We start from the raw sequence: 88905 nt of genomic DNA, 5'->3' as shown, positions 1-88905 counted from the left end.
ACAACCGGTTCAGATTGTGGTTCGCTTTGCTCACACAATCTAACCTTATTCGTTATGGCAATGCAGTGCGACCTCCTGTAAAAACCCGCCCGCAATCAGAACGATAAACACGCTCGTCAAGTCAAGCAATCGCCCGCTATAACTCACAAACTTAAAGCAATACGATCGGTTAGCACGCTAGCTATCTTTTTCGTTTAAAATGTTATAACATAACATTTCAATAGATATTCAGCCTCCGTCTGCATCGCAAATGGATTGTTGATTCTTTCTGATTAACTTTTTCCAATGAAACCATGAGCTACTCCCTGTCTCACGATCACGAAAAATGTATTTCCGAAGCCATCAACATGGCGGAACGGCTTTGCATCAACCGCAGCGTGAAATTGACGCCGATACGCCGCAAAGTGCTGGAGTTGATCTGGGAGACCCACAAAGCCGTCAAGGCTTATGACCTGCTCGATCAAATCAAGCCTTTGAACTATTCCGCCAAGCCGGCAACCGTCTATCGCGCGCTGGATTTCCTGATGAGTCAGGGCCTGATTCATAAAGTGGAAAGCCTTAATGCCTATGTCGGCTGCAATTGCTCAGGCAGACAGCATGAACAACTACTGCTGATTTGCGATCAGTGTCATGAGATTGAAGAACGCGCCGCCTTCGAAGTCATGCATGCCCTATCGTCGGAAATCAAACAGGCCGGTTTTTCCATCAGCTATAAATCGATTGAAATCCATGGCACCTGCGCTGGATGCGCATCATCTCATGATCAATCAGCCTAATCTGAACGCAAAAAGCGCCTGTCCATTTATGGCTTAAGTGTAACGATATAACATTAGTTTTTATTAATTTACAACGATGATGTACAAAAAATTGATTTTACTGGTTGCATCAGGATCTCTCACTGTTCCGGTGCTTGCCGAAGAATCATCGACTATTGAATTGGAGGAAGTGGTCGTCACTGCGCCTTTGCGAGCCGACTCATTGAAAACAGCGGCTCCTGTAACGATACTGGCAGATGACGAACTACGCATGAAGACCGGTCACAGCATCGGTGACACCTTAAAAGACGAACTGGGCATCAGCAATCAGTCGTTCGGCCCCGGCGTGGGTACGCCGGTCATTCGCGGCCAGGCCGGCCCTCGGGTACGAGTGCTAAATAACGGTATTGGCAGCAATGATGTCTCGGCGCTCAGCCCGGATCACGCCACCAGTGTCGAGCCGCTTTTGGCGGAACGCATCGAAGTGCTGCGCGGCCCCGCCACTTTACTCTATGGCAGCGGCGCAATAGGCGGAGCGGTCAACGTCATTGACAATCGCATCCCCGGCCAGATGCCGGATAAGTTATTGGGCGGCGCCTTGGAACAGCGCTTTGACTCCACGTCCAATGAAACCAGTACCACGATGAAGCTGGAAGGCGGGCAAGGCAACATTGCCTATCATCTCGACGGTTTTTTCCGCCATCGCGGCAATCTCGATATCGGCGGCCGCGCCATCGATACCGCTGCCGTATCGATCACCGATCCGTCGCTGGTTGTAGTCGACAATCCCGTCGGCCATCTGAACAATACCAGTGCTGAAGCCATCAGCGGCTCGGCCGGTCTGTCCTGGATCGGCGATCCGGGATTCGCCGGCATTTCTATCAACAATCTGAACAATAATTACGGCATCGCGCCGGACGGCACCGGCGAGGAAACCGTGCGGATCGCCCTCAGGCAGGATAAGTACGATTTTAAAAGCGAGCTACAGGATCCGTTCCGCTTTGCCAAGAGCCTGCGCACCCGGTTCGGCTATACTGACTATCAACACACGGAGATAGCCAATGGCGAACCCGGCGCATTTTACACCAATAAAACTTACGAAGGCCGGCTGGAACTGACTCATCAGGACTTGGGACCGTTGTATGGCTCGGTAGGTTTTCAGGCACAAGCGAGCGACTTTAATGCCATTGAAAAACTCACTGGCGAGCACATCATTCCGCATTCCCAAATCAACAGCTACGGCGTGTTTGCGGTGGAATCGATTGACGTTGGCGCAGTCACCTACCAGCTCGGCGCTCGGGTCGAACAAACCGACATCCAGCCGGAGGGCATGAACGACCTCAGCTATACGCCGGTCAGTGCGTCGGTCTCGGCAGAGTGGAAAGTCAATGACCAAAACAATCTGAATCTGGCCGTCACCCGTTCCTCGCGGGCGCCCAATGTCCAGGAATTGCTGACCAACGGCTTCCATGATGCCACGCGCAGCTTCGAACGCGGCAACATTAATTTAACAGAAGAAACTTCTTACAACCTGGACCTGGGCTACCGTTTCAAATCCGACTGGCTGAGCGCCGAATTCGATCTGTTCCACAACTGGGCCAGCGATTACATCACTCAGCAGCGCAGCGGCGAATTCGTCGACGAGGACGGCAATCCTTGTGCCGTCGACTGCGTGCCTGTGCAGACCACCCGCCAGAATGATGCGATCTTCAAGGGCTATGAGGCCAAGCTGATCTTTCCAGTGATGCAAAACCGTCATGGCCAGCTGGACCTGACTTTGTTCAGCGACTACACCCGGGGGCAATTCGTCAATGGCGGCGATGTGCCTCGCATGCCGCCGCTGCGCTATGGCCTGCAGCTGGATTACAGCAAGCAGGAATTTTCCGGTTACCTGCGCTTTACCCGTGCCGATTCCCAGCCGCATGCCGGCGACTTCGAAACCTCGACCGCCGGTTATTTCCTGCTTAATGTGGGCACTAATTACAGAATCAAAGCTTATAAGGATGCCGAGTTGATGTTGTTCGCCAAAGGCAGCAATTTGCTCGATCAAAACATTCGCAATTCGACCTCTTACCTGCGCAACTTTGCGCCGGAAGCCGGGCGTGGAGCGGAAGTGGGCTTTAGATTGAGTTATTAAATGAATTCGCCTGCACAAATTCCCGTCATCATCTTAAGCGGCTTTCTCGGCAGCGGCAAAACCACCCTGCTGAACCGCCTGCTAAGCCATGCGCCGCGCTCGGCTGTCGTAATCAATGAATTCGGCGCCACACCTGTCGATCAGCAATTACTCAGGCAGCACAACGTGCCCTTGAGCACTTTGTCAGGCGGCTGTCTGTGCTGTCAGGTACACGGCGCTTTAACGCCACTGCTGAAAAACCTGCGCATGGCCTGGCAATCGCAAGCCCAGAAGCCGTTCGACCGCGTACTGATCGAGACCAGCGGCATCGCCAACCCCGAGCCGGTGCTGGACACTTTATTAAGAGAGCGCTGGCTGTCATCGCGCTATCGACTGGATGGCGTGATCGTGTCGGTTTCAGCCGCTTCCGGCGCGGATGTCTTGAACCGCTTTCCCGAGGCCCTGGCCCAGATTGCCTGGGCCGATACCTTGATCATTACGCACACAGATCTGGCGGAAGACCAGCAAATAGACAACCTGATAGCGCTGTTGAATCGTCTGGCGCCGGCAGCATCAAAAATTCAGGCTGCGCATGGCGACATTAATCCCGCCACTTTGCTTGCGTTTCCGAGACGAAATTGCTATCGATTGAAAACCAATACGCCGATACCGGAACACGGGTTTGGCAGCACAACACTGCAACTTGACCATCCTGTTTCCTGGCCGCGCTTAAAAGCTGCGCTGGAGAGCCTGCTAGACCGGCATGCCGCCCAATTGCTGCGCCTGAAAGGCGTGGTTTACACTACCGAGCATGATGCGCCGGTGTGCGTGCAAGGATCGGCCGGCCGGCTTTATCCGCCGACGCTGTTGCCCTCCAGAACATCAGATGATGGCCGCAGCCGGCTGGTGTTTATCACCGACGGCGAGATACAAGGCCTGACTGAAACTGTAAAGTCAGGTCTGGTTACGCCCGTCTGATTTAGCGATAATCTTCGAGGATCATTGCGTCCCTGACTTGAGCTGGTACAAATTCTGCTACTTTGTTAAACGAGCTCGATAGTTTCCGGTATTCAGCGTTATATTCTGTCATTTTTATGACATCGTGCAGGTTGAATGTGCGAAGCCCGACAGAAGCCGGATTTGGTCATACGGACTGATTTTTTCGAGCCAATTTTCAGACAACTCAAACTGAAGAGGTATCGACTATGGCAGAGTTTTACGTTGAGAGAAATGCTCAAAGCAATGGCGATCATGTGGTTCATAGATCGGATTGCGCTCATCTTCCTGCCAAGGAAGCGATTCAATATTTGGGAGCCATCAGCAATTGCGACAGTGCCCTGAAAAAAGCAGGTCAATTATTCAGGCAGGTTAACGGTTGTACGTATTGCTCGGTTTCAAGTCATACAACCTGATTCACAATCAGAATGGTCGGCCAAACCGGGAACTGAATGAAAACCGCTCAGCGATATCCGGTGGAGTATCCGCTCATTTTATCTCTGACAGGAATGTTTGAAAAATTGATGCGGCCCGGCAGTTTATCGCAGCATGTTGTTCCGGACGGTTGAGCGTTTATTTTATTGCAGGCTGGATGATAAACCCGGCATTTCAAAGCTCCATGCCGGGTTTCCGCTAAAGTTCCAACCCAGCCTGCATGACTGGCCTATGCCCTTTTCACCAGCGCCGACCTTCCCGCAGCAGATCGATCAGTTCATTCTTGCGCAAGGGGCGGCTGACATAGTAGCCCTGCGCCAGATCGCAGTCGTGGGCGCGCAGAAAATCGAATTGCTCCTTGCCCTCGACGCCTTCAGCGACGACCTCGAGGCCGAGCTTTTTACCGAGCGTGATGCTGGCCTCGACAATGGCCGCATCATTGGTATCACGGGCCAGATCGCGCACAAAGCCCTGGTCGATCTTAAGCGCATCCAGTGGAAAGCGTTTGAGATAGGATAGCGATGAATAGCCGGTGCCAAAATCGTCAATGGCGATGCGCACGCCCAACGCCCGTAATTTCTTCAGGATCTCGGCCGCCGCTGCCGGGTCCTGCATGACGGTATTTTCGGTCATTTCCAGCTCCAGCGCATTCGGAGGGATGTTGTCCCGTTTCATGACACGGCATACCTTGTGCAGCAAGTCCGGATCGTTGAACTGGGAAGCCGAGACGTTGACGGAAATACGCACATCGTGAAGCCCCATTTCTCTGTATTCAGCACAAGCCTGGTTCAAGATCCACTCGCCCGCCTGCATGATCAATCCGGACTCCTCCAGCATTGACACGAAGCCGGCCGGCGTCACCAGTCCGCGTTGCGGATGCCGCCAGCGAATCAATGCTTCCATGGCAACAATGTGGCCGGTGTTAAGCTCAGCCTGAGGCTGGTAATAGACCAGAAACTCATTGCGCTTCAAAGCCAGGCGCAGATCAGTCTCCAACGTCAGCAGTTCATGGCTGCGGGCGTTCATATCCGGCGCGTAGAAGCGGTGCTGATTATGACCTGACATGATGGCCCGGTATAGGGCTGTACCGGCATTGCGCAACAATTCTTCGACGCCGGTGCCGTCGTTCGGATAGATAGCGATGCCGGTGCAGAAGGTAATGTAGGTTTCCTGGAGGCCCAGAGACATCGGGCGATCGAAAGCCGCATAAATCTTGCGCAGCACGACCATCAGGTTTTCCGTGCGCGGCAGATCGCCCACTATGATCGCAAACTCGTCGCCGCCCTGGCGGGCGATCGTATCATTAGGACGCAAAGCGGCCTGCAGCCGGTCGGCGATCTGCTGGAGCAAGGTATCGCCGACCGCATGCCCCATGCTGTCGTTGATCCGCTTAAAGTTATCAATGTCCAGGAACAATACGGCCACAAAATTATTGGCATGCCGGGCACGCTCCAATTCCGCGGCAAGCCGATCCAGCAACAGAACCCGATTTGGCAAGCCGGTCAGAAGATCGTGTGTAGCCTGATGCTGCAATTCGGCTTCGAACCGTTTGCGTTCGGAAATATCGCGGGCAATCGTGGACAGGTATTCGACTTTCCCAGCCGAATCATAATGCACCAGCAACACCTGGGACACCGGGATTTCTATGCCGTCTATACGCCGCAAAGCCGTCTCTCCGGACCAAGTGCCTGTACGGTAAGCGATAGGCAGCGCTTCGTTTTTTAATTGATGTTCTATGCGTTCGGGAAACAACTCTGTCAGACAGACTTTGCTGATATCCGTTTTGGGGTCGAGGCCGAGCAAGCGATAACCGGCATTATTGAGGTAACGCAGGCAGCCGCCCAGATCAAGGATTGCGACCAGGTCGGTCGTGGCCTCCAGAATGGCGGCCAACTGGGCGCGTGCTTCTTCGGCCTTGACGCGCTCGGTGATATTACGTCCCGTAGAAACAAAATGCCTAATATGCCCCTGCTCGTCCTTCAAAGGCGTGATGACTTTATCCTCATAGAACAGCTCGCCGTCTTTTTTACGGTTGATCAAGGTGCCTGTAAATATGTCGCCCTTGAGCACCGTTTGCCAGAGATGCTGATAAAAAGCTTGACCCTGCTGGCCGGATTTCAATATGGAGGGCTTGCAACCCACAGCCTCGGCGCGTGTATAGCCGGTCAGTCTCTCGAACGCCGGATTGACATATTCGATGCAGCCATCGGGATCGGTAATGATAACGCTTTCGGCTGCCTGCTCCACGACCAGGGACAGTTTGCGCAGCATGTCTTCGGCCTGACGCTGTTCGCGGCGCAGTTGCGCTTCTTCAAGTTCGCGCTCCACGGCAGGTACCAGGCGCGTCAGATTGCCTTTCATAACATAATCCTGAGCGCCGGACTTCATCGCCAGCACGGCCGTATTTTCGCCGATCGTTCCCGACACAAAGATAAAAGGCAGATCAAGGTCGTGCTGTCTGACTACTTCAAGCGCCCGCATGCCGCTGAAATGCGGCATTGTATAGTCGGACAACACGATATCCCAATGCTGTTTCAGCGCCTCGGTTAAAGCCTGTTCCGTCTCGACCCGCTGCCAATCGACAGACTGTCCGCCTTCTATCTCTAATTGATCCACCAGCAGCAGCGTATCATCTTCGGAGTCTTCAACGATCAGTATGCGCAAGGGTTGCGCAGTATCTACTCGCTTCAGCATGACATCACCTTTCTCTACAATCCGATCAGTCGGGCGGCGGCTCATTAAGCAATATCCAGTAAAGGCCGAGCTGCCCTGCCGCCCGCACAAATTCGTCGAAGTCGACCGGCTTGCGGACATAGCTGTTGGCGCCCAGCATATAGCCTTTGAGCCGGTCCTCTTCTTCATTGGATGAAGTCAAAAGAACAACCGGCAGCAGCTGGGTGCGTTCATCATCCCGTATGCGACGCAGCACCTCGAGGCCGTCGATCTTGGGCAATTTCAGATCCAGCAGCACGACCAGCGGCAAATCATAAGGATCGCGTCCTGCATAAGACCCTGTGCCAAACAGATAATCCAGCGCCTCCGCGCCATTGTGCGCCACGATTATCTTATGGGTAATATTGCTCTTCTTGAGGGCGTGCAGAGTCAGCGCCTCATCATCAGGGTTATCTTCCACCAGAAGAATGACCTTATTGTTCATAAATTCTCTCGCGCCTCCAGCGTAAAATAAAAGATGGCTCCCTGTTCGACCGCACCCTCAGCCCAAATACGCCCGCCATGCTTATGGATAATCCGTTGCACGGTCGCCAACCCGATGCCGGTGCCGGGAAATTCGCTGCTGTCGTGCAGGCGCTGGAACGCGCCAAACAGTTTTTCGGCATAAGCCATATCGAAGCCGGCGCCATTGTCGCGCACAAAATAGACCGGTTCATTATCCTGCATTTGCCTGCCGAATTCGATCCGCGCTTCGGGCCGTTTACTCGTGAATTTCCAGGCATTGCCGATCAAATTGTCTAATACGACACGCAACAATCGGACATCGCCCCAAACGATTACCCCCGGTTCTATCGCACATTGTACAATGCGCTCCGGCTCCTGCTTGCGCAGCTCCTCAATCACTTCGTCGGCAAGCGCGCTTAAATTGACATCTTCCCGCTTCAGCTCAGACCGAGTGATGCGCGACAGCTTGAGCAGATCATCGATCAATGTCGCCATTTTCTGAGCAGCAGCCCTCACCCGTCTCAAGCGGTCCTGGCCTGTCTCATCCAGACAATCCGCATATTCGTCAAGCAGAATGCGGCTGAAACCGTCTACGGCGCGCAATGGAGCGCGCAGATCGTGCGAAACCGAATAACTGAAGGCTTCGAGTTCATGGTTGACTGATTCCAGAATCATGGCCCGATCGCGCAGGGCCATATTCAGTTGCTGGATGCGCCGTTCGTTTTCCTTGCGTCTGCTGATATCTTCGATGATGCCGTCAAAATAAAGATTGCCGGCGCTGTCTTTCTTCATGGCAGCGCTGACGGCCGCGAAAAACTCGCGCCCCTGCAGGGTAACCAGCTGTATCTCTTCGTTGCCGACAAATCCTTGCTTCATGATTTTGTCTACAAAGACTTGCCAGCAGTCTTGATCAAGGCACAAATCACCGACCGGATGGGCCTGTAATTGCTCTGCCGATTCGGCTTCGAACATATCGACGATGGCGGGATTGACTTCCAGAAACCGTCCATCCGCCGTTGGCGTTTGGCGATAGACGCCGACCGGCAGATTGTCGACCAGTTCCCGATACTTGGCTTGCGCCTCGAGCTGTGCCCGCTCCGCCCGCTTGCGCTCGGTAATGTCGCGGATAATGCTGATCACGAACAGTTCCTGATCTATCTTCGACGGGCTCAGATTGATCTCCACCGGAAACTCGCTGCCATCCTTTCGGCGGCCGGACAGATAGAGGCCAATTCCCATCGGCCGCACCAATGGCTTATCCATATAAGCTTGCCGATAATCTTCATGATGCTCACGAAAGCGCTCGGGCACCAGCACTTCGATCGGCTGCCCCAACAATTCATTGCGCGCATAGCCGAACCATTTCTCGGTCTGCGCGTTGATCAGCGCGATATTTCCTTCGCGATTGGTCATGACGATGGCATCGGGCGCTGATTCAAGCAGCCCTCGAAAGCGGGCTTCGCTGGCCACCACTTCCGCTTCGACCTGTCTCCGCCTCACGCGGTAGAAGGCAATGAACCAGCTGACTGCGCCTAATAGCAGGCTTAAGGTGCTAAATGCAAACCACCGGGCTTGCACCACCGTTTTCTCGTCAATCACCTCGGCCGGCACATGGGCGACCAGCAGCCAGTGTGCATCGCCGGCGACAACGTTCTCACCGACTTTTCCAAACAGTGCGCTCGGCGTAATCGCGCCGTAAGTGAACAAATCGCCGCCAGCCATGAATTGCAAACGTTCGGGGTGTTCGGTAATAGAGCGCCAGGCCTCGCCATAATCGTTGGCGAAGCGCTTGTTCTTCCGGTCGGGATACATGAAGCCCCATTCGTCCTCGGAGCGGGCGCCGACCAGCCAATAACCCTGGGTGTTGAGCAGCCACAGACTGCCGATGCTTTGCCTGGAAATCGCTCGAAGCTGATCGATCAATCGCTGTCCCCGATAGTTCAACAGAATGATGCCGCGTTTTTGTCCGCGCCGGTCGAATACCGGCGTGCCAAACCGAATCACGGGCTTTATCGGCTGCTCGATGGCGCCATGCTCGATGCCGAGGTCGAATGAAGAGATGTAGATATCGTCCTTGTTCAGAGCGAGCGCTTGCTCGACAAAATAGAGTTCGGACCTGTCCTGCAATTCTCTCGCCGGCACGATCACGGGCTGTCCCTGATTCCAGTTGATACGCACTCTCTCCTGCCCTTTTTCATCCAGAAACCGGATCTGGTCATAAAGTTCGCGGTATTTGACGAAGGCGAGCAGGTCGTTCCCCAAACGCTTCCAGGCTATGGGGGATTGCTTTTCGAGCCAGTCACGCAGCACCGGCTGGTCTCTCAGGTAAAGTATGTCGCCATGCAGTAGCCTCAATTCTTCGTCAACGGTTTGGCTTGCGGTCTTCACGGTCTGTTGCCCTTCGCTATACATTAAGGCCAGCGTCGATGCCTCATGAGTTTTATGAACGATCCACAGAACGACGGCCAGCACCAGCGTCAGCAGCACCCATATTAAAATCCATTGACGGATTATCAACCAACGTTGGCGGTCCTTGTTTGCGATAAAAAACCTTCCATTCATAAATGGCTACCACCATTTGTAGTTTGCTGTTTTTGATAGTGTGCTGAACCAGTGCAATAATTTTTTATGACTGCTCTGAAACCGATCCTTTATTTATTTTTAGAAATGTGACCAACACCAGCGTGGAAAATTCGAAAAACTTGAACTTGTATTTGCTGACGCAATCACATTCAGACTGCTCTGCGATCACGCAAGAAGATATCGGCAGGTGAACCATCCACAGAATTCACGAGCTATTTGGAATACGGAAATGATGAGATCATACAGACTCTCAGCCCTTCATGAGCCTTGAGTCCTTTGTGATTTTATATGCTGAACTGCTGGGTATGGATCAAACCAGCCTGATCCCGTCTGTTTCAATACGGATCAGCTGCTTCTTGTACAAAGCGCCGATGGCCTGCTTGAACACTTTTTTGCTGACTCCGAATGCTGTATAAATGGTTTCCGGCGGGCTTTTGTCGCTCAACCCCAAATAGCCGTCATTCTGCTTCAACCTGGCCAGAATTTTATCGGTCAATGATTCGACTTTGCCGTAACCAGGCTCATGCAGGGCCAGATCGATCTTTTTATCGTCTCTGATCTGCTTGATGTAACCGTCCAGCTTTTGCCCTTTTCTAAGCGGCTGGAACACTTCATTTTTATACAGCAGGCCCCAATGGGTATTGTTGACGGCGGCTTTATAGCCCAGCTCGGTTTTATCGGCGATGATCAGCGACACTTTCTGGCCTGGCTTGAAATCGACCGATTCTTCCTCTAGCCATTCGTCCAGTTTGGTCGTCGCGGCAATACGCCCCTTGTCATCCAGGAATAATTTGACCAGATAGGACTTGCCGACTTCCATTTCATGGTGCTGTTCACTGAACGGGACCAGCAGATTCTTGGGCAGTCCCCAGTCCAGAAAAGCGCCGATATAATTGATAGAGACCACTTTCAGCCAGGCCACTTCATCCACCTGAGCCAGAGGCTTTTGCGTCGTCGCGGCCAGATGGCCTTCCGAATCGACATAGACGAACACATCCAAAGTATCGCCAACCTGGCAATTGGTGGGCAGTTTTTTATCGGCCAGCAGGATTTTCCTGGCGGTTCCGCTATCGAGATATATCTCGTAGCCCAGCTGTCTGGCGACTTTCAACTTGTTGATTTTGCCAATGTTGATCATGAATAAATACTCGATAAGTTTTTGAAAAGTGGCTTGTTTCTACGAAGCATGAAGCTGTCTGATTTCTGCTTCACATGAAATGCTTTTAGGGGCGACTGAAGTCGCCCCCACATTCCTTAGCTGGTGATGACAAACCGCACGGCATCCAGCCTCAATTGCGCCACCTGAATGTTTTCATGCAACAGCATCGCCCTATCCTTCAGCAGCTCGATTTCTTCCTCTCTAATAGTCGGATTGACTTTCTTCAGTCTGGCCAGGCGTTTTATCTCGCTGGTCAATGAATCCAGCATGGCCTTGGTCGCATCGGCGATCAGCACCTGCATATCGGCGTTGGCTTTTTGCTCGGCTTTGTCCAGCATCTTGACAAGATGCTGGCGCTGACCGTTCATGAACGCCACTATCTTCTGCTTATCGAAAGTCGTTCCTGTTTCAATCAGGCTTCGGTGCGCTATGGTTTCGCTCAAGTCTTTGATATTCTGGTCAATGAGGACCCGAATCGGGGTATGCGGTAGAAAACGTCCGACCTGCAGTTCGGCAGGTGCGCTGCATTCGACAATGAACAGGCACTCCAGCAGAAACTGCCCGGCTTTCAGATCGCTGTGTTTAACCACGCTGACCGCGGCGTTGCCGGTTTCACTGGACAGCACCATATCCATGGCGCCTGTTACCATCGGATGCTCCCACGTCATGAACAGCATATCTTCGCGCGCCAGCGCGCAGGCCCGGTCAATGGTCACGGTGACGCCGTCTTCAAGCAGCCCCGGAAAATGGGCGAGCCGCAAATGCTCGCTGGGTCTGAGGATAAAGCAGTCGGGCGAGTGAAATTCGGTATCGACGCCATAGCACTCAAACACATCTTCCATATAGGGCCAAAGCACGCCTTCGTTCTCGTAGGCCTTGAGCTGGTCGATAATAACCTGGGCCGGCTCTTTCCGGCAGGAATTCAATTCCAGCAACTGGTCGCGGCCGTTGTGCAATTCGATCTCGATTTCCGCCGTCAGAGCTTTCGTTTTATTGATGAAAGCGTCTATCTCGGCCTGACTCTCGGTCTGCAGAAAAGCGGTCAATTCATCATGCAGCCGGTCGGCGACTGGCTGGGCCGCCGAGCAGTTGCTGCGGAAGGCGTTCAGGCCTTCGTCATACCAGCGATACAGGCGGTGCTGTTCGGTATTCTCCAGATAAGGCACATGAATCTGGATCACATGCTTCTGGCCGATACGGTCAAGCCGCCCGATGCGCTGCTGCAGCAAGTCGGGATTGGTCGGTAAATCGAACAGAATCAGGTGATGGACAAACTGAAAGTTACGGCCTTCGCTGCCGATTTCGGAGCAGATCAGCAGTCTCGCAGCGCTTTCCTGATCAGCAAAATAGGCGGCGGCGCGGTCGCGCTCGATGATCGACATGCCTTCATGGAATACCGCCGAGGCAATGCCGGCGCGGTTTCTCAGGGTTTGTTCAAGGTCGATCGCCGTTTGCGCGTGCTTGCAGATCAGCAAGGCTTTCTGACCGGCCAGCTGCTTGATTTTATCGACCAGCCAGACATAGCGGGGATCTTGTTGCAGATCATCGGCATTGGCCTGTCCGGTTAACGCATAACCGTAACGTTCCCGTTCAGGAAAGCCTTGCACCGTTTGCCGGGAGTTTCTGAACAGAATGCGGCCCGTGCCGTGGTGATCCAGCAGTATCTTAATTAATTCACTGCGCGCAGCCGGTGCTTTGGCGGCATCGCTCAGATTTTGCAGCAGGATTTCAACATTGTCATTTTTAAGCAATGTCCTTAACGAGTCTGTGGCGGCTTCATCGAGAGGCTTACCGGCCAGCAGCACCTTGGCCGCGTTGGCGACCGGCTCAAAAAGCCGTTCTTCTTCCAGGAACGCTGCAAAGCTGTAGAAGCGGTCCGGATCAAGCAATCTTAACCGAGCAAAATGGCTCTCTTTGCCCAACTGCTCCGGCGTGGCGGTCAGCAATATCAGGCCGGGCGCCAACTGAGCCAGACGCTCGACAAACAGATATTCGAGGCTCGGCGCTTCCTCGCTCCATTCGAGATGATGCGCCTCATCGACAATGACCATATCCCAAGCCACCTGTAGCGCCTGCTGCTGCCTGCGCGGATAAGCGGCGAAGAAGTTCTGGCTGCACAGCACCAGCTGTTCGGTTGAAAACGGATTATCCCCGTGCGTTTCGAGGCAGCGCTCTTCATCAAAAATGCTGAACCGCAGGTTGAAGCGTCTGAGCATTTCGACCAGCCATTGATGCAACAGACTTTCCGGCACTATAATCAGAATCCGGTTGCTCAGCCCGTTGATCAGCCGATGATGGAGGATCAGGCCAGCCTCGATCGTTTTGCCTAAGCCCACTTCATCGGCCAGCATGATTCTGGGCGCAGAGCGATTAGCCGCCTCCTGGGCGATAAACAACTGGTGAGGAATCAGTGAAGTTCTCCCGCCGAGCAGGCCCTTGACGGGCGATTGCTGGTGTTGCTGGAGCCGGCGCCAGGTTTCGTAACGCAGCTGAAACCAGGCGCTGGGGTCGATTTGCCCTGTGAACAACCGATCCTGAGGCTTGTTAAACTGGATGTGGTGATTCAATTCGACTTCTTCCAGACGCACTTCCTGGCCACTCTCATTTTTAGCGATATAGGTGATCAAACCATTTTGCTCGTCCAGTCTGATTACTTTCAGCTTGACCTCATCCATCGATTCAATCGGATCGCCCGGAGAGAACCGGACACGGGTTAAGGGCGCATTATCGCGCGCATAAACGCGTCTTTCGTCACTGGCCAGAAAAAGCACAGTGACTCGATTGCCTGTTACCTCGAGAATAAGACCTAAACCGAGCTCTGATTCGGTATTACTGATCCAACGCTGACCGGGGATGAAATTTTCCATTTATAGATATGCCACTAAAAATAATAATTAAATCAAAAAACGCCATCATTATAAGCGTTACATAAATTGCTGCGGCAATTAATTATTTTTTAGTTTTTTGAATAAAGAACAAGAAGAACTATACTTTCATGGTTCAGCTGTAGTTTGACGTGACAGGAGCAGCTATTGATAGAGGATGCGAAAATAAAATGCCGGTTGTTATAGCAGTCCTGTGTCACTATTTGATTTCGACCCACTTCGACAGGAAATCATGGTTTGGCAGCTTTTGTTAAGCATCCGTTAAGGTTTAGCCGCCTACTATTTCTTAAAACCTATAACTGCCGTCAATTGTATTGGTTGACACACCTGCTCTGAACTAAATTATTTACTGAGAAGGATTCTATGAAAAAGTTGCTTTTTATAATTCAATTGGCTGCGCTTGTCGCCGCATATTCCTCGCCTTCTTATGCATCCGGGGGACACGGCAAAGGACATGGCCGAGGCCATCATAAACACCGTGAGGTAATCGTGGAGAGACACTATTACCATGCGCCTGAAGCCAGATATTATCCGGCACCGCCTCCGCCGCCCGCTCCTCGGTATTCAAGTCCTGATCAACGATCCACATCAGGACTGGTAGGAGGCGCTGTAGGCAGCGCTTTAGGCTATGAACTCGGCAAGGGCGACCCCGTCGCTTCCGGACTGGGTGCAGCTGCAGGCGCCTATATCGGCAACGGCATGAGCGGCCGCTAATAATCCATTGCTCACAGAGAACATGAAACCTGCCAGGGGTTGCCCTGGCAGGTTTTTTTCGCCTTTAAATTTAGCCGAGTAAAAACGCTTCCGGCTGCCCTACCCATCCGGCAAAAATACATTACACTTATAAGCTGAATTCCAATATCAGTTCAGGTCACCGTATTTTATGCCTATTTTTATCCGCATCGGTCTAATTTTTTTTATCTTTTCAAGTACGGGCTGCGGGAAAGCCTATCAGGCGGAACATATTGAAACGTCTGATTTTCTGGATAACTATTCCTTGCTTAAAGAAGATCGGCAAGATGATGCCTTGCTCAGTTACTGGAAAAGCGGAACAGACTGGGCTTTTTATAAAAAAGTGATTGTTGATCCAGTCACTATCCATAAGCTTCCCAATTCCAAACTCAATGGATTGCCCCACGCCGATAACTACCGGCTTAAGGAACTGCTTGATTACAGAATCCGCGAAGTCTTGAAACAGGACTTTAAATTAGTCAACAAACCCGGTCCCGATACGCTGCGCATCCAGTTTGCCATCACCGATGCTGACACGGAATCCCATATCGGCAAAGCCAGCGTTGAAGGCAAAATAACCGACTCGCAAACCGGTGAATTACTCATGGCGTCGGCCGACGGCCGTGGAGGCGGCAAATCATTGATTGGAGCATTCAACGGTTGGGAAGATATTATACTGGCCTATCAATATTGGGCTGCACAGTTAAGCTATCAGCTCTGTGAAAAACAGGGCCGCAGTGCGTGCCAGAAGCCGAAACTCCCTGCCTGAAAATCTATATATTGATAATCGTAAAAAATATACGCCTTATCTTGAAAAGCATTATGCTATCGCTTCATAAAATAATTCATGAGGATTCACTATGCCTTATACGCAAGACATTGTAGAGGAACTGAACATGCTGGTCCGTTACAACCTCACTACCACTCAAGAAGGCGTCAAGGTTCACAAGACAGCAGCGCCGGAAGTCATAAACGCTACCCAGCGTTTATACGAAAAAGGCCTTATCTCGCAGAAAGATGGCGGCTATCTGACCAACCTGGGCCGCGAGGTTGCAGAACAGGCCCAGGCTATTCTGGATATACTCAAACCCGCCTGAAATATATTGTCGGATCTCCTAATATTTCATTGATTGCCAGCCTTACCCTCGCTCGCTTATTTAATAAATTCAAACACGAACAAATAAAAAAAGGCTTAGCGGTTAAACCGCTAAGCCTTTTCTGTTAAACATGATTAATCGGTCAGGCCTCAAGCACAACCGCTGCCCGAAGCTTTTTCATGGCATTTTGTTCCAACTGCCTGATTCTTTCCGCAGATACATTGTAGCGCTCGGCCAGTTCGTGCAAAGTGGCTTTTTTATCCGCCAGCCAACGACTGGAGAGAATATCCAGGCTGCGTTCATCCAGCTCAGATAGAGCTTCGGATAATAAATTCTGCTCATGCCCTCCCCAATCTTCATTTTCAAGCAATAAGGCCGGGTCAGTGCCGTGTTGCTGTAGATAGTTGACAGGCGCTATATAGCTTTCTTCCTCGGATTCATCGCTAGGCATATCGAAAGCCATATCCCTGCTATCCAGGCGTTTTTCCATTTCATAAACGGTATCGACATCGACATCCAAGTCTTTGGCAATGGCGGTCGCTTCGTCATTGGACAGCCAGCCCAGATTCGCTTTGGATTTGCGCAAATTAAAGAACAGCTTCCGCTGCGCCTTTGTGGTCGCAACTTTTACGATACGCCAGTTCTTGATGACATACTCGTGTATTTCGGCTTTGATCCAATGCACCGCAAAAGAAACCAGCCGCACGCCGACATCAGGATCGAAGCGCTTCACGGCTTTCATTAATCCGATATTGCCTTCCTGGATAATATCAGGCATAGGCAAGCCATAGCCGCTGTAGCCTCTGGCAACATGAACGACAAAACGCAAGTTGGACATCACCAATTCCCGAGCCGCTTCCAGATCGTCGTGATCCCTGAATCTCAAGGCTAATTCACGTTCTTGATCGGCAGTCAATCTAGGCATCTGCCTGACAAGATTCAAGTAAGCGTCAAATGTTCCGACTGACAGATTAACGGGTAAAGCTAATGCACTACTCATGGTATCCCCTTGGTAAAAAAACTTAGTTCGAATTCTAGCACTCTCTTTTTAAGAGTGCTAATAATTTTCTAAGTTCCACCGCTCTACTCGGGTTTTAGCTTATGAAGCTGGTAGTTAAGCACAGCCCATGCGCTCAGCACGCTCAGCAAAGAAGAGATAAACAGCAGCGCCGCAGTTTCCGAGTAACTCAAAAACAGCATATGAAAATCCCCTTCATATAAACCGGAAAGTTCCTCTATGGGCTGCTTCACAATCAACATCATCACGGCAACGATAAACCATGCCGCCACGCCTGCAAAAAAGCCGATCCAAAATCCACTGTATAAAAATGGCCGTTGTATAAAGCTGTTGGTAGCGCCTACCAACTTGGCAATCACGACTTCTTCGCGGCGTTTATGCAATTCCAATCGTATGGTATTGCCCGTAACAAACAATACGGCGACCCCCAACAGCAGGCTCAGTACAGTGCTGCCGCGCCGTGCCAATTCCATGATAGACTGCAGACGCTTAATCCACTGCATGTCCATTTGGGCAAAATCGACTTCAACAGCCTGTTTAAAGGTATTAAGCAGCTTCTCAAGTTCCAATCCATCTTCCAGAGTATTTTTAGGTAAAACCTGGATGACAATAGGCAACGGATTTTTTTCCAGCGCTTTGATAGCCTCGCCGAAACCGCTGAAAGTCTGGAACTCTTCCAAAGCCTGATTTTTGGTTATTAATTTGACTTCCTGGACGGCAGGATTGCCCCTTATGTTCTCTGCAAATTTTCTGGCGCTTGCCTCGGAAATATCATCGCGCAGAAACAGCGATATTTGATTGCTTGCTTCCAAATTACCGGCCAACTGCTGAAGATTTGCCACGGCAATATAAAAAACGCTGGCTAAAGAGATGGCAATGGCTAGCACGGTTATGGTCATAATGGTCGTGTAAGGTGAATCGACCAGACGCCCGAGACTGGAAAAGAATGCATGTGCATGCAGGTCAAGATGGGCGTGCAATTTATCTCTGAAATCACCTCTCAAGACTCTGGTTTTCGGACCATCCGCTCTGGCTGGCGTTGCAGTTTTGCTTTTTGGGTGATGTCTTTGAGGCCTTGCAGGTGTTTTTCTGTCTCGAGCATCATATAGACTTCTGAAAATCTTCATCAAGACGCTCGGAAAGCTGGCTGTATTTTTTCTGCGCTTCATCGTTTAACCCGCCACCAGTTGCCCATGATCCAGCTTCAAAACGCGATAGTTCATTTGATTGATCAGTGAGATATCGTGCGACGCAATCAATACGGTGACGCCGACTTGTTGAAACTGCTCGAATAAATGCATGATTTCCGCTGACAATTCCGGATCCAGATTCCCGGTTGGTTCATCGGCTAGAATCATCGGCGGTTTATTGACAACAGCTCTTGCTATGCCAACACGCTGCTGTTCGCCGCCGGATAAAGCCAGCGGATATTTTCTTTCCTTGCCTAACAATCCCACCTTATCCAATGCGGCACGCACCCTACGGGGGACCTCGTGGTGTCCATAACCAGCAATCAGTAACGGTAACGCCACGTTATCAAAGACTGTCCTGTCCTGTAACAATTTATAGTCCTGGAAAATCAACCCGATTTTCCTTCTTAAATAGGGAATCTGGCTTTCCTTTGCCTGATTGACGTTATGGCCGTCCAATAAAATTTGCCCGCGGCTGCAACGCTCGATGACGGCAATCAATTTCAATAAGGTACTTTTGCCAGCCCCTGAATGGCCGGTTAAAAAGGCCATTTCGCCATGTTGCAAATGGAAACTGACATTGCGCAACACATCCCCGGTCTCAGGATAACGCTTGCTGACTTTATCAAACTTTAACATAACATTTTTCAGTCTTTGACGAATAATGCGTCTACAAAAGTTTCCGCATTGAAATCCTGCAGATCATCGATTCCTTCCCCTATGCCGATGAAACGGATGGGAATGCCGAACTGTTTAGCCAGGGCGAAAATGACACCGCCTTTCGCCGTGCCGTCCAGTTTAGTTAAAACCAGTCCCGTTAAGGCAACTGTCTCATTAAACAGCTTGGCCTGAGACAATGCGTTTTGACCGGTACCGGCATCCAATACCAATAAGACTTCATGAGGTGCCGTTTCATCCAGCTTGCCCATGATCCTTTTTACTTTTTTCAGCTCATCCATCAAGTTTGATTTCGTGTGCAATCGACCTGCTGTATCGGCAATCAACACATCGATGCCTTTTGCCTGCGCGGACTGGACGCCATCATAGATAACCGATGCGGAATCAGCGCCGGTATGCTGAGCCACCACATGGATGTTATTGCGCTCTCCCCAGGTTTGCAGCTGCTCGACGGCTGCAGCTCTAAACGTATCGCCGGCCGCCAGCATGACGCTATAGCCTTGAGCCTGCAGACGCTTGGCCAGTTTGCCGATAGTCGTAGTTTTGCCGGCGCCATTGACGCCCACTACCAGAATGACAAATGGCTTATCCTGTTTAGGGATATGCAGAGGCTGGCTGCAAGGTTGAAGCATAGCCAGCAATTCCTGCTTCAAGGCTGATGTCAGCGCGGCGCTGTCGTTCAACTGATGCCGCTCGACGCGCTCAGTCAGGCGTCTAATGATTTCCGTTGTGGCATCCATGCCGACATCGGCCATTAACAAGCGGGCTTCAATCTCTTCCAGCAAATCCTCGTCAATTCCCTTTTGCCCCAGAGAGATAGTGGCTAATGCACCGCTGAGTCCGGAGCGGGTGCGCTTTAGCTGCGATTTGAGGCGTAAATACAGAGATTCGGCCGGCGGCTCGACATAGACCTCTTCAGCAACAACGCTGGCAGGCACTTCCACCGCAACGGGCTGCGGCACTTCTGCATAGACGTATCTGCTGTAAAAACTGATGGCGACCAGCGGCAGCATCAGCAGCTCAGAAAACGCATTATGCGCCACTACCGCCCATAAAGGCATGGCCAGCTTGACACTGACAATGCCCATGACGACTTGCACAAACAGCAACACACTCAAAAGCAGACCGGCTTTTCTAACGGGCTTCGGACAGTTTTCCGAAGTAGCGCTCAGCATCAGCAAACTGAGCAGAATAAAGCTGACCAGTGCGCCCACCCTATGCAGCCAGTGCGCCGCCACTTGGGCATTGTAGGGAATTACACCGCTGTATCCGTTGATTAAGCCGTTGAATAAATTAAGTGCACCTTGATAATCGGCTTCAGGCCACCAGGCGCCATTGCACTGCGGAAAACCGGCGCAAGCCAATGCAGCGTAATTCGTACTGGTCCATGCGCCTAAAACAGTTTGCAAAAACAAAACCAGCATGGCAAAGCGGGCAAAGTTTACAGGACCTGTGCGTGATTTTGATACAGAAACGAGTGGGTCCAGCCGCAAGTATAGCCAAGACAATCCCCAGAAAATCATCATTCCCAGCAGCACGTGACCGGTTACCACAATCGGCATGGCTTGCGTTTTTACAATCCACGCTCCCAGAGCCGCCTGCAATCCGAACAAGAGCACCAGCGCCCATGAAACTGTTATAGATTGCATGCGCGCCTGTTTCTGACGCCACGACATCAAAGCCAGCAATACGATAAAAAAGCCTAGGAAGGCCGCCAGATAGCGGTAACTCATTTGCTTCCATGCTTTTACGGTATCAAGCGGCTTATCTGGAAATGCTTGTATGGCTTGAGCTCTAAAATCCGCATCATCACTTATTACCAATTGACCATAACAGCCAGGCCAATCAGGACAGCCTAGCTCCGCTCCCGATAAACGAACATAGGCTTCCAGCACGATCACTATTAACGCTAAAACGGCGCTAAAGAGGGTTATTTTTCTAAACATTTTTTATATTTCTATTAACCGATTTGTGAAATTTTCAGAAGATGCATCAGATCGCTTTTTACTTTATAAGGATCGAACCCAGGCTCATATTGCATCATTAAATTGCCTAACGGGTCCATTAGCAGCAGCATACCGTCGGGTACACCGTCTTGCCTGATAGCAGCGATTTTTCTAATGAGGGCTTCATTTGGCTTGAGTCTTAATAAGCGCGTGTCATCTTTCCACCACGCTGCCGCGGTCTCAGGAGCAACATCCTGAAAAACCATGACGACACGACGAGTCCGGATCAAATCCTTGCTCATCATTAGCTGTAATTGTTTGGTTTTGTACATAGCATCCTGGCATACTTCATTGCAATCATCATGCGGAATCACATTGACGATCAGCCAGTGTCCCGGCAATTGATCCATATTCTGCGCTGTAAACTGATCAAATCCTGCAAAATCGCTCCGTTCAGTCGTGATAACAGGGGTTATAAGCTGACCGTAATTAGTTCTGCCTTCCAAAAGCTCAGGATTTTCTTTTAATACCCAGGCAATTAAAAAAGGAATGATAGACATACCAAAAATAGCCAGAATCAATAAACGATTTCTTTTCTGCTGATTACTCATTGTCTCTTTTAAAACTGTACCAAATAAATATAAGCGTAAGCGTCAAGGCTAACCCGAACCACTGAACCGCATATCCTACATGCTGCTCTGGGGACATAATTGTTGTAGTGCGCCATTCCCGTTTAAATCCTCCGGATAAATTATTATCCAGTTCAATCTGGAACGAGAATAATGGATAGCCTAACTTCTTAGCCAGAACATCACTATCGACCCATTGAACCACCGAGGGCCAGCTGTCAGTCGGAATCTCAGCGCCGGACAATTTTATACCGACACTAGGAAAACTATTAATCCGCCCCGAAACAGTCGTTTGCTGCTCATCAACAGACAGATCAGGCAAAATTGAACGGTCTTTGTTATTTAGAGGTACCCATCCTCTGTTAACCAGTACCGCCCTGGTCTCCCCCTGCAATATAAACGGTGTCAATACATAATAGCCTGGCTTGCCGTCACTGATTTGATTATCTATCAAAAACTGATGCGCCGAATCATATCTACCGGTTACTGTAGCATGCCTGTATTTCAACACACTCAGATCATCTTCGGCATGTGCCGACAAATGCAGCGTACCGGAAGACATCCTTTGCTCCTCCAGTTTGATAAATGTCCGCTTTTCATCCGATCTTCTTAATTGCCAGGCTCCCAATGACAACAGCAATGATAATAAACACAAGTAAACTATTGTCGGGGCTATTTTGAGCTCCAGTGACCTGGAGCCAACTTTGATAATCATACTTTTTTGCTTTTACCTATTGGCACAGACAACTGAATAATCGAGAATACCAGAAACTTACTTGCCAGCATAACTACACCATGATCATAAAAACCATTGTTATTATTGCCTTCGTCTTCATCATTATCAGCCTCGGCTCTGCACTTTTTTATCTGGTTAAATATAAAGATCAGGAACAATCCGAAAAAACAGTCCGTGCACTGACTTTTCGCATTACTCTTTCAATCATTCTATTCATTTTTATTTTTATCGCCTTTGCTACGGGTATCTTTAAACCTCATGGATTGGGCGTTCAAATGCACGGACAAAAGCCGGCACAGACTCAAAAATAGCATTGCTGTTGTTCCGACAAAAAAAAAGCGCTGCCGGTTTAGGCAGCGCTTTTTTGTCAGCCTTGTTTTTAGATTACATTAAATAAACAAATACAAACAAGCCTAACCACACAACGTCAACGAAGTGCCAGTACCAAGCGGCAGCTTCAAAAGCAAAGTGATTTTCCGGTTTAAAATGGCCTTTCCAGCTACGGAACAGCACAACGCTCAAAATAATAGCACCTACACAGACATGGAAACCGTGGAAACCGGTCAGCATAAAGAATGTAGATCCGTAAATACCGGAACCTAAAGTCAAGCCCATTTCAGTATAAGCTTCATGATACTCATAGGCCTGAAAAGTCACGAATAAAAAGCCCAAAGCCACAGTCGCCATCAAACCTTTGATTAGTTGATCGCGCTTTTGAGCCAATAAGCCATGATGCGCCCATGTGCAAGTTACACCGCTGGTTAACAGGATCAATGTATTCAGAAAAGGCAGACCCCAAGCTCCCATTGGCTCGAACTCGCCGCCGACATGGGCAGGACCGTTAGTCGGCCAGGTAGCTTCAAATGATGGCCACAACAGTTCTTTAGTGGCCGCACCTGTGCCTTCGCCACCTAACCAGGGCACAGATAAATTACGGGTATACCAAAGCGTGCCGAAAAAAACGCCGAAAAACATGATCTCTGAGAAGATGAACCACATCATACCCATACGATAGGAAATGCCTACCTGAGTATTGTACATGCCGGATTCACTTTCACCCGCCTGCAAGGTAAACCATCCGGCCAGCATGATAATAAAAACAACCAACCCCAATATCATCCAGGCTGATCCCATGGATGAACCATTTAAATGGTTTGCAAAACCTGCCAGCATTATCATTAAACCGGCAGTACCGATAAACGGCCAGGTAGCCTTATGCGGAACGTAGTAAGAGTTATTTGTAGACATAACCATCCCCTATTATTTTTTTACTGATGATTCAGTATTATCGAAAAATGTATATGCGAGTGTAATCGTTTTATATTTTTCTGGCAGTTCAGGGTTCACAACAAAACGCACGGGCATGGTTTTGCCTTCATGCGCTTTGAACGTCTGTTCTGAAAAACAGAAACACTCTATTTTTTGTAAATATTCAGCAGCAGGCCCTGGCGAAATACTTGGAATCGCCCGTGCCACCATCACTTTATCGGTCTTGTTTTCCGCATAGAAATTCACTGTATGGTATTCGCCCGGATGAATTTTTAATTTCTTTGTTTCTGGACGGAATACCATAGGCGTCGATTCATTCAACGCGGACATAAACTCTACGGTAATTTCTCGGCTCTTATCAACTTCGTAACTTATTTCCTTGACTGCTGCGCCCTCAACCTTGCCATTGAGGCCCGTGATATCGCATAGCACGTCATAAAGAGGAACCAGCGCGTAGCCAAAACCAAACATACCCAATACAACAAACACTAATGTAACAACTAACTTAGTGTTTTTTTGCGTAATGTTTTCTTTCATTGAGAAACTGCTCTTATTACCGCAAAAACATAAATAATGACCGCAACGATGATTAATACTACTGCTGTCAGAATATTCTTCTTTTTTGTATCCATATTGCACCTGATAGGCTGACTCTTATAGAGGCAACGTATCTTTAAAGTTACCTTTAATAAACATGATCTAAGCTTACAGATCCATTAGAACCTAATGGATCTGTAATATTCAGATTAGATATGTTCAGTCGGTACAGTGGCTGGAGGCGTTGTAAAAGTATGGTATGGAGGAGGAGATGGCAAAGTCCACTCCAGGCCATGCTTATGCGCGTCTTCCCAAACTTCATCTGTTGCTTTTATACCTGTACCGCCTTTAATGGTATCGATAACGATCCACAGGAACAGCAACTGGCTGATTCCGAAGATGAAGCCGCCAATACTTGAAATCATGTTCCAGTCAGCAAATTGAACCGCGTAATCAGGAATTCTGCGCGGCATACCTGCCAACCCCAAGAAATGCTGAGGAAAGAACAGAACATTGACTGATACAACAGATATCCAGAAATGCAATCTGCCGATTCTTTCGTTGTACATATAGCCGGTCCATTTAGGCAGCCAATAGTAGCCTGCCGCCATCAAAATAAAGACAGAAGCCGGAACCAGCGTGTAGTGAAAGTGAGCAACGATGAAATAAGTATCATGGTACTGGAAATCGGAAGGCGCTATAGACATCATCAGTCCAGTAAAGCCGCCCATGGTAAACAGTACGACAAAAGCGATCGAGAACAGCATCGGTGTTTCAAATGTCATTGAGCCTTTCCACATAGTGGCTGTCCAGTTGAAAACCTTAACGCCAGTCGGAATCGCGATCAGCATGGTTGCATACATGAAGTACAACTCACCTGCTACAGGCATGCCGACTGTAAACATGTGGTGAGCCCATACGATGAATGACAGGAAAGCGATTGATGCAGTTGCGTAAACCATTGAACTGTAACCGAACAAAGGTTTACGAGCGAATACCGGAATGATGGTGGAAGCCACACCGAAAGTTGGCAGAATCATGACATACACTTCAGGGTGTCCGAAGAACCAAAAGATATGCTGATAAAGAACCGGGTCACCGCCGCCAGCAGCATCAAAGAAACTGGTATCGAAGAAGCGGTCTGTCAACAGCATGGTTACCGCACCGGCAAAAACCGGCATGATAGCGATCAACAGGAAAGCGGTGATCAGCCAAGTCCAGACGAACAATGGCATTTTCATCAATGTCATAGCTGGAGCGCGCATATTGAAAATAGTCGCAATGATGTTAATCGCCCCCATGATGGACGAAATACCCAGCAAATGCACTGAGAAAATCGCGAAAGGCAATGCGGTGCCAGTCTGCAACACCAGCGGCGGATATAAAGTCCAACCGGCTGCAGGTGCGCCGCCTTCCATAAACAAGGTGCTGGCGAGCAATAGAACACCGGCTACGAGCATCCAGAAGCTCATGTTGTTCATACGGGGCAATGCCATATCAGGCGCTCCAATCATCATTGGAATCATCCAGTTGGCTAAACCTACGAACGCGGGCATAACCGCGCCAAACACCATCACTAAAGCATGCATGGTGGTCATTGAGTTGAAGAATTGGGGATTGACAAACTGCATGCCCGGTTCAAACAACTCAGCACGAATAACCATTGCCATTGCGCCGCCGACGAAAAACATCGCCAGTGCGAACATTAAATACAAGGTGCCGATATCTTTATGGTTAGTTGTAATTACCCATCTTAAAAGCCCCTTCTGAGGGCCGTGATCATGATGATCGTCATGTTCATGTTCAGCTACTACAGCAGACATATTTTAACCTCTATGAATATATGAAAAGATTTTATTGATAACAAAGTCAATGACTTACTCATCATCATCTTCAGCAGGCATAGCCGATTGCAGAGACTGAATCGCTGAAGGCTGTATAGAATCCCCTACCGAATTTCCCAGTTTGTTACGGATATATGTTGCGACTGCGGCAAAGTCAACCGCATTTAATGTCTTTCCGAAAGCCGGCATCATGCCTTTTCCGTTCATCATCAAATCAACCTGGGCATTGATGTCACCTGTTACCATAGGGCTTCCCTTTAAGGCCGGGAACGTACCAGGCAATCCGGCGCCATCAGCCATGTGACATGATGCACAGTTCTGGGCGTACACAGATTCTCCGCGAGCCACTAAATCATCAAGCGACATTTTTTTACTCGCATCCACTTTTTCCTGCGGCTTTTCTTTTGCGGCAGGAGCAGATCCTGCAGGCAGCAGTTCTTGTATAGCTTTAGGCTGTATTTCATCACCCACTGAGTTGCCTAATGCATTTCTGGTGTAAGTAATAACCTGAGCCAATTCAGCTGCGTTCAGCATTTTTCCGAAAGCCGGCATCATGCCTTTACCATTCAGCACCAAATTAGTCTGGTCTTTAATATCGCCTTTCACAACAGCGCTGCCGGTAATAGCAGGGAATGTGCCCGGAACGCCTTCGCCACCGGCCATATGACAGGATGCGCAGTTTTTCGCATAAACGGCAGCACCTTTAGAAACCAGTTCATCATGGCTTTGCTCACTTAAATCAGGCCCTTTTGCCGCTTCTTCCTGAGTCTTTTTCACCCAAGCATCATAGTCGGCCTGTTCCATTGCAACGACTACGATAGGCATAAAGCCATGATCTTTACCGCAGAGTTCGGTACATTGGCCACGATATACACCAGGTTTGTCAACAGAGGTCCAGGCTTCGTTAATAAAGCCAGGGATAGTATCTTTTTTCCAGCCCAACTCAGGCACCCACCATGAGTGAATTACATCAGCCGCTGTAAATACGAAACGAATCTTCTTCTTTGTAGGAATAACCAAAGGGTTATCCACATTCAACAGATAGTTGGGAACTGTACGAGGATCTATGTCCGAACCTACCTGACGCGCCTTATTACTGGCTTCATCCAGATTACTGAAAAAATGAATACCGTTATCCAGATATTCATATTCCCATTTCCATTGCCAACCAGTGACTTTAATGGACATATCTGCATTTTGCACATCATCCAACTCCAACATGGCTTTGGTTGCCGGAATGGCCATACCGATGAGAATCAGTGTCGGAATAATGGTCCAGATAATTTCGACAGTAGTATTTTCATGAAACTGCTCCGCTTTATGTCCTTTTGATTTACGGTGATGGTAAATCGAATAGAACATAGTGCCGAATACGACGACGCCTATGAATACACATATCCATAGAATCAGCATATGCAGGTCATAAATATCATTACTGATTTCTGTAACCCCTTTCATTAAATTGAGCGTATACGCCGCCTGCGCTGTCCCTAGGCCAAAAGCCATTAAGATCAGACCTGCGAGCAGTTGCTTTATTGTTTTCACGGAGCGCTCTCCTCGTTAGTAGTTATAAACTCTTGTATGCGTTATCGTTTCGTAATTTCAAAGACGCACTAAACCCCCATTGCGTCTTTTCTATAAGAATTCTCACAAATAAACTGTGCAATTCTAACCTATGAAGCTTCTCTAAGCTAGAAGTCTGTAGAATTTAGACCGAAGAGCTTCACTCTATCGCTATTTATCTTATGTATTGAAATCTACTTCGGAAAAAGACAATTTTGGATTTGTGTTGGTTTCTTATGACATCTGAATTAACTTGATGCAAAATAATTCTAACTGATGCGGAACAATTCAACTTGATGTAGAACAATTTTCTTGAATTAGTCACTGATAAATGAAACAACCAAGCATTTTCAATTCTCGATTGCCCGTCAACTTCTATAAAGTCCTGACAATTTTTAGTGCAACTTCTTCAGAAAAGCCGGATCAATCCGGCAACCGCCAATTTCGGGACGATTCAGCAGATCCTGCTCGAAATCCCTGAAAGTCGGCAACTGAAATGCTATGCGGTTAATTTTTCCGCCTGAAAATTCAAACTCTATGGCACCGCCTTTGGCGCGCGGACTGCCATCGTTGGTAGTAAATAAGAAAATCCCCACATTCTCCGCTGATTTTCCTTGCTGCTCAGGCGCAGGACGAGCGCAGCTCAGCTCGCTTATGGAAAGCCCGGAAAAGACTCGCGCCAATTGATGCGCGCTAATAATGATTCCTTCTCCGGGAATAACCGCGGGAGCGGATGAAGCTGGCTGCGCTGTTTGAGCCTCTGGCGCACCTGGGACTGGAGGCGCTAACGGAGCAGATGGATTCAACAATGCTTCCAGGCCGAAATCGCCCAAATGATTCTGTAGCAATACCGTACCGTCACCACTCTTTGCAGTAGTTAATAAAGGGAACATCTGGCGCGCCATTTCAGCCGGATTGGGATTTTTAAGCACTGAAATCAACTGCCTTTCCACTGACTGCATCGGCGTAAAAAACTGTTCTTTTTTCTGCCTGGATTCACCGATCAAATTCCAGTCCGACTGCGCATTGACGGATAAACCCATTGATTTCATAACGGCATAATCGTCAACCGCGAGACAATTACCGAAGCCCTTGCGGCGATAATCTTCCAGCACTTTGGGCCGGATCTCGTCGGCCATGGCCATCTGTGGAGATATATTATAGCTTTTCCAATCGCCGTTTTTAGCCAGAAAATAATAAAGCACGGCATTACGGTCAAACTTATTAAAGCCGAGATCCTTCAAAACCAGCTTTAATTTCCGGCAATTACTCTCGACTTCAGCATAATTATTCCAGTCGGGATTTAACTTCGGCTTTGCCGGATGCTGCGACTGCTCAATCAATTGCTGCAGTGTAATCTGGCCTGTTGTTGATTTTATGGGCGAGTACCACATTTCCTCCAGCGATAAATCTCGCGCGTCGGGAATTCCATCCGCCGTCATTTTCAACAATAATGACGGCAAAATTTCAGGATAAACCTTTAGTTCGCCCAGAAGCTTGATATCCGAGCCAAACGGATTGATGCCGCCTTCCGACACCTCATGAACCTTGAATACGGAATGATTGAGCGTACCTGCCTTGCCTGAAAATGAAGTCGCAGCCGGCAACGAGTGCGATTCCGAACTATGCTTGACTGATTCCTGGACGGCGGCCGGCGCCGCTTGCTGACTGCTTTTCACCCATTCGCTGGCGAACTGCCCCATAACGGCAACGCCCATACCGACCCCAGTCATCGCCAGCAGACCACTGGCCGCATTCACATCGCCGACCAGTTTTGATAAATTCAGATCATTATTGGCATCTGTATAGATGTTGTAGTCGACCATAGTCTCCTTGCCTGAATCCAAGCGTATCCACGGCGTGAGATACTGTTTTTTAGCCTCGAACTTGAAATTGCACTTCCCTGTCGCGGTCTGATATAGGAAACCGGTGGCTTCACTGTTGAACTTGAGCGCATTATTACGAACGCCGTAAATCAGAGCCGCTGATGAATCGCCCTTGCTATAGGATGGCGCAATATCAGCGCAGCCGTTTTTTAATACATTGTCCGCTTTGGAATCAAACTCGGAAATCAGCCGTACATAATAATCATCGCCGTCAATAACCGAAAATCCCTGCAAAGGCTGGAAAGAATGCGGCTCAATTGATGGAGGATCGATAGCAATTTGACGGGTAGTTGTGCATCCTGACAATATATAGCCAGCAGAGAAAATAAGAATGGAAATATAACGAATTGACATGCTTTAACCTTGTATCGCTAGCTGAACTGCGACTCAAGCCAAAAAAAGGGGAAAATAATAGGACTTTCCAGGGGGCTTTGTCATGCTTTATTTTTTAACGTGCATCCAAGCAAACTAAAGCACATGGAGATACAAAAGGATAAAAAATATTACAGCAGATCATATTTAAGGTATATATAAGGCACTTATTTGACGATGCCTTTCTCTAATTGTAAAAAAGATCATAGCCTACCTGACAAGAAACCCTATGCCTACTAAAAAGACCAATATTGATAAGGATAAATTAAATCAAATTGTTATTGAAGCCCGACGTAATCAGGAATTGCGGGAACAATCCTATCGGGGACAAGCGCTCAAAATGTACCCCTGGATATGCGGACGCTGTGCCCGAGAATTCACACACAAGAACTTAAGCGAACTGACCGTTCATCATAGGGACCACAACCACGACAATAACCCTCCCGACGGCAGCAATTGGGAATTATTATGCCTTTACTGCCACGATAATGAGCATTCGCGGTATGAAGAAGCTCGCTTTGACAGCGGTCAATCTCATAAAACGTCCGAGTCAATCCCTACCCATAATCCTTTTGCAAACCTCAAAGCCTTACTGGACAGCAAAAAATAACTCAGGAAGGCTTGTCAGCGGGCAATTGCATGACTACCCTGTCTTGCCATCAAGGAATCAATGCCGAGATTTGCCAAAGCATCCGCCCGCTCATTGCCCTCATCTCCTGCATGCCCTTTTACCCATCGCCATTCTATATCGTGCTTCTCAATAGCGGCATCCAGCCTGCGCCATAAATCCTCATTTTTAACCGGTGTTTTAGCTGCGGTTTTCCAGCCCCGCTTTTTCCAGTTGACCATCCATTCGGTGATCCCGAGCAGTACGTATTTTGAATCGATATGAAGCTCGATAGTACAGGGCCTTGTCAGCGCTTCCAGAGCCTGTATGGCAGCCGTCAGCTCCATACGATTATTTGTCGTTTCCAGTTCCCCGCCGTACAGTTCCTTGGCCTTACCTTTGTATTTGAGAATGGCGCCCCATCCGCCAGGTCCTGGATTGCCGCGGCAGGCGCCGTCGGTATAAATAATAACGCGATCAGTCATGTTGGCTTGATTCTGTTGGTGAACCCATTGAATTGGCAAAGACCAACTGGGGGTTTGTCCTTTCCACAGGTGCTAAAGGAATTAAATGATAACGGCGTTTTATCGCCTTCACCGCATACGCCGCCGCAGAAAATGCATGTCTGTTGGCATTCAATCTGCCATTCGTCGATTTCACCGAATTCAGATTAAAATCCGATGAGAGCGTTACTTCAAAGTTCAGCAACTTCAGCCAGTCTAATATTCTTGCCCTGGAAATAAAATGTCCACGCCAGGAGTCAGCCATTTTTTTATCCCATAAATACTGATACCTGACCCATAAGCTCCAAGGATTAAAACTCAGCACGACCAACAAGCCTTCCGGCTTCAGAACGCGTTCCACCTCTCTCATGGTCTGAAACCGATTGGCGTCGAATTCCAATAAATGCGGCAGTATTATCATATCAATGCTATTGCTTTGCAGCGGTAGATTATATGACTTTGCCTGAATCTTTCTTGCTTCATTACTGCCCAGATTTTTGGCATCGAGCACCGTATAGTTTTTGTATAAAGAGCAATCAATGAATTGATTTTCCCAGCCTAATCCACCGATCTGCAAAATAGTCTGCTTACAACTGACGGTAATAGCCCGCCGCAAATAGCATTCTTCAAGCTGCTTCAGCAGCTTGCCCCTGGGAGTCTCGTAGCAGGCAAACAAAAAATCGCGTTTCATTGATCTAGCTCAACAATTCATGGCTTTAAATGGTTTTCAAGGAAGACAAGCTGTACAATAATAAAATATTAAACCATTAGACTTCACCTTAGGGTTAGATGATGCATACCAATTTTAACAGGTCAGTTAATTTTTTATCTTTTTTGATCCTTTTAATAGCATCAGGTTGCTCGGAAAATGCTAAAGATCCCCTGAGCGTGAGTCAAAAACCGCCGCTTGTAGGCCAGGAAGACAGCAATTACGTATACCATCACCATACTCCATTATCTAAAAAAAGGTTTAAAGGATCATTAAACTCCCGCGGCAGCGTCTGGGAGCGGTTACTGTCTTTATACGCATTGCCCGAAATCGAGAATGAACGCATAGACCGCGAGTTAAACTGGTATCTGCAGCACCCCGACTATATTGCCAGGGTTCAGGAACGGGCAGAACCCTACATGCATCTTATCCTCAATGAAATTGAAGCCAAAGATCTTCCTGGAGAATTGGCATTACTGCCAATAGTTGAAAGTGCGTTCCTACCGGAAGCCTATTCAAAAAGCGATGCTTCAGGCCTCTGGCAGTTCATACCGGCTACGGGCCGCCTCTTCGGTCTCAAGCAGGATTCGTGGTATGACGGCCGGCGCGACGTCTATGCATCAACCAAAGCCGCCACTACTTTTCTTAAACAGCTGAACGAAACGTTTGATGGAGATTGGCTGCTCGCATTGGCTTCCTATAATTATGGAAAAGGCAATATAAGAAAAGCCATCGAAAGGAATGAAGACCTATCCCTACCGACGGATTACTGGTCTTTGAACCTTCCGGAAGAAACCATGAATTATGTGCCTCGGCTGCTGGCTGTGGCCAAATTATTTGCCCATGCCGACGAATACCATGTTCCTTTGCAATATATTCCAAATAAGCCTTACTTTGAGGTCGTCGACATCAAATCTCAACTGGATTTGGATAAAGCCGCTCAGTTGGCCAACACCCCGCTTAAAGAGTTTTTAAAACTAAACCCCGGCTTTAACCGCTGGACCACTGCGCCTGAAGGCCCTCATCGCTTATTGGTTCCCGTTGACCAGGCCCAGTCATTCAAAAGAAACCTGGCAATGCTGCCCGATGAAGACCGGGTCGCCCAGCATCGGTATTATGAAGAACGAGTACCTCATGTTCCCCATGACGAGCAGGTCACGCAAGTTGCTTACAATCGCCACAAGGTTCGATCAGGCGAAACGCTTACCTCGATTGCCACCCGAAATCATACAACGACCAAAGCCATCCGCCAGGCCAATCATCTGGCCGGCAATACTATTCACTCCGGCATGATTTTAAAAATCCCTTCATCGAGAAATTCAGCCAATTTCCCGATTATCGCCAAAGCATCTAAAAGTCACCTCCAGAATAGCCGAACCTATACTGTAAGAAAAGGCGATACATTCTGGAAGATCGGCCAAAATTTTTCGGTTAGCGGCAAAGATATCGCAAGCTGGAACAAACTCACGCTGGCAAGTTCATTGACACCCGGCCAAAAACTCATCATTAAAGGCGGAGAGCAACAGCTTGTTACCTCATCTTCTGCAGAACCAAACCCATTCCGCCTGATCCATTACACCGTCAAGCCGGGCGACTCATTGATGAAAATTACCCGGAAATTCAATGTCTCGCTTACAGACCTCCGCAAATGGAATTCAGACACAATAGGCAAGGCTCTGCGTCCCGGGCAAAAAATAAAAATCCTGATTGATAACAGCCAACCCACAACCTAAATGCGGATAGACGAGGTATAGCTATCAATAATATTGATAGCTATACCTCACATTAGTCTCTATAATGGGGAAGCTAGTAGGTCTTATATGGCCACTAATCCAATTTTGCATGTTATTCAGCATTTTACAGAAATCCTATTCGTTTTTTCCTTTAAATTGCCCGATATATCTGCAATCGAACATCTTTTATTTATTGAGGTAATTTATATGGCATTAGGTACTGTTAAGTGGTTTAACGAATCCAAAGGATTTGGTTTTATTTCACCTAGCGATGGCGGTGCAGATGTGTTTGTGCATTTTTCTGCAATCTCTGGCGATGGCTATCGCACACTGACTGAAGGTCAACCAGTCAAGTATGAAGTAGAAAAAGGCCCTAAAGGCCCGCAAGCATCCCAAGTATCCATAGCTTAATCTTACGGTACTTTCTGATCCACGACCCCATCGGCATAAACTGAGGGGGTTGTGACTAATATAGGCCAAATTGGCCAATCCTCCGAACTTAGGACATATCTGTTGAAACGAATTTTTGTAGGAAATTTACCTAGCGACGCCACTGAAGAATCTGTACAAGCTTTATTTTCCCAATATGGAAAAGTCCGCTCCATCCAACTGGCTTCGGATATATTTAGCGGTAAATGCCGAGGCTTCGGCTTTATCGGAATGGAAGGCCATGAAGCCCGAGCGGCTATCGCCGGGCTAGACGGCAACCTGTACTGCGGAAAACCTTTAAAAGTCAAATTTGAAGAGCCGACTGGCGGCAGAAACGGCAGACGCCATTAAAGCGCATTCAGGCAATTTATTTTCCATTTGACTTGCCACTTTTTTAAATTGCCATCAATTTATGAGGGACTGCGCGGGCAGAAAAAGTCAATTCTCCCTGCAGTCGCTCTGCTTAAGAATTTAAGCGGACAGGCATAATGATGAGGCTTATGAAATTCACGGCTGCTTTTTCGTTGGCCCTTGAGAACTACTGTCGTCAGCATCTTTTTTTATCACACTGATGCCGCCGTCGCTCTCCAGATAACACGCCTTGACCTCACTCGCCCGCTCCACCCCCTGTTGTCGTATCAGGCTAATCAGCTCGTCCTGAGTAATCATTTCCTGACGCATATTTCTGCGCAGCATCCGGCCATCTTTTATCAACAACAAGGGAGCGGGATGAATAAGTCGTTGAAAAGAAGGGATACTGTGACCTAGCCAATCAAGCAAGTAATCCCAAAAAGCAATTGTCGCGACTAAAACGAGCCCTTCGGTAATGGATTTATAATCGCCGGCCATGCCATTCTGGGCCGCGTCAGCAATAAGCACAATCACCAAAACATCGGTTATTCCCAAAGATCCAGCCTCACGCCTTAGCACCCGCAATAAAACGAACAGCATCAGATAGATGATCGTGCCGCGTACAATAATCTCCAGAATACCAACGGATGGAACAAAAACCGACCGCCAATCAATCTGAAATAAAATATCCATTGTCTTGCCGGCTTACGGCTTCAATACCACTTTAATGCAGCCATCTTCCTTGTCGCGGAAAGTCTGGTAAGCCTGAGGGCCATCCTCCAATCCCAGACGATGCGTGATAACAAAAGACGGATCGATCTGACCGTCTTCAATCATCTCGAGCAACGGCTCAAGATAGCGTTGCACATGCGTCTGCCCCATTTTCAAAGTCAAGCCTTTGTTCATCGCCGCCCCCATCGGCATATGATCGAGAAGACCGACATACACGCCAGGAATTGAGACAGTTCCTCCCTTACGACAGCACATAATCGCTTCACGCAAGGCATGCGGGCGGTCAGTGGCCAAATAAAGCGCCGCTTTCGCCTTATCGAGTACCGCATCGAAACTGCCGGTACCGTGCGCCTCGCAGCCGACGGCATCAATGCAGCGATCAGGGCCGCGGCCATTCGTCATCGCCATCAATCGATCGTAGACATCCTCTTCCTCAAAATCGACGATTTCGGCTTTGCCGTACTCTTGCGCCATGCTCAGGCGTTCCGGCACACGGTCGATAGCAATGACGCGGCCGGCGCCCATCATCCAGCAACTCTGAATAACGAACTGTCCTACCGGTCCACAGCCCCATACTGCTACCGTATCCCCTGCCTCAATATGGGCATTTTCGGCAGCCATATAGCCGGTAGGAAAAATATCGGACAGAAAGAGCACTCTTTCATCGGGCAGCCCGGATTTAATCTTGATCGGCCCAACATCGGCATAGGGCACGCGCAGATATTCCGCCTGGCCGCCCGAAAAACCACCTAACAAATGGGAATAACCGAAAATGCCGGCCGGCGAATGCCCCATCACCTTGCGCGCCATTTCGGCATTCGGGTTAGTGGTATCGCAACATGCGTAAAGCGTTTTTTCGCAGAAGAAGCAGTGCCCGCACGAAATCGTGAAAGGAATAACGACGCGGTCGCCTATATTCAAAGTACTCACCTCAGCGCCGATCTCAACAACCTCCCCCATAGACTCATGACCCAAAATGTCGCCTGACTCCATGGTCGGCATATAGCCGTCGTAAAGATGGAGATCGGAGCCACAAATCGCGGTAGACGTTATTTTTACGATAGCATCCGTAGGATCGACAATAATGGGATCGGGAACAGTATCAACACGTACATCGGATTTACCATGCCAACAAAGTGCTCTCATAGCTGTGCTCCTGAAGAAACGGATTACGAGGCGATTCGCCTCGGAAATGACTGTAACCTTAGTTCCATTCAGCGTTTCTGTCGGTACGATGGCGTACACAAGATTGAAACCACGCCGGCTGAGCAATGCCTTGCCGTCATCTTGCCCTTAATCACTGAAAACCTGCTTTTAATCGCTGAAAGTAAGCAAAAAATGGCATTAGATTTATCGTTATACTGTCTTCCTACACTATAATTAAGCTCACTCAGCAGATGATGACGCTTCTGCCAATGTCCAATTCCTTAATAAACAACTTTAATAAACGCTCAGAGATCATATGTCACTGCAAATTTTCCGCACCAAACACCTCAAGCCGGATGACCATTCCGGCACCGGCCTTCACCGCTGCTTATCGGCATGGGATCTTGCCTTTCTGGGCATTGGCGCCATCATTGGCACTGGCATTTTTGTCCTGACCGGCATAGCCGCCGCAACGATGTCCGGGCCCGCCGTCATACTATCGTTCGTCATAGCGGGGTTGGCCTGCGCATTTGCCGCGCTGGCTTATGCAGAACTATCCGCCGCCATCGGAGGATGCGGCAGCGCTTATGGCTACAGTTATGTGGCGTTCGGCGAGCTGTTCGCCTGGATTATCGGCTGGGATTTGCTGCTCGAATACGGCATTTCGGTGGCGGCCGTCGCCAACGGCTGGTCCGGCTATTTCAACAACGCCTTGGTGGCCATCGGCCTGCCACTGCCGGAAATGCTGACCAAAGCGCCCAAACTGGGAGGCTTGATCAACCTGCCGGCCTCGGCCATCATTCTGCTCCTGATGGGTCTGCTGATCATAGGCGTCAAGCACAGCGCCAAAACCAACAATGCCATGGTATTCGTCAAACTGATCACCATAACCGTGTTCATCGCCGTCGCCGTGTTCAACGTCAATCCGGCCAACTGGAGCCCTTTCATGCCTTACGGCTGGTTTGAGACCTTGCCCGACGGCAAGACGACCGGCGTTCTGGCCGGCGCATCGCTGGTGTTTTTTGCCTATGTCGGTTTCGACGCCGTTTCGACCGCCGCGGAAGAAGCCAAAAATCCCCAGCGCGACCTGCCCTTTGGCATTGTCGCCTCGCTGATCTTCTGCACCATCATTTATATTGTCGTATCCGGCCTGCTGACCGGCGTCGTGCCTTATACCGACCTGAACGTCTCCTCGCCCGTGGCGCACGCCCTGAGCCTGATCGGCATCAACTGGGCATCGGCGCTGATCGCAACCGGCGTCATCGCAGGGCTTACGACGGTAATGCTGGTGCTTTACTATGCCCTGACGCGCATCATCTTCGCTATGTCGCGCGACGGCCTGCTGTCGCCTTTCTTTTCCGAGATCAACCCTAAAACCCAAACGCCGGTGCGCGTGATTGTGCTTTGCGGCATCATCATATCGCTGACTGCCGGCTTCATGCCGCTGGGCGATCTGGCGGAACTGGTCAATATCGGCACTCTGGCCGCATTCGTGCTGGTCTGCCTGGGCGTGCTCATACTGCGCATCGTCAAACCGGACATGCCCCGTCCGTTCCGCGCGCCGTTCCACCCATTGTTCCCGGTACTCGGCATGCTGTCCTGCGGCAGCTTGATGGCTTTCCTGCCCGCCCTCACCTGGCTGCGTTTCATTATCTGGCTGGTTCTTGGCCTGATCATTTACTTCGCCTATTCGATGCGCCACAGCAAACTGGCAAAATCCGCCTAAACGACTCTGCTTGTCATCGTCTGCCTTGCAAAAGGCAGACGATGACCTCACCCGCCGCCACAATCGATATTCCGCACGCTGCCCTGGCGCAATCCCGCTAAACTTTGCCAGGCGTTTTTGAATCTAAAATTGATGAAAAACAGAATCCCTACATTAAAAAATCGTCTTCCTGCAAGCATTTTTTAACCATATGAGGATTCATTATTTTCTCGATAACCACTATATATTGTGTTATCCTATTTATAAATCACTACATATCGATTAACAAGCATAAATTGCCCGCAAAAGCAACGGCTTGTTTTCATCCCCTTACACAACAATCACAGGGACTTATCAATGACAGCCAAACTCCATGTCGTAGCCAATGCCGTGACCGAAATACCGTTCCAGGATGCTTCGATTGACATCTGGGATACGAAATATCGTTTAAAGACCAAAGAAGGCGTCGCTATTGACGCCACAATGGACGAAACATACCAAAGGGTGGCCAAAGCGCTGTCTGAAGCGGAAAAAGGCAAAGCCAAGCAAGAACAGTACTACAAGGAATTCCTGTGGGCACTGCGTCAGGGCGTCATACCGGCAGGCCGCATTATTTCCAATGCCGGCGCGCTGGAACACAAACCGGCCACATCGACGATCAACTGCACCGTGTCCGGCACGATCGCCGATTCGATGGACGATATCCTGCACAAAGTGCATGAAGCCGGCTTGACCCTGAAGGCCGGCTGCGGGATCGGCTATGAATTCTCGACGCTCCGGCCCAAAAACGCCTACGTGTCCGGCGCCGGCGCCTACACCTCCGGCCCGCTGTCGTTCATGGATATCTACGACAAGATGTGCTTCACTGTCTCCTCGGCCGGCGGCCGGCGCGGCGCGCAAATGGCCACGTTCGATATCGGTCATCCCGACGTCGTCGAATTCATCCGCGCCAAACGCGAAGATGGCCGCCTGCGCCAGTTCAACCTGTCGCTGCTGATCACCTCGGAGTTTATCGAAGCCGTTAAAAACGACAAACCATGGCCGCTGTCATTCCCTATCACCGAAAAAGAACTCCAGCTGGACAAGCTCGACCTGAATAACCCCGAGCAGATCATCTGGCGCGACCTGCCCGGCAAAGACGAAGGCTATATCGTCAACGAAGACGGCCTGCTCGCCTGCCGCATCACTAAAACGATCCCGGCGCGCCGTCTGTGGGACATCATCATGAGCTCCACTTACGACTACGCCGAGCCCGGATTCATTCTGATCGACAAGGTCAACGAAATGAACAACAACTGGTTCTGCGAGAAAATCCGCGCAACCAACCCTTGCGGCGAACAGCCGCTGCCGCCTTACGGCAGCTGCCTGCTAGGCTCCATCAACCTGACCCGTTTCGTCAAAAAGCCGTTCACCAGTGAAGCGCATTTTGACTGGGACACTTACCGCAAAACCATCCGCATTTTCACGCGCATGCTCGACAACGTCGTCGAAATCAACGGTCTGCCCCTGCCGCAGCAGCAGCATGAAATCCTCACCAAACGCCGCCACGGCATGGGTTATCTGGGCCTGGGCTCCACCGTCACCATGCTGGGCATGAAATACGGCGACGAACGCTCGCTGCAATTCACCGAAGAAGTGACCAAAACCCTGGCCGTGGAAGGCTGGAAGGAAGGCCTCGCGCTGGCCAAGGAAAAAGGCCCCGCCCCGATCATGGAACAGATGTTCACCGTCACCGGCGAAATGTTGCACAAACGCCCTGAAATGGTCGCCGACGGCTACAAAGTCGGCGATCAGGTACCGGGCAAACTCCTGCACTCCAAGTACAGCCGCTACATGCAGCAACTGGCCCAGATCGAGCCCGAACTGGCCGCGCAACTGATCGAGACCGGCGCACGCTTCACGCACCACAGTTCGATCGCACCGACCGGTACGATCTCGCTGTCGCTGGCCAACAACGCCAGCAACGGCATCGAGCCGAGCTTTGCGCACCATTATTCGCGCAACGTCATCCGCGCCGGCAAGAAAACCAAAGAAAAAGTCGATGTCTATTCCTTCGAACTGCTGGCCTATCGCGCGCTGGTCAACCCCAACGCGATGCCTTACAGCCAGGAACCGGACCAGCAACTGCCGGACTATTTCATCGCCGCCGACGACATCACGCCCAAACAGCATGTCGACATCCAGGCCGCCGCGCAGAAATGGATCGATTCGTCAATCTCCAAAACCGCCAACGTGCCGACCGATTATCCGTATGAAGACTTCAAGTCGATTTACGAATACGCCTATGAGAAAGGACTGAAAGGCTGCACGACGTTCCGCTTTAACCCGGAAGTGTTCCAGGGCGTACTGGTCAAGGAATCGGATCTGGAAAACACCACCTACCAATTCACGCTCGAAGACGGCCATGTGGTGGAATTCAAAGGTAACGAAGAAGTGGAATATGACGGAGAAGTCCATACCGCCGCCAATCTGTTTGACGCCTTGAAAGAAGGCTACTACGGCAAGTTTTAATCGAGATTACAGACATGACACATAAGATCGCAAAAAAAATCGTCGGCTACAAAGTCCTGACCAAAGAAACTACTGCCGAAGCCGCCAAGCAGGAAGAACAGCAGGCGCTGGAGCGCATGCATGAAAACGTCGAGCGGCCCGAAGTGCTGGTAGGCTCCACCTACAAGATCAAAACGCCGCAGTCGGAACATGCCCTGTACATCACCATCAACGACATCATCCTGAACCAGGGCACGGAACATGAAGAGCGCCGCCCTTACGAAATCTTCATCAACTCCAAGAACATGGAGCATTTCCAGTGGGTGCTGGCGCTGACGCGCGTTATCTCGGCCGTATTCAGAAAAGGCGGTGACGCCTGCTTCCTGGTCGAAGAGTTGAAAGCGGTATTCGACCCGCGCGGCGGCTACTTCAAGAAAGGCGGCGTGTTCATGCCATCATTGGTTGCCGAAATCGGCTACGCCATTGAATCGCACCTGAAACACATCGGCATGATCAAGCCGGAAGTGATGAGCGACCATCAGAAGCAGTTTCTGGAAGAAAAACGCCGCGAGTTTGAAGCTCAGCATGGTTCATCGGAAGGCCAGGCGTTTCCTGAAAAAGCTGTGCTCTGCACCAAATGCAGCACCAAGGCTATGGTGCTGATGGATGGGTGTATGACTTGTTTGAATTGTGGGGAGAGTAAGTGTGGGTGATGGGAATAGGCTTTGTAACGGCATGAAGTAGATTATCTAATTTCGGATCGCCCTTGCTGAGCTTAAATTGAATAAAGAACAACTTTTAAAAATAATGCTGGATAACATACTGGATTTGCATGTTATCCAAATCCAGAAAATCACTTGTTATACGAAAAGGAAAGCATGAAACAACAAAAAGAATCACTTCGTTTACTTGAGGAAGCATTAAACGAACTTGAATCACCAAAAGGTTCAGTTTTATCTGCTGTCCAAAAGATATCTAGAGCATCAGTGATTATGGATAACACAGAAATACATACTTGGTGCCTAATTCAACTGGGTGAACAAGAATATACATCTGCTCTTAGAAAGTTTGTGGATACTCTTGTAGTAAGGCAAGAAGATGATTCTAAAGAGGTTGTTGAAGAGCTGGCTGAATACCAAAGAGAAATTGATAATCTTGGTTTGAAAGCGGGAGTTCATTATTCAAACGAAGAACTTACGGCAAAGTACCCAAAAAGCGGTGGTGGTTACGTAAATATTGGATTCGTTGAAGAGCGATATGCAGATCTAATACGAACCAAACGCGGCAATGATGGCACCTATTATAAAAATGATCTTAATAGGCATATTAACTATGTGCGTAAAAAAGCACATGAGGTAGCTTCAAAGTTATTCAACGAATTAAAGTTCTCAGGAACCGTTAGCAATTGCTTTGATTTACTTAAAAATGCGGTTGATGACAAATTATTAGATCTAGATCCGGTTCTTGCTGAGCAGTTAATGCTCGCATTCAAATCCGTTTCTTCTACTAAGGAAGAAGAATGGTCACAAGCTTTAACTACTTGCAGAAGGCTTCTTGAGGGTCTTGCTGACCAGTTATATCCAGCATCAGACCAGAAAACAAATGGAAGGGTTTTGGGGCAAGGCCAGTATGTAAACAGAATATGGGCTTTCATGGACGCTTCAATCGAGTCGGATAGCAATAAAGCACTAGCAAAAACGCATGTTGACTTTTTGGGTTCGTGGTTAGAGAAAATAAACAAACTAGCTAATAAAGGGGTGCATGCAGAGCTTGGGCAGTTGGAAGCAACTAAAGCGGTATTCCATACCTATTTGGTAATAGCTGATATTATGGAACACTTAAGTGAAGAAACTACCAATAAAGGCAAACCAAATATTAATACCGCAACCATAGATGAGCTAGAGGTATTGCTCTCAGTAAATCGGAATATAGCTAAAGAAATCTTTAAACATCGTATTAAAGAAGGCTTCTTAGATTCAGACACTCTTTCTAAGATAAATGGTGTTGGACCAAAAACAGTTAAGAAAGCCCAAGAAGAGTTTGTTATTGATGAGTAATCGTATAACAATCGCGTCAATTTTTATCGTTCCCACGCTCCGGCGTGGGAATTCAACTATAGACGCTCTGCGTCGATTTGCAAAAAACAATGATTCGCTAACGCGAAGCCTGATCTAACGCCGGTTCCCGCACCGGCAGGCGGGTTTCTTTCTTTTGCGCGGCCAAAAGAAAGAAACCAAAGAAAAGGCCGCCCGGATGCCGCTTGCTTCCTGCGTTCCTCAATTTCGACGGGGGTTGCCGAAAGGGGCTCCTGCCCCTTCGTCAACGTGCGGCATCCCTGCCGCACCCCTTCGGGCTATTCCCGCCGAAATCTCCGGTACTCGGCGCGGCATACGGGACTAATCCCGCACCTCATAACTGTTTATGTCCGTATGGTTAATGAATTGTTGAGTAAACTTAGCTATCCACCAACAGCAGGAGCCTGAAAAACGCAATGTGCCATGATGTTACTGGCCCGCTGGAAATGGCGGTTTGCTGCGCAAAACCGCCCTACGCTTCTGTAATCTCCTGCCCAAGCAACTTGCCGCCGGCAATATTAATGTTCAAAACATTTTGCACTACCTGACCGTCCGCTCAGAGTCGATTTCTGGTTGTCGATTGGCTGACGGAATCCGGCCAATTTCTGTCGGCGTTGTGTATTTTTGGACGGCTGCTATTGGTCGCAAATTGTCCGCTCAACGCAGAGGCAATCGGCACGGAGCCGCGTCGCGACGCGGCATCCGGTTCAGCGACATGTTATTCGCCATATCTGATGAATTCCCTCTTGCCCGGAATTCCCTCTTTAACCTCCCTCCATACGCCATCGATCAGTGCCTGGTATGCCCGGAATCCACACGGCACGCCTTGTGCTTCGAGGATGTTGGCCCTGTCCATGAGCTGGAAGTGGAGATGCGGCGCTGTGGAGTTGCCTGAGTGCCCGACATCTGCGAGATACTGGCCGCACTTTATATGATCGCCTTCATGAACCCGCACAGAATCAAGCCGCGCATGAGCGAAGAAAGCGTAAACCTCCCTGCCCCTCATTTTGAGAACTACGTGGTTGCCAACAACCGACCTGAGGTCGCCGGGCTTCTCCAGGTTGAAGAACAGCCCATTCTTGAGAACCACTGCCGTATCCCGCAGGAAATGCAATCGTTTCCTTTCGGGCCATCCGTCGTTGGCGGAGATCACCACGCCATCGAAAGGTGCATAGATCGGCTCGCCCCAACCATAACAATCCTTAAGCCTGACTCCGAACAAGGCATAGGCAATGATTGGGGGACGGAAGAATTTCCAGCCCTTCTCATCTCTTTGGATTCGCACGAAGTCATATGCGAACCGTTGGCCGAGCTGATCGCTACCATGGCTCGGTATCTGCTCTGCCGGGGTATACGCAGCCACCCATTCCCCACGCAGCGGGAAATCCACAATGACTGGTTCTGGCTCTGCTCTCATAACGTTTAACATTGGAGGTAACCGGGCGCCGGAGCGCATAGTGTGAGGGACACCCAACGGCACAACCGTTGGGCATGGTCGTATGACGGATGAATTATAGAGCGGATTCGCCTAGGCAATCCATCAATAACCGGAGCTTTAAAACCGTAATATTCTGCAATATTGCTGGCCTGTTGGAAATGGCGGTTTGCTACGCGAAACCACCCTTCGCTCTCGAAGGAAATTCACGCAACAGAACCGCTTACCCGAACAACGTGCCATCTTGCTAAGGCAGCACAACCATTGGTGGCGCCTATACGAGGCAGGCAGGATCGAGTCCAAAGTTTCATTCCTCAGCCTCGATCCTTACACGGCTTATCTGGAAGCCCTACTTATGCCGATGGCACTGCGCAGGTCGGCCAATGTCGCTACACGCGGCCCATGCAAGGCGGCAATCTGGCCGACATCCAGTTTCAATTTTTGAATGTTCTCGTACAAGTTCACCGAATACGGATTCGGCACAGCCGGCAACGGCGCGTTGGCGGCCAAAGGCGTATAAGCGTCGGCTTCGATCAGGATTTTTTCAGCGGGCAAATAGACCAGCACGAACGCATCATTATGACTATTGTCGGCAAGCGAATGAATCTCGATACTGCGCTTGCCGTCCGTCAGTACGCGTTTGCCGGTAAAGCTTTCAAAGTTCGCTGGCTTGCTTGATTTAGCCAGCCGGTCGGGATGGATGCTGTGCGGATTCGTCCAGATCTTTTGATAATAAGCCTGGTTTGGCTGATGCGTGACGATGGTGGCGCCTTCATCGACAAACGTACGCAAGCCGCCGGCATGGTCAAAGTGGGCATGGGTGTTGATCAGATATTTGATGGGCTTGCCGGGGATAGTTTCCTTCAGCTTGGCGATGACGGCTTGCGAACGTTCCTCATTTAACGGGGCTTCGATCACGACGATGTGATCCGTTTGTTCGATCGCGACACTGTGATGGGTGCCGCCGGTAAGATAATAAACGCCGTTAGCCAGTTTATTGGCATTAACGAGGACTTTGGGTGCCTTGGCGGCTTCCTGAGGCACGCTTATGTCTACTTTAGGATTGGCTTTGACGGATGAGACATTGATGTCCAGCACCGGATAACCGCCTTGATTGCGGACAATGTGGCTGGGGAATTGAATGCCGCCGAAGTCTTTGTAATCGCTATAGTAAGTTTCCACCAACGTATCGCCCAGCACCGGATTGTCTATCCATGTTTTTACACTGGTCAGCTGGTTTTTGGCGTTCAAAGTGCCGACATAACGGTATTTCCCGCCCAGACTGAACGAGACTTCAGCGCCGCCATCCACTGTTTCGGATTTTGCATGATGAGCAAGCGCCGCTTTCAGGAAACCTTGCGGGCTGGCCCAGATTTCTGCGCGGCGTTCCTCGACAGCCGCTGGCTGGGGATTAACGACCGGCGCAGGATTGGCGGCATTGGCGGCAGGCTGGGCCAGATTCCAGGCGGTCGCACCGCTGATGTATTGATCGGCTTTCTGCTCGACCGGCGCCGGACGATTGCGGCCAGGCTCGATGACCTGGCTGCGGGTGATCTGTACTCTGGCGCTGGCTGTATCGTAATCAATGTCGGCAGTGTAGTTTTTGAGATGGAATGGCGGCCATGGCAAATCCGGGTTGGGCGCCTGACCGAATTGATACCAGCGGCCGGTACCTGAAAACTCAATGGATCTCAGTCCGTCTACGCCGGCGGCATCGCTCGCCAAGTGCAGGCTGAGAGGCTGCAATGAACTGCAGCTGCTGGTAGACAATGCCACCGCCAGAGCGGCGGCGGTATAGAGTGATCTGTGCATGTAAACTCCTGTTAATTTTTATGGGCTTGTTGCAGGCCGATTCCTCGGCCTTTTTGCCGTAGCTTGATTTACAACGACTGTAAGTTGATTGTGGAACTGTCCATATCGCAAGACACATGCCACAGGCTGCAGCATGGCGAAACCCTTAAATTGCTCGAGTTCGCTATGAGCTTGAAGATTTCGGCATCGCCAAGGTGTAACCGATGCTGCTTATGTAACAGTATGTGTTGATTTGCTGTTGCTTGAAGAACAATTGCCGCGCGGCAAGTGTAAAAAATCCGCGATTGTGGCGGTTCGGTTGGCGGCACGAAATCTGCTGATACTTAGCCATGACGAAACAGCCTTGATGAACGGTCTGGCATTATTGGCAAGAAATCCTGCGGAGAGACTTTTATGCGTTGCAGTTTATTAATAAAGCGGACTGTTCTTCGACTATTGTCCGGCAATATTCTTATGCATGAATAAATCGCTGTTGGCGTTGCTGTTACTGCTGCTGGTTTCGGGTTGCGTGCCTAAGGACTATTTCAGAACCGAGATTAGTGATGCCCCTTGTTTATCGGCATCGGGCAACAACTGCGGTTCGGCCAATCTGGTGGTCGACAAGCAAGACCATTATATGTTGGGCTTTGTCGAGATCAATGATCGTGGCCGATTTTACGATCAACGACAGGCAGACATATTGTTGAATTGGTTGAAGCACGCGCAGCAACCGCAATACGTAGTGATTTACACTCATGGCTGGCACCATAATGCCAGTGATACCGATAGCAATGTCCGCCGCTTCAGGGACAGCCTGCGTGATATCAAGCGGCGTAATCCGCAATACCAAGTGGTGGGTATTTATGTTGGCTGGCGCGGCGAAATCCTGGATCTGCCCTGGCTGAGATTAGTGACGTTCTGGGATAGAAAAGCGGTCAGCGAGACCATAGGCCGCAGCCAGCTATTGGATTTTCTGTTACAGGTTGAAGCCGTGGTTAAGGGGGATACCAAGGAGCACAACAGATTATTGACGATCGGGCATAGCCTGGGCGCTACGGTAATATTCAATGCTTTGCAACGCGTTTTGTTGCAACGTTTGACTCACGCGGACGGTAGCCAGCCAGTCGGTTTCGGCGATCTGGTGGCGCTGGTCAATCCAGCGTTCGAAGCCAAGCGTTTCAGTAGGATTCGCGCAGTCGCGCAACACTATAAGCGTGAGTCTCCGTTCGCTGACCGACACAATCCGCTACTGCTGATCGCTACGTCGGAGACGGACGCCATGACCAAGACCGCGTTCGCCTGGAGCAGAGCAGTACCTGCCCTGCTCGAATCCGGGCAAGATTTGAATCCGGATGATGAACTGGCAGACGTTTCCAAATGGGAGTTGGACACCACTGCGGTCGGCCATTTCAAACGGTTTATTACGCATCGGCTGGAGTCAAATAGCGCATTTGCAGATGACTGGTCATGCACATCCGGAGCGGATAGTTCGGCTTCCGCCGGTTTGCACCTGAGCCTTCAAGATGATTCGTCTGCGCACGATCCTTACTGGGTGATTCAAGTGGACAAACGCATCATCCCTAATCATGGTTTCATGACGCGCAAGCCTTTCTGGTGTTTTATCGAACAGACAATGAACCTCGTGGCGCGCAATCAAGACTACGCCAGAAATTAAGCCGTTGCCTTGTCTGTGAGTGAGCCCTTAACCGACAGGAATAGTATGAGGGCTCTCTTTACGTTTTTATTTTTTTATTGCCAGCCATGGGCTGGGCTATTTTTGGAAACAAGTGAATGAATTTTCCTATCGCAAATCGAATTGCCAATTTACAACCCTCTGATATCCGTCTGATGACCCGCGAATGCGAGCGGCTGGACGGGATTAATTTAGGACAAGGTTTAGGCGACTTGCCAACACCGCCGATGGTCAGAGAGGGGGCGATCAAGGCCATACAAAACGGCCTCAATACTTATACACCCTCCGAAGGCGTAGCGTCGCTACGGCAGGCCATTGCGAAAAAATTAAAGCGGGACAATGGCCTGGACGTTGATCCTGACCACGAAATCGTTATCAGCTGCGGCACTACCGGCGCCTTTGCGGCGACCTTGACCGCATTGCTCAATCCGGGAGACGGCATTTTGCTGTTGGAGCCTTATTACGGTTATCACCTCAACACGATCCTGTTGAATGGACTGGAACCGCATTTTCTGCCTTTGGCGCCGCCTAAATTCGCGCTGGATGAAACGGCGTTGCGTGCCGCTTTACGTCCCAATACCCGGGCAATGGTGGTTTGTACGCCATCCAATCCCAGCGGAAAAATGTTCAGTGCCGCCGAATTGGCGATTATCGAGCGGGTTGCCGAACAGCACAATCTGCTGATCATCTCCGACGAGATATACGAATACATTACTTATGACGGCCGTCAGCATCTATCACCGGCCTCCATCGGCCGGTTGGGCAAACGCACTGTCAGCATCATGGGGTTTTCCAAGACCTTCAGCATCACTGGCTGGCGGCTGGGCTATGCAGTCGCCGATGCCAGCCTGGCGAAAGCCATCAATCTGGTCAATGATCTGCTATATGTCTGCGCGCCATCCCCATTGCAATACGGAGTCGAGGCAGGCCTGCAAGCTCCGCCGGAGTATTTTGACAAGCTAAGGGCCGAATATCAGCGTAAAAGGGACATCATCTGCCAGGGTTTGGCCGATGCCGGATTGACGCCGCTGATACCGCAAGGCGCATATTATGTATTAGTCGACGTGTCGCATCTGGGCTACCCGACCGCCAAAGCGGCCGCCCTCGCGCTGCTGGAACAGACGGGCGTTGCCGGCATACCCGGCAGTTCGTTTTACCAGGGCCCCCAAGGCGAAGGGCTAATACGTTTTTGTTTTGCCAAAGAAGATGCGGTATTACATGAAGCCGTCGCTCGTCTGAGTAAATTCCGCGCCGGAGCGCCATTGAAAATTAGCCAACCGGCCTAGCTTAAGTTTGTGCCAGTCGAAGGCTGATAATCTCAATGCGCTGGATGTAATTGTGGGAAATCGGCAAAGGATTTCCCGAGCTGATTGATCTCGAAAAGCGCTTCAGGCAAGCTTCCATGCCGGCGCATGCCCGCGCAAAGAGCTGAGGTGCAGTGCAGGAAATGGCTGGATGTTTTCGAAAGCCCGCGCTGCACGCAGTACCAATGCATCATTATACTGAGCCCCGACGATATGCAGGCCTACCGGCAGACCGTTTGCGTCAAAGCCGGCCGGCACCGATGCGGCAGGCTGCTGGGTGAGATTAAAAGGCGACAGGAACGGAGCCTCTGGCGCTGAGCCAACATAAGGCACGGGTTGCGAGGTGACCGGCGTGACCAGCAGGTCGTAACGCTGGTGAAAACGCCGCATCAACACGGCGAGTTCTCCGCGCAGTCGGTTGGCTTCAACGACTTCAGCCAAGGTGTGCCGTTCCGCCTTTTCGAGCGAAGCGCGGATACCAGGATCCAGCAGCGCCAGCCCCACTTCTCCAATATCTCGCCGTAAGCGGGCGGCGCGTTCGGCTGCCAACGCGCCGAGGATGGGCGCAGGATTGGCAAAGCCCGGGTCAACATCCTCGACAATGGCGCCCAACTCGGTCAAGCGGGCCACAGCGCGGTCGACGATAGCCGCAATGCCTGGATCAACTTTAAGGTATCCCAGCGTCCGGCTGTAAGCGATGCGCAGACCTTTCACCCCATCATTGAGATTTGCCGTCCAGTCACGGCCGTCGCTCGGCAAGCTGGTCCAGTCGCGCACGTCGGGCGCGGCAATGACATTCAGCAACAAAGCGGCATCCGTCACAGTGCGGGTAATGGGGCCGATATGGAACAGAGTACCGTTGTGCGCCGCCGGGTAACCGGCCACGCGGCCGTAGCTGGGCTTGAAGCCGAATACGCCGTTTACCGACGCCGGCTGGCGAATCGACCCACCGCCATCGGTGCCTACCTGCAAGGGCCCCAGGCCCAGCGCTGCCGAGACAGCCGCCCCGCCGCTGCTGCCGCCGCTGGCGTATTGGCGATCCCAGGCATTGGGCGTGACGCCTGCCAGCTTCGTCTCGGTGAGGCCTTTCCAGCCGAACTCGGCAGTTTGTGTTTTGCCGAGCAGCACTGCGCCCGATTCGCGCAGCCGCGCGGCGGCGGGACTATCTTCGGTCTGCGGTTTGTCCGATGTGGCCAGACTGCCTTTGCGTGTGGGCAGACCCTGCACATTCAGCAAGTCCTTAAAACCCACCGGCACACCGTCGAGCGCACCTTGCGGCGCACCGCGCTGCCAGCGTAGCTCGGAGGCTATTGCCTGAGCCAGCGCTGCTTCGGCATCGACGACGCGATAGGCATTAAAATGCGGCTGCAACGTAGCGATGCGATCCAGCACCGCTTTGGTCACTTCGACAGGCGACGCCGCCTTGCTGCGGTAGAGTGCGAGCAATTCGTTCGCGCTGAGCTGTGTTAAATCATCGGCCATGAGTGGAATCTCTGTATTTTGTGATGGGTTGATAAGGCAAGGTAAAAATTTTTCCCATCACTAAAGCATTTATCGAGCCAAATTATGATTTAAAGAGTTCCGTGCGATTCATTGAATAAAATCAAGACGGTGATTGCTTAAAAACAAGCAGACTTCAAACACTAACTGTTCGATATCAAGCAATTATTGTGTTTTAAGGCCATAAAATTCGGCTTTTTCCGGTGGCATAAATATTGAAACATACAAAGCGGATATAAAAATCCTCACGCTTCATCTTGCTTTAACTGTACCCAGTATTTGGAAAGTTTTATGGAGAAAAACACAATGACAAACAAATCCTTTACGCAACAATCAACTGAAGCAGACGCAGTTACTTTGGATACGGACAACGTGACTCATGCAACTGCTGCCGCCTCTTTCCCGATCAGCAGGCGGTCATTTATCGGCAAGGCCGGCGCACTCACCGCCGCCGGCGTTCTAGCGCCGGCGCTATCATCGTCGGCCTATGCGGATGATGGGCTCGGATTCGCTGGCGATGACATCAAGCCATCTTCAGGACAAGACTTCGCCAAAAAGTATCACAACGACACATTCGGCACGCTGCATGCCAAGGATTTACGTAAAAAAGCTTTCAAGGCACGCCTGAAAGCGGCTGAAGAGGAATTTAATATCGACATTCCGCCACTTCCAAATAACGGCGATGAGGCGCGTTATCCCGAAAAGATCAGCGTTGCGACCAAAGGTTTGAAGCACGACGCCAATGGACATGTGGATCCCGCTTCTTATGAGTCCTTGCTGAAGGCGCTGAAATCACGCAAACCAGAGGATTTTGAAAAAATCATTCTTGGCGGCACGGCAAAACTGGCTGATCCTCAAGGACCTTTAACGACAGCTCTGGATGGCATCAATAACAGCCAGTTGGCAATTCCCCTGGCCGCAACTCTGGACAGCGCTGAGCTTGCAGCCGATCACATTGAGCTCTACTGGCAGGCCTTGCTTCGCGATGTCCCCTTTTCCGAGTATCGCAATGACACGTCTCACCCATTGGTTTTGGCGGCTGTCAGCGAACTTAACAGCCTTCCTGCATTCAACGGGCCAACTGATAATGGTCGAGTGACGCCGGAAACACTGTTCCGCAGTACAGCGGCGTATGTTGACTATCAGGCGGACCCCACCGGAAAGAAAGGCAACTATGTGATACCGCCCGGAACGCTTGAAGGCCCTTATATTTCTCAATTTTTGTTAAGGCCTCTGCCTGCATGGGGAACCATTGCCGGCCAGCCGCAGCTGCGCCCCATCCAGAAGGCGGGTGAAACCTTTGGAACCGATTTCGACGAATGGCTTGCGATTCGTAACGGCATCAGTACCGGTAAAAGCATCACGCTGGAATCCGGACGGCGTCATCTGATCAACGGCCGCGACCTGGCCACACTGGCCCGAAATACCGGCCCCACCTATCTGCATGTGCTTCAGATTCTTCTCGCTGCCCCCGTCGCAGGCAATCCGCTCGCCGGCGGCATAGGCGCACCGTTCAATCCGGCCAATCCATACGTCAGCTCGAAAACCCAAAATAGCGGCTCGTCGTTTTCGTCGGGCTTCATACAAGGTTTGCTCGCCCTGGCCGCTCCTTTGGCGATCAAAACTTCTTACTATCAGAACTGGTATGTCAACCGGCGCTTGCGACCGGAGGACTATGCCGGCCTTGTCCATAAGGTGCTGGCCAATGGCGCAAATTATCCCATCCACGCTGACATACTGAACTCCGACGCGGTGGCCAGGGTTTATAGCGCTTTTGGCAGCTATCTGTTGCCGCTGGCCAATAATACCGGGGCGCCGACACACCCCGGCTATCCGAGTGGCGCGACCATTTCCGCCGCTACGCCGGTTACGCTTCTGAAAGCATTTTTCGACGAAAACTATGTGATACCGAATCCGGTGCAGGTTGATCCCGATGATCCTACAAAGCTCATTCCTTACACCGGTGCGCCGCTGACTATCGGCGGAGAGCTGAACAAGCTGGTGAACAATATCGGCTACGGCCGTAATTTTAACGGCTTCCATATCCGTTCGGATATTTCGGCATCCCACACACTGGGCGAGGCACTTGCGATCAGCATTCTCAGAGACCAGCGTTATACCTACAATGAAAACTTTGCCGGCTATACTTTCACCAAGTTCGACGGCACTGCTGTAACCGTCTAACCTGAATATTTCACCATGAACGACAGCAGGGATGCAGGAGCAGCATAGCGGTGTGCCGAGGCAGGAAGCGCACCGCTCAAGCTTTGACACATCATTTACAATGGATGCGCCTCCCTTCGACTGCGCTCAGGACAGACCTTACGCGGCGCATTCTCTACTAACATGACAATTACGCCGCACAATCTCAATCAATCTTTTCCAGTGCAGGAGGATTGGCTTTGAATAGCTCTGCTAAAAGCTCAATTTGAGACGAGAATTGAGGCAGCGCCGGAATTTTCCAGGCTTTTCCGACGAATCGGGCCAATAAATTGTTCAGCCAGGGGCGATCTGATTGGGCATGGTGAATAATAAATCGATAGGATTCCCCATCGTGAAAAACAGCAAAGTCCTCCAGATGAACATCAATCGTACCCTCTTCACCATAAAGCCTGGTTTGCACGTAAACTTTCCGTGAATCGACATCGAAATTAAATTTAATTAATTCCGCGATGCCCTTCAGAATTATATTTGAGACCCAGATAATTAATACGTTGGGCGTCAGTTTTATCAATATTTTCAATAGACTGGATTTAATACTCATTTTTTGCTCATTCACTAACTAAGATAAAACGGATAATTTTAATCAATGTTAGCTTGGGTTGATACGAAAAATATTACGAATCTGGGCCCTGCACGCGTTACGCTCGCACCATCTAACTTTATTCGTTAGGTTTTTTGTACGATAAAGTAAACATGGTTTTCCGGATATTGGTCATATTCGAGATGCCTACAGATGCAGCTTGCTTCTGAAACCACTTTTAACAATCGCGGAACTCCCAATGTAGCGTAGTAAACTTCCGGCCCCATATACGAGTCTGTCATTTCATCTGCACTGTCGAGCCCACCCGCCGAAAATATGCAAACCCCGCCACTATTGAGACTTGCAAAAAGCTTTTTTAAAACATGTCCGTGCAGCGTCAGAGGCACATGCCAAATGCTGTCCCATGCCGTTATAAAGTCGTAAGTTCTTGGAATCTCCCAGAGGCATATATCTTCATGATAAAATTTCACGTCCGGATGCCTTCTCTCAGCGCGAACCAACATTTCTTTTGAAATATCAATACCATCAACTTCAAAGCCATACGCTATTAATAGATCGATTAATCGCCCACTGCTCCCGCAACCAACGTCGAGCGCAGTACGCCTTTTTTCCGCAAATCCAATGGCACGTTCGTGCTGAACAATGCCATTATTTCTATTAAATCTATCGCTATCCCAACGATCAGCAATCTGATCATAGGCTTTTCCAATTTCCTGAGGAGTCATAAACGTCCTTAAGCCTAACTTATATGCGAGATCAGGTATTCAATAATCCAATGCATTCGTCGCATCGCTCCAGTTGTTTGTGTTTATGATAGCCATCTCTGTATTCAAGGCCGTAGGTTGTATGGATAAATACGGCACTCAGCCGAAAAACCAAAACTGGTTATATCTTTCATAATAACCCGATTTTAGGCAATAAACTCGGGAATGCTCATCGGTTTCCATCAGCTTCTTTTATGAAGGTCTGCAATGCAATGCTATCCTGACAATCAAAAAACTGCCCGATAAGACCGTTAGGGGCCGGCTCCCTGCCAAGAACAGGTCGGTTTATCAGCAGTTAATGGCTTTAACAGGATAGCTTTGTACTGCTCAACGTCTTCCGAATATTTGCGAAAGGAACCTCTTCAACGATCAGATAGTTATTTCTTGTCCGGTTTTTCCATGTGTCCGCCGAATTGATATCGCATCGCCGAGAGCAGCTTGTCCTGAAAGTCCGATTCGCCGCGCGAACTAAAGCGCTGATAGAGCGCAGTAGAGAGAACAGGCACCGGCACGGCCTCATCTATGGCGGCCTTGATGGTCCATCGCCCTTCCCCTGAATCCGAAACCCGTCCCTCGAATTTTGAGAGTTCGGGATCTTCAACTAAAGAGGCGGCTGTCAGATCCAGCAACCATGACGCAATGACGCTGCCGCGCCGCCAGACTTCGGCAATCTCGTCCAGATTAAAATCATATTGATAGCGCTCGGGATCTCGCAATGGCGTGGTCTCGGCATCTTTGGAATGCTGAAGCTTGCCGATGTTGGCGGCTTTCAGGATGCCCATGCCTTCGGCATAAGCCGCCATGAGGCCATATTCGATGCCATTGTGGACCATCTTTACGAAGTGCCCTGCCCCGCTCGGGCCGCAGTGCAGATAGCCCAGCTCCGCGGTTCCTTCGCTCCGCTCGCGCCCGTGAGTACGCGGAATGCTGCCCGCTCCCGGCGCTAGCGTTCTGAAGATAGGATCAAGGTGCTCGACTACCTCTGGCTCGCCGCCGATCATCATGCAATAGCCGCGTTCCAAGCCCCAGACGCCGCCGCTGGTTCCGACATCGACATAGTGGATGCCTTTGGCGGCGAGCTCATGTGCCCGCCGGATATCATCCGCGTAATAGGAATTGCCGCCGTCAATGATAATATCGCCGGCTTCCAGATACGGCAGGAGATCGGCAATGGCCTGGTTGGTCACCGCCGCCGGCACCATTACCCAAATTGCTCGCGGCTTTTCCAGCTTTGATATCAGGTCTTGCAGCGAACTGCAACCTACTGCCTGCTCCTGAACCATTGCGATGACGGCAGGCTGCGACTGGTCATATACCACGCACTGATGACCATCTCTCAACAGGCGGCGCACCATATTGGCACCCATCCGGCCCAATCCGATCATACCGAGTTGCATCGTCGTTTGTCTGTTCATTAGCGTTTCTCCTAAATTTGTGTAGAAACCGCTGCCAGTTGCTTAAATTATTTACGTGTGCTTCCTATGCATTTCATCCGCTTTTTCCGCAGGATAACGATAATAAAAGGCTCTCAACACATGAACCGCGACCATTCCTGCCTGGTCTTATTTCCGTCTCAATGACTAGCTCTCGTGCAGAAAGGGTCATATCTGCGTTTTAATAAATGCCCATTCTCATTTTTCAGAATATTAACGTTATCCATGGGACACATACGCATTGTGACCATTGAGATTTATCGATTTGATTGGACATTATTCTTCAGGATAGGTGCGCTTTAAGAATGCCGAGTGTAAAAAAAACACCTCGCCAAACTTTATAAATATAAGGAAATGCTGTTTGAAAGCCGAAGGCTTATGATGCCAACTGCCTTTACTGCAAGGCTTTGTTATTTTTTTGAGTTGCCTGTCAATCTTGAGTAGGACGGGTTTGTTTCCATTTCCGGGCCGGTTTAGGATTGATGTGATACTGCTCTAATAGACAGGCGCTTTTTGAGGACCGCGATAATACTTGGTCAAAGTCGGACTTTTGACAGGCGTTTGAAGCGGTTATTGCCGTGCGGCTACAGCCTCTTCCTCTGGCAAAAGTGGTTTTCTTTCATAGATCGACACAGGATCGCCGTCCAGCTTGGTCAGGGCTTCGTTCAGCGTTTGTCGATCAAAATCGGGTATTTGGCCGTTATTGGCTTTCTGGATAAGGCTCAGCGCCAGCTCAAAGCGCTGATCTCGCGTCATTTCCTCGCCTTCCAAATCAGGGTGCGCCTCTATGTAAAGCTTATTATCCAGCCATCCCACCTTGATGGGCTGTTTGACGATGAAAACCGGCGTCCCTACCGGCACCATGTTATAGAGCTGCTCTATATCTTCAGGATAGGTGCGCACACAACCGTGCGTAATCTGCATGCCGATACCGAAGATCTTGTCGATATCGGTGCCATGAATGCGATATTCGCCGGGCAGCGCCAGATGCAGCGAATATAATCCCAGCGGATTATGCGGACCTGGCGGTACGACTGCCGGCAGAGGATCACCGTTGGCTGCATGCTCGCGTCGGATTGATTCAGGCGGATACCAAGATGGATTTTTAACTTTCTGTGAAACTTTAGTTTCGCCCAGCGGCGTTTTCCAGTCCTGCCTGCCAACACCATGCGCATAAGACATCACCTGTCGGGGTACGCCTTTTACTTCCGGCGGATAATAATACATACGATATTCGGAGATATTCAGCGTAATGCCTTTGTGCGGTGTATCAGGCAGAACGCGTCTGTTGGCGATACGGATAATCTCATCCTTTTTGACATGCCAGCGATCCACATCCGGATTCAGGCGCACTATTTCAGTTTGCCCCAGATTAAACTGTCTGGCCACATCCAGCAAGGTCTCTTCTTGCTCTGCCTTGACTAAAGGCACACCATCAGGATATTCGGTGATGACAGTGTCATTGGGATTTTCCGGCCAGTTATAAGTCGTGGCATTGGCTTTGCCACTGATGGCTGATATTACAATCGGCAAGGCAAATAATATACGTAATTTCATAATATAATAATTTTATTAACCATAAAGCCAAGTATAACATCACTTTTTCAATTCTAGGCTTAACGCATAAGCTGATAGTAATAATAGTCAAACAGAATTCAATCTCATGGCTTGTATCGACTACATAACCAATATAATCTTCTTAAACCCAAACTAATGCTTGAAACTGCCAGCCCAAGTGCAGAGTTTTTATAGTATAAGCGCCTGCATTTTTAAGTTGAAGACAATGGGCTGCCGCCATACTTCCCGCTTTGAAAGAGCGTCAGCTCCCATCGTTGCGCTAATTCATCATGCCGCAGGATGTAAATATCGTTTTGACCTCCGCGCACTTTAAAATAACGGTACTCAGGAGCCAGCCAGCGGTCGATTATCTCTTCAATTTCGATGGATTTATCACCCATAAAAAAACGTCGCGGCGTTTCTTCTCCCTTGTAACCGGCATAACACTCCACATGAACTGTTAATGGGCCCGTATTCATGGAATTTTCAACCTATGTCGATACACTACGACCTTATGACAATTCTATCTATTATTTTGCGATGAAAGAACGGTAAATTTCCCAACTATTTTAAGCAATACATTCCTTCAACCTGAACTAAAGCTGAGACGCACCTCAGGCAAGGAATGATTAACCAGCGCATGTATTATTTGGCATTCGCCGTCAACAAAAGATTGATCTGCTCGAGATCATCTATGGTCAGCGTGCTGGCGGCCTGCTTTAACCGGATGCTGTTGATCAGGTAATCATAGCGGCTGCGCGCGTAATCCCGTTTTACCCGGTATAAATTCCGCTGCTCGCTCAAGACCTCCACCATAGTGCGGGTGCCGACTTCATGGCCGGCTTCCGTCGCTTCCAGCGCGCTTTCGGCCGAAACGACCGTGGTTTTCAACGCCTCGACCTGGCCGATGCTGGACATGACGCCCCGGAACGCATCCTTGACCTGCCGTTTGACTGCGCGCTTGGCGGCAATCAGCCGCTCTTTGGCGGCTTCATAGTCATAGTTGGCCTGACGGGTGCGCGAGTTGACCGCGCCGCCTTCGAACAACGGCACATTTAATTGCACGCCGACACTTTGCGTATCGCCGCGGAAGCCGAAGCTGCTGTTCACATCCGAAACGCCGTAAGAAGCGACCAGATCCAGCTGCGGCAGGTGGCCGCTGCGCTGCAGGTCCACCGATTTACGAAAGACTTCTGCCTCGTTCAAGGCCGAAATGATGCTGAAGTTGTTCATTTCCGCTGAATCGCTCCATTTCGCGATATCGGCCGGTTCGGGCTTGGCCAGGGGCAGCTTTTCGCCGAGCGGGTTCAGCTGGGCCTCCGTATCGCCGACGATTTCCCTTAACGCTTCCTTCTGATTATCCAGATTGTTGCTGGCTTCGATTTCTGCGGCGCTGGCCTGATCGAAGGCCGCCTGCGCTTCATGCACATCGGTAACGGCCACCAGGCCGACTTCGAACCGCTGCTTGGCCTGTTCCAGCTGCCGGCCGATAGCGTCTTTTTCCGCCACGGTGAAATCCAGGTTATCCTGGGCCGATAAGACATTGAAATAAGCCTCGCTGATCTTGACCATCAGATTCTGCAGCTCCGCCTGATAGGAAGCTTCCGCCTGGGCAATCTGATTGTCGGACTGGCTGAGCTGTATCCAGTGCTCCCAGTGAAACAAAGGCTGGGCCAGATTCAGGTCAAAACGATGGTCCCAGTATTCCTGGTTGACTTGAGCGCCCTGGAAAGTAAAGCCGCTTTTCTTGGCTTTTCTATTATGCAGCCAATCTCTGCTGCTGGTCCCCGTGGCGGAAAGATTGGGCAGAAAACGGGCAATGCTTTGGTCCCTTAATTCACCTGTCGAGAGCTGGTTAGCCAGGGCTTCCTTTAGAACGGGGTCATTTTGCAGGCCCAGTTCGTAGGTTTCCATCAGATTTTGGGCTTGTAACGGCGAAGCGCTGGCTAAAACAATCATTAAACCTAAGGCTTTTTTTGATAAGGAGCGTCTTGTCATATCTTCTTGTTATAAATTTAGACAGGATTGTTTATTTCTGGTCCTGCCGACTGTATGTCAGGCGTCTGGAATTTGCTTGAAGTCCGGCCAGAATGGATATTGATCTGCTCTGATGACAATGGCCCGGCAGGTATTCCGGTCTTCTTCCTTGCCCCCTACTCATCAACACTATCCTTTCTTAATCAAACCGTAAAATGGTCGCTAATAATACCAGATTTCCCTGTTCATATTTTGCTTTATCCATCACAGTGCACAGGTTTTTGCGAGACTGTCTGGGCATGACTGTTATCTGGATATTCGGTATAGCGGGAATCGCCCGAGTTACTTGCCTTTCTGCCTATCGGCAGCGTGCAATGCGAGTATCGCATCTGCGAACAGAATGTGGATACCCTATTGCGCTTCGGGATTTGTGAAACTGGCCGGCATCTATAACTCTAGCTTGAGTTATAATGCTCCGAACCCAATGACTCAGCCATAGAGCCACCGTGTAACTCTTACCTGCGGAGATTATCTGTCATGACGACACCCAGATTCCTTTCCTTCAGTTTATCGAAACAGCGCGGCATCGGCCGTGGCGCCTTACTAACAGCCGTTTTTGCCGTGCTGGTCATTTCGACCGGCCTGGTGTACCTGCGGGCCGCGCCCAAGCCCACGGAAGCCGGCCAAACGCAGCCGGTGGCGGCATTATCAGTGACCCGGGCCGCGCCGCAATGGCGGCAGTGGTCGGCGACGATCGAGGCGGCAGGCACCATTGCGCCTTGGCAGGAGGCCGTCATCGGCGCCCAGCTGTCGGGCGTGCGCTTGACCGAAGTGCGGGCCAATGTCGGCGATGCGGTCAAACGCGGCCAGCTGCTGGCGCGCTTCGATGACGACATGCTCATCGCCGATATGGCCCAGCTCAAGGCCAATCTGGCCCAGGCTCAGGCCACGGCGGCGCAGGCCGAAACCAACAAGCAGCGGGTGCTAAAGCTGGTGAACAACGCCGGCAGCCTGAGCCAGCAGGAGATCCTGCGCTATGAAACCGAAGCGGAAACGTCCCGCACCCAGGTCGAAGCGGTCAAGGCCCAGCTGGCGGCCAAACAGCTGCAATTAAAATACACCCAGGTATTGGCGCCGGACGACGGCGTGATCAGTGCCCGTCAGGCGACGCTAGGCACGGTGGCGGCCAGCGGCCAGGAACTGTTCAGGCTGATACGCCAGAACCGCCTGGAATGGCGCGGCGAACTGACGGCCGCGCAAATGGCGCAAATCCGGCCCGGCCTGCACATCAATCTTAGCCTGCCGGACGGCAGCCGTGCCGAAGCCGCTTTACGGCAACTGGCCCCTACCCTGGACCCTCAATCCCGCCTGGGCATCGTCTATGCCGACCTGGCGCCGGGAAGCAAGGCGCGATCCGGCATGTATGCCGCCGGCCAGGTGCTGCTGACCGAGAGCCCGGCGCTGACCGTACCGGCCGCCAGCGTGGTGATCCGCGACGGCCGCAGTTATGTGCTGAAACTGCAAAACGACAATCCCGTCACGCCGGTCGGCTTGCAGCCGGTCGACACCGGTCGCCGGCAAGGCACCGAGATCGAGATCGTACAAGGCCTGCATGAAGCCGACCACGTCGTGGTTGAAGGCGCAGGCTTTCTGAACGACGGCGATCTGGTGCAGATCGTCCAGGAACAGAACAAGCTCGCCGGCAATGAGGTTAAACGATGAATCTGGCAACCTGGTCCATACGCAACCCGATACCGGCCATCTTATTGTTCATACTGCTGACGCTGGCCGGATTGCGCGGTTTTCAACAGCTGCCTATTCAAAGCCTGCCGGACCTTGACCTGCCCGGCATCAGCATCAAGCTCAGCCAGCCCGGCGCGGCGCCGGCGCAGCTGGAAACTGAAGTAGCACGCAAGGTCGAAGACTCCATCGCTACCCTATCGGGCATCAAGCACATACGCACTTCGATCACCGACGGCCTGGTGCAAATCACTGCCGAATTCGAGCTGGAGAAGAAACTGTCGGACGCCTTGATCGAAACCAAGGATGCCGTCGACCAGGTGCGTTCGGACTTGCCGACCAGCGTGCAGCAGCCCAGCATTAGCGCCATCAACGTCGGCGGCGCGCCGACGCTGACCTATGCGATTGCCTCTTCGCGGCTGGACGAGGAGGCCTTGTCCTGGTTTATCGACGATACCGTTAACAAAACTCTGTCCAGTGTGCGCGGCGTCGGCCGCTTCGAGCGTCTGGGCGGCGTGCAGCGCGAGGTCCAGGTGGAAGTCGATCCGGTGCGCATGGCAGCGCTGGGCGTGACGGCCACCGATGTGTCCCGGGCGCTGAAACAGGTGCAGCAGGAGTCTTCCGGCGGACGCGGCAATCTCGGTCTGGCCGAACAATCGTTCCGGACCTTGGCGACGGTACGCCAAGCCTCGGAATTGGCAGCCTTGCCGATAACGCTGGGCAACGGGCGCGACGTGCGCCTGGATCAGATCGCCACGGTCAGGGATACGGTGGCCGAGCGTACCCAGTTAGCCATGCTGGACGGCAAGCCGGTGATAGGCTTCAATATTTACCGCGCCAAAGGCCATGATGAAAGCCGCATCGCCGAAGGCGTGCAACAAGCATTGCAACGTTTGCAGCAGGCCGATCCGACCATCAGCGTGACCTTGATTTCTGGTTCGGTGGCTTATGCGCTGGAACAGTATCAGGGTTCGATGACAATGCTGTACGAAGGCTCGGTGCTGGCGGTGCTGGTGGTGTGGTGGTTCCTGCGCGACTGGCGGGCGACGCTGGTGTCTGCTTCGGCTCTGCCATTATCGATACTGCCGACCTTTGCGGCGATGTATTGGCTGGATTTTTCCCTGAACATGCTGACCTTGCTGTCACTGGCTATTGTGGTCGGCATCCTGGTAGACGATGCCATCGTCGAAATCGAAAACATCGCTCGTCATGTGCAGATGGGCAAAACGGTACGCCAAGCCGCCGCCGAGGCGGTCAATGAAATCGCGCTGGCGGTGATTGCCACTACGCTGACCTTAGTGGCGGTATTCATGCCGACGGCATTGATGAGCGGCATTTCCGGGATGTTTTTCAAGCAATTCGGCTGGACGGCCGTGGTGGCGGTGTTGGCCTCGCTGCTGGTGGCGCGGTTGCTGACGCCGGTGCTGGCGGTATTTCTGCTCACTGATCGCCAACATCCGGTGGCGGCAGACGGCGGGCTGATGCGGTTTTATCTGCAGACCGTGCGCTGGACGCTGGATCGGCGCAAGACCACCATGGCATTGGCAACGCTGTTCTTCATTGCCTCCTGTGCGTTGTTGCCGTTGATTCCGTCCAGCTTTGTGCCGGCTGCCGATCGCGACCATACGTTGGTACGTTTCGAATTGCCGCCGGGCAGTTCAATCACCGATGCCGGCCGGGTGGCCGAAGCCATGCGGGTGGCGCTGCAACCGATCCCCGGCATCAGCCATCTGTTCACGGCGATCGGCAGCAGCCGGCCGGGCAACGGTATGATCCGGGCCGGCGAAGTACGTGAAGGCTCGATGACGCTGACGTTGAACGAACGCGATCAAAGACCCTCGCAACTCGTCATCGAAAAGGCGGTACGCCAAGCTTTGAAGAATGTTGCCGGCGCCCGTTTCACCATCGGCATCGGCGGGCCGGGCGAAAAAATGTCGCTGATTCTGTCCAGCGATAATGTCGCGGCGCTGAAAGCCAGCGCTCAGGCCTTGGAACGGGATCTGCGCAGCCTCGGCACCCTGAGCGGCATTACCAGCACCGCCAGTCTGGAACGGCCGGAAATCGTGATTCGGCCTGACTGGCGGCGCGCCGCCGAACTGGGCGTCACCGCGGAGCTGATCGGCGAGACCGTGCGCATCGCCACCATCGGCGATTTCGACGCGCAGCTGGCCAAGCTCAACCTGGATAACCGGCAGCTCGGGATTCGGGTGCGCATGGCCGATGCTGCCCGCCGGGACCTGCAGGTGCTGTCCAATCTGCGGATCAAGTCCGCCAATGGTCTGATACCGTTGTCCAGCGTCGCCGAGTTGTCGCTGGCCGGAGGCTCGGTGCAGGTGGATCGTTACGACCGCCGCCGTTTCGTCGTCATCAACGCCGATCTGGGCGGACTGTCATTAGGCAAGGCGCTGGCCGACGCCAAGGCGCTGCCGGCAGCGAAAAACCTGCCGGCCGGCGTCAAGCTGATTTCGACCGGCGATGCGGAAATCATGGAAGAGATGGCCAGCGGTTTCGGTTTCGCGATGCTGACGGGCCTGCTTTGCGTGTTCTGCGTGCTGGTGCTGCTGTTCAAGGATTTCTTCCAGCCGCTGACCATCCTGTCGGCGATTCCGCTGTCGATGGGCGGGGCATTTATCGCGCTGCTGCTCACTGGCGGCGAGATGAACATTTCATCGACGATAGGGTTGATCATGCTGATGGGCATCGTCACCAAGAACTCGATTCTGCTGGTGGAATACGCGCTGTCAGCCAGGCGCGACCACGGTTTATCTCAGCATGAGGCCCTGCTGGATGCCTGCAGGAAGCGCGCCCGGCCCATCATCATGACCACCGTGGCGATGGTGGCCGGCATGTTGCCGATTGCCCTGGGTTTAGGCGCCGACGCCGGCTTCAGGCAGCCGATGGCGATCACGGTGATCGGGGGCCTACTCAGTTCCACACTGCTCAGCCTGCTGGTGGTACCGGTGGTGTTGACCTATGTCGATGGTTTGCAGCAGTTGCTCCGGCGCGGTAAACGGAATCAGCCGGCCGGTGACGGCAATGAGGAAAAATTGGCCGGCAGCAGCGCCACTTTATCTGTGCATTAAGCGCTGGCATAGGCGTTCAATGGCAATTTGCGCGCGTCGCCTATGCGGTTACTTTCACTATTAACTAGCTAAATTATGAAAATTGGAATTCAAACTTGGGGATCAAACGGTGATGTGCGTCCACTTCTGGCATTAGCGGACGGTTTGCAAAAAGCCGGTCATCAAATTACTTTAGCCGCTACCAGTGTCGATAATCAAAGTTATCAGGGAATCTGTGACCAGTTGGGGATCGCCTATCGGCAAATACCTGAACGGATAGATTTCGATCTGGAGGACTTTAGCAAACGCTCCCTTCACATGAACTCTTTGCAATGGCTGCGGATCTTGTTCAACGAAGCGTTTTTTCCGTTTGAACAGGCCATTTATGAAGCAGCGCAAGCATTGGTTGCTGAAAACGACTATGTCATCGGCCGTCATATCCTTTATCCATTGAAATTGGCAGCGCTTCAACAGAGCAAGCCGTTTTTCAGCGTGAATTTCTGCCCTTCCGCCATACCCAGCGGGCAGTTTGCACCGACCGGCGCACCCAGTTTAGGTCGATATCTCAACCCGCTCTACTGGAAGCTGTTGGATGTGGCAGGAAATTGGGCTTTCAAACAACCATTGACGCGATTGTGGCGTTCGGTAGGACAAACGCCACCCGCTAATGTTCTCACTGAACTGTTAACATCGCAGCAGCTCAATCTGGTAGCGGCCGATCCGTTGTTTTGTATTGGCAGTGAAGAATGGCAACCTTTCAACAAAATCTGCGGGTTTCTCGAATTTACCGAAGATGCACAGCGTTGGGCATTGCCGGATAGCTTGCAGGCATTTCTGGATCAAGGACCTGCTCCCGTGTACATGACACTGGGTAGTTTTCAACAGTCAGTTCCAGAATGGAGTATGGATTTATTTTTGCAAGCCGCTGATCTGACGGGCTGCCGCGCGATTATTCAGACTAGTGATGATCGCTATCCATCAGATAGCCAGACAGGAAACATCTATTTCATCGGCAAACATCCGCATCAGCCGGTCTTCAAGCATTGTGCGGCAGTTGTACATCATGGCGGTGCCGGAACGACTCATGCCGCTACCCGCGCCGGTTGTCCGTCGATAGCAATTCCGTTCATGGATGAACAGATGTTTTGGGGAAGGCGGCTTCATCAACTAGGATTGGCGGTTAAACCACTGCCGGCCCAAAAAGTGACGGCACAAGCCCTAGCCAATGCCATTAGCGCTACGTTATCGGCCACGGGTTATCGAAACCGTGCCCAACAAGCAAGCCAAACAATGCAAGTCAATGATGGTGTAGCTAAGGCAATTGAACTTCTGCAGCCCTATATTCGCTGAAAATCCTGGGGCCGGCATGTAAACGAACTTAAGCTCTTCAAGAGCCTGCAGGTCGTGCGGTCAAACTTATAGGTCCTCCTCGCGCTCCTGCTCTCATGCAATGGCGGCCCACCTCTACTCTGCATCAAGATCAACCGTTGGCACGCAGTATCGTCTTGTTCTAGTCTCTGAGATTATCCCATTTGGGATTCTCCAGACCATTGCTCAAATTTCAAAGAATCCAATCGAAAGCCTGATAGCTCATACTTGAGCACTCCCGGTATTAACCGGGAGTTTATCATGGCTAATTATCAATCGCCGATCTGACAGCTGTTAATCTGCCTCATCCAAATGTAGCGCATCGTGTAGTTTTCCAGACATATCTGACTGGAATTGGCCAGCAGTATATATTCTATTGGCTTGAATAGGAGGCGCTAGCACTCCATCCTATACAATTACGCAACTTCAGAGGCAAGCTCTTCGGGCTCAATGGTGTCCGATTTCTCCGACGCCATCCAACTTTGCAGGATAGCCGCCACTTTATGTGCGTTTTTCTGATCCAGCATGCTGAAATGATCGCCAGGTACATGGACATGCACAAAAGGCCGTTTGGATAAACGTTTCCATTGTGCGACGGCACGCTCTAATACCAGCAACTCGATAGTGGCATCGAAGCGGCGCTCCTCAGCCTGAATAAACAGAATTTGCTGCACCGGAACGCCATCCAACTGATAGCTCATGCGGACTTGGGCCTTGGAGATGTTCATCAGGCCGCGTACCATGTTCAAGCCGGCGTTTTCACGCACGACACCCAGTTCAACCAGATGCGGCCTGATCAGCTTGAGCTGCTCTTCCTCGGCCAAACCTTCCAGCGCTTCGGCATCAATGGTGATTTCTCGGCCATAGACATAAGCCAGTGCTTTCAGGGACTGGACATTCAACGCTGCATCGGTAGCGTCACTACCGGAGGGTATGCCCGAATCCAACAAGGCGACAAACCCCACTTCGCGACCGGCCTCTTCCAGACGTTTCGCCATCTCAAACGCTACACAGCCACCGAACGAGTGACCTACCAGATAATAGGGCCCTATGGGCTGGATTTCCAGCATCAGATCGAGGTAATAGGCAGCCATCGCCTCAATGGTGGCATGAGGCTCACTGCAACCGTCCAAGCCATATGGCTGAAAGGCGTAGACTGGACGCTCTCGCCCCAAAGCCACAGCCAGGTGATAAAGAGAGTGGCATTGTCCGCCTACGCCAGGCACACAAAATACCGGCGAACCGGAGCCGCCTGCGTATAATTTTACCACTGGCTCCCATATTTCTTCCGTAGGATCGTCCGAGACCAAGCGCGCCAGTTGCTCGATGGTCGGTGCTTTGAATAACGACACCAGAGGCAATTGCTTGCCAAGCTCGGCTTCAATTTTCGCTATCATTTGTACCGCTTGCAGCGAGTGTCCGCCCAATTCGAAAAAATTGTCGTCGATGCTCAAATCATCCTGTCCGAATATGGATTGCCAAATCTGGGTGATTTGCAGCTCATGCTGATTGCGCGGCGCGATGGCTACCCTGTCTTGCCTCAAGCCGATATCCACTGGCAGCGCCTTGCGATCCAATTTACCGTTAGGACTCAAAGGAAACGTCTCCAGCCAGACGAAGACTGCTGGCACCATATAGTCGGGTAGTCGCTCGCCCAGATAACTGCGCAAGGACATCGCCGCCAGTGTAGTCTCGGCACTGTAATAGGCGATCAGCCTTGGATCACCTGTAGGGCTTTCCCGGGTCACCACTGCCGCTTCGCGCACATCCGGATGGCTGGCCAGTTGCGCCTCAATCTCGCCCAGTTCGATGCGGAAACCGCGGATCTTGACCTGGAAGTCGTTGCGCCCCAGGTATTCGAGCGTACCGTCCGCTTGCCAGCGCCCCAGATCGCCGGTACGGTACAGCCGGGCACCTGGCTTCCCGAACGGGTCCGGTACAAACCGCTCAGCGGTCAGATCGGGGCGATCCAAGTAGCCCCGTCCCACTTGCACGCCACCGATGAAAATTTCCCCCTCCACACCGGTTGGAGTCGGTTCGCCCCGCTCGTCCAAAATGTAAATTTGCGTGTTGGCAATCGGCCGTCCAAGCGGAATGCTCGTGCCCGAAAAATCCGGAGTGTACGCCCAAGCAGTAACGTCCACCGCCGCTTCGGTTGGCCCGTAAAGATTGTGCAAACCGGCATGCGGCAATCGCTCGTGGAATCGTCGCGCAAAAGGTTCCGGCAAGGCCTCGCCACTGCACATCACGCGCACCAGGCTGGAGCAGGTGGACGCCTCAGAATGCTCGAGAAACACTTGCAGCATCGACGGCACAAAGTGCAATGTTGTGATGTTGTTTTGCCGAATGACATCTACGAGATAAGAGGGGTCTTTGTGCCCGCCCGGGCGCGCCATGACCAGTCGAGCGCCAGTGAGCAAAGGCCAGAAGAACTCCCAGACTGAGACATCGAAACTGAATGGGGTCTTCTGCAATACCATATCCTGAGCTGTCAGCTTATAGGTATTTTGTTTCCAAATGAGTCTGTTCACCACGCCTCGGTGCTCATTCATGGCCCCCTTGGGCTGTCCGGTGGAGCCCGAGGTGTAGATGACATAGGCTAAATGTCGAGGAGTCAGGCCAACTGAAGCAGGATCAGGATTTTCAACGGACTGATGCGCCCACTGCCCCGCCTCGGCGAGATCAACCACCGGCACTTCCGGAGCGGCGGCGAGAAAATTTGCGGCTAAATTGCCCAAGGTCAATAGCGCCTGCGGTGCACTATCAGTGAGCATATAGGCCAATCTATCTTCCGGATACGAAGGATCCAGCGGCACATAGGCTCCGCCGGCCTTGAGTACCGCCAACAATCCTACCACCATTTCAAAGCTGCGTTCCAGGCAGATTGCCACGCGTGCCTCCGGCTTTACACCCAAACTGCGCAGGTGGTGGGCCAGCCGGTTGGCACGGTTGTTCAGCTCGACATAGGTCAGCTGCTGGTCTTCGAACACCACCGCCACCGCACTCGGTGTATTGCGCACTTGCGCCTCGAACAGTTCGTGAATGCAGCGGTACTGCGGATAATCGGCTTTTGTAGCGTTCCAGCCAATTAGCAAGCGTTGACGCTCCGCTGGAGTCAGGATGTCGATATGACTGATAGGCTGATCTGCATCGCAAATCATGCTCTCGATAAATTTTACTAAACGCTCCTGATGCTCGGCTAATTCTTCAATGCAATAAAGAGCGGAGTTGGCGTCAAAATCGATACAGAGGCCCTGGTCATCGCCACGGTCATACACAAAGACAGCGAGGTTTTCGGCCGAAGCGTTCGAGAGGTTGTGCGGGGTGACCGGATAGCCTGCCAAGCGCAGATCGTAGTCGAAGGGCTCGATGTTGACGACCGTTGAAAACAGATGTTGGCTTTGAGCCACCATCAAATGCAAGTCGCGCCGCAAGTCTTCGTAACGGTAGGACTGGTGGCGCAAAACTTGGCGGACTTCCTTGCTGACTTGACCGAGCAGTTCAGCCACACTCAGGTTCGGCGTCATCGCCAGCCGCAGCGGCAACACATTCGCCATCATACCGGGCACCCGCCGTACACGAGAATTGGCGCGCCCTGTGACCGTCATGCCGACCACCAGATCCTCCATGCCGGTTATCCGGTACAAATAAGCTGCGATGCTGGCAATCATGAGCTGAGGCAGGCTAACGCCGGACGCGCGCGCAAACCTGCGCAGTAAGCTCGCGCTATCGGCTGAGAGATGAATCGTCTGGCGGAGCGGACTGCCAACATTCGGCGAGTGCCGGGTTGCAAGGCTGACAGGTTTCGGCCGGTCGGCAAAACGCTGCATCCAATATTCGCGGTCGCGTGTGAAGCGCGTCGAATTGCGATAAGCTTTTTCTTCTTCGAACAAAATATTCAAAGAACCAAACGCATCGTCATCGGATGCGGGGCGCTTTTCGACCAAAGCGTTATAGAGGCTGGCGACGCGACGAGTCATGAGGCCACCGCTATAGCCATCCAGGATGATATGGTGGCAGCAGTGATACCAGATGAAGTGTTCGGGTGTCAGCTTGAACAAGGCTGACACCCAGAGAGGGCCAACCAATAGGTCGACCGGTTTGGCGCATTCGGCCTTCATCCAGCACCATGCAGCTTCTCGCGGGTCAGCTTCGGCGCTGACATCGAAAAACGGGATTTGTCCGTCAAAAGTGGGGGCGATAGTCAATTTCGGCCCGTCTTGCGTTTCGATCAGACGTAGCCGCACCGATTCAGCCTCCATGGCCGTCTGTCGCAACGCGGTCTCGAACAACACGGGATCGATCGGGCCATGGATTTCTATAGCTTCGGCAATATTAAATGTCGAGTCCGGCGAAATTAGCTTTTGCATGAACCACATGCCGGACTGTGCGGTTGACAACGGGAATGTCAGCCCGCTATAAGCTTTGCTATCCGTTGAGGGTTGTTCTTGGTCTTTCGGACGTTGAGTTTCATACATAATTTTTCTTTTTACTTGTGATTCAGTGAGTCTTTCGCCAATAGGCAGTTATTTTATGGTGCACAATGAGGGTAATCGTTCTTCATTATCCAGTATCTTCATCATTTAAAAGATGTTGCGATTCTGGTTGCCTTCGCGACAGCGTGATCGTAGCGCTCGACAACATGTCACTCATAATTGAAACTTAAAATAAATCGTAGTCCTGTGCTCCATTTTGACGGTATCGGACAGCCGATAGCGGCATGTGCAAGGCCATCCTGTGAATCTGCGGTTCGAGGTACCGGGCGATTATAGCCAATAACGGCATTGTTTGGGCATGAAGGAAGAAATGATCGCCAGGAAACAAATGGAGTGAAAACTGTCCGCGCGTCTCTTTACACCATGATTCGAGTTGCTCGCAGCTAACGCGAGAATCCTGCAGACCTCCGAATGCCACGATAGGACACGTCAGCGGCTCGCTCCGCATGCACCGGTAAGTTTCCCAGAGCGAGAAGTCGGCACGCAGGGTCGGCAGCATTATTGACATCAGTTCACGATTGTTTAGTACATCTTCGGGAGTGCCGCCAATTCGCTTAATTTCGGTCAAGAATTCATCCTCAGGCAGGTCGTGGAGTGTCCTTTTCGGTACGTCTCGTCTAGGGGTGCGACAGCCCGATACAAAAAGGCAAAAGGGCATCATCCGGTGCGCCGCCCGCAGCTCGTGGGCCAGTTCGAAAGCCAACAGACCGCCGAGGCTGTGTCCGAAAAAAGCAAAGGGTATATCGAGGCACGGCGCTATCGCCGTTGCAAGTTCGCGCGCCAACGGCGCCAATTGCGTGAACGCTTTCTCATGAAAGCGGATTCCCCGTCCTGGCAAGTTTACCGGACAGACCTCCACCAAATCAGAAAAATATTCTGGCCACGCACTGAATAAAGAAGAATTCCCCCCGGCATAAGGGAAACAGAAAAGCCGGATCTTTGCCGTCGACTTGCGGTTTGCAGACGGAAACCAGACGGAGGACTCCCAATCGTGCCCAGACATGCGCTAGCCTCTTCTCAGCGTTGTCCTGACGCTCTGGCTGCCATCGCTGGCTTTCCGGCAACATCCATCTGACTGCGGAGACTGAGAGGCCGCATATCGGTCCATATTTCCTTGATATAGGTTAGGCAGGCTTCTTTGTTTCCGGACTTGCCGACCGCCTGCCAACCGTCCGGAATCTCTTTGAAGTCCGACCAGATTGAATATTGATTCTCTTTGTTGACAACGACCTGATAAGTCATCCGGTCTTCTTCCTTGCTCCAACTCATCGATTCTCTCCTTTCTTAAAAAAATCTTAAGGGGTGACGATTATAATACAGATTTCCCTGTTCATGTTTTGTTATATCCATCACAATGTGATGGAGTCCACAATCCCTCCCTTTACGATCCATCTGGCGTTTGACTATCCGATATAGCGTCACATGCATGATTGCCTGCCGGAGATTACTCACCAATGTCCGACAAAACTTACATAAGCCCTGCCAGGACCGCATCATGCAATAGCCCAACCCAGTCCGAGACAGGATCAATTTCTGTAATCACACACCAGCTCGCATACCCGATCTTTTAACCTTAAAAAAAATAAGGTATATTCTTATGATACTCTTCTGGTTCTGAATTTCCCAGCTCAGATTTTGCTTTGTCCAGCAAAAATGAAGAGAATCAAAAATGATACAACGGGCGTTCGGGAACTCTGCCCGGTATAGAACCGCATGCATGATGCTTGTCGGAGAACACCTCACCAATGTCCGGCAAGACTTACATAAGCCCTGACAGGGCACATCATGCATCAATCCTGCAAAAGCTTAACTCGATTTATCGACCATAACTCCGACTCGGCGCCATGCTTGACATTTAATTATAAAAATCAATTATTAAATTCTGATGACGTTTATCACCACTAAATCAAAGCCGAGATAAAATAGTACTTCCGGCCAAGCTTCTTGCTATTGAGGATGATTCGAAGTTAGAGTAAATACCGCATTAGTAAAATCACCAGCTCAATCTCGACTATAGTGTTAATCAATCTAACCTTAAATTTCCATAAAACGAATCTGAAAAAACAGTTAAATCTGAAGAACTCATCAAGAAATAATCAAGCGCTGATATAAGGTCCTTGTTCTTCCTGATACCTGAATTGAGATTGCGCCTGTTCAGGCTGTTTTATAAAGAACAGAAACGCTCTGGCCCATGATCGGCTAGTTAATGGATCTTTTTCAGGCCGGTGAATGCCTGAACTTCTTTTCTGGCTAAAAATAAATGCTTTAATGGTTAATCTTTTTAACCGTTACACTGCCCCGCATCGCGTACTGTCGCCGTCAAACAGGCATTGAAAAGCTTATTCCAAGATTCTTTTTGTTTTTTCTGATGAATTAAGTGTGTTTTGCAAGGTCTCGGTTCTGTCCTTATCGAGTGAAATATCAATTACAAAATAATGGCGAGGCATTAGCATGAGATATTCAAAAACTGTCGTGGCAGGGCTATGGTCTTGTATGACAACAACTTATGCGCAACCGACGCTGGAAGCCGCTGCGGAAGCTACAGATGGGGTCATTATGGTCAATATGGACGAAAGAAAAAGAGCCATGACGACTGCCGATGCGCAGGCCATTATATCCTATTGGACGTCAGCAAAAATGTCCAAGACCAAGCCTGCGCAAATGCCTAAAGTCGTTATCAAGTCGGATTCATTGCTTTTCTCCTCGGCCAGCCAGGAAAGTGATGAGCAAGCCCTTCCTGGATACTCTCCCGGCTGTCCGCCTAAAGCTAAAAATTGCGATACCGCGCCACGCACCGTGTCATCTGAATCCTTACTGTCTTCCGAGAGCGTGGCTCATGGTGATCTGATCCAACCGATGCATGGCAGTAGCCCCGTTAACCCTAAAGACGGCCCCTATGGTCCGTTTCAGCGGTGGAGAGAGGCCGAACCCATTATAGCCTATCCCAAATCGACTATTGGAATACTGTTTTACACTCTCAATGGAAGGGATACCTCTTGCTCCGCTTCCGTAATTAATAGAAGCACATTGATTACTGCGGGCCACTGCAGTTCGGATGGAAAAGGACATTTGGCTACGAACCAGCTGTTTTGCCCAAGCTATGCCAACGGCGCACATCCGGCAAGAGGCTGTTGGGCAATAATTGCAAGAGTTGTACCGAGCCGCTGGCATACCTCAGGCGACGCGGATTACGATTATTCTTGCTTAATAACTGCAGCCACGGGAACGAAAATAGCGGATAAAATTGGCAATATCACGGGATGGTTGGCTCATGCCTGGAACTTTCCCCCTAACCAAGCCGAACGCACGTTCGGATATCCGGGTATCCCTCCGTTCAGGGGAAGAACTTTACAAACAACTGCATCGACTGAGTGGTACACCTATGATTCGACCAGTGGCGGACAGATTTCCAAAATAATCGGCAGCGATTTAACAGGCGGATCAAGCGGAGGACCTTGGATTTTAGGGTGGACAGGCGGACTCGGTGAAACGCCTGATACCGATGCATCGAGTACAACGGACCCTCTAAGTAATGCAGTCAATGGGGTGAATAGCCACAGCCGCTGTCTGGTTAATTGCAACATGCCCCCTACCACTACAAGTGGACTATTTTGGCAGGAGATGAGCTCGCCTCCGTTTAGGAACACTACATCTGATAATGACGAATCCGAAGACATCATAGCCGCATGTTTTGCGCATTCCAACAACGACCCTTAAAGCAAATTGGCATCATTAGCTTTAGCCGAAGCCTTTAAGGCAATGGATTCAGACAACTTAAGCCTTGGTTCATTTAAAGCTGGAGGTTATATCATGCATTATTCAAAATGGAAGCTTGTGCTGGGTTTATGGCTAATTTCGATGACAAGCTGCGGACAAACGCAAACCGATACGGACCAACGGAGGGCGACAGAAACCGACAAAACGAAGACAAGGGATGAGTCAAAAGCTATCGAATCTTACTGGACAAAAGAAAAAATGGAGAAGGCCAAACCTACGCCGACGCCAAAGCGGATTATCGACCCGAACGCTCCCGAAACGTCTCCTCCCGATGCGCAACCTGATAGAAAAGGCATGCCTGGCGATGAACCGGAAGAACGATAGAAAAATAAGGCCGTGATTTTGTTAGGAGTGCGAGGTTGTCAGCTGTTTCAGATGTAAAAATCTGAAACAGCTGGCTCAGTTTTCCCTTCTATCGCGCCTTCTTCCAATATAAATCAGGTTGTTGCGAAAATTTAAAGTTTTGCGTCTTTTCACGCTCTCGGTTCTTTATTGACGTCGGCTTTAACAAATCCATACCGGTTTTGAAAAGCGCCCAGTTAACCAATAAGCATGGCGATATTTATAAATTGCCTATTTTTATGGATACGTGTAGCTGGATAAAAATAGGCCAATTACTACTCTTACTAGTCATTCAGATGTGTATTTTGAATTAACGCGAGATAGAAGCAGGGACATACCCGTAACAAACAAAGGTATTAATATTGTTACCGGTTGAAGTCTGAATGAGCTTTGCTTTTAATTTACAAATTATAGAGAGGCTTGTCGGTTCTGATTAATGTAATTCTGAAATCAGGTCATGAAGCTGGCCGATTTTTTAACCGGCTTTACTATCTTTTCTGGAGATTTCCATGTTTCACAGGCAACTATTGTTACTACTGATACCCTTCTTCAGCTTTATCACCCAGCCCCCTGTTGCGCTCGCCGCCGAAGACACAGCCCAGGCCCAGCAGATCATTGAGGACAGCTCGGAACAAATAAAACAGACATTAAAACAACCGGCCTATCAAAACGACTTTAATAAGTCGGTCCAATTTGTCGACGGGATCGTGGCCAAATTCGCCGATATGACCAGAGTATCGCAACTGGTATTAGGCAAAAATATACACAAAGCTACCCCTGAACAAAGACAGCGCTTCATAAAAGAATTTCAAACCTTGCTGGTGCGCACTTACACCAGGGCATTTCTGGACTATAAAGACTGGACCATTACCTACAACCCTTATAACGATGACAAAGACGACGGCAGGACCCTTGTAAAGACCGTGGTCCATCAACCTGGGCAGCAGCCTGTTGATGTCAACTATCGCATGCTGCTGAATAAACAAGGCGAGTGGAAGGTCTACGACATTATCATTGCAGGCGTCAGCCTGGTAACTAATTATCGTACTTCTTTTAACCAGGAAATTGCGCAATCAGGTTCGATTGACAGTGTCATCCAAATGCTGATTGATAAAAACAGTAAAGCTGTAACCAGAAATAAGAGTTAAGAACACAGAATATATAATCAGAATCAAAAATCCAGGCACGGCATATTGCCCATACAGTTTTGGAAATGGCTGCGGATCGGCGCGCATTTTCTCACTTTACGACTGCCGATTTTTACCGGGCTGATCACAAAATAAGTGGCCTTCAACATCAACAATGGTTTCCCAAAATCCGTCGCCTGCAGTTCTAGGCAGGGCTTGAGCACACGTAATCCGCCAGAACAATCATTTGTCTTCTTGCACTAGGCGGTGCGGCATCAGGCCCCGTGGTCAAAAGTCTCAACAAGATGAGGCAGAACCAAGATGTCCTGATATCCGTGCCGCCGTCCATTCCGGATTAGGCTCCCCTGCTCCTGTCGACGAACTGTTCGGTTTCGTCATCCAACTGCCGGCTGGCGCGGCCCAAAGGCTGATGAATATAAAGAGATTTGGAAAGAGCCTTCGCATTGGTAAATTGCCTATCGCGAACCGGGGGCCGCATTTGATATTTGACCGGCATGCGGTGGTCTTCCAACTGAAGCGCAGGATTGAAGACTTTGTCGAACTTGAAGAGGTTGCTGATAAAATTAGTCTGGCCGCGTATTAAATGGCCGCCGATAATCTTGGTCACATCGCGTATGGCGGCCCAACCCAGGTGCTTGGTGAACATGACTCGTTGCGTTTCAACCAGCTCCGCATAAAACTCGTCAATCGGAAGGCGGGTCGGCAGCACCGCATGCTGGATATCGAACAGCCGGTAATCCTGGGTCGTAAGATTGCGTGATTCGGTCAGCCAGCTTTCTGTACCCGGATAGGGCGTATTGACGCTGATATTGACGATTTCCGGCACTTCCTTGCACCATTCCCTGACGACACGGAAGCGTTCATGATCCCAGTCCGTATCGGCGATGATGTTGATGGCGACATTGATGCCCAAGGATCTCGCGAATTCCAGCGCTTCGAAATTGCGGCTCAAATCAATGCGTTTGCGGTATTTTTCCAGACCCTCTTCATCAATCGATTCGATGCCCAGAAACATATAACTCATGCCGAGCTCCTTCCAGAATTTGAAGACGTCCTTGTTGCGCAACAGCACATCGCCGCGGGTTTCCAGATAATACTCCTTCTTGATGCCCTGCCTGGCCAGCGCCTCGCCGATCTCGAAGCCCATTTTTTCCTGAATAAACGCCACGTCGTCGACAATAAAAACGCCCGGCTCGCGGATGCGCTGCATTTCTTCGACGACTTTTTCGGGGCTCAGCACGCGATAACTGCGCCCGTAAAAAGTCCAGGCGCTGCAGAACGAGCAATCCCACGGGCAGCCCCTGGAAAATTCAATCGACGCGCACGGGTCCATGGTGCCCAGAAAGTATTTCTTGCGATAGTTGACTAGATCCCGCGCCGGCGACACATTATTCAAGTCGGCCATAAAAGTCGGTTGCCCTCCCTGCCCTTTCATGGTCACGACGCCCGGCACGCAATGAATATTTTCCCGGTCTTCCCTGATAGCCTGCAGCAATAACGGCAGCCCTGATTCGCCTTCGCCTTTCAGAATCGCATCGATCTTGCCTTCGCCGTGCTCCAGTATTTCTTCCGCCGTGAATGAGGCGCTATGGCCGCCGATAAAGACAAAATTGTGCGGCAACCGATCCTTAGCGGCTTTGGCCAGATCGATCACTTCCGGCACATTGGCCAGATAGTTCAACGAAAAGGCGATGATGTCGGGTTGCCAGTCATCCAGCAAACGGTACAAAGCCTGATGCGACTCCACCTGCAAATCGATCAGGCGGACCTGATAACCGCTCCGGCGGGCCGTATCGGCGACCTGCTCCAAGCCGAGCGGTTCGAGGCGCAAGAACACTTTGGTGTACATAAGTGGACTGGGATGGACGGCAAGAAACTTCATAATAACTCCTTATTATTGGTTCTCGTGACTCGCAACAATCCATGCAACCTTTAGCATAAATGCGCGCTTATGAAATAGGGTATCGACTCAATATAAAAAAACCCACTATATCGGTCAAGTTTGATCGCCTGTCGGCAAAAGAATTGGACTATATAGACAATGAGGCTGATTTTCTTGCTTCCTGCAAAATCGGTTTTCTGTCGTTCCTCGCGCATAATGTGTCATGCGTGCTTGGAAATTATTCTGGATAAACAAAAAATCCGCTTGCAAATGCATGACGAATCCGTTCAATATCAGCAATTATCAACAAAATAGAAACAATCTATTAATAACACACCATATTGTAAACCATTAATTATCTGCGTATAGTACATAACAACTAACGGCGAAATTTAATGCCTAACCTTTCAGGCAAATTTTTAAGCCGATGCTATACTTATTTTTGCTGGCTTATGAGAAATCATTCCAGCCTGTTTGTAACCGTTTTTGGCGAGTGTCCGAATATTTGGCGCGTAGCCATGAGATAGAGCCTGAAAAGCTCATCTCCACCTGTTTCATATACCTCCTCGGATTATGGAAATTCAGAACCTTATGATTCTGTATTCTTTGTACCTCCCGTTGCCATTGGCTCCGGGAGGTTTTTTTTGTCCGCGAACAACTGTTTTCTACTCTATAGTGCAGAAGAAATGCCGGTCCGGCCGTTTCCTTTAGCTGTACCGGGCAGTCGAGCCAACCAGGCCTGTATTCTGTCTTCGGCTTGTTGCACTAATTCGGCGAAAGCCGTTACCGCGCCCGATGCATCAGGCGTTTGTGTCACCTGCTCCAAATGAAATTCATGAGCGCCGAGCAGAACTTTATTATCAGGCGCATAAGCCTCCAGATAAAAACGCATCACGACACGGGCCCGGTCAGATGACTCGAACTGCTGTTCAAAGTCCAGCAGACGAATGTTCAGCAAATAATCCAGCGACTTTGTGTCGTCAACTAATTGCTGCTCAAGCAATTCCGGAGGCGCTGCGATCCAGCGGTCCAGGGCATAAAATCTTACCTGAGTCGGGGCCGCGTAGAGCAGCCGATAACGGATGCGGTTGTCCCATAACCATTTAGGTGCGGTGACCGTGACAGCCGGTTTAATCGATTGACCGCTTTCATTACGGGAATAAGGAGCGCCGAAATCGTGCAGTGCGGCTTGCTGCTGCTTGGAGGTAATGCTGCAACCGGTGCTGATTGCAATAGCGAGCAACAATAATACGCTTGAATAGTTCATTTCGGTTCCTTATAACCGGGTTCACCCGGACCGGGTTCGGGCTCAGCCGGACCCAACAGCAGGCTCTGTGGATTATTTTCGAGCATCGTCGCCACGCGTTTGACCTGGGTCGTGGTCGATTGCAGTTCTGACAACAGATCATTGATTTTCGGCAGCGTCGTTTGCAACAGAAGATCGCCGGCCGTTTTGCCGGTGTCGGTAAGGTTCTCCGCTTTATTGCTCAGCTTCTGCACATTGTTAGTTAAATGCTGTAAATCTGCGGTCAAGGCATTGACATGCATCAACGTTTTCTGAGCATCGGCGCTCAACGCCGGGACGCCGGCCAGCGCTTTATCCACGCTTACCTGTAAGTCGGCAAGCTTGGCGGTCAGCGTATTGAAATTACTGAGAATATCGCCGATATGTTTTTCGTTTTCTTCATTCAGCAATGAGTTAAGATGGTCCATGATCAGCTCGGCCTTTTTAAGCAGGTCTTCGCCTGTCAGCATCAGCTTGTCGGTCAATGACGGCACTAGGGGAATGCGCGTCATGGGATTATTGCCGGGCGGCAGCACTTCCCGAATCTTGCCGTCGTCCTGCAATTCGATCTGGGTTAAGCCGGTGACGCCTTTTAACCGCAACGTGGCATAAACGCCTTTGGTCAGCGTGATGTCTTTGTCCACTTCAATCGGCACCAGAATCGTGCCGAAATCTTTCGGATCAAACAGGATCTTCCGCACTTTGCCTACGGCAATGCCGCGGAAAAATACCGTGGACTCGGGATTGAGGCCGGAAACGGATTGGCGCGTTGAAATCACATAAAGATCGCGTTCGCGCTCAAAATGGCCCATCCAGTAGATCACGATCGCCGTCGCCGTAATTAAAGCGACCAAAAACAGACCGGTCATCAATGCGTGATTATTTCTACCCATGCGTAGTCTCTTGATATTGAAATACCCGCTCAGCGCGCCTATTGTGGAAAAACTCTTCAACAAAAGGATGCTTGCTGCTCAGTACCTTGGCCAGCGGTCCGAATGCGGCCAGTTGATGATCGGCCAAAACCGCCACCAGCGTGCATAAATCCCTCAAGATATCCAGATCATGCGTCACCATGACGACCGTGAACCTGAGATCGCGATGCAGGCTTGATAACAGTTCAACAAAATCCTCACTGGAAATAGGGTCCAGGCCCGAGGTGGGCTCGTCCAGCAACAGCAACGGCGGCTCCACGATCAGCGCACGGGCAAGCGCGACTCGCTTGGTCATGCCGCCGGATAGATCGGCCGGCTTCAGCCAGGCATCCTTAGGCGACAACCCTACGTTTTCCAGTTTCATGAAAACCAGATGCCTGATCAATTCCTCGTCACGGACGCCCAATTCACGCAACGGGAAGGCAATATTATCGAAAACATCCAGCACGCTGAACAGCGCGCCTTTTTGGAACAGCACGCCGAAATTGTTGCGCAACCGCCGCCCGCTACTGGCACTGGTGCTCTTCATGGATTGCCCCATCACGAACACCTCCCCCTGCGTAGGCGTTTGCAGGCCTATGATCTCACGCAGCAAGACCGTCTTACCGGAGCCAGACGCGCCCACCAAGCCCATAATCTGGCCTTGCGGCAGGCAAAGATTGATATCCTTATGCACCAACTTCTCGCCGAAGCGGGTCCAGACGTGTTCGATCCGTATCGCGCATGAAGACGTATCTTTCGGAGACTCGATCATGGCATGCCTACCTTCATAAACAGGATCGCGAATACGGCATCGTTCATGATCACCACGGTAATCGCGGCCACTACGGAATTCGTCGTTTCGTAGCCGAGACTTTCGGTATTGGGCTGAATACGGAATCCGAAATGGCAGGCAATCAGCGCTATCATCAAACCGAACACGACGCTCTTGCCCAGCCCGATAAAGACATTAAGCAGCGGCACCACATCGGGCAACTTGAGAAAAAACTGCTGGTAACTGATATCCAGCGTATTCTGCGCCGAAACCATGCCGCCGACCAGCGCCATAGCGCTGGTCCAGACGCTCAGCAGCGGCATTGAAATCGTCAGCGCCGCCACTTTGGGCAGAATCAAACGCATGGAGTGGGAAATGCCCATTGCGGACAATGCATCGAGTTCTTCGGTGACACGCATGATGCCGATTTGCGCAGTCATGGCCGAACCGGAACGGCCGGCGACCAGAATGGCCGCGAGCAATGGCCCCAGCTCGCGAATAACGCTCAGGCCCAGAATATCGATAATGTAAATCTCGGCTCCGAAAAGCTTTAGTTGCAGCGCCGACAGATAACTGAGCACGATGCCGATCAGGAAACCCACCAGTGCCGTAATGCCCAAAGCCCGAACGCCCGCCTCATAGATCGTGCCGGAAATCTCAGACCAGGGAACAGCTCCCGGATGCCGGAGCAAGTAAGTTATATCGAGAGCCAGCTGGCCTAGCAGCATGACCAAGTCTAGCAGCTGAAGCCGGAAACTCTCAATCGTTCGCTGCAGATATTGAATTATCAGGAATACCCGGGAACGCTTAGGCTTGGATTCCGTAAGCTGTTGCGATTGCCAGCGCTCGAACAAACGCTGATGCTCCGGCCGCATCCGGAGCGCCGCCGGCATCTGCTTCCCCCAATCCTGCCAGAGAATCAAGGCCGTGCCGCTATCGAGCACATCGACAGCCTCCATATCCCATTGCATATTTTTGTTGCCGGCCAATTTTTTGATTTTATGCCTCAACAGCGGCGCCATCGCCAGATTGCGCAGCGTCCAGTTGCCAGACAATCTGACCACTTTATCGCCCTCCTTTTGCTTATGGACTTTCAGCAATGCTGAGGAGTCTGAACGTATTGCGGCATCAGTCATAAATAATTTACGGTAGCAAACAAAAAGTTTTCCTTAGCGACATACTATCCGAATTGATTATATCTTGCCTGAAAAGGTATGGCGTTCAGCTGAAGCTGGGGACTAAGCTCGTGCTCAGAAATGACTTTTACTTGTGTTTTACCTGTATCATAATCAATACCATGATTATGAACACAAGCCCTCAAGATCACGACTTTTTCTTTCAAGCCTATAATAAAAATTAACTTATGGATATAAAAAACACATCAGTCATACTATCCCTTTTTCTTGTTACAAGCCCCGCTTTCGCCATTGATCCGGTTTATGATGGACCCAACGGCATTCGAGCGAAGGTATTCGCTTCCAATTGTCTGGCCTGCCATACATCCAATCTGCCCGGCTCGGCGCGCAACGGCGCTCCGGCCGATGTCAACTTTGATACCTATGAGGCAGCGCTAAAGAAGGTTGAGCGCGCCGTCGTCAGGGCCGTCGAGAAGAGATCGATGCCTCCCGTCAACACCAAACCACTTCTAAACGAAGAACAAAGGGCTGCCATGATCGCGTGGCAAAGCGCCGGCTTCCCAAAAACGGCTGTTTCCTCTTTTGACGGCAGTATTCTGACTCTCCCAGTCCTCGAAATCGGCGATCGCAAAGTCAAAGCCACGTTTAGATCAACCTCTCTCAAAAATAGTCCGACCGGCTACGGGTTCATACTGGATAGCATTGGGCCAACCACAGCGGTTTCAGAGCATCCGGCAACTTTTGCTCCTGAAACCGGGCAAATGCATCTGCCTTCGGTGGAGTTGATGGAAAAGGGCGTCAGCCTGGGCAGCGGAGATGTCCAGATGACCTGGGTAACCGGTTCAGCGCCAATGGTATTTACCTTGGATAATCCCAGTTTTCCGACAATTTCGCCCCCGGCTACTTACAATTATAGCAGCGGTATCATGACCCTGCCGGTCGTCAATGTCGGAGACCAGAAGTTCCGTGCAACCCTGAAGCTAATTCCCCTCCTCACCAGCCCATCAAATTCCGGTTTTATGCTGGAAAGCGCTGAGCTGACCACGGCATCTTCAGAGGATGCCGCAACTTATAATCCTGAAACCGGACAGGTTGTCCTGCCTGTGATAAAAGTGATGCAAAACGGCGTCAGGCTAGGCCAGATGCTTACCGAAATGGAATTGGTGCCAGGCTCTAATCCGCTGCTGTTCAACATAACTGCCTCTACCGTTATGCCTGTAGCCCCATGGTATCCGGCAAGCCCGCAATAACTTCAGCATTATCGCCTTACCAATAAGGCCATGCCCTTATAAGAAAGCGGCGATAATGGTGAATGCTCTCCATTATCGCCGCTGTCCCTGAGGCGGGAAATTAGCACAGCTTCTTAAATACATGCGTCGGCCTGATGATGCTCAGTCCGAGATGGTGTGACATCAGTTCGTGGGGTAAATTCAAAAGCGGCTTTCTATCTGACCAAAGTCAATGTCATGTATGACTAAAGTCAATGTCATGATTTTTGGCGTAGGCTAGCCTGTGTATTGCGACTTTTTAAAGCCTACACACAAAGGTGAACCAATGAATATAAAAAGTTCGTTGATCCTGCTGTTTTCTCTCCTTATCACAGGCCCCGCTTTCGCCATTGATCCGGTTTATGACGGGCCCAACGGCATTCGAGCAAAAGTATTCGCCGCCAATTGTCTGGCCTGCCATGCCTCCCATCTGACCGGCTCGGCGCGCAACGGCGCTCCGGACGACGTCAACTTTGATACCTATGAGGCAACGCGACCGAATGCTGAGAGCGCCATCGTCGCGGCCGTTGAGCAGGGGTCTATGCCGCCCAGTACCAGCGGTTCATTGCTTAACGAAGAACAAAGTGCCGCCATGCTCGCGTGGCAAGACGCCGGCTTCCCAAAAGGCATTATAACCACTGCCGGCTCTGCCGATCCCTCTTTTGACGGCACCCGATTAAGAATCCCGGTGGTCAATATCGGCAATCAAAAATTCAATGCCTCCCTGAGGCTGATTCCGCTCGAAAGCAGCCCGACCGGCAACGGATTCGTATTGGAGAACGCCGCGTTGACCACGGCATCTTCCAGCAATCCCGCCACTGCCGACCCTGCGACCGGGAAAGTATTTGTACCTTCGGCAGCAGTAATACAGAACGGCACCGATATAGGCACAGTGGCTATCCAGCTGACATTGATTCCGGGCTCTGATCCAATGACGTTCAGCTTGGATAACCGTTTGACGGTACCCACTAACGCCAACTACTCTTTTAATACCACCCTTCTGAATCTGCCGGTTGTCATTGTCGGCAATCAGAAATTCCGCGCAAACCTGAGACTGGTCTCTTTGGGCGGCAGCCCCACCGGTATTGGATTCGTACTGGAAAGCGCCGTGCTGACCGGCGCATCTTCGGACACTGCCGCGACTGCCAACACTGCAACCGGATTAGTCACTATGCCTTACGTAGAGCTGATACAAGACGACATTATCCAAAGCGCGGTCCGAGCCGAAATGCAATTGGTACCGGGTTCCAATCCGTTACAGTTCATCTTAACCAACTACACGCCTATCGCAGAATGAGTCCATCGAACCAGCAATGAACTTGATCATTGCTGGTTGTCTACCGATAAGACTATGTTTTAATTGATGAAGGACTTTTTATCTCAGGCATGAAATTGATTTATTTAACTTCAATCGCCAGCATAGCGGCGCTAACAGGTTGCCCGCCATTGTCGCCGCCGTCCCCTGAAACCGGAACTCAACACAGCTTCTTAAATACATGCGCCGCCCTGATTATGTCCAACCCGAGATAAGGTGACGCTCAACCGACATAAGAAATCAAGCTCATGCTCATCAATAGATTTTACCTGACTTAAATCAATGTAATGATTTTTTAAGTTAGATAATCTGAGATCACGACTTTATTTGCAAGCCCCAAAGGTGAACCTATGAATATAAAGAGCTCGTTAGTCTTACTGTTTTCTTTCCTTATCACAGGCCATGCTTTCGCTATTGATCCGGTTTATGACGGGCCCAACGGCATTCGAGAGAAAGTATTTGCCACCAACTGTCTGTCCTGTCATTCGTCTCAGCTGACCGGAGCGGCGCGCAACGGCGCGCCTCCCGGAGTCAACTGGGATACCTATGAGGCAACGCTACCCAATGCTGATAGTGCCATCACCAGGGCTGTTGAGGCAATGACAATGCCGCCCGCGGGTACCAAACCACCGCTTAACCAGGAACAAAAAGATGCCATGCTCGCATGGCAAAGCGCCGGTTTCCCGCAAGCAGCGGCGGACACCCCTATCAATGCCACTTTTGATGGAACAACATTGAAACTTCCGGTGGTCGATGTCGGCAGCCAGAAATTCAATGCCACCCTGAGATTGATTCCACTCACAGGCAGTCCGACCGGCGTTGGATTCGTGCTGGAAAATGCCGTGTTGACCACGGAGTCTTCGGATACTGCCGCGACTTATGACTCCGCATCCGGAAAAGTACTCATCCCTTCGGTGGATGTGGTACAGAACGGCGCTGTCCAAGATCAGGTAACGAATATCGAATTGACATTAGTGGCTGGCTCTGATCCTATGACGTTTAATTTAGAACAAAGCGGCTTAGAGATTCCAACTGTTGCCTTCTTCTCTTATGACGCCAACAAGCTGGCAATACCGGTCATCAATGTCGGAGAGCAAAAGTTCAGTGCAATCCTGAATCTCATCCAACTCCCAAGCAGTCCGACCGGCCTTGGCTTCCAGCTGGAAGCCGCAGAGTTGACCCAACTAACTTCGGACACTCCTGCGACTTATGACCCCGCATCCGGAATAGTCACCCTGCCTTTAATTGATCTGCAGCGAAACGGCGTCAGTGAAAGTCAGGTAAGCGCTGAAATGCAATTGGTACCGGGCTCCGATCCGTTACAGTTCAGCTTAACCAGCTACACGCCTATCACGCAATGATGCCTATTAAACCAGCAATGAATTTGATCATTGCTGGTTTTCTGCCGATAAGGCGCGAGACTGATTTATTTAACCTTAGCCGCCTAGCGGCGACAATGAATTGTCCGTCATTGCCGCCGCTCTCCCGGAATCCGCAATTTCAGCATAACCTCTTAATATACTGTCCAGTTTCAATTATATTCTGCCCGGAATGATGACAAACCCTGCTGGCAGTAAAAATAGGCTCATATTCAATATCGGCTTTTTATCTGATTAAAATCAATGTAATGATCTTTTATGTTAGATAGCCTGTGTCATATTTTTATATCTCAGGCCTATATCAAGGGTGAACCTATGAAGATAAAAAGCTCGTTGGTTATTCTGCTCTCTTTCCTTATCACAGACTGTGTTTTCGCTGCCGCAACGGTCGCGCCCAACGCTTCTTTTGACGGTTTAACGCTGAAACTGCCAGTCGTTAATGTCGGCAGCCAAAAATTCAACGCCACCCTCGGACTCACTCTGCCCAACAATAGCCCAACCGGCTACGGATTCGTATTGAAAAACGCTGAACTGACTACGGCTTCTTCAAACAATCCCGCGACGTTTGACCCTGAAACAGGGCAAGTGCTGATACCTTTGGTAGAGGTAACGCAAGGCGGCACCAGCTTGGGCACGGGAGATGCCTACTTGACGCTGATAACAGGATCTGAGCCCATGCAGTTTATTTTAGAAGAGCCCGGCTTTCCGAATCTTTCAACGACAGCCTCCTATTTTTATGACACCACTACGCTGACCCTGCCGGTCGTTTTTGTCGGCACGCAAAAATTCAGGGCTGGCTTGAAGCTCATTCCGCTCCAGGATAGCCCGACCGGTCTTGGATTCGTACTGGAAACTGCCGAGTTGACCGCAACCAATTCAGACAGCGCCGTGAATGCTGATACTGAAACCGGTCTAGTTACTCTGCCTTATGTAGAGATGATAAAAGACGGCGCCAGCCAGACCCCGGTAAGTGCTGAAATGGAATTGATACCGGGATCTAACCCACTGCGGTTCAGATTACTCAAATACCCTCCCATCCAACAGTGATATGCCGGACCCGCATAAAACCTGAACATCGCCGGTTTTCTGCCGATAAGACTATATGTGTAATAAGGTAGTAAGTAATGAAGGATTTTCTCTCACGTATGAGACTGGTTTATTTAACTTTAATCGCCGGCATAGCGGCGATAATGAGCTGTTCGTCATTGTCGCCACCGTCCCTGAAACCGGAACTCAATGCCGCGCAAAGCCATGCCCAGTATGTCGGAGCAAGCGTTTGTTCCAGTTGTCATGAACTTGAAAACAGTCACTGGAGCCATACGGTTCATGCGCGCATTCCCCATCTTGCCGCGCCGGACAATCCGAAAGTAGAAGGCTGCGAAACCTGTCACGGCCCCGGGTCAGAGCACGTATCGGCCCCTGCCGATAAATCGAAAATCATGGCGTTCACGCATCAGTCAGGCGCGACCGTCAGCCAGCAGAACTCCATGTGCCTTCAGTGCCACAGCGGCAAGGAGCGCATTGCCTGGCCGGGCTCAGTCCATCAAATGAATGACTTGAGCTGCAGCGATTGCCATAATCCGATGGCGCAGTTCTCGCAAAAGGGCCTGTTGCGCAAGGATGAAATCAATCAGACCTGCTACAGCTGCCATCAGCAACAGCGCGCCGAGTTCAGAAAACGCTCGCACATGCCCTTGCCCGAAGGCAAAGTCACCTGCATCGACTGCCACAATCCGCACGGTTCGAACACCGACCCGATGCTGAAAGCCGATACGGTCAATCAGGTTTGCTATCAATGCCATCAGGAAAAGCGCGGCCCTTTCATCTGGGAGCATGCGCCGGTCCGGGAAAGCTGCCTGAATTGCCATCAGCCGCATGGCTCCAATCACGAATCGCTGCTGGTCAGCACCAGGCCGTTCCTGTGCCAGACCTGCCATACCAACCGCGGCCATCCCAACGATTTGATGACGACCGCGAATCTGGCGTCGGCTTCCAATCCGGATGCGCGCCTCATCAACCGAAGCTGCCAAAACTGCCATGCCCAGATTCATGGCTCCAATCATGCCGCGGGCATGCTTTTCCATCGATAGCGAGGCGGCGATGCCGCCCGCTGTCAGCGCCGGCCGCTCCGGCAGCCAATATACTGCTTCGCTTGTTGCATTGCTGGCCTTTACCTCATCGGCGATCGGCGCCGGCAATCCGCCCGGGAACAACCTCAATCCTACGGGCACCGATACAACCCGGATCAAATCCCCGCAGGGGCTTTCCTCGGTCAAACAGAAACCTTCCAGAACGCCGAGCGGCCTGCTGTTCGATACGCCCTATGAGCCGTTAAACTATAAGAAGCTGAATGAAGACTGGCAATACCGGGGCAGTCTGGATTTCGGCTATTTATTCGGCAGCGGCAGAAAATCGTCTTCTAAATTCAGCGATTACAGCGACTGGCGCAACGGTCCCTTGCTCAATTACTTTTCGCTGTCAGGCTGGCAGGCGCGTGAAGGCTATTTTTTGGACGCGCAAGGCGGCGGTGTCGGGCGTGACGATCAGTATTATCAATTATCGACAGGCCAACTCGGCACCTTCAGGATCAACGGTTTTTTCAACCAGACGCCGCATACCTATACCGACAATGCCGTAACGATTTTTCACGGTGTCGGCAGCGAAAACCTGACGCTGCCGTTCGGGCTTGTTCCCGGCCGCAACAACAGCGAGCAAATCCGGCAGGCCCTGGCATCGGCCTACAATCCCGATCTGGGCATCAACCGGGAGGAAAGCCGCATCGGCTTCAACTATACGCCGACACTGGGCCTGAAATTCTTCGCCGATTTTTCCCATGAAACGCGCGAAGGCCGGCGGGCTTTCGGCGGCTCGTTCCTGCCGCCGTTTTATGCCGGCGCGAACTCAGGCGGCATGGTCGAAACCATCGAGCCCATCGATTACGTGACCAATGAAATACGCACCGGCTTTAGCTATGCCGGCACCGATCTAGAACTCAACCTGAACTATACCGGCTCATTCTTTGCCAACGACAAGGGCCAGCTGAGCTTCAACAACCCGTTTACCAACCTTCCCGGCACGAACTTTATCGTCGAGCGCGGCCGCTACGATTTGTATCCCGACAACACCTTCCACCAGGTCAAGACCGATCTCGCCTACCGGCTGCCGATGCGCGGGCAGCTGACCTCGACACTGTCCTGGTCGCGCATGTACCAGAATGATGACCTGCTCCCGTCAACCCTCAACTCAGGGCAGACCTTTACCGGCATCAACATGGACCAGTGGAATTCAATCGCATCGCTGCCGCGAAGAACCGCCGATGCCGAAATTACGAACTGGCTGTTTCAACTGGGCCTGCAACTGGCACCGTGGGACCCTTTGACGCTGAAAGCGAAATTCCGCTATTACAACGAAGCCAATGACACGGACTATACGGCGTTCAACCGGCTGACCAACCAATACGGAATGGTCCTCGAAGACGGCGCGCAAGGCGGCGAGGTTTTCAGGCCGGCAACGCCGCAAAGCCCGTTTCATTACCGCAGCATCCCCTTTTCGCAGAAAGTCATGGACTGGTTCTTCGATGCCGATTACCGGCTCAGCTACAAGACCACGGCCGGCTTCGGCTATCATTTTGAACAGCATGAACCCAGCTACCGCGAGCGCATCAGCACCGATGAAAACCATCTGAAATTCCATTTATCGAACCGCTCACTGTCCTGGACGACCTTGCGCCTGTCCTACGAATACTCGACCCGGGACGGCAGCGATTATGACTACAACCCCTACGTACCCTTCTATACCGGCTCGCTGCTCGGCTTCAGATCGTCGCTGACCGACGGCGTCACGCCGCACACGCTCGCCGATCTCAGAAAATACGATCTGAGCGACCGGCAGCAGCACCAGATCAAGGCCCAGGCCAACTTCCTGCTGCGCGAGGATCTGGATCTGATCGCTTCCGCCAACTGGACCAACAACGTTTATGACGTGCGTTACGGACTGCAAAACGCCCGCACCATTTCGGCCAATCTGGAAGGCAACTATCAGCCTACTTCACGGCTGAATGCCTACGCTTTCTACAGTTTTCAGAAACAGCAAAGCCAGCTCAGCAATATCAACGACATCGGCTTATCGGCCGACCCTTACGCCGGCGGCAGCCGTTTCCCTTATATCGCGGCCTGGAAAGAAGCCGTCGACGACATCAGCCACATGATAGGGCTAGGGTTCCGCTACCAGTTCGACCCGCTCGATATCGACATCCGTTATTCATACAACTGGGCCAATACGAATGTCGGCTATGACGCCGCATCCAACCTGGCCTTCGCCAATCCAGATGCGCCCAATCAGGCCGCCAGCAATAGCTTTCCGGTCATCAATTTCGACAGGCATATTCTGGAAACCAACCTGAGATGGAACCTGCGCAAGGACATATCGATGCGCTTCTATCATCGTTATGAACATAACACCGTACAAGACTGGCACTACGACGGCCTCACGCCGCTGATCGGCAATCATCTGTTTCTGAATGCGATACCGGAGAACTATGGCGAGCATGTTTTTGGGGTGTTTGTGCAGTATCGTGTTCAGTAATGAGATATACCCCGTTTGCCCCACCGAGCACCGGAGCTTTTAGCGGCGGCTTAGCGGCGGCAGGCTGGGTTGCTAAACCCCGCATTTCGGCCGCCCATGCCGGGTTTCCGCTAAAGCTCCAACCCAGCCTACACAG

General features: G+C 50.9%; 68 protein-coding genes. 31 read left to right on the top strand and 37 right to left on the bottom strand.

What is annotated here, in order from left to right; genetic code table 11:
• Positions 1-293 precede the first annotated feature (293 nt).
• From IT781_RS07790 to IT781_RS07780, 3 genes are all read left to right on the top strand, one after another.
• Positions 294-776, top strand: a complete 483-nt coding sequence (locus tag IT781_RS07790) for a transcriptional repressor (RefSeq protein ID WP_194969574.1) — start codon at positions 294-296, stop codon at positions 774-776.
• Between the two features lie 79 nt (positions 777-855).
• Positions 856-2892 (top strand): TonB-dependent receptor, encoded by a 2037-nt coding sequence (locus IT781_RS07785; RefSeq protein ID WP_194969583.1) that lies wholly within the window; start codon positions 856-858, stop codon positions 2890-2892.
• Positions 2893-3849, top strand: coding sequence for a GTP-binding protein (locus IT781_RS07780; protein ID WP_194969573.1), 957 nt, complete (start codon positions 2893-2895; stop codon positions 3847-3849).
• Between the two features lie 693 nt (positions 3850-4542).
• On the opposite strand, the gene IT781_RS07775 is transcribed toward IT781_RS07780, so the two are convergent.
• From IT781_RS07775 to rapA, 5 genes are all read right to left on the bottom strand, one after another.
• Complete coding sequence (locus tag IT781_RS07775) at positions 4543-6996, bottom strand: EAL domain-containing protein (protein ID WP_228778998.1); 2454 nt, start codon at positions 6994-6996, stop codon at positions 4543-4545.
• A gap of 25 nt (positions 6997-7021) precedes the next feature.
• Positions 7022-7459 carry a response regulator gene (locus IT781_RS07770; protein WP_194969572.1) on the bottom strand — a complete coding sequence of 146 codons (438 nt, stop codon included), beginning with the start codon at positions 7457-7459 and terminating at the stop codon, positions 7022-7024.
• The gene (locus IT781_RS07765; RefSeq protein ID WP_228778997.1) at positions 7456-10041 is read right to left on the bottom strand and encodes a PAS domain S-box protein; all 2586 of its coding nucleotides are present in this window, start codon (positions 10039-10041) and stop codon (positions 7456-7458) included. Before IT781_RS07765 ends, IT781_RS07770 begins: the two co-directional genes overlap by 4 nt.
• A gap of 331 nt (positions 10042-10372) precedes the next feature.
• Positions 10373-11200: a S1 RNA-binding domain-containing protein gene (locus IT781_RS07760; protein ID WP_194969571.1), complete on the bottom strand. Its 828-nt coding sequence runs from the start codon at positions 11198-11200 to the stop codon at positions 10373-10375.
• A 116-nt stretch (positions 11201-11316) separates the two neighbouring features.
• The gene (rapA, locus tag IT781_RS07755; protein ID WP_194969570.1) at positions 11317-14088 is read right to left on the bottom strand and encodes an RNA polymerase-associated protein RapA; all 2772 of its coding nucleotides are present in this window, start codon (positions 14086-14088) and stop codon (positions 11317-11319) included.
• Positions 14089-14469: 381 nt separating this feature from the next.
• Here rapA and IT781_RS07750 point away from each other — a divergent pair, with 381 nt between their 5' ends.
• From IT781_RS07750 to IT781_RS07740, 3 genes are all read left to right on the top strand, one after another.
• A complete protein-coding gene (locus tag IT781_RS07750) occupies positions 14470-14820 on the top strand; it encodes a hypothetical protein (RefSeq protein WP_194969569.1) in 351 nt (116 codons plus the stop codon).
• 169 nt (positions 14821-14989) lie between these two features.
• Positions 14990-15607, top strand: a complete 618-nt coding sequence (locus IT781_RS07745; RefSeq protein WP_194969568.1) for a DUF3313 domain-containing protein — start codon at positions 14990-14992, stop codon at positions 15605-15607.
• A gap of 91 nt (positions 15608-15698) precedes the next feature.
• Positions 15699-15935: a TIGR02647 family protein gene (locus IT781_RS07740; RefSeq protein ID WP_194969567.1), complete on the top strand. Its 237-nt coding sequence runs from the start codon at positions 15699-15701 to the stop codon at positions 15933-15935.
• Positions 15936-16077: 142 nt separating this feature from the next.
• On the opposite strand, the gene rpoH is transcribed toward IT781_RS07740, so the two are convergent.
• The 6 genes from rpoH to IT781_RS07710 form a co-directional block, all read right to left on the bottom strand.
• Complete coding sequence (rpoH, locus tag IT781_RS07735; RefSeq protein ID WP_194969566.1) at positions 16078-16935, bottom strand: RNA polymerase sigma factor RpoH; 858 nt, start codon at positions 16933-16935, stop codon at positions 16078-16080.
• Positions 16936-17018: 83 nt separating this feature from the next.
• Positions 17019-17933, bottom strand: coding sequence for a permease-like cell division protein FtsX (gene ftsX, locus IT781_RS07730; protein ID WP_228778996.1), 915 nt, complete (start codon positions 17931-17933; stop codon positions 17019-17021).
• A gap of 192 nt (positions 17934-18125) precedes the next feature.
• On the bottom strand, positions 18126-18782 hold the full coding sequence (gene ftsE, locus IT781_RS07725) for a cell division ATP-binding protein FtsE (RefSeq protein WP_027157159.1): 657 nt from the start codon (positions 18780-18782) through the stop codon (positions 18126-18128).
• An 8-nt stretch (positions 18783-18790) separates the two neighbouring features.
• Positions 18791-20767, bottom strand: coding sequence for a signal recognition particle-docking protein FtsY (gene ftsY, locus IT781_RS07720; protein ID WP_194969565.1), 1977 nt, complete (start codon positions 20765-20767; stop codon positions 18791-18793).
• Positions 20768-20781: 14 nt separating this feature from the next.
• Entirely contained in the window at positions 20782-21378 is a 597-nt protein-coding gene (locus tag IT781_RS07715) for a hypothetical protein (protein ID WP_194969564.1), read from the bottom strand.
• Positions 21371-22111 carry an SURF1 family protein gene (locus IT781_RS07710; protein WP_194969563.1) on the bottom strand — a complete coding sequence of 247 codons (741 nt, stop codon included), beginning with the start codon at positions 22109-22111 and terminating at the stop codon, positions 21371-21373. Before IT781_RS07710 ends, IT781_RS07715 begins: the two co-directional genes overlap by 8 nt.
• An 80-nt stretch (positions 22112-22191) precedes the next feature.
• On the opposite strand from IT781_RS07710, the gene IT781_RS07705 reads away from it, so the two are divergent.
• Positions 22192-22443, top strand: coding sequence for a twin transmembrane helix small protein (locus tag IT781_RS07705; protein WP_194969562.1), 252 nt, complete (start codon positions 22192-22194; stop codon positions 22441-22443).
• 73 nt (positions 22444-22516) lie between these two features.
• Here IT781_RS07705 and IT781_RS07700 read toward each other — a convergent pair whose 3' ends face one another.
• From IT781_RS07700 to IT781_RS07680, 5 genes are all read right to left on the bottom strand, one after another.
• Positions 22517-23380 carry a cytochrome c oxidase subunit 3 gene (locus IT781_RS07700; RefSeq protein WP_194969561.1) on the bottom strand — a complete coding sequence of 288 codons (864 nt, stop codon included), beginning with the start codon at positions 23378-23380 and terminating at the stop codon, positions 22517-22519.
• A gap of 12 nt (positions 23381-23392) precedes the next feature.
• Positions 23393-23938, bottom strand: coding sequence for a cytochrome c oxidase assembly protein (locus IT781_RS07695; protein WP_194969560.1), 546 nt, complete (start codon positions 23936-23938; stop codon positions 23393-23395).
• 209 nt (positions 23939-24147) lie between these two features.
• Positions 24148-25761, bottom strand: a complete 1614-nt coding sequence (ctaD, locus tag IT781_RS07690) for a cytochrome c oxidase subunit I (protein ID WP_194969559.1) — start codon at positions 25759-25761, stop codon at positions 24148-24150.
• A 54-nt stretch (positions 25762-25815) separates the two neighbouring features.
• Entirely contained in the window at positions 25816-27240 is a 1425-nt protein-coding gene (coxB, locus tag IT781_RS07685; RefSeq protein ID WP_228778999.1) for a cytochrome c oxidase subunit II, read from the bottom strand.
• A 500-nt stretch (positions 27241-27740) separates the two neighbouring features.
• Entirely contained in the window at positions 27741-29585 is a 1845-nt protein-coding gene (locus IT781_RS07680; protein WP_194969557.1) for a hypothetical protein, read from the bottom strand.
• Positions 29586-29832: 247 nt separating this feature from the next.
• On the opposite strand from IT781_RS07680, the gene IT781_RS07675 reads away from it, so the two are divergent.
• The gene (locus IT781_RS07675) at positions 29833-30213 is read left to right on the top strand and encodes a YajD family HNH nuclease (RefSeq protein ID WP_194969556.1); all 381 of its coding nucleotides are present in this window, start codon (positions 29833-29835) and stop codon (positions 30211-30213) included.
• Positions 30214-30227: 14 nt separating this feature from the next.
• Here the strand turns inward: IT781_RS07675 and rnhA are convergent, their stop codons facing one another.
• Together rnhA and IT781_RS07665 are read right to left on the bottom strand one after the other, a co-directional pair.
• The gene (gene rnhA / locus IT781_RS07670) at positions 30228-30695 is read right to left on the bottom strand and encodes a ribonuclease HI (protein WP_194969555.1); all 468 of its coding nucleotides are present in this window, start codon (positions 30693-30695) and stop codon (positions 30228-30230) included.
• Positions 30688-31404 carry a class I SAM-dependent methyltransferase gene (locus IT781_RS07665; protein WP_194969554.1) on the bottom strand — a complete coding sequence of 239 codons (717 nt, stop codon included), beginning with the start codon at positions 31402-31404 and terminating at the stop codon, positions 30688-30690. The genes rnhA and IT781_RS07665 overlap by 8 nt, the downstream gene beginning before the upstream one ends.
• A 197-nt stretch (positions 31405-31601) precedes the next feature.
• On the opposite strand from IT781_RS07665, the gene IT781_RS07660 reads away from it, so the two are divergent.
• The 3 genes from IT781_RS07660 to IT781_RS07650 all read left to right on the top strand — a co-directional run bounded on the left by IT781_RS07660 (position 31602) and on the right by IT781_RS07650 (position 33935).
• Positions 31602-33155: a LysM peptidoglycan-binding domain-containing protein gene (locus tag IT781_RS07660; RefSeq protein ID WP_370526963.1), complete on the top strand. Its 1554-nt coding sequence runs from the start codon at positions 31602-31604 to the stop codon at positions 33153-33155.
• 207 nt (positions 33156-33362) lie between these two features.
• Positions 33363-33566, top strand: a complete 204-nt coding sequence (locus IT781_RS07655; RefSeq protein WP_194969578.1) for a cold-shock protein — start codon at positions 33363-33365, stop codon at positions 33564-33566.
• Between the two features lie 102 nt (positions 33567-33668).
• The gene (locus IT781_RS07650) at positions 33669-33935 is read left to right on the top strand and encodes an RNA-binding protein (protein WP_194969553.1); all 267 of its coding nucleotides are present in this window, start codon (positions 33669-33671) and stop codon (positions 33933-33935) included.
• A 156-nt stretch (positions 33936-34091) separates the two neighbouring features.
• On the opposite strand, the gene IT781_RS07645 is transcribed toward IT781_RS07650, so the two are convergent.
• The gene (locus tag IT781_RS07645) at positions 34092-34628 is read right to left on the bottom strand and encodes a DUF421 domain-containing protein (RefSeq protein ID WP_194969552.1); all 537 of its coding nucleotides are present in this window, start codon (positions 34626-34628) and stop codon (positions 34092-34094) included.
• Between the two features lie 12 nt (positions 34629-34640).
• Complete coding sequence (locus IT781_RS07640; RefSeq protein ID WP_194969551.1) at positions 34641-35813, bottom strand: zinc-dependent alcohol dehydrogenase; 1173 nt, start codon at positions 35811-35813, stop codon at positions 34641-34643.
• 316 nt (positions 35814-36129) lie between these two features.
• Between IT781_RS07640 and IT781_RS07635 the strand changes: the two genes are divergently transcribed.
• The 4 genes from IT781_RS07635 (at position 36130) to IT781_RS07620 (ending at position 42065) form a co-directional block, all read left to right on the top strand.
• Positions 36130-37539: an amino acid permease gene (locus tag IT781_RS07635; RefSeq protein WP_194969550.1), complete on the top strand. Its 1410-nt coding sequence runs from the start codon at positions 36130-36132 to the stop codon at positions 37537-37539.
• Between the two features lie 336 nt (positions 37540-37875).
• Positions 37876-40029 carry an adenosylcobalamin-dependent ribonucleoside-diphosphate reductase gene (locus tag IT781_RS07630; protein WP_194969549.1) on the top strand — a complete coding sequence of 718 codons (2154 nt, stop codon included), beginning with the start codon at positions 37876-37878 and terminating at the stop codon, positions 40027-40029.
• Positions 40030-40043: 14 nt separating this feature from the next.
• Positions 40044-40721, top strand: coding sequence for an NrdJb (locus tag IT781_RS07625; RefSeq protein ID WP_194969548.1), 678 nt, complete (start codon positions 40044-40046; stop codon positions 40719-40721).
• Between the two features lie 165 nt (positions 40722-40886).
• A complete protein-coding gene (locus tag IT781_RS07620) occupies positions 40887-42065 on the top strand; it encodes a helix-hairpin-helix domain-containing protein (protein WP_194969547.1) in 1179 nt (392 codons plus the stop codon).
• A 736-nt stretch (positions 42066-42801) separates the two neighbouring features.
• On the opposite strand, the gene IT781_RS07615 is transcribed toward IT781_RS07620, so the two are convergent.
• Positions 42802-43512 (bottom strand): M23 family metallopeptidase, encoded by a 711-nt coding sequence (locus IT781_RS07615; RefSeq protein ID WP_228778995.1) that lies wholly within the window; start codon positions 43510-43512, stop codon positions 42802-42804.
• A gap of 342 nt (positions 43513-43854) precedes the next feature.
• Positions 43855-45330: an MBL fold metallo-hydrolase gene (locus tag IT781_RS07610; protein WP_194969546.1), complete on the bottom strand. Its 1476-nt coding sequence runs from the start codon at positions 45328-45330 to the stop codon at positions 43855-43857.
• Between the two features lie 238 nt (positions 45331-45568).
• On the opposite strand from IT781_RS07610, the gene IT781_RS07605 reads away from it, so the two are divergent.
• The 3 genes from IT781_RS07605 (at position 45569) to IT781_RS07595 (ending at position 48288) form a co-directional block, all read left to right on the top strand.
• On the top strand, positions 45569-45742 hold the full coding sequence (locus IT781_RS07605; protein WP_194969545.1) for a hypothetical protein: 174 nt from the start codon (positions 45569-45571) through the stop codon (positions 45740-45742).
• A 45-nt stretch (positions 45743-45787) separates the two neighbouring features.
• The gene (locus tag IT781_RS07600; RefSeq protein WP_194969544.1) at positions 45788-46984 is read left to right on the top strand and encodes a hypothetical protein; all 1197 of its coding nucleotides are present in this window, start codon (positions 45788-45790) and stop codon (positions 46982-46984) included.
• Between the two features lie 116 nt (positions 46985-47100).
• Positions 47101-48288 (top strand): pyridoxal phosphate-dependent aminotransferase, encoded by a 1188-nt coding sequence (locus tag IT781_RS07595; protein WP_194969543.1) that lies wholly within the window; start codon positions 47101-47103, stop codon positions 48286-48288.
• A 102-nt stretch (positions 48289-48390) separates the two neighbouring features.
• On the opposite strand, the gene IT781_RS07590 is transcribed toward IT781_RS07595, so the two are convergent.
• Entirely contained in the window at positions 48391-49788 is a 1398-nt protein-coding gene (locus IT781_RS07590) for an amidase (protein WP_194969542.1), read from the bottom strand.
• Between the two features lie 324 nt (positions 49789-50112).
• Between IT781_RS07590 and IT781_RS07585 the strand changes: the two genes are divergently transcribed.
• The gene (locus tag IT781_RS07585) at positions 50113-51990 is read left to right on the top strand and encodes a twin-arginine translocation signal domain-containing protein (protein WP_194969541.1); all 1878 of its coding nucleotides are present in this window, start codon (positions 50113-50115) and stop codon (positions 51988-51990) included.
• Positions 51991-52174: 184 nt separating this feature from the next.
• Here the strand turns inward: IT781_RS07585 and IT781_RS22830 are convergent, their stop codons facing one another.
• The 6 genes from IT781_RS22830 to IT781_RS07555 all read right to left on the bottom strand — a co-directional run bounded on the left by IT781_RS22830 (position 52175) and on the right by IT781_RS07555 (position 58283).
• Positions 52175-52429: a hypothetical protein gene (locus IT781_RS22830; RefSeq protein WP_370526960.1), complete on the bottom strand. Its 255-nt coding sequence runs from the start codon at positions 52427-52429 to the stop codon at positions 52175-52177.
• A gap of 266 nt (positions 52430-52695) precedes the next feature.
• Positions 52696-53295 (bottom strand): class I SAM-dependent methyltransferase, encoded by a 600-nt coding sequence (locus IT781_RS07575; RefSeq protein WP_194969540.1) that lies wholly within the window; start codon positions 53293-53295, stop codon positions 52696-52698.
• 416 nt (positions 53296-53711) lie between these two features.
• Entirely contained in the window at positions 53712-54749 is a 1038-nt protein-coding gene (gnd, locus tag IT781_RS07570) for a phosphogluconate dehydrogenase (NAD(+)-dependent, decarboxylating) (protein WP_228778994.1), read from the bottom strand.
• A gap of 588 nt (positions 54750-55337) precedes the next feature.
• A complete protein-coding gene (locus tag IT781_RS07565; RefSeq protein ID WP_194969539.1) occupies positions 55338-56324 on the bottom strand; it encodes a L,D-transpeptidase family protein in 987 nt (328 codons plus the stop codon).
• 212 nt (positions 56325-56536) lie between these two features.
• Positions 56537-56803 carry a hypothetical protein gene (locus IT781_RS07560; RefSeq protein WP_194969538.1) on the bottom strand — a complete coding sequence of 89 codons (267 nt, stop codon included), beginning with the start codon at positions 56801-56803 and terminating at the stop codon, positions 56537-56539.
• A 166-nt stretch (positions 56804-56969) separates the two neighbouring features.
• Complete coding sequence (locus IT781_RS07555; protein ID WP_228778993.1) at positions 56970-58283, bottom strand: TolC family outer membrane protein; 1314 nt, start codon at positions 58281-58283, stop codon at positions 56970-56972.
• Between the two features lie 555 nt (positions 58284-58838).
• On the opposite strand from IT781_RS07555, the gene IT781_RS07550 reads away from it, so the two are divergent.
• The 3 genes from IT781_RS07550 to IT781_RS07540 all read left to right on the top strand — a co-directional run bounded on the left by IT781_RS07550 (position 58839) and on the right by IT781_RS07540 (position 64453).
• Complete coding sequence (locus IT781_RS07550) at positions 58839-60023, top strand: efflux RND transporter periplasmic adaptor subunit (protein WP_194969536.1); 1185 nt, start codon at positions 58839-58841, stop codon at positions 60021-60023.
• Positions 60020-63124, top strand: coding sequence for an efflux RND transporter permease subunit (locus tag IT781_RS07545; RefSeq protein WP_194969535.1), 3105 nt, complete (start codon positions 60020-60022; stop codon positions 63122-63124). The genes IT781_RS07550 and IT781_RS07545 overlap by 4 nt, the downstream gene beginning before the upstream one ends.
• Positions 63125-63199: 75 nt before the next feature.
• The gene (locus tag IT781_RS07540; protein WP_194969534.1) at positions 63200-64453 is read left to right on the top strand and encodes a glycosyltransferase; all 1254 of its coding nucleotides are present in this window, start codon (positions 63200-63202) and stop codon (positions 64451-64453) included.
• A 434-nt stretch (positions 64454-64887) separates the two neighbouring features.
• Here IT781_RS07540 and IT781_RS07535 read toward each other — a convergent pair whose 3' ends face one another.
• The 3 genes from IT781_RS07535 to IT781_RS07525 all read right to left on the bottom strand — a co-directional run bounded on the left by IT781_RS07535 (position 64888) and on the right by IT781_RS07525 (position 70236).
• Positions 64888-68949 carry a non-ribosomal peptide synthetase gene (locus IT781_RS07535; RefSeq protein ID WP_194969533.1) on the bottom strand — a complete coding sequence of 1354 codons (4062 nt, stop codon included), beginning with the start codon at positions 68947-68949 and terminating at the stop codon, positions 64888-64890.
• Between the two features lie 184 nt (positions 68950-69133).
• Positions 69134-69970, bottom strand: coding sequence for a thioesterase II family protein (locus IT781_RS07530; RefSeq protein ID WP_194969532.1), 837 nt, complete (start codon positions 69968-69970; stop codon positions 69134-69136).
• A gap of 14 nt (positions 69971-69984) precedes the next feature.
• Positions 69985-70236 carry an MbtH family NRPS accessory protein gene (locus IT781_RS07525; RefSeq protein WP_194969531.1) on the bottom strand — a complete coding sequence of 84 codons (252 nt, stop codon included), beginning with the start codon at positions 70234-70236 and terminating at the stop codon, positions 69985-69987.
• 1182 nt (positions 70237-71418) lie between these two features.
• Here IT781_RS07525 and IT781_RS07520 point away from each other — a divergent pair.
• The 3 genes from IT781_RS07520 (at position 71419) to IT781_RS07510 (ending at position 74234) form a co-directional block, all read left to right on the top strand.
• Positions 71419-72684, top strand: a complete 1266-nt coding sequence (locus IT781_RS07520) for a serine protease (RefSeq protein WP_194969530.1) — start codon at positions 71419-71421, stop codon at positions 72682-72684.
• Positions 72685-72690: 6 nt separating this feature from the next.
• Complete coding sequence (locus IT781_RS07515) at positions 72691-73068, top strand: hypothetical protein (RefSeq protein WP_194969529.1); 378 nt, start codon at positions 72691-72693, stop codon at positions 73066-73068.
• A gap of 527 nt (positions 73069-73595) precedes the next feature.
• The gene (locus IT781_RS07510; RefSeq protein ID WP_194969528.1) at positions 73596-74234 is read left to right on the top strand and encodes a phospholipid-binding protein MlaC; all 639 of its coding nucleotides are present in this window, start codon (positions 73596-73598) and stop codon (positions 74232-74234) included.
• Between the two features lie 334 nt (positions 74235-74568).
• On the opposite strand, the gene hpnR is transcribed toward IT781_RS07510, so the two are convergent.
• From hpnR to IT781_RS07485, 5 genes are all read right to left on the bottom strand, one after another.
• Positions 74569-76116 carry a hopanoid C-3 methylase HpnR gene (gene hpnR, locus IT781_RS07505; RefSeq protein WP_194969527.1) on the bottom strand — a complete coding sequence of 516 codons (1548 nt, stop codon included), beginning with the start codon at positions 76114-76116 and terminating at the stop codon, positions 74569-74571.
• Between the two features lie 670 nt (positions 76117-76786).
• Entirely contained in the window at positions 76787-77383 is a 597-nt protein-coding gene (locus IT781_RS07500) for a hypothetical protein (RefSeq protein WP_194969526.1), read from the bottom strand.
• Positions 77380-78294: an MlaD family protein gene (locus tag IT781_RS07495; RefSeq protein ID WP_194969525.1), complete on the bottom strand. Its 915-nt coding sequence runs from the start codon at positions 78292-78294 to the stop codon at positions 77380-77382. The genes IT781_RS07500 and IT781_RS07495 overlap by 4 nt, the downstream gene beginning before the upstream one ends.
• On the bottom strand, positions 78287-79087 hold the full coding sequence (locus IT781_RS07490) for an ABC transporter ATP-binding protein (protein WP_194969524.1): 801 nt from the start codon (positions 79085-79087) through the stop codon (positions 78287-78289). Before IT781_RS07490 ends, IT781_RS07495 begins: the two co-directional genes overlap by 8 nt.
• Positions 79084-80223, bottom strand: coding sequence for an ABC transporter permease (locus IT781_RS07485; protein WP_194969523.1), 1140 nt, complete (start codon positions 80221-80223; stop codon positions 79084-79086). Before IT781_RS07485 ends, IT781_RS07490 begins: the two co-directional genes overlap by 4 nt.
• Before the next feature lie 227 nt (positions 80224-80450).
• Here IT781_RS07485 and IT781_RS07480 point away from each other — a divergent pair, with 227 nt between their 5' ends.
• The 6 genes from IT781_RS07480 (at position 80451) to IT781_RS07455 (ending at position 88769) form a co-directional block, all read left to right on the top strand.
• Entirely contained in the window at positions 80451-81473 is a 1023-nt protein-coding gene (locus tag IT781_RS07480; protein ID WP_194969522.1) for a cytochrome c, read from the top strand.
• A 304-nt stretch (positions 81474-81777) separates the two neighbouring features.
• Complete coding sequence (locus tag IT781_RS07475) at positions 81778-82788, top strand: cytochrome c (RefSeq protein ID WP_194969521.1); 1011 nt, start codon at positions 81778-81780, stop codon at positions 82786-82788.
• A gap of 368 nt (positions 82789-83156) precedes the next feature.
• Positions 83157-84167 (top strand): hypothetical protein, encoded by a 1011-nt coding sequence (locus tag IT781_RS07470; protein WP_194969520.1) that lies wholly within the window; start codon positions 83157-83159, stop codon positions 84165-84167.
• Between the two features lie 333 nt (positions 84168-84500).
• Positions 84501-85232, top strand: a complete 732-nt coding sequence (locus IT781_RS07465) for a hypothetical protein (RefSeq protein ID WP_194969519.1) — start codon at positions 84501-84503, stop codon at positions 85230-85232.
• A gap of 77 nt (positions 85233-85309) precedes the next feature.
• A complete protein-coding gene (locus tag IT781_RS07460; RefSeq protein WP_194969518.1) occupies positions 85310-86275 on the top strand; it encodes a DmsE family decaheme c-type cytochrome in 966 nt (321 codons plus the stop codon).
• Positions 86247-88769, top strand: coding sequence for an MtrB/PioB family decaheme-associated outer membrane protein (locus tag IT781_RS07455; RefSeq protein ID WP_194969517.1), 2523 nt, complete (start codon positions 86247-86249; stop codon positions 88767-88769). Before IT781_RS07460 ends, IT781_RS07455 begins: the two co-directional genes overlap by 29 nt.
• Positions 88770-88905 lie beyond the last annotated feature (136 nt).

It is taken from the genome of Methylobacter sp. BlB1 (assembly GCF_015476545.1).
Taxonomy (GTDB): domain Bacteria; phylum Pseudomonadota; class Gammaproteobacteria; order Methylococcales; family Methylomonadaceae; genus Methylobacter.
This window is presented reverse-complemented; position numbering and strand designations above follow the sequence as displayed.

Bases quoted from the DNA above. Each gene is read 5' to 3' on its own strand.
- IT781_RS07635 (WP_194969550.1), top strand. From the start codon at position 36,130: ATGTCACTGCAAATTTTCCGCACCAAACACCTCAAGCCGGATGACCAT.
- IT781_RS07645 (WP_194969552.1), bottom strand. From the start codon at position 34,628: ATGGATATTTTATTTCAGATTGATTGGCGGTCGGTTTTTGTTCCATCC.
- rpoH (WP_194969566.1), bottom strand. From the start codon at position 16,935: ATGAGTAGTGCATTAGCTTTACCCGTTAATCTGTCAGTCGGAACATTT.
- coxB (WP_228778999.1), bottom strand. From the start codon at position 27,240: ATGAAAGGGGTTACAGAAATCAGTAATGATATTTATGACCTGCATATG.
- rapA (WP_194969570.1), bottom strand. From the start codon at position 14,088: ATGGAAAATTTCATCCCCGGTCAGCGTTGGATCAGTAATACCGAATCA.
- IT781_RS07765 (WP_228778997.1), bottom strand. From the start codon at position 10,041: ATGAATGGAAGGTTTTTTATCGCAAACAAGGACCGCCAACGTTGGTTG.
- IT781_RS07620 (WP_194969547.1), top strand. From the start codon at position 40,887: ATGAAACAACAAAAAGAATCACTTCGTTTACTTGAGGAAGCATTAAAC.
- IT781_RS07545 (WP_194969535.1), top strand. From the start codon at position 60,020: ATGAATCTGGCAACCTGGTCCATACGCAACCCGATACCGGCCATCTTA.
- IT781_RS07705 (WP_194969562.1), top strand. From the start codon at position 22,192: ATGATCATAAAAACCATTGTTATTATTGCCTTCGTCTTCATCATTATC.
- IT781_RS07615 (WP_228778995.1), bottom strand. From the start codon at position 43,512: ATGTTAAACGTTATGAGAGCAGAGCCAGAACCAGTCATTGTGGATTTC.
- IT781_RS07675 (WP_194969556.1), top strand. From the start codon at position 29,833: ATGCCTACTAAAAAGACCAATATTGATAAGGATAAATTAAATCAAATT.
- IT781_RS07560 (WP_194969538.1), bottom strand. From the start codon at position 56,803: ATGAATACGGGCCCATTAACAGTTCATGTGGAGTGTTATGCCGGTTAC.
- IT781_RS07500 (WP_194969526.1), bottom strand. From the start codon at position 77,383: ATGAACTATTCAAGCGTATTATTGTTGCTCGCTATTGCAATCAGCACC.
- IT781_RS07710 (WP_194969563.1), bottom strand. From the start codon at position 22,111: ATGATTATCAAAGTTGGCTCCAGGTCACTGGAGCTCAAAATAGCCCCG.
- IT781_RS07775 (WP_228778998.1), bottom strand. From the start codon at position 6,996: ATGCTGAAGCGAGTAGATACTGCGCAACCCTTGCGCATACTGATCGTT.
- IT781_RS07460 (WP_194969518.1), top strand. From the start codon at position 85,310: ATGAAGGATTTTCTCTCACGTATGAGACTGGTTTATTTAACTTTAATC.
- IT781_RS07695 (WP_194969560.1), bottom strand. From the start codon at position 23,938: ATGAAAGAAAACATTACGCAAAAAAACACTAAGTTAGTTGTTACATTA.
- IT781_RS07740 (WP_194969567.1), top strand. From the start codon at position 15,699: ATGCCTTATACGCAAGACATTGTAGAGGAACTGAACATGCTGGTCCGT.
- IT781_RS07485 (WP_194969523.1), bottom strand. From the start codon at position 80,223: ATGACTGATGCCGCAATACGTTCAGACTCCTCAGCATTGCTGAAAGTC.
- ftsY (WP_194969565.1), bottom strand. From the start codon at position 20,767: ATGTTTAGAAAAATAACCCTCTTTAGCGCCGTTTTAGCGTTAATAGTG.
- IT781_RS07480 (WP_194969522.1), top strand. From the start codon at position 80,451: ATGGATATAAAAAACACATCAGTCATACTATCCCTTTTTCTTGTTACA.
- IT781_RS07595 (WP_194969543.1), top strand. From the start codon at position 47,101: ATGAATTTTCCTATCGCAAATCGAATTGCCAATTTACAACCCTCTGAT.
- IT781_RS07610 (WP_194969546.1), bottom strand. From the start codon at position 45,330: ATGCACAGATCACTCTATACCGCCGCCGCTCTGGCGGTGGCATTGTCT.
- IT781_RS07750 (WP_194969569.1), top strand. From the start codon at position 14,470: ATGAAAAAGTTGCTTTTTATAATTCAATTGGCTGCGCTTGTCGCCGCA.
- ctaD (WP_194969559.1), bottom strand. From the start codon at position 25,761: ATGTCTGCTGTAGTAGCTGAACATGAACATGACGATCATCATGATCAC.
- IT781_RS07540 (WP_194969534.1), top strand. From the start codon at position 63,200: ATGAAAATTGGAATTCAAACTTGGGGATCAAACGGTGATGTGCGTCCA.
- IT781_RS07550 (WP_194969536.1), top strand. From the start codon at position 58,839: ATGACGACACCCAGATTCCTTTCCTTCAGTTTATCGAAACAGCGCGGC.
- IT781_RS07565 (WP_194969539.1), bottom strand. From the start codon at position 56,324: ATGAAATTACGTATATTATTTGCCTTGCCGATTGTAATATCAGCCATC.
- IT781_RS07665 (WP_194969554.1), bottom strand. From the start codon at position 31,404: ATGAAACGCGATTTTTTGTTTGCCTGCTACGAGACTCCCAGGGGCAAG.
- IT781_RS07520 (WP_194969530.1), top strand. From the start codon at position 71,419: ATGAGATATTCAAAAACTGTCGTGGCAGGGCTATGGTCTTGTATGACA.
- IT781_RS07680 (WP_194969557.1), bottom strand. From the start codon at position 29,585: ATGTCAATTCGTTATATTTCCATTCTTATTTTCTCTGCTGGCTATATA.
- IT781_RS07525 (WP_194969531.1), bottom strand. From the start codon at position 70,236: ATGAGTTGGAGCAAGGAAGAAGACCGGATGACTTATCAGGTCGTTGTC.
- IT781_RS07475 (WP_194969521.1), top strand. From the start codon at position 81,778: ATGAATATAAAAAGTTCGTTGATCCTGCTGTTTTCTCTCCTTATCACA.
- IT781_RS07770 (WP_194969572.1), bottom strand. From the start codon at position 7,459: ATGAACAATAAGGTCATTCTTCTGGTGGAAGATAACCCTGATGATGAG.
- IT781_RS07575 (WP_194969540.1), bottom strand. From the start codon at position 53,295: ATGACTCCTCAGGAAATTGGAAAAGCCTATGATCAGATTGCTGATCGT.
- IT781_RS07655 (WP_194969578.1), top strand. From the start codon at position 33,363: ATGGCATTAGGTACTGTTAAGTGGTTTAACGAATCCAAAGGATTTGGT.
- IT781_RS07495 (WP_194969525.1), bottom strand. From the start codon at position 78,294: ATGGGTAGAAATAATCACGCATTGATGACCGGTCTGTTTTTGGTCGCT.
- gnd (WP_228778994.1), bottom strand. From the start codon at position 54,749: ATGAACAGACAAACGACGATGCAACTCGGTATGATCGGATTGGGCCGG.
- IT781_RS07530 (WP_194969532.1), bottom strand. From the start codon at position 69,970: ATGTCTGGGCACGATTGGGAGTCCTCCGTCTGGTTTCCGTCTGCAAAC.
- IT781_RS07760 (WP_194969571.1), bottom strand. From the start codon at position 11,200: ATGATCAACATTGGCAAAATCAACAAGTTGAAAGTCGCCAGACAGCTG.
- IT781_RS07470 (WP_194969520.1), top strand. From the start codon at position 83,157: ATGAATATAAAGAGCTCGTTAGTCTTACTGTTTTCTTTCCTTATCACA.
- IT781_RS07785 (WP_194969583.1), top strand. From the start codon at position 856: ATGTACAAAAAATTGATTTTACTGGTTGCATCAGGATCTCTCACTGTT.
- IT781_RS07510 (WP_194969528.1), top strand. From the start codon at position 73,596: ATGTTTCACAGGCAACTATTGTTACTACTGATACCCTTCTTCAGCTTT.
- ftsE (WP_027157159.1), bottom strand. From the start codon at position 18,782: ATGTTAAAGTTTGATAAAGTCAGCAAGCGTTATCCTGAGACCGGGGAT.
- IT781_RS07630 (WP_194969549.1), top strand. From the start codon at position 37,876: ATGACAGCCAAACTCCATGTCGTAGCCAATGCCGTGACCGAAATACCG.
- IT781_RS07600 (WP_194969544.1), top strand. From the start codon at position 45,788: ATGAATAAATCGCTGTTGGCGTTGCTGTTACTGCTGCTGGTTTCGGGT.
- IT781_RS07455 (WP_194969517.1), top strand. From the start codon at position 86,247: ATGCCGCGGGCATGCTTTTCCATCGATAGCGAGGCGGCGATGCCGCCC.
- rnhA (WP_194969555.1), bottom strand. From the start codon at position 30,695: ATGACTGATCGCGTTATTATTTATACCGACGGCGCCTGCCGCGGCAAT.
- IT781_RS07465 (WP_194969519.1), top strand. From the start codon at position 84,501: ATGAAGATAAAAAGCTCGTTGGTTATTCTGCTCTCTTTCCTTATCACA.
- IT781_RS07590 (WP_194969542.1), bottom strand. From the start codon at position 49,788: ATGGCCGATGATTTAACACAGCTCAGCGCGAACGAATTGCTCGCACTC.
- IT781_RS07535 (WP_194969533.1), bottom strand. From the start codon at position 68,949: ATGTATGAAACTCAACGTCCGAAAGACCAAGAACAACCCTCAACGGAT.
- IT781_RS07790 (WP_194969574.1), top strand. From the start codon at position 294: ATGAGCTACTCCCTGTCTCACGATCACGAAAAATGTATTTCCGAAGCC.
- IT781_RS07715 (WP_194969564.1), bottom strand. From the start codon at position 21,378: ATGAGTAATCAGCAGAAAAGAAATCGTTTATTGATTCTGGCTATTTTT.
- IT781_RS07700 (WP_194969561.1), bottom strand. From the start codon at position 23,380: ATGTCTACAAATAACTCTTACTACGTTCCGCATAAGGCTACCTGGCCG.
- IT781_RS07640 (WP_194969551.1), bottom strand. From the start codon at position 35,813: ATGAGAGCACTTTGTTGGCATGGTAAATCCGATGTACGTGTTGATACT.
- hpnR (WP_194969527.1), bottom strand. From the start codon at position 76,116: ATGAAGTTTCTTGCCGTCCATCCCAGTCCACTTATGTACACCAAAGTG.
- IT781_RS07555 (WP_228778993.1), bottom strand. From the start codon at position 58,283: ATGATTGTTTTAGCCAGCGCTTCGCCGTTACAAGCCCAAAATCTGATG.
- IT781_RS07625 (WP_194969548.1), top strand. From the start codon at position 40,044: ATGACACATAAGATCGCAAAAAAAATCGTCGGCTACAAAGTCCTGACC.
- IT781_RS07585 (WP_194969541.1), top strand. From the start codon at position 50,113: ATGACAAACAAATCCTTTACGCAACAATCAACTGAAGCAGACGCAGTT.
- IT781_RS07745 (WP_194969568.1), top strand. From the start codon at position 14,990: ATGCCTATTTTTATCCGCATCGGTCTAATTTTTTTTATCTTTTCAAGT.
- IT781_RS07490 (WP_194969524.1), bottom strand. From the start codon at position 79,087: ATGATCGAGTCTCCGAAAGATACGTCTTCATGCGCGATACGGATCGAA.
- IT781_RS07780 (WP_194969573.1), top strand. From the start codon at position 2,893: ATGAATTCGCCTGCACAAATTCCCGTCATCATCTTAAGCGGCTTTCTC.